At 72.0% G+C, this 112,307-nt stretch carries 104 protein-coding genes and 2 pseudogenes (2 of these 106 cut by a window edge); 64 read left to right on the top strand and 42 right to left on the bottom strand.

The genetic code is table 11. The features are described 5' to 3' along the window. The 4 genes from HW837_RS23720 to HW837_RS23705 all read left to right on the top strand — a co-directional run. A protein-coding gene (locus HW837_RS23720; protein ID WP_193380236.1) for a non-ribosomal peptide synthetase crosses the window boundary here: on the top strand, positions 1 to 2,459 show its 3' portion. 592 nt of this gene lie to the left of the window's left edge; 2,459 of the gene's 3,051 nt are visible here — the last part of the coding sequence; its start codon lies off the left edge, out of view; the stop codon is at positions 2,457 to 2,459. Beyond that, entirely contained in the window at positions 2,456 to 3,457 is a 1,002-nt protein-coding gene (locus HW837_RS23715; protein WP_319686900.1) for an aldo/keto reductase, read from the top strand. Before HW837_RS23720 ends, HW837_RS23715 begins: the two co-directional genes overlap by 4 nt. Before the next feature lie 35 nt (positions 3,458 to 3,492). Then, positions 3,493 to 4,221 (top strand): sulfotransferase-like domain-containing protein, encoded by a 729-nt coding sequence (locus tag HW837_RS23710; protein ID WP_193380234.1) that lies wholly within the window; start codon positions 3,493 to 3,495, stop codon positions 4,219 to 4,221. A 69-nt stretch (positions 4,222 to 4,290) separates the two neighbouring features. Continuing rightward, a complete protein-coding gene (locus HW837_RS23705; RefSeq protein WP_193380233.1) occupies positions 4,291 to 5,166 on the top strand; it encodes a family 3 encapsulin nanocompartment shell protein in 876 nt (291 codons plus the stop codon). A gap of 91 nt (positions 5,167 to 5,257) precedes the next feature. On the opposite strand, the gene HW837_RS23700 is transcribed toward HW837_RS23705, so the two are convergent. Continuing rightward, complete coding sequence (locus HW837_RS23700; protein WP_045555517.1) at positions 5,258 to 6,799, bottom strand: AMP-binding protein; 1,542 nt, start codon at positions 6,797 to 6,799, stop codon at positions 5,258 to 5,260. A gap of 234 nt (positions 6,800 to 7,033) precedes the next feature. Here HW837_RS23700 and HW837_RS23695 point away from each other — a divergent pair, with 234 nt between their 5' ends. The 6 genes and pseudogenes from HW837_RS23695 to HW837_RS23670 all read left to right on the top strand — a co-directional run bounded on the left by HW837_RS23695 (position 7,034) and on the right by HW837_RS23670 (position 12,409). Then, on the top strand, positions 7,034 to 8,194 hold the full coding sequence (locus tag HW837_RS23695) for a hypothetical protein (protein ID WP_193380232.1): 1,161 nt from the start codon (positions 7,034 to 7,036) through the stop codon (positions 8,192 to 8,194). A 180-nt stretch (positions 8,195 to 8,374) separates the two neighbouring features. Then, complete coding sequence (locus HW837_RS23690) at positions 8,375 to 9,220, top strand: class I SAM-dependent methyltransferase (protein WP_193380231.1); 846 nt, start codon at positions 8,375 to 8,377, stop codon at positions 9,218 to 9,220. 325 nt (positions 9,221 to 9,545) lie between these two features. Next, positions 9,546 to 9,965 (top strand): annotated as a pseudogene (locus HW837_RS50385) (hypothetical protein); the annotation flags it as partial. Next, positions 9,932 to 10,263 (top strand): annotated as a pseudogene (locus tag HW837_RS23680) (TauD/TfdA dioxygenase family protein); the annotation flags it as partial. The pseudogenes HW837_RS50385 and HW837_RS23680, both read left to right, overlap by 34 nt. Before the next feature lie 75 nt (positions 10,264 to 10,338). Continuing rightward, entirely contained in the window at positions 10,339 to 11,163 is an 825-nt protein-coding gene (locus HW837_RS23675; RefSeq protein WP_193380230.1) for a DUF1684 domain-containing protein, read from the top strand. 325 nt (positions 11,164 to 11,488) lie between these two features. Further along, positions 11,489 to 12,409: a hypothetical protein gene (locus tag HW837_RS23670; RefSeq protein WP_193380229.1), complete on the top strand. Its 921-nt coding sequence runs from the start codon at positions 11,489 to 11,491 to the stop codon at positions 12,407 to 12,409. A gap of 127 nt (positions 12,410 to 12,536) precedes the next feature. On the opposite strand, the gene HW837_RS23665 is transcribed toward HW837_RS23670, so the two are convergent. The 5 genes from HW837_RS23665 to HW837_RS23645 all read right to left on the bottom strand — a co-directional run bounded on the left by HW837_RS23665 (position 12,537) and on the right by HW837_RS23645 (position 21,944). Beyond that, positions 12,537 to 15,584, bottom strand: a complete 3,048-nt coding sequence (locus HW837_RS23665) for an alpha-L-rhamnosidase (RefSeq protein WP_237270311.1) — start codon at positions 15,582 to 15,584, stop codon at positions 12,537 to 12,539. A gap of 52 nt (positions 15,585 to 15,636) precedes the next feature. Next, positions 15,637 to 18,732 carry a family 78 glycoside hydrolase catalytic domain gene (locus tag HW837_RS23660; protein ID WP_237270310.1) on the bottom strand — a complete coding sequence of 1,032 codons (3,096 nt, stop codon included), beginning with the start codon at positions 18,730 to 18,732 and terminating at the stop codon, positions 15,637 to 15,639. Positions 18,733 to 18,851: 119 nt separating this feature from the next. After that, positions 18,852 to 20,123: an ABC transporter substrate-binding protein gene (locus HW837_RS23655; RefSeq protein ID WP_193380226.1), complete on the bottom strand. Its 1,272-nt coding sequence runs from the start codon at positions 20,121 to 20,123 to the stop codon at positions 18,852 to 18,854. Between the two features lie 55 nt (positions 20,124 to 20,178). After that, on the bottom strand, positions 20,179 to 21,000 hold the full coding sequence (locus HW837_RS23650) for a carbohydrate ABC transporter permease (RefSeq protein WP_045555523.1): 822 nt from the start codon (positions 20,998 to 21,000) through the stop codon (positions 20,179 to 20,181). Then, the gene (locus HW837_RS23645) at positions 20,997 to 21,944 is read right to left on the bottom strand and encodes a carbohydrate ABC transporter permease (protein WP_313895564.1); all 948 of its coding nucleotides are present in this window, start codon (positions 21,942 to 21,944) and stop codon (positions 20,997 to 20,999) included. The genes HW837_RS23650 and HW837_RS23645 overlap by 4 nt, the downstream gene beginning before the upstream one ends. Before the next feature lie 354 nt (positions 21,945 to 22,298). Here HW837_RS23645 and HW837_RS23640 point away from each other — a divergent pair, with 354 nt between their 5' ends. After that, entirely contained in the window at positions 22,299 to 23,342 is a 1,044-nt protein-coding gene (locus HW837_RS23640) for a LacI family DNA-binding transcriptional regulator (protein ID WP_045555525.1), read from the top strand. A 220-nt stretch (positions 23,343 to 23,562) separates the two neighbouring features. After that, a complete protein-coding gene (locus tag HW837_RS23635; protein WP_045555526.1) occupies positions 23,563 to 24,057 on the top strand; it encodes a MarR family winged helix-turn-helix transcriptional regulator in 495 nt (164 codons plus the stop codon). A 31-nt stretch (positions 24,058 to 24,088) separates the two neighbouring features. On the opposite strand, the gene HW837_RS23630 is transcribed toward HW837_RS23635, so the two are convergent. The 3 genes from HW837_RS23630 to HW837_RS23620 all read right to left on the bottom strand — a co-directional run bounded on the left by HW837_RS23630 (position 24,089) and on the right by HW837_RS23620 (position 26,996). After that, a complete protein-coding gene (locus HW837_RS23630; RefSeq protein ID WP_237270309.1) occupies positions 24,089 to 24,418 on the bottom strand; it encodes a hypothetical protein in 330 nt (109 codons plus the stop codon). A 71-nt stretch (positions 24,419 to 24,489) separates the two neighbouring features. After that, positions 24,490 to 25,458, bottom strand: coding sequence for an alpha/beta hydrolase (locus HW837_RS23625; RefSeq protein ID WP_093789131.1), 969 nt, complete (start codon positions 25,456 to 25,458; stop codon positions 24,490 to 24,492). Between the two features lie 530 nt (positions 25,459 to 25,988). Next, a complete protein-coding gene (locus HW837_RS23620) occupies positions 25,989 to 26,996 on the bottom strand; it encodes a LacI family DNA-binding transcriptional regulator (RefSeq protein WP_045555528.1) in 1,008 nt (335 codons plus the stop codon). Between the two features lie 176 nt (positions 26,997 to 27,172). Here HW837_RS23620 and HW837_RS23615 point away from each other — a divergent pair, with 176 nt between their 5' ends. The 3 genes from HW837_RS23615 to HW837_RS23605 are packed head-to-tail and all read left to right on the top strand — an operon-like array spanning position 27,173 to position 31,952. Continuing rightward, the gene (locus HW837_RS23615) at positions 27,173 to 28,507 is read left to right on the top strand and encodes an MFS transporter (RefSeq protein WP_078853267.1); all 1,335 of its coding nucleotides are present in this window, start codon (positions 27,173 to 27,175) and stop codon (positions 28,505 to 28,507) included. Beyond that, complete coding sequence (locus tag HW837_RS23610) at positions 28,504 to 29,283, top strand: alpha/beta hydrolase family protein (RefSeq protein WP_045555529.1); 780 nt, start codon at positions 28,504 to 28,506, stop codon at positions 29,281 to 29,283. Before HW837_RS23615 ends, HW837_RS23610 begins: the two co-directional genes overlap by 4 nt. Beyond that, positions 29,280 to 31,952 carry an alpha-L-rhamnosidase gene (locus HW837_RS23605; RefSeq protein ID WP_093789065.1) on the top strand — a complete coding sequence of 891 codons (2,673 nt, stop codon included), beginning with the start codon at positions 29,280 to 29,282 and terminating at the stop codon, positions 31,950 to 31,952. Before HW837_RS23610 ends, HW837_RS23605 begins: the two co-directional genes overlap by 4 nt. 85 nt (positions 31,953 to 32,037) lie before the next feature. On the opposite strand, the gene HW837_RS23600 is transcribed toward HW837_RS23605, so the two are convergent. Beyond that, a complete protein-coding gene (locus HW837_RS23600) occupies positions 32,038 to 32,958 on the bottom strand; it encodes an alpha/beta hydrolase fold domain-containing protein (protein ID WP_045555531.1) in 921 nt (306 codons plus the stop codon). A gap of 690 nt (positions 32,959 to 33,648) precedes the next feature. Next, complete coding sequence (locus HW837_RS23595; protein WP_234442411.1) at positions 33,649 to 34,629, bottom strand: LacI family DNA-binding transcriptional regulator; 981 nt, start codon at positions 34,627 to 34,629, stop codon at positions 33,649 to 33,651. A 400-nt stretch (positions 34,630 to 35,029) separates the two neighbouring features. On the opposite strand from HW837_RS23595, the gene HW837_RS23590 reads away from it, so the two are divergent. From HW837_RS23590 to HW837_RS23575, 4 genes are read left to right on the top strand one after another with little or no spacing between them, the layout of a single operon-like run. Next, a complete protein-coding gene (locus HW837_RS23590; protein WP_045555533.1) occupies positions 35,030 to 36,589 on the top strand; it encodes an ABC transporter substrate-binding protein in 1,560 nt (519 codons plus the stop codon). 9 nt (positions 36,590 to 36,598) lie between these two features. Next, complete coding sequence (locus HW837_RS23585; RefSeq protein WP_045555534.1) at positions 36,599 to 37,540, top strand: ABC transporter permease; 942 nt, start codon at positions 36,599 to 36,601, stop codon at positions 37,538 to 37,540. Continuing rightward, positions 37,537 to 39,300 carry a dipeptide/oligopeptide/nickel ABC transporter permease/ATP-binding protein gene (locus HW837_RS23580; RefSeq protein WP_045555535.1) on the top strand — a complete coding sequence of 588 codons (1,764 nt, stop codon included), beginning with the start codon at positions 37,537 to 37,539 and terminating at the stop codon, positions 39,298 to 39,300. Before HW837_RS23585 ends, HW837_RS23580 begins: the two co-directional genes overlap by 4 nt. After that, positions 39,297 to 40,136, top strand: a complete 840-nt coding sequence (locus HW837_RS23575; RefSeq protein WP_093789063.1) for an ATP-binding cassette domain-containing protein — start codon at positions 39,297 to 39,299, stop codon at positions 40,134 to 40,136. Before HW837_RS23580 ends, HW837_RS23575 begins: the two co-directional genes overlap by 4 nt. On the opposite strand, the gene HW837_RS23570 is transcribed toward HW837_RS23575, so the two are convergent. Both HW837_RS23570 and HW837_RS23565 read right to left on the bottom strand, forming a co-directional pair. Then, complete coding sequence (locus tag HW837_RS23570; RefSeq protein ID WP_045555537.1) at positions 40,115 to 41,638, bottom strand: glycoside hydrolase family 43 protein; 1,524 nt, start codon at positions 41,636 to 41,638, stop codon at positions 40,115 to 40,117. The genes HW837_RS23575 and HW837_RS23570 overlap by 22 nt on opposite strands. Positions 41,639 to 41,717: 79 nt before the next feature. Beyond that, entirely contained in the window at positions 41,718 to 42,821 is a 1,104-nt protein-coding gene (locus tag HW837_RS23565; RefSeq protein ID WP_193380225.1) for a LacI family DNA-binding transcriptional regulator, read from the bottom strand. Positions 42,822 to 42,980: 159 nt separating this feature from the next. On the opposite strand from HW837_RS23565, the gene HW837_RS23560 reads away from it, so the two are divergent. After that, positions 42,981 to 44,699, top strand: coding sequence for a cellulase family glycosylhydrolase (locus tag HW837_RS23560; RefSeq protein ID WP_193380224.1), 1,719 nt, complete (start codon positions 42,981 to 42,983; stop codon positions 44,697 to 44,699). Between the two features lie 111 nt (positions 44,700 to 44,810). On the opposite strand, the gene HW837_RS23555 is transcribed toward HW837_RS23560, so the two are convergent. The 3 genes from HW837_RS23555 to HW837_RS23545 form a co-directional block, all read right to left on the bottom strand. Beyond that, a complete protein-coding gene (locus HW837_RS23555) occupies positions 44,811 to 45,203 on the bottom strand; it encodes a VOC family protein (RefSeq protein ID WP_045555540.1) in 393 nt (130 codons plus the stop codon). Then, positions 45,200 to 45,505, bottom strand: coding sequence for an ArsR/SmtB family transcription factor (locus HW837_RS23550; RefSeq protein WP_045555541.1), 306 nt, complete (start codon positions 45,503 to 45,505; stop codon positions 45,200 to 45,202). The genes HW837_RS23555 and HW837_RS23550 overlap by 4 nt, the downstream gene beginning before the upstream one ends. Positions 45,506 to 45,569: 64 nt before the next feature. Next, complete coding sequence (locus tag HW837_RS23545) at positions 45,570 to 46,472, bottom strand: amidohydrolase family protein (RefSeq protein ID WP_177261742.1); 903 nt, start codon at positions 46,470 to 46,472, stop codon at positions 45,570 to 45,572. A 153-nt stretch (positions 46,473 to 46,625) separates the two neighbouring features. On the opposite strand from HW837_RS23545, the gene HW837_RS23540 reads away from it, so the two are divergent. From HW837_RS23540 to HW837_RS23500, 9 genes are all read left to right on the top strand, one after another. After that, positions 46,626 to 47,162: an SRPBCC family protein gene (locus HW837_RS23540; protein WP_078853269.1), complete on the top strand. Its 537-nt coding sequence runs from the start codon at positions 46,626 to 46,628 to the stop codon at positions 47,160 to 47,162. After that, positions 47,155 to 48,786 (top strand): phytoene desaturase family protein, encoded by a 1,632-nt coding sequence (locus tag HW837_RS23535; RefSeq protein WP_045555542.1) that lies wholly within the window; start codon positions 47,155 to 47,157, stop codon positions 48,784 to 48,786. Before HW837_RS23540 ends, HW837_RS23535 begins: the two co-directional genes overlap by 8 nt. A 96-nt stretch (positions 48,787 to 48,882) precedes the next feature. After that, positions 48,883 to 49,749 (top strand): SDR family oxidoreductase, encoded by an 867-nt coding sequence (locus HW837_RS23530; RefSeq protein WP_193380223.1) that lies wholly within the window; start codon positions 48,883 to 48,885, stop codon positions 49,747 to 49,749. Between the two features lie 69 nt (positions 49,750 to 49,818). After that, on the top strand, positions 49,819 to 50,520 hold the full coding sequence (locus HW837_RS23525) for a nucleoside deaminase (RefSeq protein WP_237270308.1): 702 nt from the start codon (positions 49,819 to 49,821) through the stop codon (positions 50,518 to 50,520). Between the two features lie 77 nt (positions 50,521 to 50,597). Further along, on the top strand, positions 50,598 to 51,584 hold the full coding sequence (locus HW837_RS23520; RefSeq protein WP_237270334.1) for a hypothetical protein: 987 nt from the start codon (positions 50,598 to 50,600) through the stop codon (positions 51,582 to 51,584). A gap of 18 nt (positions 51,585 to 51,602) precedes the next feature. Then, positions 51,603 to 52,595, top strand: a complete 993-nt coding sequence (locus HW837_RS23515; RefSeq protein WP_045555544.1) for a BtrH N-terminal domain-containing protein — start codon at positions 51,603 to 51,605, stop codon at positions 52,593 to 52,595. 79 nt (positions 52,596 to 52,674) lie between these two features. After that, complete coding sequence (locus HW837_RS23510; RefSeq protein WP_045555545.1) at positions 52,675 to 53,115, top strand: RrF2 family transcriptional regulator; 441 nt, start codon at positions 52,675 to 52,677, stop codon at positions 53,113 to 53,115. 117 nt (positions 53,116 to 53,232) lie between these two features. Then, positions 53,233 to 54,438 (top strand): globin domain-containing protein, encoded by a 1,206-nt coding sequence (locus tag HW837_RS23505; protein WP_193380222.1) that lies wholly within the window; start codon positions 53,233 to 53,235, stop codon positions 54,436 to 54,438. A 17-nt stretch (positions 54,439 to 54,455) separates the two neighbouring features. Continuing rightward, a complete protein-coding gene (locus tag HW837_RS23500; RefSeq protein WP_313895566.1) occupies positions 54,456 to 54,926 on the top strand; it encodes a group III truncated hemoglobin in 471 nt (156 codons plus the stop codon). A gap of 17 nt (positions 54,927 to 54,943) precedes the next feature. Here HW837_RS23500 and HW837_RS23495 read toward each other — a convergent pair whose 3' ends face one another. Continuing rightward, positions 54,944 to 55,489, bottom strand: a complete 546-nt coding sequence (locus tag HW837_RS23495) for a GNAT family N-acetyltransferase (protein ID WP_045555548.1) — start codon at positions 55,487 to 55,489, stop codon at positions 54,944 to 54,946. Positions 55,490 to 55,697: 208 nt separating this feature from the next. On the opposite strand from HW837_RS23495, the gene HW837_RS23490 reads away from it, so the two are divergent. Continuing rightward, entirely contained in the window at positions 55,698 to 56,600 is a 903-nt protein-coding gene (locus tag HW837_RS23490) for a UTP--glucose-1-phosphate uridylyltransferase (protein ID WP_045555549.1), read from the top strand. 97 nt (positions 56,601 to 56,697) lie between these two features. Next, on the top strand, positions 56,698 to 57,753 hold the full coding sequence (locus HW837_RS23485; protein WP_193382503.1) for a glycoside hydrolase family 5 protein: 1,056 nt from the start codon (positions 56,698 to 56,700) through the stop codon (positions 57,751 to 57,753). Between the two features lie 133 nt (positions 57,754 to 57,886). On the opposite strand, the gene HW837_RS23480 is transcribed toward HW837_RS23485, so the two are convergent. Continuing rightward, positions 57,887 to 59,485 carry an acyl-CoA synthetase gene (locus HW837_RS23480; protein ID WP_313895567.1) on the bottom strand — a complete coding sequence of 533 codons (1,599 nt, stop codon included), beginning with the start codon at positions 59,483 to 59,485 and terminating at the stop codon, positions 57,887 to 57,889. Between the two features lie 265 nt (positions 59,486 to 59,750). Between HW837_RS23480 and HW837_RS23470 the strand changes: the two genes are divergently transcribed. The 3 genes from HW837_RS23470 to HW837_RS23460 all read left to right on the top strand — a co-directional run bounded on the left by HW837_RS23470 (position 59,751) and on the right by HW837_RS23460 (position 64,581). Next, positions 59,751 to 63,047 carry an AfsR/SARP family transcriptional regulator gene (locus HW837_RS23470; RefSeq protein WP_313895568.1) on the top strand — a complete coding sequence of 1,099 codons (3,297 nt, stop codon included), beginning with the start codon at positions 59,751 to 59,753 and terminating at the stop codon, positions 63,045 to 63,047. A 149-nt stretch (positions 63,048 to 63,196) separates the two neighbouring features. Next, entirely contained in the window at positions 63,197 to 63,895 is a 699-nt protein-coding gene (locus HW837_RS23465) for a CHAP domain-containing protein (RefSeq protein WP_045555552.1), read from the top strand. A 110-nt stretch (positions 63,896 to 64,005) separates the two neighbouring features. Next, complete coding sequence (locus HW837_RS23460) at positions 64,006 to 64,581, top strand: M15 family metallopeptidase (RefSeq protein ID WP_193382505.1); 576 nt, start codon at positions 64,006 to 64,008, stop codon at positions 64,579 to 64,581. Positions 64,582 to 64,624: 43 nt separating this feature from the next. Here HW837_RS23460 and HW837_RS23455 read toward each other — a convergent pair whose 3' ends face one another. Further along, positions 64,625 to 65,869: a cytochrome P450 gene (locus tag HW837_RS23455; protein ID WP_045555554.1), complete on the bottom strand. Its 1,245-nt coding sequence runs from the start codon at positions 65,867 to 65,869 to the stop codon at positions 64,625 to 64,627. Positions 65,870 to 66,090: 221 nt separating this feature from the next. On the opposite strand from HW837_RS23455, the gene HW837_RS23450 reads away from it, so the two are divergent. The 3 genes from HW837_RS23450 to HW837_RS23440 all read left to right on the top strand — a co-directional run bounded on the left by HW837_RS23450 (position 66,091) and on the right by HW837_RS23440 (position 69,564). Further along, a complete protein-coding gene (locus HW837_RS23450; RefSeq protein ID WP_045555555.1) occupies positions 66,091 to 67,335 on the top strand; it encodes an LmeA family phospholipid-binding protein in 1,245 nt (414 codons plus the stop codon). Between the two features lie 135 nt (positions 67,336 to 67,470). Next, positions 67,471 to 68,514: a glycoside hydrolase family 5 protein gene (locus HW837_RS23445; RefSeq protein ID WP_193380218.1), complete on the top strand. Its 1,044-nt coding sequence runs from the start codon at positions 67,471 to 67,473 to the stop codon at positions 68,512 to 68,514. Positions 68,515 to 68,613: 99 nt separating this feature from the next. Beyond that, on the top strand, positions 68,614 to 69,564 hold the full coding sequence (locus HW837_RS23440; RefSeq protein ID WP_045555857.1) for a squalene/phytoene synthase family protein: 951 nt from the start codon (positions 68,614 to 68,616) through the stop codon (positions 69,562 to 69,564). Between the two features lie 3 nt (positions 69,565 to 69,567). Here the strand turns inward: HW837_RS23440 and HW837_RS23435 are convergent, their stop codons facing one another. The 3 genes from HW837_RS23435 to HW837_RS23425 all read right to left on the bottom strand — a co-directional run bounded on the left by HW837_RS23435 (position 69,568) and on the right by HW837_RS23425 (position 72,161). Next, positions 69,568 to 70,191 (bottom strand): GNAT family N-acetyltransferase, encoded by a 624-nt coding sequence (locus HW837_RS23435; RefSeq protein ID WP_045555557.1) that lies wholly within the window; start codon positions 70,189 to 70,191, stop codon positions 69,568 to 69,570. A 12-nt stretch (positions 70,192 to 70,203) separates the two neighbouring features. Then, a complete protein-coding gene (rox, locus tag HW837_RS23430) occupies positions 70,204 to 71,631 on the bottom strand; it encodes a rifampin monooxygenase (protein ID WP_093789053.1) in 1,428 nt (475 codons plus the stop codon). Between the two features lie 296 nt (positions 71,632 to 71,927). After that, on the bottom strand, positions 71,928 to 72,161 hold the full coding sequence (locus HW837_RS23425) for a hypothetical protein (protein WP_045555559.1): 234 nt from the start codon (positions 72,159 to 72,161) through the stop codon (positions 71,928 to 71,930). Between the two features lie 183 nt (positions 72,162 to 72,344). Between HW837_RS23425 and HW837_RS23420 the strand changes: the two genes are divergently transcribed. The 3 genes from HW837_RS23420 to HW837_RS23410 all read left to right on the top strand — a co-directional run bounded on the left by HW837_RS23420 (position 72,345) and on the right by HW837_RS23410 (position 76,003). Further along, the gene (locus tag HW837_RS23420; RefSeq protein WP_093789052.1) at positions 72,345 to 73,433 is read left to right on the top strand and encodes a glutamate--cysteine ligase 2; all 1,089 of its coding nucleotides are present in this window, start codon (positions 72,345 to 72,347) and stop codon (positions 73,431 to 73,433) included. A 243-nt stretch (positions 73,434 to 73,676) separates the two neighbouring features. Next, positions 73,677 to 75,404: a SpoIIE family protein phosphatase gene (locus tag HW837_RS23415; protein ID WP_193380217.1), complete on the top strand. Its 1,728-nt coding sequence runs from the start codon at positions 73,677 to 73,679 to the stop codon at positions 75,402 to 75,404. A 164-nt stretch (positions 75,405 to 75,568) separates the two neighbouring features. Then, complete coding sequence (locus HW837_RS23410; protein ID WP_086799981.1) at positions 75,569 to 76,003, top strand: ATP-binding protein; 435 nt, start codon at positions 75,569 to 75,571, stop codon at positions 76,001 to 76,003. A gap of 52 nt (positions 76,004 to 76,055) precedes the next feature. On the opposite strand, the gene HW837_RS23405 is transcribed toward HW837_RS23410, so the two are convergent. Genes HW837_RS23405 through HW837_RS23395 form a run of 3 tightly spaced genes read right to left on the bottom strand, consistent with a single transcriptional unit; the run spans position 76,056 to position 77,731 of the window. After that, positions 76,056 to 76,523 (bottom strand): ATP-binding protein, encoded by a 468-nt coding sequence (locus tag HW837_RS23405; RefSeq protein WP_193380216.1) that lies wholly within the window; start codon positions 76,521 to 76,523, stop codon positions 76,056 to 76,058. Positions 76,524 to 76,562: 39 nt separating this feature from the next. After that, positions 76,563 to 76,868, bottom strand: a complete 306-nt coding sequence (locus HW837_RS23400) for a DUF5133 domain-containing protein (protein ID WP_093789049.1) — start codon at positions 76,866 to 76,868, stop codon at positions 76,563 to 76,565. 23 nt (positions 76,869 to 76,891) lie between these two features. Next, positions 76,892 to 77,731, bottom strand: a complete 840-nt coding sequence (locus HW837_RS23395; RefSeq protein ID WP_045555565.1) for a SigB/SigF/SigG family RNA polymerase sigma factor — start codon at positions 77,729 to 77,731, stop codon at positions 76,892 to 76,894. Positions 77,732 to 78,112: 381 nt separating this feature from the next. Between HW837_RS23395 and HW837_RS23390 the strand changes: the two genes are divergently transcribed. Both HW837_RS23390 and HW837_RS23385 read left to right on the top strand, forming a co-directional pair. Continuing rightward, positions 78,113 to 78,940: an RNA polymerase sigma factor SigF gene (locus HW837_RS23390; RefSeq protein ID WP_045555566.1), complete on the top strand. Its 828-nt coding sequence runs from the start codon at positions 78,113 to 78,115 to the stop codon at positions 78,938 to 78,940. A gap of 117 nt (positions 78,941 to 79,057) precedes the next feature. Continuing rightward, a complete protein-coding gene (locus HW837_RS23385) occupies positions 79,058 to 79,462 on the top strand; it encodes an STAS domain-containing protein (RefSeq protein WP_093789048.1) in 405 nt (134 codons plus the stop codon). Positions 79,463 to 79,647: 185 nt separating this feature from the next. Here the strand turns inward: HW837_RS23385 and HW837_RS23380 are convergent, their stop codons facing one another. Next, positions 79,648 to 80,121 (bottom strand): MarR family winged helix-turn-helix transcriptional regulator, encoded by a 474-nt coding sequence (locus tag HW837_RS23380; RefSeq protein ID WP_234442416.1) that lies wholly within the window; start codon positions 80,119 to 80,121, stop codon positions 79,648 to 79,650. A gap of 63 nt (positions 80,122 to 80,184) precedes the next feature. On the opposite strand from HW837_RS23380, the gene HW837_RS23375 reads away from it, so the two are divergent. The 6 genes from HW837_RS23375 to HW837_RS23350 are packed head-to-tail and all read left to right on the top strand — an operon-like array spanning position 80,185 to position 86,014. After that, positions 80,185 to 81,369, top strand: coding sequence for a PP2C family protein-serine/threonine phosphatase (locus HW837_RS23375; RefSeq protein WP_093789047.1), 1,185 nt, complete (start codon positions 80,185 to 80,187; stop codon positions 81,367 to 81,369). A 59-nt stretch (positions 81,370 to 81,428) separates the two neighbouring features. Beyond that, on the top strand, positions 81,429 to 82,328 hold the full coding sequence (locus HW837_RS23370; protein WP_193380215.1) for an STAS domain-containing protein: 900 nt from the start codon (positions 81,429 to 81,431) through the stop codon (positions 82,326 to 82,328). After that, positions 82,325 to 82,765: an STAS domain-containing protein gene (locus HW837_RS23365; RefSeq protein ID WP_045555569.1), complete on the top strand. Its 441-nt coding sequence runs from the start codon at positions 82,325 to 82,327 to the stop codon at positions 82,763 to 82,765. The genes HW837_RS23370 and HW837_RS23365 overlap by 4 nt, the downstream gene beginning before the upstream one ends. Next, positions 82,765 to 83,205, top strand: a complete 441-nt coding sequence (locus HW837_RS23360) for an anti-sigma regulatory factor (protein ID WP_045555570.1) — start codon at positions 82,765 to 82,767, stop codon at positions 83,203 to 83,205. The genes HW837_RS23365 and HW837_RS23360 overlap by 1 nt, the downstream gene beginning before the upstream one ends. Next, on the top strand, positions 83,205 to 84,272 hold the full coding sequence (locus tag HW837_RS23355; protein WP_093789045.1) for an ATP-binding SpoIIE family protein phosphatase: 1,068 nt from the start codon (positions 83,205 to 83,207) through the stop codon (positions 84,270 to 84,272). The genes HW837_RS23360 and HW837_RS23355 overlap by 1 nt, the downstream gene beginning before the upstream one ends. Beyond that, positions 84,269 to 86,014, top strand: a complete 1,746-nt coding sequence (locus tag HW837_RS23350) for a PP2C family protein-serine/threonine phosphatase (protein ID WP_045555572.1) — start codon at positions 84,269 to 84,271, stop codon at positions 86,012 to 86,014. The genes HW837_RS23355 and HW837_RS23350 overlap by 4 nt, the downstream gene beginning before the upstream one ends. On the opposite strand, the gene HW837_RS23345 is transcribed toward HW837_RS23350, so the two are convergent. The 5 genes from HW837_RS23345 to HW837_RS23325 form a co-directional block, all read right to left on the bottom strand. After that, on the bottom strand, positions 86,007 to 86,432 hold the full coding sequence (locus HW837_RS23345; protein WP_193380213.1) for a MarR family winged helix-turn-helix transcriptional regulator: 426 nt from the start codon (positions 86,430 to 86,432) through the stop codon (positions 86,007 to 86,009). The genes HW837_RS23350 and HW837_RS23345 overlap by 8 nt on opposite strands. 101 nt (positions 86,433 to 86,533) lie before the next feature. Further along, on the bottom strand, positions 86,534 to 87,343 hold the full coding sequence (locus tag HW837_RS23340) for an SAM-dependent methyltransferase (protein WP_045555574.1): 810 nt from the start codon (positions 87,341 to 87,343) through the stop codon (positions 86,534 to 86,536). Positions 87,344 to 87,377: 34 nt separating this feature from the next. Then, the gene (locus tag HW837_RS23335) at positions 87,378 to 87,878 is read right to left on the bottom strand and encodes a hypothetical protein (RefSeq protein ID WP_045555575.1); all 501 of its coding nucleotides are present in this window, start codon (positions 87,876 to 87,878) and stop codon (positions 87,378 to 87,380) included. Between the two features lie 289 nt (positions 87,879 to 88,167). Beyond that, on the bottom strand, positions 88,168 to 88,419 hold the full coding sequence (locus HW837_RS23330) for a DUF397 domain-containing protein (RefSeq protein WP_045555576.1): 252 nt from the start codon (positions 88,417 to 88,419) through the stop codon (positions 88,168 to 88,170). A gap of 3 nt (positions 88,420 to 88,422) precedes the next feature. After that, complete coding sequence (locus tag HW837_RS23325; RefSeq protein ID WP_045555577.1) at positions 88,423 to 89,244, bottom strand: helix-turn-helix domain-containing protein; 822 nt, start codon at positions 89,242 to 89,244, stop codon at positions 88,423 to 88,425. Positions 89,245 to 89,547: 303 nt separating this feature from the next. On the opposite strand from HW837_RS23325, the gene HW837_RS23320 reads away from it, so the two are divergent. Further along, complete coding sequence (locus tag HW837_RS23320) at positions 89,548 to 90,960, top strand: NsdA family TPR-like regulatory protein (protein WP_193380212.1); 1,413 nt, start codon at positions 89,548 to 89,550, stop codon at positions 90,958 to 90,960. A 28-nt stretch (positions 90,961 to 90,988) separates the two neighbouring features. Here the strand turns inward: HW837_RS23320 and HW837_RS23315 are convergent, their stop codons facing one another. Beyond that, positions 90,989 to 91,843, bottom strand: coding sequence for an SDR family NAD(P)-dependent oxidoreductase (locus tag HW837_RS23315; protein WP_177261741.1), 855 nt, complete (start codon positions 91,841 to 91,843; stop codon positions 90,989 to 90,991). A gap of 268 nt (positions 91,844 to 92,111) precedes the next feature. Between HW837_RS23315 and HW837_RS23310 the strand changes: the two genes are divergently transcribed. The 3 genes from HW837_RS23310 to HW837_RS23300 all read left to right on the top strand — a co-directional run bounded on the left by HW837_RS23310 (position 92,112) and on the right by HW837_RS23300 (position 93,730). Next, a complete protein-coding gene (locus tag HW837_RS23310; RefSeq protein WP_045555579.1) occupies positions 92,112 to 92,531 on the top strand; it encodes an ATP-binding protein in 420 nt (139 codons plus the stop codon). Between the two features lie 14 nt (positions 92,532 to 92,545). Further along, complete coding sequence (locus tag HW837_RS23305) at positions 92,546 to 93,097, top strand: DUF6624 domain-containing protein (protein WP_045555861.1); 552 nt, start codon at positions 92,546 to 92,548, stop codon at positions 93,095 to 93,097. A 96-nt stretch (positions 93,098 to 93,193) separates the two neighbouring features. Continuing rightward, the gene (locus HW837_RS23300) at positions 93,194 to 93,730 is read left to right on the top strand and encodes a GNAT family N-acetyltransferase (protein WP_045555580.1); all 537 of its coding nucleotides are present in this window, start codon (positions 93,194 to 93,196) and stop codon (positions 93,728 to 93,730) included. A 39-nt stretch (positions 93,731 to 93,769) separates the two neighbouring features. Here HW837_RS23300 and mraY read toward each other — a convergent pair whose 3' ends face one another. After that, complete coding sequence (gene mraY / locus HW837_RS23295) at positions 93,770 to 94,837, bottom strand: phospho-N-acetylmuramoyl-pentapeptide-transferase (RefSeq protein ID WP_045555581.1); 1,068 nt, start codon at positions 94,835 to 94,837, stop codon at positions 93,770 to 93,772. A 325-nt stretch (positions 94,838 to 95,162) separates the two neighbouring features. Here mraY and HW837_RS23290 point away from each other — a divergent pair, with 325 nt between their 5' ends. Then, positions 95,163 to 95,663 (top strand): hypothetical protein, encoded by a 501-nt coding sequence (locus HW837_RS23290; RefSeq protein WP_045555582.1) that lies wholly within the window; start codon positions 95,163 to 95,165, stop codon positions 95,661 to 95,663. Between the two features lie 21 nt (positions 95,664 to 95,684). Here HW837_RS23290 and HW837_RS23285 read toward each other — a convergent pair whose 3' ends face one another. The 3 genes from HW837_RS23285 to HW837_RS23275 all read right to left on the bottom strand — a co-directional run bounded on the left by HW837_RS23285 (position 95,685) and on the right by HW837_RS23275 (position 98,812). Next, positions 95,685 to 96,653 carry an aldo/keto reductase gene (locus HW837_RS23285; RefSeq protein ID WP_045555583.1) on the bottom strand — a complete coding sequence of 323 codons (969 nt, stop codon included), beginning with the start codon at positions 96,651 to 96,653 and terminating at the stop codon, positions 95,685 to 95,687. A gap of 64 nt (positions 96,654 to 96,717) precedes the next feature. Next, on the bottom strand, positions 96,718 to 98,037 hold the full coding sequence (locus HW837_RS23280; RefSeq protein ID WP_390623573.1) for an MFS transporter: 1,320 nt from the start codon (positions 98,035 to 98,037) through the stop codon (positions 96,718 to 96,720). Between the two features lie 163 nt (positions 98,038 to 98,200). After that, positions 98,201 to 98,812, bottom strand: coding sequence for a LysE/ArgO family amino acid transporter (locus HW837_RS23275; protein ID WP_196789159.1), 612 nt, complete (start codon positions 98,810 to 98,812; stop codon positions 98,201 to 98,203). Between the two features lie 78 nt (positions 98,813 to 98,890). Here HW837_RS23275 and HW837_RS23270 point away from each other — a divergent pair, with 78 nt between their 5' ends. Beyond that, positions 98,891 to 99,799 (top strand): LysR family transcriptional regulator ArgP, encoded by a 909-nt coding sequence (locus tag HW837_RS23270; protein ID WP_093789042.1) that lies wholly within the window; start codon positions 98,891 to 98,893, stop codon positions 99,797 to 99,799. Between the two features lie 48 nt (positions 99,800 to 99,847). On the opposite strand, the gene HW837_RS23265 is transcribed toward HW837_RS23270, so the two are convergent. Beyond that, entirely contained in the window at positions 99,848 to 100,534 is a 687-nt protein-coding gene (locus tag HW837_RS23265) for an NUDIX domain-containing protein (RefSeq protein WP_045555586.1), read from the bottom strand. 103 nt (positions 100,535 to 100,637) lie between these two features. Here HW837_RS23265 and HW837_RS23260 point away from each other — a divergent pair, with 103 nt between their 5' ends. After that, complete coding sequence (locus HW837_RS23260; protein WP_093789041.1) at positions 100,638 to 101,312, top strand: AIM24 family protein; 675 nt, start codon at positions 100,638 to 100,640, stop codon at positions 101,310 to 101,312. 110 nt (positions 101,313 to 101,422) lie between these two features. Further along, complete coding sequence (locus HW837_RS23255) at positions 101,423 to 102,052, top strand: alpha-ketoglutarate-dependent dioxygenase AlkB (protein ID WP_193380209.1); 630 nt, start codon at positions 101,423 to 101,425, stop codon at positions 102,050 to 102,052. Positions 102,053 to 102,100: 48 nt separating this feature from the next. On the opposite strand, the gene HW837_RS23250 is transcribed toward HW837_RS23255, so the two are convergent. Then, the gene (locus HW837_RS23250; protein ID WP_193380208.1) at positions 102,101 to 103,312 is read right to left on the bottom strand and encodes an FAD-dependent monooxygenase; all 1,212 of its coding nucleotides are present in this window, start codon (positions 103,310 to 103,312) and stop codon (positions 102,101 to 102,103) included. Positions 103,313 to 103,650: 338 nt separating this feature from the next. Here HW837_RS23250 and melC1 point away from each other — a divergent pair, with 338 nt between their 5' ends. The 3 genes from melC1 (at position 103,651) to HW837_RS23235 (ending at position 105,497) form a co-directional block, all read left to right on the top strand. Beyond that, a complete protein-coding gene (gene melC1 / locus HW837_RS23245) occupies positions 103,651 to 104,034 on the top strand; it encodes an apotyrosinase chaperone MelC1 (protein ID WP_093789038.1) in 384 nt (127 codons plus the stop codon). 88 nt (positions 104,035 to 104,122) lie between these two features. Then, positions 104,123 to 104,947, top strand: a complete 825-nt coding sequence (melC2, locus tag HW837_RS23240) for a tyrosinase MelC2 (protein WP_045555591.1) — start codon at positions 104,123 to 104,125, stop codon at positions 104,945 to 104,947. 97 nt (positions 104,948 to 105,044) lie between these two features. Beyond that, a complete protein-coding gene (locus tag HW837_RS23235) occupies positions 105,045 to 105,497 on the top strand; it encodes an SRPBCC family protein (protein WP_045555592.1) in 453 nt (150 codons plus the stop codon). Between the two features lie 33 nt (positions 105,498 to 105,530). On the opposite strand, the gene HW837_RS23230 is transcribed toward HW837_RS23235, so the two are convergent. After that, positions 105,531 to 106,268 (bottom strand): ribonuclease H family protein, encoded by a 738-nt coding sequence (locus tag HW837_RS23230; protein WP_045555593.1) that lies wholly within the window; start codon positions 106,266 to 106,268, stop codon positions 105,531 to 105,533. A gap of 35 nt (positions 106,269 to 106,303) precedes the next feature. Then, positions 106,304 to 107,113, bottom strand: coding sequence for a VOC family protein (locus tag HW837_RS23225; RefSeq protein WP_045555594.1), 810 nt, complete (start codon positions 107,111 to 107,113; stop codon positions 106,304 to 106,306). Between the two features lie 195 nt (positions 107,114 to 107,308). Between HW837_RS23225 and HW837_RS23220 the strand changes: the two genes are divergently transcribed. The 3 genes from HW837_RS23220 to HW837_RS23210 all read left to right on the top strand — a co-directional run bounded on the left by HW837_RS23220 (position 107,309) and on the right by HW837_RS23210 (position 109,625). Beyond that, positions 107,309 to 107,761, top strand: coding sequence for a hypothetical protein (locus HW837_RS23220; protein ID WP_045555595.1), 453 nt, complete (start codon positions 107,309 to 107,311; stop codon positions 107,759 to 107,761). 87 nt (positions 107,762 to 107,848) lie between these two features. Continuing rightward, complete coding sequence (locus HW837_RS23215; RefSeq protein WP_045555596.1) at positions 107,849 to 108,526, top strand: DUF3105 domain-containing protein; 678 nt, start codon at positions 107,849 to 107,851, stop codon at positions 108,524 to 108,526. A gap of 148 nt (positions 108,527 to 108,674) precedes the next feature. Next, entirely contained in the window at positions 108,675 to 109,625 is a 951-nt protein-coding gene (locus HW837_RS23210; protein ID WP_193380207.1) for an SGNH/GDSL hydrolase family protein, read from the top strand. Between the two features lie 9 nt (positions 109,626 to 109,634). Here the strand turns inward: HW837_RS23210 and HW837_RS23205 are convergent, their stop codons facing one another. Together HW837_RS23205 and HW837_RS23200 are read right to left on the bottom strand one after the other, a co-directional pair. After that, positions 109,635 to 110,663 (bottom strand): TerC family protein, encoded by a 1,029-nt coding sequence (locus HW837_RS23205; protein ID WP_045555598.1) that lies wholly within the window; start codon positions 110,661 to 110,663, stop codon positions 109,635 to 109,637. Between the two features lie 158 nt (positions 110,664 to 110,821). Further along, positions 110,822 to 111,304 carry a VOC family protein gene (locus HW837_RS23200; RefSeq protein ID WP_045555599.1) on the bottom strand — a complete coding sequence of 161 codons (483 nt, stop codon included), beginning with the start codon at positions 111,302 to 111,304 and terminating at the stop codon, positions 110,822 to 110,824. A gap of 221 nt (positions 111,305 to 111,525) precedes the next feature. Between HW837_RS23200 and HW837_RS23195 the strand changes: the two genes are divergently transcribed. Both HW837_RS23195 and HW837_RS23190 read left to right on the top strand, forming a co-directional pair. Then, the gene (locus HW837_RS23195) at positions 111,526 to 112,182 is read left to right on the top strand and encodes an ATP-dependent Clp protease proteolytic subunit (RefSeq protein ID WP_045555600.1); all 657 of its coding nucleotides are present in this window, start codon (positions 111,526 to 111,528) and stop codon (positions 112,180 to 112,182) included. Further along, positions 112,182 to 112,307, top strand: the beginning of a protein-coding gene (locus HW837_RS23190) for a ClpP family protease (protein WP_045555601.1). 477 nt of this gene lie beyond the right edge of the window; only the first 126 of its 603 coding nucleotides appear in the window; its start codon is at positions 112,182 to 112,184; its stop codon lies beyond the right edge, outside the window. Before HW837_RS23195 ends, HW837_RS23190 begins: the two co-directional genes overlap by 1 nt.

Below are 112,307 nucleotides of genomic sequence, written 5' to 3'. Positions count from 1 at the left end.
GGGACGAGGTGGTACTGCAGAACAGCCGCCACACCTTCGACTCCGCGATCTGGCAGCTGCTGTGGCCGTTGACGACGGGCGGTCGCACGATCGTCCCCGAGCAGGGCGAGTTCCTCGATCTGGAACGGACCGTGGACACCATCGCCCGGTACGGGGTGACCGTCACCGACTTCGTACCGGCGATCCTCGGCATGCTGGTGGCCCTGCTGGAGGCCGAGCCGGCGCACGTCGCCCGGGTCGCCTCGCTGCGCCATCTGGTGGTCGGCGGTGAGGAGATCATCCCGCACGCCGTGCACCGGCTCAGGGAGCTGGTGCCTGGGCTCGGGATCACCAACGGCTACGGGCCGTCCGAGGCGAGCATCGGTATGGTCTTCCACCGCGTCGACGGCACGGAGGGCGACCACATCCCGCTCGGGCGGCCCATCGACAACTGCTACGCCCTCGTCGACGCGGCGGACGCCGACGGCATCGGGGAGATCCTCATCGGGGGTGCCTGTCTGGGTGCCGGGTACGTCGGCGAACCGGAGCTGACCGCCGAGGCGTTCGTCCCCAACACCTCGCCCGGCGTTCCCGGCGAGCGGCTCTACCGCACCGGCGACCTCGGGCGGTTCGACGACGCGGGACTGCTGCGTTTCGTCGGCCGTCGGGACCGGCAGGCGCAGGTGGACGGCGTACGCGTCGAGCTCCGGGAGATCGAGACGACCGCCGAGTCCTGTCCCGGCGTCATCCAGGCCAAGGCTCTGACCCTGCGACGGTCCGGCCGTACCCGTCTGGTGGTCGCGGCGGCGGCCGAGGGGGGCACCACCCCGGCCGCCCTGCGCCGGCATCTGGCGTCCCTGCTGCCGCGCGTCCAGGTGCCGCGGCACTGCTTCGTCCTCCAGGCGCTCCCGCTGACCGACAACGGCAAGGTGGACCTGCGGGCGCTGCGGACGATCGTCGAGGAGAAACTCGGGCCCGGCACGGCGACGGGTGCCGGCACCGGCGACGATGCCGCGCTCACCCGTGCCGGGCATGCCGCCGGGCTGACCCGTGCCGAGCGTCTCGCCGAGGTCATGGGCGCGGTGCTCGACCGGCCCGGGTTCGGTGTCCGGGACGACTTCCTCGACCACGGCGGGGACTCCCTGACCGCGCTGACCGCGGTCCTGCGCATCCGGGAGACGCTCGGTGTGCGCGTCGGTATCTCCGACCTTCACGCGCACCGCACTCCGGCGGCCCTCGCCACGGCCGTGCCCGGCGACGGGGACGCGGTCATGCCCGCCGAGGACGTGGCCGCGCTGATGGAGCGCGACGCCGAACTGCCGGACGATCTGGCCGCACTGGCCCGCGCGGCGGCCGGCGCCCGTCCGGCCCCGCCACCGCGCACCGTGCTGGTGACGGGGGCCACCGGATTCGTCGGCGCGCGGGCCGTCCACCGGCTGCTGACGGCCACCGGGGCCCGGGTGGTGTGCGTGGTGCGGGCCCGGGACGACGCACACGCCCGGCACCGGCTTCGGGAGGCCCTGACCGCGCAGGGGCTGTGGGACGAGTCCCTGGCCGGGCGGCTCGACGCGCGACGCGGCGACCTCGCCCGGGACCGGTTCGGCTGGACGCGCGAGACCTGGGAGGCGTACGCCGCCCGGTGCGACGCAGTCCTGCACATCGGCGCGCTCGTCAACTTCCTGCTGGACTACCGGGCCCACCGTCCCGCCAATGTGGACGGCACGACGGAGGTGCTGCGGTTCGCGCTGTCCGGCCGGACCAAGGCGCTGCACCATGTGTCGACCCTCGGTGTGCTCGACCGGGAGGCGTCCGGTGCGCGGGAGTGTGCGCGGGACCGTCTCGGCGAGGACTTCGATCCCGCGCGGGCGGCGACGCCCACCAGCGGCTACAGCCGATCCAAGTGGGTCGCCGAGCGGCTGGTGCTCGCGGCCCGGCGGCTCGGCGCGCCGGTCACCCTCTACCGGCTCGGCGAGATCATGCCGGCCGCCGACAACGGCGTACCGAACCCCAAGGCGCTCACCCATCTGCTGCTGTCGGCGTTCCATCGGCTGGGGCTGCGGCCCGACGTACCGATGCGGTCGGACTACACGCCCGTGGACGAGGCGGCCGCGCGGCTGGTCGCCGGGCTCGCGGAGCCGGCCGAGGGCGCGGTGCACCATGTGTTCCGGGACGGCGGCGCGGACTTCGCCTCGCTCGCCCTCACCGAAGTCGAACGGGCCGTTCCTGTACCGGAGTTCATGGCGGCGCTGCGAGCCGCCGCGGCCGAGGACGCGGGCTCGGCGGCGGCCGTGCTGGACGCCGTGCTGACCCTGCTGCCGGCGTCGGGGCCCGACGGCGTCCCGGACTTCCGGCGGCTGCTGACCGACAACCCCCGCCTGTTCACCCGTGCGTCGTGCACGGCGCTCGACGCCCGGCACGGCCTCCGGGAGAGGCCGCTGGAAGCGGCCGTCGCGGCCTACCGCACCACCCTCACCCAGTGATTCGAGAGGACGACATGCACCAGCGCACCATGGGCCGGCTCGGCTGGCGGATCAGCGAGATCGGCTACGGCATGTGGGGCATCGGCGGCGGCCCCGGCGGCTTCACCGGCTGGGACTACGACATGGCGCCCCACTGTCTGGACCTGGCGGTGGAGGAGGGCTGCACCTTCTTCGACACCGCCTGGGTCTACGGCCGGGGCGTCAGCGAGCGCATGCTCGGCGCCCTGCTGCGCCGGCACCCCGACCGTCGCCTGTACGTCGCCACCAAGGTCCCGCCGCTCAACCGCGAGTGGCCGCCCCGCCCGCAGGACACCCTCGACGACGTCTTCCCGCCCGACCACGTCCGCGAGTACGTCCACCGCAGTCTGGAGAACCTCGGCACCGACCGCATCGACCTGCTCCAGTTCCATGTCTGGGAGGACCGTTGGAGCGAGGACGAGCGCTGGCAGCGGGTGATCTCCGACCTCAAGGCCGAGGGGGTCGTCGAGGGCTTCGGCATCAGCGTCAACCGCTGGGAGCCGGCCAACTGCCTGCGCGCGATCGACACCGGGCTCGTCGATGTCGTCCAGGTCATCTACAACATCTTCGACCAGGCCCCGGAGGACGAGCTGTTCGAACGGGCGCTGCGCGACGACATCGGCATCATCGCCCGCGTCCCCTTCGACGAGGGCGGCCTCACCGGCCGGCTGACCCGGGACACGACGTTCCCCGAGGAGGACTGGCGCGCCGTCTACTTCGGCCCGGAGAACCTCGGCCCGACCGTCGAACGCGCCGAACTCCTGAAGAAGGTCCTCCCCGAGGGCGTCACGCTGCCCGAACTCGCGCTCCGCTTCATCCTGCACCACCCCGCCGTGAGCACGGTCATCCCCGGTATGCGCACACCCGAGCACACGCGCGCCAACCTCGCCGTCTCCGGCGCTCCGCCGCTCGACCCGGCCCTGCTGGCGGAGTTGCGCGCGCACCGCTGGGACCGGCGCCCGACGGCATGGTCGATGTGACCGGGACCCCGCCCCCGCGCCGGGCCCCCGAACCCGTGTCACGCCCCACCGTCATCGCGATGTGGGCGCACCCGAGAGCGGTCTCCACGGCCTTCCTCCGCATGATGATCGAGCGCGGCGACGTGACCGTGGTGCACGAGCCCCTGGTCCTGCTCACCGACCACGGCGAGGTGTCCGTCCCGGACCCGGACGGCGGCACCGCGACGCTGCGCGACCCCGGTGAGCTGCTGGCCCACCTCGCCCGGCTCGGCGCCCGTCGGACCGTGTTCTTCAAGGACACCCTGGAGTACCACCATCAGCATCTCTTCGACCGTCCGGAGCTGATCGCCGGCTTCGAGCACACCTTCATCGTCCGCCACCCGGCCCGCACCATCGCCTCGCACCACGCGATCAAGCCGGAGCTGGCCTGCCGGGAGATCGGGTACGAGCATCAGTACGCCCTGTTCGAACTGGCCTGGAAGATCACCGGCCGGCGCCCCCTGGTCATCACCGCCGAACGGCTGCTCGCCGACCCGGCGGAGGTCGTCGCGGCCTACTGCGAGCGGGTGGGTCTGCCGTTCCTGTCCGAGGCGTTGAACTGGCGGCCCGGTGAACGGTCCGAGTGGCGCCGGAACCGTCGCTGGCACCTCGATGCCATCGCCAGCGCGGGGTTCGACGCCCCGGAGAAGGAGTACGCCGCCACGGTCGACAACGACGCACGGCTGCGCGGCTACTACGAGCACCATCTCCCGTACTACGAGCGCCTGGTCGAGCACGCGCTCTGACCCGCCCACCGCATGCCGCTCATCCCATCGGCACCACCTGCCCCACCGATCCCGAGGACGTACAACCGGATGACGACGACCCCTCACGCGACGAACACCACTGACACGACGAACACCTCCGCCACGACGGCCGCCACCGGTACGACGGCCACCGTCTCCCCGGGCGAGCGGTTCGCCCGGGCCTTCGCCGAGGACCCGGAGAAGGCCGAGGTCCGGTTCGACCACACCATCACCGACTCCTTCCAGCCGGGGAAGGACCGGCCACGGCTGACCGCCCGGAATCTGTTCAAGAAGCAGCGCGTCACGAGCGAGACCGTCCGGTCGTGGTTCGAGACCCGGCCGGACGCGCCGCACGCGTCCGGCGGGCTGCGGGAGAGCGCGTACCGGTTCGAAGCCGCCACCTACGCGGTACGGCCGATCACCGCGTGGGTGCAGATCCCCGACGCCCTCGGCGAACACCCGGACGCGCTGGCCCAGTTCATCGACCACCGCCTCATGGTCCGGCTCGGGACGGCGGAGAACCGCGCCCTGACCCTGGACGTCGTGGACCACCCGGACGTCGCGACCCTGCCGTACACCGGTTCCTACACCGCCGGGGTCCTCGCCGCCTTCAACGAGATAGAGCAGCAGGGCGGCACCGGCCACGCGCTGATGATCAACCCCCAGGACTACTACGGGGAGTTGGTGGGCGCCGGCAGCCTGCTGGCCGACCTCGCCCGCGAACAGGTGATGATCTGCCGCCACCGCCATGTGGCTCCCGGCTCCGCGCTGGTCGGCGACTTCGCCATGGCCGCGCGCCTGTTGGAGGCCGGCCGTTCGGTGATCAAGGTCGCGGAGCCCCCGACCGGCCTCTTCGAGCGACCGGGCACGGCCGTCTGCGCCGAGGTCCACGAGAGCGTGGCGGTGCAGCAGCCGACCCACTTCTTCCACGCGGTACGCGCCTGAGCGGACGCACCGTGGAGCGCGGGGGACGCGGGCGACGCGGGCCCCCGTCCGCCGCGCTCCCCGTCGGCCCCGTGTCGGCAGCCGCGCCCGGTCAGTTGACCTCCCGGTCCCGGCCGGTCCAGTACGGCTCGCGCAGCTTGAACTTCTGGACCTTGCCGGTCGCCGTCCGCGGGATGGCGTCCCGGAACTCCACACTCGTCGGGGCCTTGTACCCGGCGAGCCGCTCCTTGCAGTACGCGATGATCTCGGCCTCGCTCACGGCCGCGTCCCCGGCCCGCACGACCAGCGCCTTGATCGTCTCGCCCCACCTGGTGTCCGGCACCCCGATGACCGCGACCTCCGCCACCCCGGGGTGGCTGAAGATCGTGTCCTCCACCTCGATCGACGACACGTTCTCGCCGCCGGTGATGATGACGTCCTTCTTCCGGTCCGAGATCGTCAGATGTCCGTCCTCGGGGTCGAGCGTCCCGCCGTCGCCCGTGTGGAACCAGCCGTCCTCCAGCACGGCGGCGGTCTCCTCGGGCTTCTCCCAGTAGCCGTCGAGGACCACGTTCGAACGCGCCAGCACCTCACCGGAGTCCGCGACGCGGAGCTTCACCCCGAGCGCCGGCAGACCGGCCCGCGACAGCCTGCGCGCCCGCTCCTCGCCCCGCAGGCCGTCGTCCTCGGGCCGCACGCGGTTGAACGTCAGCAGGGGTGAGGTCTCCGTCAGGCCGTAGATCTGGGTGAACTCCCAGCCCAGTTCCTCATGGACGCGCTGGATCATCCGGCTCGGCGGCGGTGCTCCCGCGCACACGATCCGCACCCGGTCGCGCCCCGGCACCGGCCCGTCCCAGCCGGTCGCCGCGTCGAGGACCGCGTTCCACACGGCGGGCGCGCCGCACATCAGCGTCACCCCGTGTTCGTCGACCCGGCGCAGGATCTCGGCGCCGTCGACCTTGCGCAGCACCACCTGCTTGGCGCCGAGCCCGGCCATCACGAACGGCATCCCCCACCCGTTGCAGTGGAACATCGGCAAGGTGTGCAGGTACACGTCCCGCTCCCACGCCCTCGTGTGCAGCCCGAAGGTCAGCCCGTTCACCCAGATGTTGCGGTGGGTGAGCTGAACTCCCTTGGGGCGCGCGGTCGTTCCCGATGTGTAGTTGATCGTCGCGGTGGCGTCCTCGTCGGGGTGCGACCAGGGCCTCGGCTCCACCCCGAACCGCATCAGCTCGGTGTCGGTCTGCTCCCCCAGAGTGAACCGGTGCGCCACCTCGACGCCGGCGACCGTGTCCCGGACCTCGGGGTCGACCAGCAGCACCGAGGCGCCGCTCTGGCGCACCACGTACTCGATCTCCTCCGCCTTCAGCCGGAAGTTGACCGGCACACAGATCCGCCCGCTCATCGGCACCGCGAACAGCAGCTCCAGCAGACGGGCCGAGTTGTGGCTGACCACCGCCACCCGCTCGCCCTCCCCCACCCCGAGCGCGTCCAGTCCCGCCTGCCAGGCCCGTACCCGTTCACCCAGCCGCCGGTACGTCGACGGCGCCACCGGCGCCGCGGGCTGACCCGGCTCGTCGATCACCCCGGGGCTGTCGGCGAAACCCGCCTCCGCCCGGTCCAGGAAGTCGGCCACCGTCATCGGAACACGCATCTGTCTCCCCACTCGCCCTGTCCGCACGCCGCGTACGTCATGTCTCGTGCCTCATACGAGTTGTTACTCCCCTACCGCGTGCGCACGCCACTGGTCGCTCACCCGATCGGGTAAGGCCCCTCCCCGCGTTTTGTCACGTGGGTGGCTAGAACTCTCGGGTGCGCTGGTTCACGGTGGTTCCTCCTGTCCGCCCGATCCGTCCGGAGGGATCCAACAGTGAGACGAAGGCGATTCGTGGCAGGGACCGTCGGTGCCCTCGCGGGGACGGCGCTCGGCCCGTCCGCGTCCCGGGCCCACGTCCCGACGCCCCTCCCGCAGGACGGGCAGGACAGGCAGGACGGGCAGGACGCGCAGGCACCCGGAACGCGGGAATGGCAGGCCGTGCCGGCGCCCGGCAGCGTCCCCGCCGCGCAACTGCGGCGGATCGCCGCCGCCGGGCCGCGACTGGCCTGGGCCGTGGGCGAGGAGGAGCTGGGGGCGCAGACTCAGCAGCGGGCCCTGGCCATGGTGTGGAACGGCCGTGTCTGGCGGAAGAGCGACCTGTCACACCTGACGCACACGAGGATCGTCGATGTCGCCGGTGTCCACTCGTCCGCCGCGTGGGCCGTGGGCCATCCCACCGGCGACGGCAGCCCCCTGCTGCGCTGGGACGGCACCACCTGGCGCGAGGCCGACTTCCCCGGCCGGGGCGAACCGGACGTACGGATCAGCTCGGTGGGTGTCGGCCGCGACCGGCAGGTGTGGGTCTGCGGTGTCCGGGACGGCGCCGCCCGTCTGCTGCACGGCGACGGCCGGCGGTGGCGCTGGCTGGACCCGCTGCCCGTCGCGAGCGTGAACCTCTACCGGGTCGTCGTGCGCCGGCGGGGCGAGGTGTGGGTCTGCGGGGACCGGTCGAACGGCGGCGGCTGGTCCGGTCTCGTGGCCCGCTGGGACGGTGCGTGGACGGCGCTGCCCCCGGTGGTGGGCCTGCGGCTCGGCCTCGCCGACGTGCACGCCGCCGGCCCGGACGACGTATGGGCGGTGGGCACCGAGGCCGGTGTGGGCGGGCCGATCGGCCGTCCCGGCAACCCCGCCCTGAGTCACTGGGACGGCACGTCCTGGACCCGGCTGGAAGCCGGCTTCACCCTCGGGTCGCTCACCGGGATAGCGGGCGACGCCCGGGGGCGTGCCGCGTGGATCTCGGGCTGGAACTTCTCGGACCAGAGCCGCAGTACGTATCTGCGCCGGGACGGCGACACCTGGGCCCTCGCCCGGGGCCCGGCGGGCCCGGCCCCGGCGCCGTACCTCAATGACGTGACGTCGGTCCCGGGCACCAGGGCCTTCTGGTCGGTGGGCATGACCCGCCCCACTCCGTATCCGCCGACCGAGGCCTACAGCGAACGTCTCGGGGGCTGAGCCGGGCGGACTCCGCCGCGCGCCGCGCGACGGGGCCCGATGCCGACGTCCGGGTCCGTGCGGCCGACGGTGCGGCGCGCCTCGGGCCCCTGGGGTGCGGGCCGGGGAGGATCGGGTGGGGGCGGCGACCTCATGCTTTCCGCCGCCCGCCACCTGTCCCTCCTGCGAAGGGGTTCGCTCATGACCGCGTTCGACGACGCGCCGGGCGGTGGGCGCCATGACGGGCGCTACGGCGAGGCCGTCTTCCGTCCGGAACAGCCGGGCGAGGGAGAACGGATCGACTTCGGTGCCCTCGCCTACGACGACGTCACCCTGGCGCGGCTGCGGGACCTCGGCGTCGGCCCTGGGTGGCGCTGCCTCGACGTCGGCGCCGGCACGGGCACCGTCTCCCGTCGGCTGCTGGAGGAGGCCGGGGTCACGAGCGTGCTCGCGGTGGACCGTGACGTACGGTTCCTCGAAGCCCGGCCGGTCCCCGGGCTCGACGTCCTCCGGGCCGACGTCTCGGACCCGGCCTTCGCCCCCGGCCGATTCGGGCTCGTGCACGCGCGCTTCGTGCTGATGCACCTCCCCGAGCGCGACCGCCTGATCACGAAACTGGCCGAACTCGTCGCGTGCGGTGGGGTGTTGGTGCTCAGCGACGCGATCGACCTGACGAGCGACCGGACGCCCGGCACCCCGTACGCCGACGCCATGCGCGCGATGTGGGAGGGCCTGCGGGCGACCATCGGCACGGACGTGACCTGGGTGCCGTCGTACCCGCGGCTGTTGCGGGACGCGGGGCTCGGGTCCGTCGGCGCCGAGATCCATGTGCCGCCGTTGCTGCCGGGCAGTCCCATCAGCCGCTTCTGGGCGGACACTTGGGAGCGGAGCAGGACCGCCATGGTCGCCACCGGCCTGGTCGACGACGCGGCCCTCGACGCGGCGATCCGCTACCTGGGCTCGGACGCGTGCGCGGCGGTCTCGGCCGGCATGCTCACCGCCTGGGGACACAAGCCCGCGAACGGTCCGGCCGCGGCCACCGCGTAGCCGTACGCGTCCCCGCCCCGCGTTCCAGAGAGTGGACGCCTCTTGGTGTCGCGCTGCGGCTGGGGTAGAAAAGGGCCATGAATCCCGAGCCCTTGGTGCGACGCCAGGTCATCGACCTGTGCCGACGCCCGGGTTCGTGTTGTCGCTGAACCGACGCTCTCCCGCCCGCCCCGCCGTCCGGTGACTCACCCGGCGCGGGCGGTCCTCGCGCCCTGTCCCGGGGTGCTCTCTCCCGCTCGGTCCAGCACAGCTCTCGCTCGGGGCCGGCCGCCCACGTCGCCAGACGACGGCCGCGCATGTCCCGGCGCCCCACGGAGGACGCCACATGTCCGTAACTCCCCCTCTCTCCAAGCCTGATCGACCGGCAGCACCGGCGGACGCGGACGCCGGAACGCCCGCGCCCTCCGACGTCCCGGCACCCACGTCCGCCCGCGTCGACGTATCGCCCGATCCCCGTTCGCCCGCGCGGGGTCCGTGGGAGCGCGCCCGCCCCGTCGTGCTACCCGTCGGCTCGCTCCTGCTGTTCCTCCTCCTGTGGCAGGTGGTGGCGGCGAGCGGGACATGGAGCGAGACACTCGTGCCGTCACCGGCGAGAGTGTGGGACGCGTTCGTCACCGTGTCCACGACGCACGACGGTGTCCGTGGCTACAACGGCACGTACCTCGTCGAACATCTGGGCATCAGCCTGCGGCGCATCGCGATCGGTGCCGGTGTCGGCATCGCCCTCGGGGTGCTGTTCGGGCTGCGTGGGTGACACCCGCCGCCGTCCGCAAGGGGCTGTTCGTGAACCCCGGTTTCACCTCGCACATCGTGGGCGTCTCGGAGCACGAGAGCCGGGGCGTCCTCGACATCCTCTACGCCCATCTCACCAAGCCCGAACACGTCGTACGCCACCGCTGGCAGCCCGGCGACGTCGCCCTGTGGGACAACCGCAGCACGGCCCACTACGCCAACCGCGACTACGGCGACCGGCACCGGGTCATGCACCGCATCACGCTACGCGAAGCGACACCCCGGTCGGCCCCGCCACCGCACCCCGCTGACCGACCCCGGACGACCCCACGACCCCACGACCCACGACCCACGACCCACGACCCACGACCGAGGAGCGCACACACATGTCCGTTCAGGACACCACCGAGGAACTGTCCGCCTTCACCCGCGACTGGCAGGAGTGGCACACCGGGCAGGAGACCCGGCTCGCCGACCCGCACGGCTTCCTCGCCGTCACCGGCCTGCACTGGCTCGACCAGGAGCCGCAGCGCTTCCCGGACGCGCCGGGCGCCTGGTCGACCGGCGCCGAGGGGGTCGTCGTGGTCCTCGACGAGGGAGAGGGACTGGTCGTGGACGGAGTGCCCGTCCACGGTGAGCACCGCTTCGGGGTGCTCCCGGAGCGCGGCGGGGTGAACGCGGTCTGGGGCGAGGCCGTGATCGAGGTGGCCAGGCGCGGCGGACACGACATCGTCCGCCCCCGGCACCCGGACGCGCCGCTGCGTACCGCGTACACGGGTACGCCCGCCTATGCCCCGCACCCCCGCTGGGTGGTGACCGGCAGGTACACGGCCTTCGACGAGCCCCGGCCGACGACGGTGGGCGCGGCGGTGGAGGGCCTTGAGCATGTGTACGACGCGCCGGGCCGGATCGAGTTCGCTCTCGACGGGCGTCCCCTCGCCCTGACCTCGTTCCCCGGGCACGGGCCGGGCGGCCTGCTGGTGCTGTTCACCGACGCGACGTCCGGCATCACCACCTACGCGGCCAACAGGTCCCTCTCCCTCGCCCCGCCCGCCGCCGACGGCACGGTGGTCCTCGACTTCAACCGGGCGACGAACCTGCCGTGCGCCTACACCGACCTGGCCACCTGCCCTCTCCCTCCGGCCGAGAACCGCTTGCCGGTGGCGATCGAGGCCGGGGAGAAGATCCCGCACGAACGCGGCGGCGCCTGACCTCCGGGGCCCGGGAGTGGGCGGCGGCGCAGTACATGCCCGCCGCCCGATTCAGCCCATCGTGGTCACCGAACAGGTATCCGATGGGCTCGGGGAGAGCGGTGCGGTGCGGTGCGGGGACTGTCGCTGCCGCCCGGCAGGTGCCCATCAGGCCCGGTCCCGGGGCTGAGGCGGTGCGGCCTTGACGGCACACGGGGTTCCCCGTCACCTCAGGACCGCGGGAGGCGGGGCGTCGCGGCAACCGGGATTCGCTCTCGGCCGACGTATCGCGAATCGGTGAGTACCATCCGCACACAGCACGTTCGTTGTCGGGAAGGGAACCGCCATGACCGAGACGCCATCAGAGTCGACCGACCTCAAGACGCAGTACACCGCCCAGGTCGCCACCGACCTCGAGCGCAACGCCAAGGAACAGGAGCGTCTCATCGGGGAGATCGACGCTCTGCAGGAGCAACTCCTCAGTCTGCGGCAGGATCACGCCGTGCTGGTGAACATGCAGCAGGCGCTCGGCGTCGCGGCCCCCGAGCCCACGCCCGCGGCCGAAGAGGTCACGACACCCTCCGTGCCCCGGCAGAAGACCGCCCCCGCCCCGGAGGCCGGCAAGCGCACCCGGGCCAGGAAGGCCGAACCCTCGCAGGGCGGCAAGGGGACGAGGAAGGCGACCGCGACGCAGACCGCCGGCCCCAGGACGGCGACCACGAAGACCACGACGGCGAAGACCACGAGCCCGAAAACCGAGAGCCCGAAGGCCGAGAGCCCGAAGCCGACGGCCGCCAAGACCACGACGGCCACCAAGACCGTGACCACCAAGGCCTCGACGGCCAAGTCAGGGACCGCCAAGGCCTCTGACGACAAGGCCTCCACCGCCAAGCCCGCAGCCGGCAAGACTGCCGCGAGCAAGCCACCCGCCACGAAGACGGCGGCCTCCAAGACCGCGGCCAAGACCGCGACCGCGACCGCGACCGCCGAGAAGGCTCAGCCCACGCTCGTCGAGCTCATCCGCCGTCATCTCACCGAGCAGAGCGAGCCGCGTTCCGCGGCCGAGGTCGCCACCGCGCTCACCCAGGCGCACCCGGACCGCCGTATCCAGACCAACGTCGTGCGCACCACCCTCGAAGGTCTGGTCGCCAAGAGCAACGCCCAGCGCGTCAAGCAGGGTTCCTCCGTGTACTACACCGGCCCCGACGCCCCGGAGCAGGCCACCCCGCCGCAGCCCGCGTCCGAGCCCGCGCCGGCGGCCGACTGAGGCCGGTACGCGCGGATCGTCGGGGGCGAGCGGGTGGGCCGTCGGTCGATGCCCGGCGGGACGCGGCGGTGCGACTACGAAGGCCCGGCACCGTGTGACACGGTGCCGGGCCTCCTTCCTCCGCCCCTCAGCGCAGGTCTGTGGTGAGCCGGTACCGGCCCGACGGGATGCTGTACGAGGACACGCCGTCCGCGTGGCCGAGGAAGCGCACGCCATCCACCTCGGACAGCGGGGTGCCCCCCTCGCGGACGGCGTCCGCCGAGACGGCCGGGAGGCGCAGGGTGGCCTCGCTGTTCGCGGGCACGACCGCCTCGTACGCCAGGGTGCGGCCCTCGTCCCTCACCTCCCAGGCGCTGCGGATCTCGCCGTACGGCGAGTCGTACGTGCCGGTGACCCTGGTGATCCGTCCGGTGGGGTCGAGGTGGGGCCGCAGGAGGAAGCGCCGGAAACCGGGGCCCTCCGGATCGGGGGCGATGCCGGCCACGTAGGAGTACATCCACTCCATGATCGCGCCGTAGGCGTAGTGGTTGAAGGAGTTCATGCCGACCGGGCCGAACCCGGCCTCCTCGGCGTAGGAGTTCCAGCGCTCCCAGACCGTGGTGGCGCCGTTGCGCACCGAGAACAGCCAGGACGGCAGCGCGTCCTGGTACAGCAGCGCGTACGCCAGGTCGGCGCGGCCCTCGTCGGTGAGGACGGGGGCGAGGACGTTGACGCCGAGGAAGCCGACGGAGAGCGTGTTCTCGGCGTGGTGGACGCGGATGCTGTCCGGGTGCGCTTTCTTGTACGCCGCGTCGTTGCCGATGTTGTCCGCCAAGTGGCCTACGAGGGCGTGGCGTTGGGCCTCGGTCTCGTAGAAGCCGAGCTTGAGGACCCACAGCAGCGCGCTCTGGCTGTTGTCCTCGGTCCGCTCGTCCGGGTCGGAGCCGGGTTCGATCGGCGAGGCCTTGCCCAGGCCGGACCGCACGGTGACGCGATCGCCGTCGGTGCTCAGGTACGTGGCGACGAACGCCCGCCTGATGTTCCCGAAGAGCCGCTCGTACTCCTCGGCCTCCGCCGCCCTGCCGGTCGCGCGGGCCATCCTCGCCATCAGCTGGGCGGAGTAGCCGTAGTACACGTCGCTCATCAGCTGGGCGCTGGTCTTCTGCGGGGCGAGCCAGTCGCCGGTGAGGGACCCCTGTCCGGCGTAGGTGTCGCCGGTCTGCTGCCGGATCCAGTCCAGGTAGCGCGTCATCGAGGACCAGTTGCGCTCCACGACGGTGGTGTCGCCGGTCATCTGCCACACGGTCCACGGGAGGACGACCCCGCAGTCCGCCCAACCGCTGCCGCCGCCGGGGAAGTTGTAGCGTCCGCCGGGGGCCACGCCGGTGTACTGCGCCTGGTCCGCGCCGTAGATGGTCTGGGAGTCGACGACGGTGTCCTGGAAGTGGCTGAGGAAGACACCGGCGTCGGCGTTGTAGAGGCCGGTGGTGGCGAAGACCTGGGTGTCGCCGGTCCAGCCGAGGCGTTCGTCGCGCTGCGGGCAGTCGGTGGGCACCCAGAAGTAGTTGCCGCGCTGCCCCCAACGGACGTTGCTCGCCAGCTGGTCGGCGTCCGGATCGTTCGTCGTGACGGTTCCGGTCTCGCGCAGGGCGGAGGTGGCGACCTTGCCCGTCAGCCCGGTGATCGTGACGGTCTGCGAGGTGGTGACGGAGACGTACCGGAAGCCGTAGAAGGTCAGTGTGTCCTGATGGGTCTCGCCCTCCGGGTCGCCCTTGAGGATGTAGGTGCTGGTGGCCTCGGCGCTGCGGAGGTTGGCCCGGTACAGCGAGCCCTCGGGGCCGTCCGCGCCGGCGCTGTCGTCGTTGAGCATCTCGCCGAACCGGAACTCGACCTGGGCGCCGGCCGGTCCGCGCACCCCGTAGCGGGCCACGCCGACCATGTTCTGGCCGAGGTCGAAGACGGCGGTCTCACCGGCGGAGAGGGTGATCTCGGCGCCGGCCGCCCGCGCGGGGTCGGTCACCGTGCGGGCCGGGTCCACGACGACGCGCCCCCGGCCATGGGGGCTGGCGTCCTCGCCGGTGACTCCGGTGGCGACGGTGACGGATCGCGGCCGCTGGTCCCAGCGGTCGACGAAGCGCGCGCTCTCCCCCGGGTAGGCGATCAGCCGCACATCCGGGTACCGGTCCTCGAAGGCGACGCGTTCCACGTCCGTCCAGGCGCTGTCGTCGAACCCGGGCGCGGTCCAGCCGGTCGGCTCGCGGCGGGCGTCGTAGGTCTGGCCGTCGTAGATGTCGTCGGCCCGGTGGGGGCCGGTGTCGGTGGCCCGCCAGCCGTCGTCCGGGCGGGTGACGACGGTCTGCGTGGTCCCGTCGGTGTACTCGACCAGCAGCTTCGCCTTGACGGCGAGGGCATTGCCGTCCGGCGCGTAGTAGGTGCTGCCGTCGGAGACCCGGCCGTTGTACCAGCCGTTGCCCAGGACGACCGCGAGCGTGACCTCGGACGCGTGGCGCAGGTGGCGGGTGATGTCGTAGGTCAGGTAGTCGACGCGGGTGTCGTAGTTCGTCCAGCCCGGTGGCAGCAGTTCGAGGGTGGGGGCGCCGTCCTGGTCGACGGTCACCCGCTCCCCGTTGACGTGGGCCTCGTACACGCCGAGGGCCGAGAGGTACAGCCGCGCCTCGCGCACCCGTCGGTCTCCGCCGACGTGGAGGGGTGCCTCCTTGCGGAGCATGGGCGCGCCGGCCGAGCCGGGGGTCTTCCCCCGCATCCCGATCCACTGCGCGCCGTCCCACCCGGTCACGCCGTCGGTGCTCATCAGACCGGTCTCGAACACGGAGGTCGCGCTGCCCGCCCGGTGGCCCTCGGCGTCCCACACGGCGACGGACCAGTGGTAGCGGGTCGAGGGCCGCAGGGGTTCGCCCGCGTAGGGTACGGCGACGCAGTCGGCGGAATGGACCTGTCCGCTGTTCCAGACGTCGGCGTTGCCGGCGGTCAGCCGGGCCTCGGAGCCGGCGACGAGGATCTGGTACGACCCCTGCCGCCAGCCCCGGGTGGCGGATCGCGTGTGCCACCCGAAACGCGGGTGGTCGGCGTCCACACCGAGGGGTTCGGTGCGGTGTTCCACGGTGAGCCCCCGTACGGGGCCCTCCTGCGGGCGGGCGGAGGAGGCTCCCTCCGCCGCGCTCGTTCCTTCGGCCATGACACTGGCTCCTATCGACATGGCACCGGCTGTTCGGTCTCTCGGGTTCTGGTCACGGCTCGCGGGTGGTGAACGTGTGCCGTCCCGAGCCGACGACCCGGGCGGGGTGGCCCTGGGCGGGCAACCGGATCTCGGCCGTGGTGTTCGGCGGGAGCTCCACGTCGAGCCGGAAGCGCCCGTTCTCGCGGGTCCAGCGGGCGGACACCACGCCGTACGGGGTGCGATAGCTGCCCTCGGCATGGGTGAGGTCGCCGACGGGGCGGGGGTCGATGACCAGTTCACGGTATCCGGCGCCGCCGGGCACCTGGCGGATGCCGACGACACCGCTGTGGAACCACTCCTCGATCTGCAGCAGGATCATGTGGTTCTTGGAGTTGCCGATGCCCCAGTCCTCGGGAATGGTCGTCAGGCCCCGGGGGTTGGCGGTGGTGGGCGCCATGAAGTGACCGTAGCCCGGGCGGGTGTCCTCCTGGAGGACGTCCCACAGGAGGTCGTCGTGACCGCCCTCGTGCAGGGCCCTGACGGTCGGCGCGAGGCCGATGGTGCCCCCGCTGAAGTGGGGCCCGCCGCCGAACGGACGGTGCGCGTGGACCAGTTCGACCAGCGCCTGGAGGACCCTGCCGCGCTCGCCGTCGGGGACGAGTCCCTCGTCGAGCGCGAGTGCCTGCGCGGCCTGTGTGGCTCCGGCGGCGCCCCGGTCCCCGTCGGCGGTGTACCGGCCGAGGGCCTTGTTGTAGAAGGCGTCGTTGAACGCGTCCTTGATGGTGTCGGCGAGGTGGCGGTACTCCGCCGCGTCGGCGTCGCGCCCGATCAGGGCCGCCATCCGGGCCATGCGGTCGGCGACCTGGTGGTAGCCCCAGGTGCCGGTGATCCGGCCCGAGGTGTTCTCGCCGGCGATCCAGTCGGCCAGGGCCGCGTCCACGAGGTGGGCGTCGGCGCCGGTGCCCGCCTTCCTGGTCCGGATGTAGGTCAGGAACTCCTGCATCCGGGGGTAGTGGCGGCGCATCGTCTGTGTGTCGCCGTAGGTCTCGTACGCCAGCCAGGGCACCAGGACGATGCCGTTGCCCCAGTTGATCTCGTCGCCGAAACGGCCGGTGTACCCCCAGTCGTACACGGGGGCCTTCAGCGCCACGTTGCCGATGTTGTCACCGGACCGGGACTGGCCCTCGACCAGGTGGCGCTGCATGGTGCGCAGGTAGGCCGCGTAGCCGAAGGTGCGGTGCACGGCGCCGAAGGGCTGGACGTAGTCGGCGGGATAGGCGAGTTTCTCCCGGCCGGGGCAGTCCGTGAAGGTGGACATGACGTTGCTCATGATCGAGTAGCGGGACATGCGGTGCACCCGGTTGATCCGGTCGTCGGAGGTGCGCAGGGAGCCGGCCTCAGGGACGTCCGCGTGGATCTGCAGCCCGGTCACCGTGTCCAGGGTCGGGACATAGCCCTCCGGCAGGCCGGTCACCTGGAGCCACTGCATGCCGAAGTAATGGAACTGAGGGTGCCAGCGCTCGCCCCCCTCGTCGCCGTGCGTCGTGTAGGCGGCGAACAGGTCGGTGCCGCGGGCGGGGCCGCCGCCCATGAGCGACGCCTGGTCGACGGTGCCGTCGGCCTTCAGCGACTCGGCCGGGTACAGCTTGACCGTGGTCCCGGCCGGGAGCGGGCCGTCGAGGTCGAGCAGCGGCCAGCCGGCGAAGTTCTGTCCGAAGTCGAAGACCCAGACGCCGGAACGCGCTTGGGTGACGGCGACCGGACGGATCCTGTCGACGATCCTGAGCGGCTCGGCCGCCCGCCACACCAGTTCGGTGGTGAGGTTGGGCGGTGGTGCGATGCCCGCGTCGGTCCAGCCCATGGTTGTGCCGTCGCGCCGGCGTGCCGACGCGCGGAGGTCGGCGCCGGGCGCGGTCCAGCCGGGCTGTTCGCGGCGGGCGTCGTAGTCGGAGCCGGAGTACCAGCCGGCGGTGACGGTCGGGCCGAGCGCCGCCCGCCAGGAGCGGTCGCTGACGACGGTGTCGACCGTGCCGTCGGCCCGTGTGACCTCCAGGCGGGCGATCATCCGCGGCGGGACGGCCGCGCCCGCGCTCGGGTCGACGCCGGCCAGGGAGTTGCCGGAGCCGACCACGACGGCGGCGCTGTCGTGCGCGGCCAAGAGGCCGGGCTCGAAGGAGATGCCGGTGCCGTCGGCGCCCGCGGTGCCGATCGCGGTGACCGTCCGGGACTCCATGCGCTCGCCGCCGTCGCCGGTGTCGATGCTGACGGTGCCGCCGACGTGGAAGTTGGCGACGCTGCTGACCCTGACCGAGGTGGCGCCCCGGGCGACGGGCGCGACGAGGGTGCCGGTGCCCTTGGTCTGGCTCTGCCACCAGCTGTAGGGGGCGGTGCGGCCGGTGGAGGGGTTGGTGACGGACCGGGTCACGAGCGCGGTGCCCTGGCCCAGTTCGACGCCGAGGGTGTTGTCCCCGGGGCGGACGAGGCGGGTGACGTCGTACGTCCGGTACTCGGTGGAGAGCTGGTAGTTGGAGTTGCCGGGGGCGAGCACCTCGTCGGTGACGGGTTCGCCGTTGAGGTGGGCCACGTGCAGTCCGATGCCGGACAGGTACAGCCTCGCCCGGACGACCTCGCCGCCGCGCGGGCTCACCCGGAAGGCGCGCGCGAAGACGGGCAGGGGCTGGTCGAGGGTGCGGCCCGGGTACTCGATCCAGCGGGCCTCGCCCCAGTCGGAGCGCTTGAGCAGGCCGGTCTCCCAGGTGGCGGGCCGGCTCCACTGGGTCGGGTGGCCCTCGGTGCTCCAGACCCGCACCTGCCACACCACCCGCCGGCGGGAGGCGAACGCGGGCCCCTGCCAGGCGATGTCGGTCTGGTCCGGGGAACGGACCTTGCCGCTGTCCCAGAGCAGGTGCGCCCGGTCCAGGTCCTGTTCCGAGCGCGCGGCGCGGATGCGGTAGGCGGCCTGGATCCAGCCCGGGTGGGCTCCGGTCACGCGCCAGCTCAGGCGGGGGGCGGGGTCGTCGACGCCGAGTGGGCCGTCCTCACGGCCGTCGACCGCGAGCCCGGTGACTCTCGCCCCACGGCGGTCGTCCTCCCCTTCGGCGTGGGCCGCCGCCACGGGCAGCCCGGGAACGACGGGCGAGGCCAACCCCGCCGCGGAGACTGCCATCGTGCCCACCACCTGTCTACGGCTCAACGCCTCACTCGGGACGTCGGGCATGCCGAACCTCCGGTCGGTTGTTCGCTGTCGGTCGAAACGTTTCGTTCAGTCGGCCTGGGTGCCGTCGGTCAGCTGCCGGACTTGTAGTCGGCGTCCATGTCGTCGAGGAGCTTCTCGGGCGTGGACTGTCCGCTGAAGATCTCCTGGAGTCCGCTCAGCATGGTCTGCTGGACCTTGGGGTTCGGCCAGAGCTGGTCCATGAAGGGGACGGTGCGGTCGGACTTGATGAACTCCGACAGTTCGGCGAGCGAGGGGTCCGCCGCGAAGCCGGTGTCGGACAGGGACGGCAGTCCGCCCTGCTTCTTGACGAAGGTGTTCATGCCCTTGGCCGACATCACGAAGTCGACGAACTTCAGGGCCAGTTCCTCGTTCTTCGCCTTGGCGTTGACGCCGTATCCGGCGCCCGCGGCGGCGGGTATCAGGGTCTGCGCCGGGTCGTCGGTGGCCGGGAGTGCCTTGAGCGTGAACGTGGCCTTCGGGTTCTTCTGCTTGAGCAGGGCGATGACCCAGTTGCCCTGCACGATGCCGAGGGTCTTGCCGGTGGCGGCGAGTTGCTGGCTGGCCTCGTAGTTGGTGCCCAGCGGGTTCTTCTGGAAGCAGCCGGTCTTCTCCATCGTCATGTACTTGTCGAGGGCGGTGGCCCACGGCGACTTCGCGAAGGTGACCTCGCCGGCCTGCATCTGCTTGTCGAAGTCCCGGTCCTCGCCGTAGACGGTGGTGGCGACGAGGGAGTACTGGACGAGCTGGGTGACCCAGTTGTCCTGGTTGCCGAGCGCGAAGGCGGGGGTGCCCTTGGCCTTGGCGGCCTTGCAGAAGGCCAGCAGGTCCTTCCAGGTGTCGGGGGCGGTGAGTCCGGCCTTCTTCAGGGCCTCCTCGTTGTAGACGGCGCCGATGCCGTTCTGCCCGAAGACCGCGGTGTAGGTCTTGCCCTCGTACTGGGCGACGGACTTCATCGCGTCCGGCAGCTTCGCGGCCCACGGCCGGTCCGACAGGTCGCGCAGATAGCCGGGCTTGGCGAGCACGTACGTGGCGGCCGGGTTGCCGTTGCCGGGCCAGACGGACATCACGTCGGGCGCGGTGCCCGAGGACAGCTGGGTGCGGATCTGCTGCTGGTACTGGTCGGCGCCGCTGGTGGTGTACCGGACCTTGACGCCCGGGTTGGCCTTCTCGAACGCCTTGACGACGTCCTCGATCGAGCCCTGGTCGACCGAGGCGACGGTCAGCGTCTTCGAGCCGCCCGAGCCGCTGTCGGAGCCCGCCTCGGTGCCGCCGCTGCAGGCGGCGAGGACCGCCGTGGACGTGATCGCGGCGATCAGGACCGGGAGTGTACGTGTTCTCATGAGATCCCCCTCGGGGAAGGTGCCACCGGACGTGAGGGACGGTCGGGCGTCGGGGTCATCCCTTCAGCCCTCCCGCGAAGCCGTTGATGATGCTGCGCTGCAGCACGAAGTAGACGAGCAGGACGGGCAGGATGCTGATCACCAGCGCGGCGAAGATGAGGTTCCAGTCGGTGACGTACTGGCCGACGAAGCCCGCGATCGCGACCGGCAGGGTCTGCTGGGCGCTGCCGCTGAGGTACAGCAACGGGGTGAAGAAGTCGTTCCACACGGCGACCGTGTTGAGCACGAGGGCCGTGACGGTGATGGGTTTGAGCATCGGCAGGACCACGTACCGGAAGCTCTGCAGGGGTGTGCAGCCGTCGATCAGGGCCGCGTCCTCGAAGTCGCCGGGCAGGGCGCGCAGGAAGCCGACGTAGAGGAAGACGGTGAACGGCACCTGGAGGCCGGCGTAGAAGAGGACCAGTGCCCAGGGGGTGCCGAGCAGACCCAGGTCGCGCATGGTCTGGTACAGCGGCAGGGAGGCGAGCTGGAAGGGGAGGGCGAGGCCGAGGAGGATCGTCAGATACGTCCCCCGGGACCAGCGGGCGGTGATCCGGGCCAGCGGGTAGGCGGCGAGCGACGACACGGCCAGTACGACGACGACGCTGCACGCCGTCACCAGCAGGCTGTTGGCGAGGGCCCCGCCCAGCGCGCCCTGCTGCCAGGCCTGGGTGAAGTTGTCGAGGGTGGGCGAGGTGGTCGGGCTGATCGGCGATGAGGTGTCCGACGCGGGGCGTACGGCGAGGTTGACCAGGACGTACACCGGGAAGCCGACGAACAGGGCGGCGGCGATCATGGCCAGTTCCAGCGCCAGGGTGCGGCGGCCGTAGCGGTTCATGACGCGGCCCTCTCGTTGCGGGACAGGGCGGCGTACTGACCGGCGGAGACGACCGCCACGATGATCGTGAGGACGACGGCGAGCGCGATGCTGTAGCCGAACTCGCCCAGGGTGAAGGCGTCCTTGTAGATGAGGGTCGAGATGGTGTCGGTCGCGTGTCCGGGCCCGCCGCCCGTCAACGCGTAGACCTGGTCGAAGAGTTTGATCCCGCCGATGATCGACAGCATCAGGTTGATGGTGAGGGCCGGGGCCAGCAGCGGCCTGGTCACCGACCAGAAGCGGCGCACCGGGCCCGCCCCGTCCATGGACGCCGCCTCGTGGATCTCCTTGGGCACCGACTGGAGCCCGGCCAGGAAGATGACCATGGAGTAGCCCGCGTACTGCCACACGGTCACCCCCACCACCGACCACAGGGCCAGCTCCGGGTCGCCGAGCCAGTCCTGCCGCGATCCGCCCAGTCCCACCGCGGCGAGCAGGCTGTTGACGGCGCCGTCCGGGCCGAGCAGGTTCCGCCAGAGGTAGGCGGTCACGATCGGGGTGATCACGGCCGGCGCGAACAGGAACACGCGCAGGATGTTGCGGGACCTGATGGCGGAGTTGACTCCCAGGGCCAGCAGCAGCCCCAGTCCGTTCTGGACGACCGTGATCGTCACCGCGATCAGCAGGGTGTGCCAGACGGCCTGCTTGGCGTCCGGGTCGTCGAGCATGGCGGCGAAGTTGTCCAGGCCGACGAAGGAGAAGTCGAGGTCGAGCCCGTCCCAGTCGGTGAAGGCGTAGTACACGCCGCGGACGCTCGGCACCAGGACGACGAAGGCGAAGAGCAGCATCGCCGGCAGGGCGAACCACCACGGCGGGGCGTTGCGCGCGGCCCGGGGCCGTGTGTCCGGTGCTGCGACCGGAGGCCGGTCCTTGTCGACGAGCCGCTTGTGCGGGACCAGAGCCACCGACGAACCCCCTCTCTTGAAACGATTCACATCACTTGCTGTCTCGATCCGCCGGTCCTCGTCGGCGTGGAACGGGTCCGGCCGCGCGACCGCCGTGCGGTGCTGAATGGAGGAGCGGCCCGCTGTCGGGCCATGGGAATCGCCACGGATTTGGGTAACGTTTCCCAAAGGGTGTGGCCAGACCTTAAGGAGCGTCCCGCGTGACGTCAAGATGTCGCGCGCATCGCGGCGGCGTCACACGGCCGGCGCCGCCCGCGCCCCCGGCACTCTCGCCCCATGAGACCCGGACACTCGTTCGACCTGCGCGTTCCGGCCTACACTGCGGCCGGACGATCCCCGAGAGGCAAGGACCGGATGGAGCCGACAGCACAGCAGCGCAGGGTCACCATCGTCGATGTCGCGCGGCACGCCCAGGTGTCCGTCACCTCCGTCTCCAAGGTGCTGCGCAACGCCTACGGGGCCAGCCCCGAGATGCAGACCAGAGTGCGCCGGGCGATCGAGGAGCTGGGCTACCGGCCGCACGCGGGCGCCCGCGCCCTGCGGGGGCAGACCTACACGATCGGCGTGATGCTGCCCGACATCCGCAACCCGTTCTTCCCGGAGATCCTGGACGGCATCACCGACTCGCTGGAGGAGACCGACTACCAGGTGCTCCTGGGGCCGGGCTGCAACGGGGAGAAGGCCGAGGCCCGGGTCACCGAGGCGATGATCGACCGGGGCATGGACGGCCTCGTACTGGTCGCCCCGGTCTCGTCGCGCGCCCACCTGGAGCATGTCGCCGGCGCGGTCCCCACCGTGGTCGTCGGCCGCCACGGCTCCTCCGCCGCGTACGACACCGTGGCCGACGACGACATCGAGGGCGCGGCCCTGGTCGTGGGTCATCTTGTCGCTCTCGGGCACCGCCGGATCGCCCATGTGGAGCACCACGAGACCGATCGGACCCGGCTCGCGGAGATGCCCAACGCCCGGCGCGCGGACGGGTACCGGCAGGCCATGAGGGCGCACGGACTGGACGATCTCATCGACGTGATCTCCACCAGTTACAGCCAGGAGGGCGGTCACCGGGCGGCCCAGGAGTTGCTGTCCCGCCCGTCCGACGCCCGGCCGACGGCCGTCTTCGCCGGCGCGGACATCGCCGCGTTGGGCGTGCTCGACGCGGTGGCCGAGGCCGGTCTGTCCGTGCCCGGCGACCTCTCGGTGGCCGGCTACGACAACACCACGTTCGCCGCCTACGGCCCGATCTCGCTCACCAGCGTCGACCAGTGCGGCCAGGAGATGGGCCGGAACGCCGTACGCCTGCTCCTGGAACGGATCACCGACCGCGCCCGCCCGTCGACCAAGGTCATCCTCTCCCCCCGGCTGGTGGCACGCCGGTCCACGGCCCGCTCCACGGAGTGACCCCCGGGGCGGGGAGTCGCCGGCCATCGGCCGCCGATGTACGGATCTTTTTGGGAAACGTTACCCAATCGTTGGGGCGAGAACCGGTCGACGCGGCGGAGGGACGGGAGACGCTCGTGACCGAGCGGGGCGCCGGGTCTCCCCCGCCCCCTCACCCCGGCATGATCGGTACGGTGGCTGTCGGGATCTGGATCGGGACCGGGAGAGGGGCGGCACGGCCGTGAGTGAGCAGGCGAACATCAGTACGGCGAAGGAGGCCGCCGACGACGAACTCGTCCTCGCGTTCGGGCGGCTGCAGGGGGCGGCCAACCGGCTGGAGTACATCCTCGGGCGGGCCCTCGAAGTCGAGTGCGGCATCAGCCATCTGATGTTCGAGGTGCTGCTGATCCTCGGGCGAGCGGGTGAGCCGGGGCTGTCCATGCGGGCCGTCGCCCAGGAGCAGGTGCTCACCACCGGCGGCGCCACCCGGCTGGTGGACCGCATGGAGGCGGCGGGTCTGGTGACCCGGGCGGAGTCCCCCGCCGACCGGCGCGGGAAGCTGGTGCGGCTGACCCCGCTGGGCGAGGAGACCACGGTGCGCGCCGCTCATGTCCACGTCGAGAACATCAGGAAGTACTTCCTGAACCCGCTCCCGGAGGCGGATCGCGCGCGGTTCGCGGAGGACCTGCGCATCCTCAGCCACACGGCCAGGGACGTACTCCCCCGACTGCCCTGACCCCACCGGCGCGACGGGGACCGGCGATCGGTCAGTGGCCCTCCGCCCGGACGCGGTCCGCGATGCCCACGGTCAGTTTCTCCGCCTGGTCCTCCAGGTTCCATCTCCCGTCGCGGTAGGCGTGGTTGCTGATCCGGAACACGAGGACGCCGTCGCGCAGCGACCGGCTCAGCAGCCCCAGGGACCAGTCGTTGCCGCCGTCGCGCCAGGCGAGCCGGCCGTCCGGGGTGTCGCGCAGGCTCCAGCCGTATCCGTACGAGTTCTCCGGCTTGCGGGGTGCGGGCGGACGCGGCGGAGGCGTGGCTGGACGCGCGCGTGGCCGTCGCGTGCGGGCCGCTTGCCGAGACCACGCCGAAGCCAAGAAGCAGGCGGTCCTCAGCAGCGCTCCTGATCAGCGCACGCCGGCGCGACCCGCCGGGGCCCTCACTTCCGTCACTCGCCCAGCAGCCGCCTGAGCCAGCGCAGTCGGGCCTCCCGGGCGTCGACCGAGAGCGCGGCCTGCGGCACGATGCCGTCGAAGCCGTGGAAACCACCCGGCCACACGTGCAGTTCGGCGCGTCCTCCGGCCTGCCAGATCCTGGTGGCGTAGGTGACGTCCTCGTCCCGGAAGGTCTCGGCCGACCCGACGTCGATGAAGGCCGGCGGGAGACCCGAGAGGTCGGCCGCGCGGGCGGGAGAGGCGTACGGCGACACGTCGTCGGTGCCGCGCGCCTCGCCCAGCAGGGCGTTCCAGCCGGTCTCGTTGGCGGTGCGGTCCCAGACACCGAGCCCGGCCATCTGGTGGGCGGAGGATGTGTCGTTGCGGTCGTCGAGCATCGGGCACATCAGCAACTGGCCTATGGCACGAGGGCCCTTGAGGTCCCGCGCGAGGAGGGCGAGGGCCGCGGCGAGTCCACCACCGGCGCTGCCGCCCGCCAGCACGATGCGGTCGGGGTCGCCGCCGATCTCCTTGGCGTGGGCCGCCGTCCACAGCAGACCCGCGTAGCAGTCCTCGACGGGTGCCGGGTGCGGGTTTTCGGGAGCCAGCCGGTACTCCACCGACACCACGACCAGGCCCAGTTCCTCGGCCCAGTCCAGCGGCAGACCCAGGCGGTTGTTGCCTACGATCATGCCGCCGGGGTGGGTGAAGTAGACGATCGGGCGGGGGCCGGGCACGGAGGTGGGCCGGCAGATGAGCAGGGAGACGTCCGGCGCGCCCGGCGGGCCGGGCACGGACCGCTCGTGGACGTCGAAGAGCCCGCCACAGCTCAGTTCGTCGTTCGACAGGAGGGGGACGTCGCGGTTGAGCCGCTCCCTCGCCGCGGGGATGTCCTCCGGGGTCGCGCTGGTCGGCACCTGGTCGCCGAGTTCCACGAGAGCGGCGGCCAGCTCCGGGTCGAAGGGCGGAGGGGGTGTGGTCATCTGGATCTCCTGGGAGTTGATCGTCGACGTGACCGCGGTTCCCGCGAAGGAGCAGGGGTAACCGACGTGGGGCGCCGGCGCGGTACGCAAGGCGTGGGGCACCGGCGCGGTACGCCGGCGTGGGGGCGTGCCGGCCCCGGAGCCGGCGGCTTCGCGGCCGCGGTCCGAGGAGACGGCGGTGCTCGCCCCGCTCTCCGAGTGCCCGGCGCTGAGACCGCGGAGCCGGGGCGGGGGGTGCTCACGGCGAGAACGTCTGTGGTCGTCCTCCGACAGGGCGTTCGGCCTCGCTCCGGCGGCCTTGGATCGTCGGCCGGCCACACCCCGCTCGCCCCGCCCCGGGCCACCGTGCGCCGAGGGGACGGGCGGAACCGTAACCGGCTGTCCGGTCCACCGTCCAGCCCCTCACCGAGCGCGACCTCCGGTCCCCCGGCGAGCGCGACCGCCGGCCACTCACACAGCGCGACGGTCCCGGCTGCTCGGGCACCGGCTCCGGCCCGGCACACCCGGGCACCGCCGGCGCGGGCGAGCACTCAGGTCGAATCCCGTTGCTCGATGCTGAGCGGGTCCTCGATCCGTGTGGTGAGCGTCTCCTTCCGGTCGAGTGCCTCGACGACGCGGTGGGCCAGGCCCCGCGCCAGGGTGTCGGTGTCGCGGACGACCGTGGTCAGGGACGGCCGCAGCAGGGCGGAACTGGGGATGTCGTCGACGCCGATCACCGCGAGGTCGCCCGGGACGTCCAGCCCGAGGGACTGCGCGCCCAGCAGCACGGCCATGGCGATGTCGTCGTTGAAGGCGCAGATGCCCGTCACCGGCGGGTCGGCGGCCAGCCAGGCCTTCACCGCCTCCGCGGCACCGTCCAGCTCCAGCGGGACGGCGCGGACGACGGGTTCGGGGAGACCGTGCTCCTCACAGACCTGCCGGACGCCCGCCAGCCGGGGCTGGGCGAGCACATCGAGGCGGGGCAGATCCGGATAGGCATAGCCGAGGCGACGGTGCGAGGCGGCGAGATGCCGGGCCTGGAGCGCGCCGATCGGCTGCTCGGAGACCAGTGGGGGGTGGAGGTCCTGCGAGGGCGTGCCGTGCATCGCCATGACGACCTCGATGCCGACCGCGCGCATGGCCTCGGCCTCGCTCTCGGGGAACTCGTTCAGGGCGAGGACCGCGGCCGGGGTGAGGGCCTTCCAGACCTCCCGCAGGGGCCGGGCGGGCTGCGCCGAGGAGTGCACGAGGAAAGTGAGCTCGTGTTCGGCGAAGGCGTTGGTCAGCTGCTGGATGAGCCGACCGAGCACATGGTGGATCGGCCAGTCCGGCAGCACTCCGAGCACGATGTCGGAACGTCCCGTGCGCAGGGCGCGGGCCGCCGCCGAGGGCGCGTAGCCCAGCCGGGCCGCGGCCTCCCACACCCGTTTGCGGGTCGCCTCGGCGATCTTCTGGTGCGGGGAGTCGTTCAGGACGTAGCTGACCGTGGCCCGTGAGACTCCCGCCTCCTTCGCGACATCGCCGCTCGTCACCCGTCTGCCTCTGGACGTCCCAGCCATGCATCCCCCCTCTGACAGACCTCTTGCCAAACCCCGTGATCGCGGGCTAGCTTACCCGCTCAGTCAACCTACACGTTTAAGTGGCGCGTTTAAGTAACCCTGCGTAGCTGCTCTCGGCGGCCGTACCCGGCACTCCCCCCACACGAGCAGTCCCCGGTACTCAGCGAAGAGGACCCATGTCTCGCCCCACACTCAGCACGAGCAATCCCTGGAAGACCGCGACGCTCGCCGGCATGGCGTCCTATCTGGACTCGGCCGCACTGGTGACCTCGGGGATCGCCATCGGCGGTTACTACGCCGCTCCGCTGCAACTCGCCCCCGGGACCATCGGATCGCTGCTGGGACTGCAGACCCTGGCGTTCGCCGTCGGCGCGCTCTTCGGCGGCCGGCTGGGCGACCGGTTCGGCCGCCGGACGATCTTCACCAGTTCGCTCGTGCTGTACGCCGTCGGTGTCCTGCTGCTGTTGGTGGCGGCGAGCCCCGTCCTGCTGTTCGCGGGTGTGATCACCACCGGTCTCGCCATCGGCGCGGACCTCCCCGTGTCGCTCGCGCTCGTCAACGAGGAGGCACCGGAGGGCAAGAAGGGCACCATGGTGGTGTTCTCCGGCATGCTCTGGCTCGCCGGCATCGTCGCCGCCCTCATGCTCAGCTCCTTCATGGGAGCGGAGGGCATGCTCGGCGGCCGTGTCCTCTTCGCCCATCTGCTGGTCGTGGCCGTCGTCGTCCTGCTGCTGCGGCTCACCCTCAGCGAGTCGGCCGAGTGGGCGGCCGCGCGACAGGCCGCCGATACCAGCCCCAACTCCCCTGCGGAGACAGTGGAGTTCGGCCGCGTCCGGGATCTCTTCCGGGCCCCGACCGGCTACGCCCTGCTCGCGACGGGCCTGTACTACGCCACCTGGAACCTCGGCGCGAACACCCTCGGACAGTTCGGCACCTTCCTGTGGACCTCTCTGGCCGACGGGGAGGTCGCACGGTACTCGCAGCTGTCGCTCCTCGGACTCCCGGTCGGGTTCGTCGCGGGACTGGTGTTCATGCGCGTGGTCGACCGACCCGCCCGGCAGGTCTGGTTCGCCGCCGGGACCGCCCTGATCGTCGTCGCCTGGGCCCTGCCCGCGCTGTTCGGGCCCGGCGAATTCACCCTGGTCGCCGTCATGCTGGTCTCCGGCCTGGGCAACGCCTTCGCCGGTGAGTCCATCTACAAGATCTGGTCCCAGGAACTCTTCCCCACCCTGCTGCGGGCCACCGCGACCGGCGTGACCATGGCCTTCACCCGCGCTCTCGCCGGTCTGGCAGCCCTGGGCACGCCCGCACTCGCACTGGGCCACACCGGGCTGTTCTTCGGCCTGCTCCTCGGCGCCACCGTGGTCTCCGCGGTCATCGGTCTGGTCTGGGTGCCACGTCTGGCCCGGGCCGCCCGGTCCGAGGAGCCCGCCGACGCCGTCCGGCCCGTGGAGCCCGCCGGCCCGAGCAACGCTCCCCTCCCCGACACCACCGAAAAGGCAGCGCCTTGATCCGTCACCACGATTTCCGTCACGCAGGCCTGACGCTGCGCTCCACGCTGCACATCCCCGAGGGCCCGCCGGAGACCCGCCACCCCACGGTGGTGTTCGTCCACGGCTTCACCTCCAACCGGATCGAACTGCCCAACTTCGTCGCCATGTCACGGCTGCTGGCGGCCGAAGGCATCGCGTCGGTGCGGTTCGACCTCTCCGGCCACGGGGAGAGCGACGGCGACTTCTTCGACGTGACCATCACGGGCGAGATCGCCGAGACCCGCGCGGTCCTGGGCACCGTCCGCACCCTCGACTTCGTGGACCCGGACCGCATCGGCCTGGTCGGCATGAGCATGGGCGGGGTGGTGGCCGGGATCACGGCCGGCGACGAGGGGGCGGGGATCACCGCGCTGTGCCTGTGGTCCCCGGCCGCGGTCGCCCCGTTCGAGATCGGCAGCGGATACCTCAAGGGCCGCGAACTCGCCCCCGAGATAGCGGAGAAGGGCTACGTCGACGCAGGCGGCCACAGGATGAGCGCCGCGCTGGTCGCGGACATCGCCGGCCTCGACGTCTACGGACGGTCGAGCACGTACACCGGGCCGGTCCACATCCTGCACGGCGACAAGGACGACATCGCACCCGTGGAGTACGCGCGCCGCTACCTGGACCACTACGGGCAGAACGCCGAACTGGAGATCGTCGAAGGCGCGGAACACGACTGGGGAAGCATCCCCCACCGCACCGCACTGCACGGGTCCACGCTGCGCTTCTTCCAGAGGCACCTCCTGCGATGAACACGTCCGGTCCCACGCCACCCCCCGCGACGGACACCGCGACCTCGGTGACCGACCTGCGCACGGCGGACGACTCCGGTCTCGTCGCGACCGCGTACGCCATGCCACGCCTGTCCTGGTCGCTCTCCGGCGAACGGCCGGGCATCCTGCAACACGCCTACGAGATCGAGGTGTCGACCGGCCCGTCCTTCGATCACGCCACGTCCAGTGGGGAGGTGGTGGCCGACACGGTCACCGACCTCCCTTGGCCCGCACAGCCGCTGGCCAGTCGCGAGGTCCGGTACTGGCGCGTCCGGGTCCGCACCGACCTCGGGTGGACGCGGTGGAGCGACACCGCCCGGGTGGAGGGCGCGCTGCTGGACGACGTGGACTGGGCCGCCCGCCCCGTCCACCTGCCCGATGACCGGGGCCGTACCTCCCCCGGCCCCGTGCCGTTGCTCCGCCGGGAGTTCCACCTCCCGGCGGAGCCGGTCTCCGCACGGCTGTACGTCACCTCGCTCGGCGTGCACCGCACCGCCGTCAACGGCCAGGCCGTCTCCGAGGACCTCCTGGAACCGGGCTGGACCAGCTACCCCGACCGGCTGCTCTACGCCACCTACGACGTCACCGCCCTGCTCCGCGCCGGCGCGAACGCGCTGTCGGCCGCCGTCGGCGACGGCTGGTTCCGCGGCCACCTCACCTGGCACAAGAACCGCGACGTCTACGGCGACACGACGGCGCTGCTCGCCCAGCTCGAAGTGGACCTGGCCGACGGGACCAGGCTCATGGTCACCACCGACCGCCACTGGAGGGGCGGTTACGGCGACCTGCTCGCGGCGGACCTGTACGACGGCTGCGAACGCGACCTGCGCCACGAACCCGACGGCTGGCGTCTGCCGGGCTTCGTCGACACCGACTGGGAACCGGTCGCCGTCCTGCCCCTGCCGAACGGGCTGGCCCAGCGGGCCCATCCGCCCGTGCGCGTCGTCCAGCTCCTCCGGCCCGAGCTGCGGACCCTGCCCGACGGCACCCTCGCCGTCGACGCGGGCGAGAACCTCACGGGCTGGCTGCGGCTGCGCGTCGACGGCCCCCGCGGCGCCACCGTGACCGTGCGCCACGCCGAGGTCCTCGACGCCGACGGCCGCCTGCTGACGAGCATCCTGCGCGGCGCCCGCGCCACCGACCAGTACACGCTGGCCGGCGGCAGCGCCGAGCTGACCCCGGAGTTCACCTTCCACGGCTTCCGGTACGCCGAGATCGTCGCCTCCCCGGGGGTGACGGTCGAGGCGGTCGAGGCCGAGGTCGTCGCCAGCGACCTGCGGCGCATCGGCGAGTTCCGGTGCTCCGACGACCGGGTGAACACCCTGTACGGCAACGTCGTACGCTCCCAGCGCGGCAACTTCCTCGCCGTGCCCACCGACTGCCCGCAGCGGGACGAACGGCTCGGCTGGACCGGCGACATCATGGCCTTCGCCCCGACCGCCTGCGCCACCTACGACAGCGCCTCCTTCCTCGACAGCTGGCTGACCGACCTCCGCATCCAGCAGCGGCCGGACGGCGCGGTCCCGCTGGTGGTCCCCGACGTACCGCTCGGTGAACTCCCGCCCGCCGAGCTGCCGTTCGCCGGAGCCGCCGCCGGCTGGGGCGACGCCGCCACCGTCGTGCCGACCGCGCTCTTCGAGGCGTACGGCCGGCCAGGCATGCTGGCGCGTCACTACCCGGCGATGCGCGCCTGGGTCGAGTTCACCGTCGCCCACCTCGACGAGGACGGGACCTGGAGCGGCAACGCGCAACTCGGTGACTGGCTCGACCCCTCCGCGCCTCCGGAGGACCCGGCGCGTGCCACCACCGACTCCGGGTACGTCGCCACCGCGTTCGTCGCGCACAGCGCCCGGCTGCTCGCCGACGCGGCCCGCGTCCTGGACCGCCCGGACGACGTCGAACGCTACGCGGACCTGCACCGGCGTACCGCCGAGGCCGCCTGGCTCAAGTGGGGGGACCACGCCCGCACCACCCAGACGGGCTGCGCGCTCGCCCTCTGCTTCGACATCGCGCCCGCCGGTGAGCGCGCCGACGTCGCCAAGGAGCTGGCCGCCCTGGTGCGCGCGGGCGGCGGCCGGATCGCCACCGGGTTCCTGGGCACGCCGTTCGTGCTGCCCGCCCTCGGCGACTCCGGTCATGTGGCCGAGGCGTACGAGCTGCTGCTCAACCCCGAGTGTCCGGGCTGGCTCCACCAGGTCGACCGCGGCGCCACGACCATGTGGGAGCGGTGGGACGCGATCCGTCCCGACGGCACCGTCGACGTCGAGAAGGCCGGCACGATGCTGTCGTTCAACCACTACGCCTACGGCGCCGTCGCCGGCTGGCTCCACCGGTCGGTGGCGGGGCTGCGGCCCGTCTCCCCCGGCTACCGCACGATGGAGTTCGCGCCCCGCCCGGGAGCCACGATCACCTCCGCCGAGGCCTCGGTCGTCACCCCGTACGGCACCGCGTCCGTCGCCTGGTCGATCGGCGACGACACCCTCACGGTGCGGGCCGTGCTGCCGCCCGGCACCACCGGACGGTTCAGCGCCCCCGACGGCTGGCGGCCCGCCGAGCCCGTCGGCGAACTCGCCTCCGGCAGCCATCTGTTGTCCCTGCGTCCGGCCTCGGCCCATCGAGCCACGCACCCCGGGAGCCCGTCGGCCTAGGCTCCTGCACGCCCGGTCCCACGACCGGGCCCGCACACGAGCGGCCCGCTGCTCCCTGACACGCGGCGGGCCGCTCTTCCCTGTCTCAGCGCAGGGCGTCGGCGAAGAAGTCCAGCGACCGGTCGACCTCGGCGAGTGCCGGGGTCCGGTTGAGGTGGCCGTGCGGCATGCCGGCGGCCAGGTAGGTCGTGACGTCGACGTCGGACGCGGTCAACTGCCGTGCCAGCAGCTCGGCCGAGGGCCGCAGGTCGTCGTACTCGGAGATCATGACGCGGACGGGCGGGAGGTCGTGCAGCGGGGCGGCGCCCGGCAGCGCCTCGCGCGGCAGGTCGGTGAGCCGGCCGACGTAGTTCTCCACCATGAACTCGATGTCCGCCGTGGTGAATCGCATCGTCGGCGGGAAGTCCGCCATCTCGGCTGCCGTGGCGCTGTCCAGGGCCGGGACGGGGAAGTGCGTGAACGGGTAGGCGAGCAGCAGCAGATCGGCCGGACGCAGCGACGCGTCGCGGTCCCGCAGCGCGGCCGACAGCGCCAGCGCCGCGCCCGCGCTCGCCCCGCCGAGGGCCACCCGCTCGGCGTCGGCGGCGTGTTCGGTCCGCAGCCACCGCCACGCGGCGTGGACGTCGTCCGGCGGGACGGGGTGAAGGACACCGCCCGTCGCCAGCCGGTAGTCGACGGAGGCGACCACGGCCCCGGTCCGCGCCGCCAGTTCGGCCGCGACGACGTGCGCCTCGGGCATGTCGAGGTCGCCGCCGAGGAAACCGCCGCCGTGCGCCCACAGGACGGCCCTGGAGGCGGGTTCGGCGGGCGTGTAGGTCCGCACCGGCACGGGGCCGTGCGGTCCGGGTATCTCACGGTCCTCGACGACGACCTCGGGCTGGGTCCACTCCGCCGGATCCCGGTGGAACGCGCCGAACCGCGCCTGCGCGTCCGGGTCGGCGAGATCAGTGAACGCGAGGCCGGCGATGAGGTGCAGTCGCTCCGCGAGATAGGGGTCCAGGGGCATGGTGACCTCTTTCGGTGATGTCGGGGTGGGCCTGTGGGTGAGCCTGTGGGGGGGGGTGAGCCGGGCCCTGAGCGGCCCGGACCGGCCCGGGGAGAGGTGACCGGGCGCCTTTCGGAAGCGGTGGGCGGCCCCACCCGGGAGGGGCGAGCGCCCTTCGGGAGCGGTGGCCAGCCCGGCCCGGGGAAGGGTGACCGGGCGCCTTTCGGAAGCGGTGGGCGGCCCCACCCGGGAGGGGCGAGCGCCCTTCGGGAGCGGTGGCCAGCCCGGCCCGGGGAAGGGTGACCGGGCGCCTTTCGGAAGCGGTGGGCGGCCCCACCCGGGAGGGGCGAGCGCCCTTCGGGAGCGGTGGCCAGCCCGGCCCGGGGAAGGGGACGGAGAGCCCTTCGGGAGCGGTGCCGGGGCACGCCCGAGGAGGGGTGACCTGGCGTCCTTCGGGAGCGGTAAAGGGGCACACCTGGAGCACGCTGACCGGTACGCCGAGGCGGCGTGGCGGGGGCGACGCGGCCGGCTCGGGGCGCTCTCGCCGCTCCCGGCTCCCGCCGGCTCCCGGCCTCTCGTCCCCGGGTTCCTCGCAACGGCCTCTCGCAGCAGCCACCTCGCGACCGGCCCCCGTCCGCCCCCGCCCCCGGACGGAACCGGCCGCCTCGCGCCCGCCTCCCCGTCCTCGCCTCCCCGCGACCGGCCGGCCCCTCAGGCCGACCCGCGGATCTCCAGCCTGATGCTCGGCTCCATGTGCATCCCGGTGACCGGTGTGCCGTCGAGCGCCGCCCGTACCGAGTCCGCGTACAGCTCGGCGATCCCCGGCAGGTCCTGGACGACCGTGGTCAGCGGCGGCCAGGACACCGCGGCGGCAGGCGTGTTGTCGACGCCGACCACCGCCATGTCCCGGGGCGCTTCGAGGCCGAGCTGCCGCAGACCGGACAGCACGCTCACGGCCACGTCGTCGTTGAAGGCGCAGATGCCGGTGACCGGCTCATCGGCGGCGAGCCAGGACCGTACCGCCTCGGCGGCGGCGCCCGGGGTCAGCGGGACGACCCTGACCTCGGGGGCGGGCAGTCCCAGCTCGGCGCAGACCTTGCGGACACCGTCCAGGCGCGGTCTGGCGAAGACGTCGACCCGCTCGTCGTCGGGATACGCGTACCCCAGACGTCGGTGGGAGGCGGCCAGATGCCGGGCCTGGATGGCACCGATGGCGTTCGCACTCGTGATGCCCTCCTCCTCGCCGAGCCCCGTGTCCTCGTACAGCGCGGCGATCACCTCGGTGCCCGCGGTCCGCATCGCGGAATGGTCGGCCTCGGAGAACGGGGAGAATGCCAGGACCGCGGCCGGGGTGAGAGCCTTCCAGATCTCACCCAGCGGACGAGCGCCGCGGATGCTGGAATGGACGACGAACGTGAGATCGCGCTTTGCGAACGCGAGCGTCAGCTCCTGGACCAGCAGGCCGGTGGCATAGCCGAGCGGCCAGTCGGGCAGCAGGCCGAGCACCACGTCGGAGCGTCCGTAGCGCAGGGTCCGGGCCGCGGCGGAGGGGGCGTAGCCCAGCTTGCGGGCCGCGTCCAGGACGCGCTGCCGGGTCGCATCGGTGATCTTCTGGTGTGCGGTGTTGTTGAGGACGAAGCTCACCGTCGCCCGCGACACACCGGCCTCGCGGGCCACATCCGCACTCGTCACTCTCGCGCCTCGCGGTGCCATCGACGACCACCTTCCACGAACCTCTTGCGCGACGCAGGAGACACAGTTAGTTTACGGGCACCCACTTTAACGTGTTAGCGACACGTTAAAGCTACTCCAAGTAGCGATGATGCGAGGTTTCGCGATGGGACGCCCTACCGACTCATCCGATCGCCGACATTGAAGCAGACGCCCCGCGACGCCCACGAGACGGAGTGACCCTCCGGGTACGTCGCGAGGGGTTTCGTCCGCCGACTCGGCATCGCCCTCCCCGACCGGCAGCCCCTCCCGCCGGCCTCCCACCGAGCACAGACGGATCCGCCCACCAGGCCGGCCGCCTCGGTACCCCCTCCCTCGCAACCTCCCCAATCCGGCCCGCTTTTCCTTTCGGAGACCCTCGATGAAGAGAAGAACCGCACTCCAGGCCTCGATCTGCGTGGTGGCCACGCTCACCCTCGCCGCCTGCGGCGGAGGACAGAGCAGCAGCGGCAGCGACAGCTCCGGCCCGGTCGACCTGACCATCGCCCTGTCCTCCGCGCCCAACAGCCTGGATCCCTCAGCGGTCGCCGTCGGGCCCTTCCTGAACTACATGGACCCCGCCTACGCGACGCTGCTGACCCGCAAGCCCGACGGCAACCTCGGGGCCGGCCTGGCGGACAAGTGGGGCTACGTCGGCAAGAAGAACACCAAGTTCGAGCTGCGCCTGCGCAAGGGCGTGAAGTTCGCCGACGGCACGCCCGTCACCGCCGCCGACGTCGTCAACTCGTTCAAGTACTTCCAGAAGGGCAGCGGCCCCTCCGTCTCCTGGTTCCGTCCGCTGACGTTCTCCACCCCGGACGACTCGACCGTCGTGGTCACCAGCCCCACGCCCAACCCCGACATGGGCACCCTGTTCACGTCCTCGTACATGGGCGGCGCGATCATCAGCCCGGCCGGCCTCAAGGCACCGAAGAAGCTGGCCTCCACGACCTTCGGCGCCGGACCCTACGTCTACGACGCGAAGCAGTCGGTCTCCGGCGACCACTACGTCTACGTGCCGAACAAGAACTTCTACGACCAGGACGCGATCCACTTCAAGAAGATCACCGTCCGGGTCATGCCCAACGTCAACTCCCAGGTGCAGGCCCTGAAGTCCGGGCAGATCGACCTCATGTACGGCACCCCGGACGTGGCGCCGACCGTCAAGGGCGACAAGGCGATCACCACGCTCCAGAAGCCCACCACCTGGGCGGGCCTGTTCCTCCTCGACCGCGAAGGAACCGTCGTCAAGGGACTCGGCGACGAGCGGGTCCGGCAGGCGCTGAACTTCGCCGTCGACCGCGCCGCGATCACGAAGGCGGTCTACGGGGACTACGGGACCCCGGTGGCGCAGCCGCAGATGCCCGGCTACGACGGCTACAGCACGGCCGCCGCGGACATGTACTCCTACGACCCCGCCAAGGCCAAGAAGCTGCTGAAGGAGGCGGGCTACGCCAAGGGCCTGACCATCCCGGTGAACTACGGGTCCTTCGACCCCTCGACGACCAAGATGGTCCAGGCCGTGCAGGACCAACTCGCCAAGGTGGGCGTCACGTTGAAGCTGCGCGCCGCCACGAACTTCGGTGGCTGGATCAACGATCTGCTGACGAAGAAGTACGCGGCCACCGTGCTCTCGCCCGGCACCGGCGGCGAGGCCAACTTCTACGCCCAGCAGCCGCCCTTCAGCAAGGGAGGCATCATGAACGTCTTCGGCGTGGCCGACCCCGACGTCGACGCCGCCTTCGAGCGGCTCGCCACGGCGACCCCGAAGTCCAGCGCGCAGGCGTCCATGGACCTCACCGATGTGATCGTGCGCAAGGCGCTCGCCCTGCCGATCTCCGGTACCGACACGATCGCCATGTACAACAGCAAGCTTCGCGGGGTGAAGTTCCCGGAGGGCGGCGCACAGCTGACCTCCAACACCCTGTGGACCACCGGCTGACGAGGACAGATGTTTCCCATCATTCTCCGCAGACTGGCGCTGTCCGTGCCGCTGCTGGTGATCGTCTCGGCGATCACCTTCCTCCTGGAGTCGTTCGTGCCGGGTGACCCGGCACGGACGGTCCTCGGCATCAACGCGACGCAGGAGCAGTACGACGCGCTGAGGGCGGCCATGCATCTCGACCAGCCGGTCGTCGTGCAGTACTGGCTCTACCTCCGTGACGCCGTGCGCGGCGACCTCGGCAGTTCACTGTTCTCCGGTGAATCGGTGCTGGGGCTGATCGGGCAACGCCTGCCGGTCACCCTGGCGCTGGTGATCGGGGGGACCGTCGTCGCGACCGCCGTCGGCGTGACGCTCGGTGTGTACAGCGCGACACGCGGCCGGGTCAGCCGCCGGGTGTTCGACGTCGTGTCGCTGCTGGGCAGCGCGGTGCCCAACTTCTGGATCGCCCTGGTCCTGGTCGCCGTGTTCGCCGTCAAGTTCGCCGTCTTCCCGGCGACCGGGTACACCCCGTTCGCCGAGTCACCGGGACAGTGGGCGCTCGGTCTGGTGCTGCCCGTGATCTCGCTGGCCATCGGCGGGGTCGCGTTCATCTCCAAGGTCACCCGGGACGCGATGCTGACCACCCTCGGCCTCGACCACATCAGAACGCTGCGGGCCTCCGGCGTCCGGCCGACGTCGATCATCTGGAAGCACGCCCTGCGGGGCTGCGGACTGCCGGTGGTGACCACGATCGGCCTGATGATGATCACCTTCATCCCGGGCACGATCCTCGTCGAGAACGTCTTCACCCTGCCCGGCCTGGGCACCACCGTCGTGGACGCGACCAACCAGCACGATCTCCCGGTCGTCCAGGGCCTCACCATCACGTTCACGGTCATGGTCATCGTGGTGAACCTTCTCGTGGACATCCTCTACAGCCTCCTCAACCCGAAGGTACGGTCGGAATGACCACTGTCGAGGCGCCCCCGAGGGCGCGATCACGGGCGAGGAACAACCCCTTCGCCGGGATAGGGCGCCGCCCCGTCGCCGCCGCGGCGCTGGTCGTGGTCGTCGGGATCACCGTCGCCGTGATCCTCGCCCCGCTCCTGGCGCCGCATCCGCCGCTGGCGCAGGACCTGCTCCACACGCTCTCCGGTCCGTCGGCGAACCATCCGCTGGGCACCGACGTACTCGGCCGCGACGTGCTGAGCCGGCTGCTCCACGGCGGCCGGCCCACCCTGGTCGGCGTGGCCGCGGCCGTCCTGGTGTACGCCTTCGTGGGCCTGTCCCTGGGCGTGCTGGCCGGCTATCTGCGCGGCTGGACCGACCGGATCATCGTCGCCGTGCTGGACGTCATGCTCTCGGTCCCGGCGGTCATCATCACCCTCGCCGTGCTCGCGATCTTCTTCCAGAGCAATGTGGCCGCCATGGTCACGCTCGGCTTCTTCGCGTCCGCGGGCCTCGCCCGGATCATCCGCAGCACCTGTCTGGCGCTGCGCGAGGAACTGTTCGTGGACGCCGCCCGGGTGTCCGGGCTCGGCCCGACGAGGATCATGTCCCGCCACATCCTCCCGCGGCTGACCGGGCAGTTGCTGGTCCCGGTCTTCCTCTTCTCCGGCAACGCCCTCGCCATCCAGACCGGCCTCGGCTTCCTGGGCCTCGCCACCCCCGCGCCCGCCCCGAGCTGGGGCGGCATGGTGGGCGAGGCCGCGCAGATCATGCAGCAGGACCCCTATCTGCTCTTCGTCTCCGGCGGAGTGATCGGCCTGATGTCGCTGTCCTTCGGGCTCGTCGGCGACGGCCTGCGCGACATCGAACAGGACCGGCGGCAGGCGACCGGCGGCCGGGCGCGGCGCCCCGTCCCCGTGGCGGCCCCCGACAAGTCCGCCGAACCGTCGGACGCCTCGCAGCCGGCCGGGACGATCCTCGCCGTGCGCGACTACTCCATCGCCTTCGGCACCGCCCAGGGGCCCCGCACCGTCGTCGACTCCATCGACTTCGGCGTCCGCCCCGGCGAGATCTTCGGCCTCGTGGGCGAGTCCGGCAGCGGCAAGACCGTGACGGGCCTGTCCCTGCTCGGACTGCTCCCGCCCAATGGAGCGGTGACGAGCGGCGCGGCCTGGCTGGCCGGCACCCGCGTCAGCGGTCTCCCGGACCGGGAGCTGCAGCGCCTGAGGGGCCGCGAGATCGCCCTGGTGTCGCAGGAGCCCATGGTGGCGCTGGACCCGTTCTTCACCATCGGCTCCCAGCTCGCCGAGGTGATCCGACGCACCAGCGACGACCCTGGCGGCAAGGACGCCGTACGGCAGCGGATCCGTGAGCTGCTGACCAGCGTCCAGCTGCGCGACCCGGACGATGTCGCGCGCCGGTACCCGCACGAACTCTCCGGCGGCATGCTCCAGCGCGTCGTCATCGCGATGGCGCTGGCCGGGTCGCCCAAGGTGCTGATCGCCGACGAACCCACCACGGCACTGGACGTGACCGTGCAGGCGGGCATCCTGGACCTGCTGCGGTCGCTGCGCGACGAGCACGGCATGGCGATCATCCTGATCACCCACGACCTGGGCGTGGTGGCCGACAGCTGCGACCGCGCGATCGTGATGGAGCAGGGCCGGATAGTGGAGGAGGGCTCGGTCGAGGACATCTTCTACCGGCCCCGGCACCCGTACACGAAGAAGCTCATCGAGAGCACTCCCAGCATCGCTCGGACCGAGGGCAGGATCGCGTGACCGGACATCCCGTACTCCAGATCGACGGCCTCGCGGTGCGCTACCCGGGCCGCGGCTTCCGCAAGCCCCCGACCACCGTCATCGAGGAGGTGTCGTTCGAGGTCGGCCGTGCCGAGACGGTGGCCCTCGTGGGCGAGTCCGGCTCGGGGAAGACCACCATCGGCCGAGCGGTGCTGGGGCTCACCCCGGTCAGCGGCGGACGCGTCCTGCTCGACGGGCAGGACATCACCCGCCTCACCGGCCGGGCCCGGCGGCTGCTCGCCCCCGACCTCCAGGCGATCTTCCAGAACCCGTACGGGTCGCTCAACCCGGCGCTGCCGGTGGGCCGGACGCTGGCCGAGCCGCTGCTCGCCGGCTCCTCCCGGTCCCCCGGGGAGGTCCGCGACGACATCGCGGAGCTGCTGCGCAGGGTGGGGCTGCCGGAGGACGCGGCGGACCGGTACCCGGCGCAGTTCAGCGGCGGTCAGCGTCAGCGCATCGCCATCGCCCGGGCGGTCGCCCGCAAGCCGAAGCTGATCATCTGCGACGAACCGACCAGCGCCCTCGACGTCACCACCCAGGCGTCGGCGCTGAGCCTGCTCGCGGAGCTCCAGTCCACGCTCGGCTGCGCGTATCTGTTCATCACGCACGACCTGGCCGTCGTCAAGGAGTTCGCGGACCGCACCCTGGTCCTGCAGCACGGACGCATCGTGGAGGAGGGAAACAGCGTCGATGTGTGCGACCGGCCCCGGCACGAGTACACCCGCCGTCTGGTGGCGGCCGCACCCGTGCCCGACCCGGACCTGCAGCGGCAGCGCCGGGAGCAGCGGTCGCTTCAGCTCTCCAGCGGCTCGTAGTCGAACCAGTCGAAGTGCGCGGAGGCCGCGGTGGCGAACATGCCGAACACCCGGCCGGTGAAGCCCCCGGCGACCTCCGTGGACAGGTACCGGCCGTCCAGCGAGGCCAGTTCGACGTAGGTGCCGTCCGGTTCCTCGAAGCCGAGCGAGACGTGGTCGGGGCCGGTCCGTGCGTCGGTCATCGGCGTGGGGGCCGTCTCGGCGCGGAGCACCACGGGCCCGGGGGGTACGGGCCGGGATGCCACGACCGTGTTCAACGGGCCGATGCGGGCGCGGACCCGCACCTGTCCGGCGCTCGTCTCGACCGAGTAGTGGTGCAGTTCGTCGAGGCGTACGGCGAGGCCGCCGCTCCCCTGCTCCTCCGTCGCGTCCACCAGGGTTCGCACCCGGCACGACGGGTGCTGCTGGCGTCGTCCCACGAACGTCACGTCGGCGTCGTCGAGCGATTCGCCGCGGGCCCGCAGGGTCAGTGAACCGGGCCGTTCCTTGGTGGTGCAGTCCTCCGGGAGCCGCCGGCGCAGCGAGATCCACTGCGGCGCCAGTTCGGCGGCGTCGAAGTCGTCCCGGCGCTCCGGTGCGGCGGCGGGCGGGCTGAGAGGCCAGGGCGGTGCGGGCATGGCGGTCGACAGTTCACCGACGACGGGCCAGCCGTCGACCCACTCGACCGGCACCAGGTAGGTCTCGCGGCCGAGCACGTGCCAGCCGGGGGTGCCGCCGCCGGGCCGTACGCCGAGCAGGACCATCCACCACGAGCCGTCGGGTCCCTGCACGAGGTCGGCGTGGCCGGTGTTCTGGATGGGGTGGTCGGTGCCGCGGTGGCTGAGGATCGGGTTGTCCGGGCAGGGCTCGAACGGGCCCGTGGGACTGCTGCCCCGGGCGATCGAGACGCCGTGGCCCCGTTCGGTGCCGCCCTCGGCGATGAGCAGGTACCAGTGGTCGCCGATGTGGTAGAGGTGCGGTGCCTCGGGGGCCTTGGCGCCGGGTGCCCCGGACCACAGCTGCCGGCGGGTGCCGGACGTCTCCCCGGTGTGGGGGTCGAGGCCGATCTGTCCCACTCCGGCGGTGGTGCACCAGCAGGTGCCGTCGACGTCCCAGGCGATGTCGGGGTCGATGCCGTGCACGCCGGTCAGCCGGATCGGGTCGGACCAGGGCCCGGCCGGGTCGGTGGCGGTGAACAGCAGGTTGCCGTCGCCGCTGACGTTGGTGACGATCAGCCAGAAGCGGCCGTCGTGGTGGCGCAGGGTGGGTGCGTAGATCCCGCCCGAGGAGGCCGTGTCCAGCGGGAGCCGCAGTTGGCTCGGGCGGTCGAGGGCGTTGCCGATCTGGGTCCAGTGCACCAGGTCCCGGCTGTGGAAGAGGGGGACGCCCGGGAAGTACTCGAAGCTGGAGCAGGCGAGGTAGTAGTCGTCGCCCGCCCGGCAGACGGAGGGATCGGGGTAGAAGCCGGGGATCACCGGATTGCTGACGGTGGGGTCCGTCTCGGACACGCTGGTCACCCTCAGGGGTCCTTTCGCAGTTACGAAAGTTTCTCTGCTGCTGTGGAAAGTTTCTTGAGCAGGCTAGTGAGGGTCGTCCGGACGGTCAATGGCCTCTCCGGTCGGCCTCCGGGGGCGGAGCGGTGCTGGCCCGGACCGTCAGGGTCGTCGCGATCTCCAGCCCGGCCTGGGGGGCCCGCTCGCCCCGGCCGAGCGTGAGCGCCAGTTCGGTCGCGGCCACGGCCATCTCGGTCAGGGGCTGGTGCACGGTGGTCAGGGGCGGGTCGACCCAGGCCACGACCGGCAGGTCGTCGAATCCGACGACGCTCAGGTCGTCGGGGATCCGCAGTCCCGCCTCGCGTGCCGCCTGGTAGACGCCGAGCGCCTGGAGGTCGTTGGTGGTGAAGATCGCCGTCGGACGGTCGGGCAGGGCCAGCAGGGAACGCGCCGCGCGCTGTCCGTCCTCACCGGTGAGGGGGGCGTGCACGACGAGTTCCGGGTCGACCGGCAGGCCGGCGGCCTCCATCGCGGAGCGGTAGCCGTCCAGGCGGGCGCAGCAGTACAGCTGGTCCCGCGGTCCGGCGATCATCGCGATGCGGCGGTGGCCGAGTTCGGTGAGGTGACGGGTCGCGGCCCGGCCGCCGGACCAGTTGGTGGCGCCGACGAACGGGACGTCGTCGGGCAGTTCCGTGGCCGGGTCGAAGACGACGAACGGGATGCCCTTGGCGGTGAGTTGCGCCCGCTCGGCCTCGGACAGCTGGGCCACGGACAGGACGCAGTTCGGCCGCCGGGAGACGGTGTCGTCCCAGGTGAGCGGGTCCGAGTCGTGCAGGCCGAACTCGGAGACCATGACGCCCACGCGATGGCGGCGGGCGACCCGCTCGACACCCCGGATGATCTCGGCCGCCCACAGGTGCTCCAGCTCGCGGAACACCAGCTCCACGACGTTGTTGCGCTGGGCGCCGGTCGGCTTGCGGTAGCCGTACCGGTCGACCAGTTCCTCGACGCGGGCGCGGGTGTCCGGGGAGACGCCCGACCTGCCGTTGATCACCTTGGAGACGGTGGGGACCGACACCCCCGCCGACTCGGCGATGAACGCGATCGTGACCGGCCGGGACGTGTCGCCCTGTCCGTCGTCGCCGTCCGGCGGCCCGTCGGCCGTGTGCTCCGCCAAGATCGCCTGCCCGTCTGCTGGTTGTCCCCGGTTCATTCTGGCATCTCGTGTCGCCGCGACTGTGGTCTCCGACGCGTCCCCATGTTAATTTCTCCGCCGCTGAGAGAGAAACTTTCTTTCTCTCCCGAGTTCGCATCTCCCGGCCCCCGGGCCGGTCCCACGCGTCGCACACCCCCACTTCAAAAGGTGCACGTGATGACGAGAAGACTCGCAGGCGGACGACTCGCAAGCGCACTGACGGCGCTGCTCCTGGCGCTCGTCCTGCTCCCGCTGATGCCCGCCAACGCACGGGCCGCCGATCCGCCCGTCCCCCCGGCCAGTTCCCCCGCCGCCCGCAGCGCGGTGGCGGCCATGCAGCCGGGATGGAATCTGGGCAACACCTACGACGCCATCCCCGACGAGACGTCCTGGGGCAACCCCCCGGTGACCCGGGCCCTCTTCCAGAAGGTCAGGTCGCAGGGCTTCAAGAGCATCCGCCTGCCCGTCACCTGGGGCATCCACCAGGGCGGCGCCCCCGACTACAGGATCGACGCGGCCTGGATGGCGAAGGTGCGCCAGGTCGTCGACCTGGCGCTGGACGAGAACCTGTACGTGCTGCTGAACATGCACCACGACTCCTGGATGTGGGTCAACACCCTCTCCGGCGACCATGACGCCGTCCTCGCCCGCTACCGCGCCACCTGGACGCAGATAGCGGCGGAGTTCCGCGACAGGTCGCCCCGGCTGGCACTGGAGAGCATCAACGAGCCCACGTTCTCGAACACCTCCGGCGACGACGAGAACTACCGGCTGCTGGCCGAGCTGAACAGGGTCTTCCACCGCATCGTCCGCGACTCCGGCGGCGGCAACGCGAACCGGCTGCTCGTGCTGCCCACCCTGTACACCAACGCCGACCAGGGCCGCCTCGACGCGCTGGCCGCCGAACTGGCGGCGCTGCGCGACCCCATGGTGGCCACGACGGTCCACTTCTACGGCTGGTGGCCGTTCAGTGTGAACATCGCCGGGTACACCCGGTTCGACGCCACCTCGGAGCAGGACCTCACCGCCACCTTCGACCGTGTGCACGCCGCGTTCACCGCGCGCGGCATCCCCGTCGTCATCGGCGAGTACGCCCTGCTGGCCTACGACCACAACCGTCCCGGCATCATCCAACGGGGAGAGCAGCGCAAGTACTTCGAGTTCCTGGGCGACTACGCCCGCCGCAAGAGTTTCACCACCATGCTGTGGGACGCAGGTCAGTTCCTGAACCGCAACACCCTCCAGTGGCGCGACGCGGAGCTGTTCGGGCAGATCAAGTCGAGCTGGACCACCCGTTCCGGGACCGCCTCCAGCGACGAGGTGTTCCTGCCGCGGTCGAGTGCCATCACCGCCGAGGAGCTCACCCTCAACCCGAACGGCACCGACTTCCAGGGGCTGCGCCACGGCTCCCGCAACCTCGTCCAGGGCCGGGACTACACGCTCTCCGGCGACCGGCTCACCCTGACGGCCACCGCGCTGACCCAGCTGGCCGGCGACCGTGCGTACGGGGTCAACGCGACGCTGGAGGCGCGGTTCTCCCGGGGCGTGCCCTGGCGGATCGATGTGATCACCGCCGACAGCCCGGAGCTCTCGGCCGCCTCCGGCAGCACCACCGGTCTGTCCGTCCCGACCCGGTTCCGGGGCGACCGGCTCGCCACCATGGAGGCCCGGTACGACGACGGGAGCAACGCGGGCCCGGCGAACTGGACCTCGTACCAGCAGTGGGACACCGCGTTCTCGGCCTACACCGACGACGCCATCAAGCTGACGGCCGAGTTCTTCACCTCCCTGCGGGAGAACTCCCGGGTGACGCTCACCTTCCACTTCTGGAGCGGTGCGAAGGCGACGTACCACGTCACCAAGTCGGGCGGCACCGTCACCGGATCACCCGCCTGAGGCCGGCCGTCGGACTGGCGGGGCGGTCGACGCAGTGGAGCATGCCGCACCGGCACCCTCCCACCAAGGCGTCGCCCGCCCCGCCCAGGTCGATGACCAGCGGCGGACGCTCTACTTCGGCTGCGTCGCGATCTGGATCAGGTTGCCGCAGGTGTCGTCGAAGACGGCGGTGGTGACGGGGCCCATCTCCACGGGCTCCTGGACGAAGCGCACACCGAGTCCGCGCAGCCGCTCGTACTCCGCGCGCACGTCGTCGACGGCGAACTGGGCGAGGGGGATGCCGTCCTCGACGAGAGCGTCCCGGTAGGTCCTGGCGGCCGGATGACCGGCGGGCTCCAGGAGGAGTTCGGTGCCGTCGGGCTCGTCGGGCGAGACCACGGTCAGCCAGCGGTCCTTCTCGCCCACCGGGACGTCGTGCTTCTTCACGAAGCCCAGGATCCCGGTGTAGAACTGCTCGGCCCTGGCCTGGTCGTCGACGAAGACGCTGGTCAGATGGATCTTCATGGGGTGTTCTCCTGGCGCTGTCCGGAGGTGTCGGTCACGGGCCACCGCTCGGTTATCCGCCGCAGTGGGGTCGTGTCGATGTCATGGAATTTGTAGCGGCCCTCCCGTCGGGTCTCGACGAGTCCCGCGGACTCCAGCACGGCCAGGTGCTGGGAGACCGCCTGACGCGAGATCCCGAGCTGATGCTTCATGCTCAGGCGGGAACAGATCTCGAACAGTGTCTGCCCGGACTTCTCGGTGAGCTCGTCGAGGATGACGCGGCGCGTGGGGTCGGCCAGGGCTTTGAACAGGTCGTCGGCCACACCCCCAGCATAGGCAAGTAACCACTTGCCTATCAAGCGCCGGCCGAGGCCCCTCCCGCCGGGTCTACAGCGCGAACAGCTCCGCCGCGTTGTCGTGGCACACCGCCCGCAGCCACTCGTCACCGAGGCCCAGGCGCTCCAGCGCGTGGAGCTGGTGCACGTACGGATAGGGCAGGTTGGGGAAGTCGGAGCCGAGGAGGACCCGGTCGCCGAGGGCCGCCAGCCGGGGCAGGGCCCGGCGGGGGAACGGCATGAACCCCTCGCTGAAGTCGGTGAACGCCATCGTGGTGTCCAGCCGCACCTCCCCGTGCCGCTCGGCCAGACCGAAGAAGTCCTCGTACTCGGGCATCCCCATGTGGGCGACGACCAGCCGCAGCCGGGGGTGCCGGGCCAGCACCCGGGCGATCGGCTCGGGGCCGGTGTGCTTGCCGGGGGCGGGCCCGGAACCACAGTGGATCACCACGGGGACCCCGGCCTCGGCGAGCAGCCCCCAGGCCGGATCGAGGAGTTCGTCGGCGGGGTCGTACGCCCCCACCTGCACGTGGGCCTTGAAGACGCGCGCTCCCGCCTCGACGGCGTCCCGGACGTACGCCTCGACGCCCGGCTCCGGATACAGGGTCGCGGTGTGCAGACAGTCGGGGGTGCGGCCGGCGAAGTCGGCCGCCCAGCCGTTCAGCCACCGGGCCATGCCCGGCTTGTGCGGGTACAGCATCGCGGTGAAGGCCCGTACACCGAACTCCCTGAGCAGGGCGGCCCGTCGGGCCTCCTCGTGCCGGTAGGTGATCGGCCACTCCATCCCGCCGGTCAGCGGTCCGAGCCCGTCGAAGTACTCCCACACCTTGCGCAGGACCCGCTCGGGCATGAAGTGCGTGTGGACGTCGACGAGTCCGGGCAGGGAGAGCGCCTCCCAGAACCGGCGGATCTCGGCGGCTTCCTCCCCGACGGGCATGTCACTCATGGGGGCCATGATCGGCTCCGGCGACGCGCCCGGTCCACCCCCGCGCCCGGAAGCTCCCCTCCCGCCGCGACTGCGTCGCGCCGGCGCGGGTGCCTGGTGTGGTTCGGCGCCGTCCGGGCACTCGGCCGTCGACCGAGTGCCCGGACGGCCTGGAGGTGCGGCATGGCGGTACGGCATCGTCTGATCAAGGTGAGCCCGCGGACCGTGTGGGACGTCCTCGCGGACGGCAGCCGGTACGCGGAGTGGGTCGTCGGGACCTCGGCCTCCGAGCCGGTACGGGGACAGTGGCCGCAGGTCGGTTCGGCGATCGCCTACGAGATCCGGGTGGGCCCCGTGCGACTGGGCAACGAGACGGTCGTCCGGTACTGCGAGGAGGGCGTCGAGCTGGGCCTGGAGGCCCGGGCCGGGGTGCTGGGGACCGCGCGGATCTCCGTCCAGCTGCGCCCCTGGGGGCCGTACTGCCTGGTGATCGCGGACGAGCACCCGTTGCAGGGAGTGGGCGGAAAACTGCACAACGTGGGTGTGGAGGCGGTGATCCAACTGCGGCACCGCACGATGCTCGCCCGGCTCGCCCGGCTCTGCGAGGCCGAGGGCACGCCCGAGCGGGAGCCCCGGGCGGCGGCCGGGGCAGGGCGCTCCGCGAGCCCGCGACAGCCGCACGGGGCCGCGGCGCACGGCGGCGCCGACGGCCATGGCTGACGCCGTCGTCGTCGGCGCGGGCCCCAACGGGCTGGTGGCCGCCAATCTGCTGGCCGACGCCGGGTGGAGCGTCGAGGTCCTGGAGGAACAGCCCGAGCCCGGCGGCGCGGTGCGCCACGACCGGGAGGTCGATCCCGACTTCGTCAACGACCTCTTCAGCTCCTTCTATCCCCTGGCCGCCGCGTCACCGGTCCTCGCCGGTCTGCGTCTCCACGAGCACGGCCTGCGCTGGAGCCACGCCCCGCACGTCCTCGCCCACCCCCTCGGCGACGACAGGTGCGCGGTGCTCTCCCGCGACATCGACGTCACCGCCGACTCGCTCGACACCTTCCACCCGGGCGACGGGGACGCCTGGAGGCGCCTGCACGCGACCTGGGAACACCTCGGCCCCGACATCGTGGACGCGCTCTTCACCCCCTTCCCGCCGCTGCGCGCCACGGCCCGCCTCGCCGTCCGGCTGAGGGCGGCCGGAGGCCTGCGGATGGCCCGCACCCTGGTGGCACCGGTGCGCCGGATGGGGGACGAGGAGTTCCGGGGCGAGGGCGGCAAACTCCTGCTGGCCGGGAACGCCCAGCACGCCGACCTCGCACCGGAGGCCGCCGGCAGCGGCGGCTACGGCTGGCTGCTGTGCATGCTCGGGCAGACGTACGGCTTCCCCGTGCCGGCCGGCGGCGCCGGCGCCCTGACGGCGGCCCTCGTCGGCCGGCTGCGGGCGCGCGGCGGCGCGGTCCGTTGCGGGCAGCGCGTCCGCCGGGTCCTGGTGCGCGACGGGCGGGCCGCCGGAGTGCTCACCGCCGACGGCGAGACGGTGACCGCCCGCCACGCCGTCCTCGCGGACGTGTCCGCACCGGCCCTCTACGGCGAACTCGTCGGCCCCGAACACCTTCCCTCCCAGGTGCTGGCCGACCTCAGGCGCTTCCAGTGGGACTTCGCCACTTTCAAGGTCGACTGGGCCTGCGACGGGCCCGTGCCCTGGCGGGCCGAGGCGGCGGCGAGCGCCGGAACCGTCCATCTGGCCGACGGGGTCGACGAACTGACCCGCTGTGCCGCCCAGATCGCCATGGGCCAGGTACCCGACCGCCCCTTCGCCCTGTTCGGGCAGATGACGACCGCGGACCCCTCCCGCTCGGCCCCGGGCACCCAGGCCGCCTGGGCGTACACGCACGTGCCGCACGTCATCAAGTCCGACGCGGGCGACGAGGGCCTGACGGGCACGTGGAACCGTACCGAGCAGGAACTGATGGCCGATCGCGTCGAACGCCAGGTCGAGCGGTTCGCGCCCGGTTTCCGCTCCCGCATCCGCGCCCGGCGGGTGCTGGCCCCGCCCACCCTCCAGTCCCTCGACCGCAACCTGTACGGCGGCGCCCTCAACGGCGGCACCGCCGCCCTGCACCAGCAGCTGGTCTTCCGCCCCACCCCCGGCACCGGCCGCCCCGAGACACCCGTGGACGGGCTCTACCTCGCCTCCGCCTCCGCCCACCCCGGCGGCGGGGTCCATGGCGCGCCCGGCGCCAACGCCGCCCGCGCCGCACTGCGCAGGCACCGGCTGCCCGGCCTGACCCGCGCCCAGCGCGCCCTCGCCCACCGGGACCGCACGGGCCGGAAGCCCGGCCTCCGCCGGTGACGCCGGACCCGGACGAGGGACGGCCCCGCATGAGGAGCAGGTCCGTACGAGGAACAGACCCGTACGAGGGACAGGAAGAGGAAGGAGGGATCCGCTGTGGATGACAGCCCACTCGTGGACCGGACCGTCGTCGTGACCGGAGCGGCACGCGGCATCGGAGCGGCGCTGGCCCACCGACTCGCCCGCCGGGGCGCCCGCCTGGCCCTGCTCGACCACGACGGACCGGCTGTGGAGGCGACCGCCGCCGCCCTCCCCGGCCCGGCGCTTGCCCTCCGCGTCGACATCACCGACAGTGAGGCTCTCGACGAGGCCGCCGCGACCATCCGTGGGCGCCTCGGCCCACCCTCGGTCGTCGTGGCCAACGCGGGCGTCGCCGAGGGCGGCCCCTTCGCCGCGTCGGACCCCGCCGCCTGGCGGCGGATCATCGACGTCAACCTGATCGGCAGCGCCCAGACGGCCCGGACCTTCCTGCCGGACCTGACGAGGACCGCCGGGTACCACCTGCAGATCGCCTCCCTGGCCTCCATCGGCGCCGCGCCCATGATGAGCGCGTACTGCGCGTCCAAGTCCGGGGTCGAGGCGTTCGCCCACACCCTGCGCGCCGAGACGGCACACCATGGTGTGGCTGTCGGCATCGCCTATCTCGGCTGGACCGACACCGAACTGATCCGCGACGCCGACCGGTACACGGCCGTACGGGAGCTGCGCACCCACATGCCGCCGCCCGCCCGGCACGTGCAGCCCGTCGACACCGTCGCCGCCCGTCTGGCCCACGCCGTCGAGCGGCGCCGCACCGCCGTCTACATCCCGCGCTGGATCCGCCTGACCCAGCTGGCCCGGGCCGCGATCCCACCCCTCGTCCTGCGCGCGACCCGCCGCGCCCTCCCCCGCCTCGAATCCGAGCACCCGTTGCGACCCACAGGCCTCCTCGGCCCCGGCGGCCACTCCGACGCGAGGTCCTGACGGTCGGCTACTCAGGGAACTCAGACCGATACTCTCCGGAGTCGTCGACGGCGATGCGAGGAGAGATCTATGGATGCGGGCAGGCGGCAGTTTCTCGGCAGGTGGGGAGCCGTGGTGACGGGAGCGGCGGCGCCTCTCGCCCTCCCCCGGCCTGCGCTCCAGGAGAGCCACGCCCGGCCGACCGATCCGGTCAACCCGGCCGTTCCTATCAACCCGGTCGATCCGGTCGGTCCAGTCGACCTCATCGCCCGCACCGAGCACGAGCGGTTCATGAGCCTGGCCATCGAGCAGGCGCGGCGGAACCCCGAGTGGCCGTTCGGCGCCGTGATCGTCGGCAGCCGTACCGGTGAGGTCCTGGGGAGCGGGGTCAACGAAGGGGCGGACAGCCCGCTGCTGCACGGCGAGGTCGTCGCCATGAACGACTACGTACGGCGGCACGGCAACCAGGGCTGGGCCGGGACCACCCTCTACACGACGGGTGAGCCCTGCTCGATGTGCATGAGCGCGCTGGCGTGGGCGGATGTGCGGCGTGTGGTCTGGGCGAGCTCGATCGACGAGATCCGCCGCACCGACGTCATCCAGATCGATCTGACCGCACGGCAGGTGGCCGCCGCCGCCCGCTCCTTCTACACCCCCGAGCTGCTCCTCGGCGGCGTCCTGTCCGACCGGACCAACCGCCTCTTCCTGGAGGCCCGCCGCCTGCGACAAGGCACGGACGCCGGGGGCGAAGACACCTCACGGCGCGGTACGGGCAGCCCCCAGCCAGTCTGATCCGATCCGCTTACGCGCCCGAGGTGCCCGCACGGCCCGAGGTGCGCCGCGGCCCGGCCCGGGCGAACCTGATGATCATGCGGCGGGACAGCGGACGAGACGGGGACGGCGGCACCGGCAAGGCCGGCGAGACCGGCGATTCCGGTGAGGTCGTGGAAGCGGCGCTGGACGAGCTGTATGTCACCCCGCCGCCCGCGTTCGTCTCGCGCCGCGAGGGCCTGGCCAGCGAGGCGAAGGCGGCCGGACGCGCGGCGGACGCCCGGCGGATCCGTGCCGCCCGCCGCCCCTCGCTCGCGGCCTGGGCCGCGAACCTGCTGCTGCGGTCCCGGCCGGAGGAGAGCCGGGCGTTCCTGGACCTCGGGCGCGCCCTGCGCGAGGCGTACGGGAGTCTGGACGCCGACGGGATCAAGGAGCTGTCCGAGCAGCGCAGAAGCGTCGTCGCCGCGATGTCCCGGCAGACCGCCGAACTGGCCGTCGGGGCCGGGCATCGGCTGTCGGACCCGGTGCTGCGCGAGGTCGAGTCGACCCTGCGGGCCGTGCTCGCCGACCAGGACGCGGCCGACCGATGGGCCACCGGCCGCCTGCAGAGCGCCCTCACGCCACCGGCGGATTTTCCCGGCCTCACGGCCGTGCGGCCGGATCACCCCCGGGAGTCAGTCGGAGCGGCGCCCGAGTCAGCTCCCGCGACGCGCAAGCGCGCACAGGACGAGGTCGCCGAACAGCGCCGCCGGAAGCAGGAGCGCCTCGCCGAGGAGAAGCGGGACCGACTGGCGAAGGAGAAACAGCAGCGGCTCGCGAAGGAGAAGCAGGAACGGCTCGCGAAGGAGAAGGAGAAGCGGCTGGCGCGGGAGAGGCGAGAGCGCCTCGGGCGGGCGCGCGAGGCGGCTCGGGCCGCCGACCGGCGGGTGCGGCAGGCGCGCGAGGACCTCCGGCGGGCGGAGCGGCAGCAGCGTGCGGCGGAGAAACAGTGCGCGGAGGCCGCCGAGGCCGTCTCCCGGGCCGAGCAGGCGGCCCGCGACGCCGCTTCCGAGGTGGAGCGGTTGTCAGGACGTACCCGTCAGTGAACGGGTTGGATGGCCCGTATGACGACAGTGGAAGGCATCGACGCTCGCGGTACGCACCACTGCGAGACGACGACCCTGGGGGTGCTGCTGCGCCACCAAGGGCTCGATCTGTCCGAGCCCATGCTCTTCGGCCTCGGCTCCGGGCTGTCCTTCATCTACTGGGACAGCAGGAACATGGACTTCCCGTTCCTAGGCGGGCGGGTCAAGCCGTTCGAACTCACCAGGAACCTGGCCGCCCGCCTCGATCTGGAGCTGGTGGTCAAGGAGACCGCCTCGCCCCGCAGGGCGTGGGAAAACGCGCGGGCTCCCCTCGACGCCGGCCATCCGGTCGGACTCCAACTCGACAGCTACCACCTGGAGTACTTCTCCTCGAAGGTGCGCTTCGGCGGCCATGTGGTCGCCCTGTACGGCTACGACGACCGCGACGCCCACCTGGTGGACACCGACCAGCAGGGCGGAGCGGTGTCCACCAGCCTGACGAGCCTCGCCGAGGCCCGGGCCGCGCGGGGCCCGATGAGCGCCCGGCACCGCTCGTTCACCCTCACCGCGCCCCCGGGCGGCGTACCCGCCCCGGCGGACCGGATCGTCGCGGCCGTCACCGCCTGCGCCGACGCCTTCCTCCGCCCGCCCATCGCCAATCTGGGGCACCGGGGCATCGAGAAGGCCGGCAAGCTCGTACCGACGTGGCTCCGGCGCACCGACGATCCGCGACGGGATCTGCCGCAGGCCGCGCTCCTGATGGAGAAGGCCGGCACCGGCGGCGCCCTCTTCCGCAATCTGTACCGCGACTTCCTCGCCGAGTGCGCCGAACTGCTCGACAGCGACCGGCTGCGCGCGGGTCACGCGCTGTACGCCGAGGCGGCCGGCCTCTGGACGGAGGTGGCGGCGCTGATCGAGCGGGCCGGTACGTCGGGCGAGGAGGAGTGTCTGCGGCGGGCGGGCACGATGCTCGGAGATCTCGCGCGCGTCGAGCGCGAGGCCATGGGGGAACTGAGCCGCCTGGAGGCGTAGTCGGCCGACGAGACGTACGCCACTCGATCGACGCTCCCCTAAATGCGAATCTCAGATGCAACATTGCTAGGCTACTGCCGTGAGGCTGACCAGATACACGGATCTCGCACTTCGGGCAGTGATGCGCCTGGCCGTCGTGGACGGCGAGGAGTTGCTGACGACGCGACAGATCGCCGACTCCATGACCGTCCCCTACACGCACATGGCGAAGGCCATCGCACAGTTGCAGCACCTGGGGGTGATCGAGGCGCGGCGCGGCCGCAACGGCGGGCTGACGCTCACCGACGCGGGGCGCAGCACTCAAGTGGGCGATCTGGTCAGGACGTTGGAGGGCGACCGGGAAGCCGTGGTGTGCGAGGGCGACACCCCGTGCCCCCTCGCGGGCGCCTGCCGACTGCGACGAGCACTGCGACAGGCACAGGACGCCTTCTACTCCTCGCTGAACGGCGTGACCGTGGCCGATCTGGTGGCGTCACCGACGGGACCGGTCCTGTTGGCCCTCGGCGCTCCCCCGGGCTGACCGGTACGCGGTGCCGGACGGCGACCGCCACCGGTCTCCACGACCAAAAATACGAATCTCGCATACCAATTCGACGGATCCACCGTCGACGACATCCATCGCACAGGAGTGTGTCTGATGCTTTCCGCGCAGTCGGCCCCCGTCGTACGCGCGACGCTTCCCGTGGTGGGAGCCTCGCTGACCACGATCACGGACGTGTTCTACCGGCGGCTGTTCGAGGAACGTCCGGAGCTGCTGCGGCATCTGTTCAACCGCTCCCACCAGGCGTCGGGCGCCCAGCGCGAGGCCCTGGCCGGCGCGGTGGCGGCCTTCGCCACCCTCCTGGTCGAGCGGCCCGACGAGCGCCCGGACGCCGTCCTCGCGCGCATCGCCCACAAGCACGTCTCCCTCGGTGTCACCGCGGACCAGTACCCGCTGGTGGGACGCCACCTGCTCGCGGCGGTCGGCGAGGTTCTCGGTGACGCGGTCACCCCCGAGGTCGGTGCCGCGTGGGACGAGGTCTACTGGCTGATGGCCAACGCCCTGATCGCCCTGGAGGCCCGCCTGTACACCGAGGCCGGCGTGGCGGACGGTGAGGTGTGGCGGCCCTTGGAGATCGCCGAGCGCCGCCAGGAGTCCGCCGACGCGGTGGCCCTGATCCTGCGCAGGCCGGACGGACGCCCGACGCCCGCGTTCGGCCCCGGCCAGTACGTCAGTGTCCGTGTGGAACTTCCCGACGGGGCCCGGCAGATCCGCCAGTACAGCCTGTCCACGGCGCCCGACCACAAGACCTGGCGCATCACGGTCAAGCGCGAGAGGTCCGCCGACGGGACCGTGCCCGACGGCGAGGTCTCGTCCTGGCTGCACGCCCATGCCGAGGTGGGCGACGTCCTGGACGTCTCACTGCCCGCCGGTGACCTCGTGCTGCCGGAGGGCGACACCCCGCTGCTGCTCGCCTCCGCCGGCATCGGCATCACCCCGATGCTGTCGATGCTCGACCATCTCGCCCTCACCTCCTCCACGCGCCCCGTCACCGTCGTGCACGCCGACCGCTCCCCGCTCGACCATGTGCACCGCGACGAGCAGGCGGACCTCGTCAGCCGGCTGCCCCATGCCGAACTGCACCTGTGGTACGAGCACGACGCCCATCGCTCCCCCGGCACCAACGTCTTCACCGGACTCGCCGCGCTGGACCACCTCACCCCCGGCCCCGACACCGCCGCCTACCTCTGCGGGCCGCTGCCCTTCATGCGCGCGGTGCGGGGCGAGTTGCTGGCCAAGGGGCTGCGTCCGGCCGCCGTCCACTACGAGGTGTTCGGCCCCGACCTCTGGCTCGTCAGGTGAGCGGGACGCGAGACCTCGTGAGCCGGACGCGAGACCTCCCTGACATCCGCGGCCGCGGGGACGTGGAGCGGCTGGTCGGCGCGTTCTACGACGAGGTCCTCGGCGACCCCCTCATCGGCCGGTTCTTCACGGAGGTGGCACGTGTCGACCTGGCCGCCCATCTGCCCGTGATGGCCGACTTCTGGGAGAGCGCCCTGCTCTCGCCGGGCGTCTACCGCCGCAACGCCCTCCGCGCGCACCGCGCCCTGCACGCCGAGAGCCCGCTGCGCGCCGAGCACTTCGACCGCTGGCTGGAGCTGTGGTCGGCGGTGGTACGGCGACGGCACGCGGGACCGGTGTCCGAGCGCGCGATCGCCAAGGCGCAGGCCGTGGCGCGGGCCCTGCTGCACAACACCGCGGGCGACGGCCCATCGCGCCCGGCCCCCGGGCCCGTCCTCGTCACCATCGAGCCGCCGGCCGGGGCGCATCGGCCGGGCCGGGCCGGCTGAGCCCGCGCCCGGGGCGGTCACCGGCCCTTCGTGTCCGGCTTCCACTCCTGGGCGAGGAGTCCCAGCACCACCTCGTCCAGGTACTCGCCCATCACCCAGGCATTGGCGCGCAGCACACCCTCGCGGACGAAGCCGTTGCGCTCGGCGGCGCCCAGCATCGCGGCGTTGTCCGCCAGCGTCTCGATCTGCAGCCGGTGCAGGCCGCGCACGACGAAGCCGTAGTGGCACAGCACCGCGACGACGTCCGTGCCGTAGCCCTTGCCGCGGGAGGCGGGCAGCAGCCCCAGCCCGATGTGCGCGATCCGGTTGTGGGTGTCGATGCCCCAGAGCGCTGCGGTACCGACCAGCGTCCCGCCCTCCGACTCCACCACGGAGAACGGGACGCGGTCCTGCGCCGTGTCGTCCACCAGGAGCCGCGCGTCCTTCGAGGCCGGGCCCATCGGACGCCACGGCCCGCCCTCGGCCCGCGAGGCGTTGACCACGTCGTTGTAGAGCTCGGCCCGCAGAATCGGAATGTCTTCCTCGTGCCGGGCCCTCAGCCCGACCTTGGCACCTCTCAGCATGCGAGTTTCCTATACGCCCGAACGGACCGTCGGCAATCGAATAAACGATCACCGAGGTCGGCGGGCGGAGCGGCGGGCCGGCCGTGGGCACCGGCCCGGCGCACGGGTGCGCGCCCGGCTGGGTAGGCTTTCGACGGGCCGCTCGACGGTGTGGGCCCGGGTCGCCGTGCCAACCGGTCCGGTGTGCCGCTCGACCAAGAGAGACGAGATGTCCCCGACGATTCGCAGGGCTGTCATCCCCGCCGCCGGCCTCGGTTCCCGTCTGCTGCCCCTCACCAAGGCGATTCCGAAGGAGATGCTGCCGGTCGGCGACAAGCCGGTCGTCGAGCACACCGTGCGGGAGCTGGTGGACTCGGGCATCACCGACATCACCATCGTCGTCTCCGGCGGGAAGAGCCTCATCCAGGACCACTTCCGGCCCAACCCCGCCCTGGTCGAGCAGCTCCGCGAGGACGGCAAGACGGCCTACGCGGACGCGGTCGAGGAGGTCGCGGAGCTGGCCCGGCAGGGCCACATCACCTATCTCGACCAGTACGGCCCGTACGGCAACGGCACCCCGGTGCTGAACGCCGCCCGCGCCTTCGGCGACGAGCCGGTGCTGGTGCTCTGGCCCGACGACGTCTTCGTGGCCGAGGTCCCCCGCGCCCAGCAGCTGATCCGCGCCTACGAACAGACCGGCTGCCCGGTGCTGGCCCTCCTCCCGATGGACCCCACCGAGTCCCAGCGCTACGGCGTGCCCATCGTCAAGGAGGACCTCGGCGACGGCCAGCTGCGCATCACCGGCCTGGTGGAGAAGCCCGAGCCCGCGGCCGCGCCCTCGGCGTACGCGGCCATCGGCGGCTATGTCGTCACCCCCGGCATCATCGACGAGCTGCGCGAGCAGACCCGCCGCTGGTACGAGCACCGGACGGGCGAGGTCTATCTGACCGACGCCATCAACGCCTACGCCGCGACCCGCGCGGTGTACGGGCAGGTCATCAAGGGCCGCTGGTACGACACCGGCAACCCGGCCGACTACCTGGTCGCCCAGATGGCCTTCGCCCTCGCCCACCCGCAGTACGGCCCCGTCCTGCGCGGCCTGGTGAACGGCCTGGACGCACCCGAGGGCTGACGGGGCGGCGGGCTGTCGCACCTCTTGCAAAGGTCCGGACCAACTGCTAATTCCCTTTCTGTTAGGAAAGTTTCCTACCAGTTGGCAGGAGTCCCCCATGAGACCGGCACGATCCGTTCTGCTCGTCGCCGCGCTGCTGCTCCTCGGCCTCGTCCTCACCCCCGCGACCGCACAGTCCGCCCCCACCACGCCCCCCACCCCTCCCGCGGCCCCGTCCGCCACGACCCCTGTCGCCGCCAACGGACAGCTCAAGGTGTGCGGCACCAAGCTCTGCACCCAGCGAGGAAGAACGATCCAGCTCCGTGGGATGAGCACGCACGGGCTCCAGTGGTACAGCCGGTGCGTCACCGGCGGCTCGCTCGACGCCCTCGCCACCGACTGGCGAGCGGACGTCCTGCGCATCTCCATGTACATCCAGGAGGACGGCTACGAGACCGATCCGCGCCGCTTCACCGACCTGGTCCACTCGGCCATCGAGCAGGCCACCGCCCGTGGCATGTACGCCATCGTCGACTGGCACATGCTCGACCCGGGCGACCCGCACCACAACCTCGCCCGTGCCAAGACCTTCTTCTCCGAGATCGCCCAGCGCCACCGCGACAAGAACAACCTGCTGTACGAGATCGCGAACGAGCCGAGCGGCGTGAGCTGGTCCCGCGTGAAGAGCTACGCCGAGCAGCTCATCCCCGTCATCCGGGCCAAGGACCCGGACACCCCGATCCTGGTCGGCACCCGCGCCTGGTCCTCGCTCGGCGTGTCGGACGGGGCGGACGAGTCCGAGATCGTCGCCGACCCGGTGAGGGCGGCCAACATCATGTACACGTTCCACTTCTACGCGTACTCGCACCGGGACGAGTACCTGCGGACCCTCTCCCGCGCGGCCGACCGGATACCCGTCTTCGTCACCGAGTTCGGCACCCAGAACTACGCGGGTGAGGGCGCGAACGACTTCGCCATGTCGCAGCGCTACCTCGATCTCCTGGCCGCCAAGAAGATCAGCTGGGTCAACTGGAACTTCTCCGACGACCACCGCAGCGGTGCCGTCTTCAAGCAGGGCACCTGCGCCGGCGACGGCCCGTGGTCCGGCACGTCCTCCCTCAAGCCCGCGGGCGTCTGGATCCGCGAGCGCGTCAGGACACCGGACGACTTCTGACCGTCGACCGGCACCACGACGGGAGCCGCGCACCGGTCCCCGCGCCCGCCGCGCACCGGGCGCCGCGCACCGGCCCCGGCGGCTCCCGTCGTGTCGGCGTGAGAAGGACGACCGGACGACGCACGTCGGGTCCTCAGTCCGCCTCCTTCACCAGGCGGCGGACGCCGGCCTTGTCCAGCTTTCCGGAGGCGTTCCTCGGGACGGCCGGTACGACGGTCAGGCGCGTGGGCAGCTTGTACCGGGCCAGCCGGCCCGCGGCGTAGGCGTGGACGGCCTCCAGGGTGATCTCCGACGTGCCGTCCAGGCTCATGACGGCCTGCACGGTCTCGCCCCACTCCTCGTCGGGGATGCCGACGACGGCGACGTCCACGACACCCGGCATGGCGGCGAGGACCCGCTCGACCTCGGCGGGGTAGACGTTCTCGCCGCCGCTGATGATCATGTCCTTGAGCCGGTCGACGATGTGGAGACAGCCGTCCTCGTCCAGATGGCCGACATCGCCCGAGTGGAACCAGCCCTCGTCGTCGAAGGCGGCGCGGGTGGCGCCGGGGTCGTTCCAGTAGCCGGCGGTGACGTTGGGGCCGCGTACGACGACCTCGCCCGGTTCCCCCGGGCCCAACGGGGCGTTGGTGACCACGTCGACGACCCGGACCTCGGTGAACGGCATGGCGATGCCCGCTGAGCCGATCTTCTCCAGGGTGCGCTCCACCGGCAGATGCGTGGCGAACGGCGCGGTCTCGGTCAGGCCCCAGGCCTGCTGGAGCAGGACGCCGTGCCGGGCGTAGAGCTCGATGAGCGAGGGCGGCACCGGCGCGCCCGCGACCACGATGGACCGCAGTCGGCTCAGGTCCCGGTCGAACATCCCGGGTTCTCTCGCCATGGCGGCGAACATCTGGGGGACCCCGAACATGGAGTTGACCCGGTGGGTGACCAGGTCGTCGAGGCACCGGCCCGGGTCGAACCCCCGGCTGACGACCACCGTGCCCCCGCGCACCAGGGTCCGGAGCACGAAGCTGTTCAGGGTGCCGATGTGGAACAGCGGGGCCGCTGCATAGGTGACGTCGCCGCGGCGGGTGTCGAGCCGGAGATCCACGTTCACCCCGTTCCACCAGACGTTCCCGTGGGTCAGGAGGACGCCCTTGGGCGTTCCGGTGGTGCCCGAGGTGAACATCAGGATCGCCGGGTCGTCGGCGGTCTTCGCGACCACGGAGGCCGTGGGCGGGGCGTCCGCGAGGAGGGGCGCCCAGGGCTCCCAGCCCGCCGCGCCCCCGGTCGGCGCCTCGGGGTCGTCGTCCACCAGGAGGAACCGGGTGAGAGCGGTCCGGTCACGGATCTCGTCGACGCCGGCCCGGTGACCCTCCTCGCAGACGAGGGCGGTGGCGCCGCTGCGCACGAGGACGGCCTCCAACTCGGCCGCCTCCAGACGGAAGTTGACCGGGACGAAGACGGCCCCCAGCCGGTGGGCGGCCAGCAGGACGACCAGGAAGGAACTGCTGTTGGGGCCGAAATGGGCGACCCGGTCCCCGTCGCCGACCCCGCCGCGGGCCAGGACGGTGGCCAGGCGGGCGGCCCGGTCGTCGAGTTCGGCGTAGGTGAGGTCACCGCCGGGATAGCGGATGACGACGGAGGCGCCCTGGTCGCGGGCGTTGCGCGCGACGGCGGCGGCCGGGTTGAGGTCGACCCGCAGGCCCGAGTTGCGGGGGTGCGGTGTCGTCGCTTCAGGGGTGGTCACGAGCGGCTCCTCGTCAGGCGTCGGCCCGCCGCACGCTACGCCGTCCACCGGGGCCACGGGCCGGAACCGGAGGCGAGTCCGTGCCGAATTCGCGCATCAGGGCCCTTGCCGAGGTGTCGGACGAGCCCGCGGGGAGGCGACGGAATGGCAACAGGTCTGGAAGAGGCTCGCATGTCGTCCGTGACCCGCCACATACCGGATGCGTACGATGCCGAGCCTGCCGACACTTGGCATGCACGCGCAATGCTGCGGAAACGGGGGCGACGTGAGCCTTGAGTACCGACTGCTCGGCCCGGTCGAGGTCTGGACCGGCGGCCGCCGCATCCCGCTCGGCGGGCCGAAACCCCGCGCGCTGCTGGCCGCGTTGCTGCTGCGGCCGGGGCGGGTGGTCTCCGCCGGAGCACTGATCGACACGGTCTGGGGCGACGAGCCGCCGGACTCCGCACGCGCCCTCGTCCAGACGTACGTCTCCGGACTGCGGCGCGCGCTGCCGGCCGCAGCCGAGGGGATCGAGACCCGCCCGCCCGGCTATCTGCTGCGGGTGGACGGTGACCGGGACCGGCTCGACCTGCGGGACTTCGAGCGGCTCACGGCGGCGGGACGCGACCGGGCGGCCACCGGCGATCATCCGGGCGCCTCCGAACTCCTGGGCCAGGCACTGGAGTTGTGGCGTGGGTCGGCGCTCGGCGGAGTGGGGCGAGCGTTACGGGTCGAGGCCGAGCGGTTGGAGGAGGCGCGGCAGGCCGCCCTGGAGGACCGGATATCCGCCGACCTCGCCTCCCCCGGCCGCGAACAGCACCTGATCGCCGAGCTGACGGCGCTGGTCGGCACACACCCCACGCGCGAACGACTGCGCGGGCATCTGATGCTCACGCTCTACCGGCTGGGCCGGCAGGCCGACGCGCTCGCCGCGTACGCGGAGGGACGCGCCGTGCTCGCCGACGAACTGGGCATCGACCCGGGCCCGGGGTTACGCCGGTTGCACGAGGCGATCCTGCGGTCCGACCCGGGACTGATGCCGCCCGCCGCCCCGGCGCAGGGCCGGCCCCACCGGACGGACGAATCGCCCCACCTGGCTCGCCCCGACGGGGAGGAACCCACAGGCCGGCCGCGTTCGGCGGGCGGCCGGGACTCCGCACGACCCACCGAGTCCGCCGATCGCGACGGAAGGGCTTCCCTCGACCGCCCCGGGTCGGCCCAGGGCACCGACGGCGCCCACCGTCCCGATCCCGCTCTTCGCGCGGACGGCTCGCGGACCCGCTCCGCTTCCGAGGGGCCCGTCGGTGAGGCCGGCTTCCCCGTCGGGCCGGCTCCGGCCCGGTCCGGTCCTCTCGTGCGTGCCGCCCTCCTGCCGCCCGCCATCGGTGACTTCACCGGCCGGGAGGGGCAACTCGACGACGTGTCGGCCCTGTTGACCGGGCCACGGGAGGCGATGCCGGTCGCGGTCGTCTCCGGGCCCGGTGGCGTCGGGAAGTCCGCGTTCGCCGTCCAGGTCGCGCACCGGGTCGCCGCCGACTATCCCGACGGCCAGCTCTACGCCGAGCTGCACGGCTTCAGCGATCCGGTGCCGCCCGCCGAGGTGCTGGCCCGGCTGCTGCGCGCGCTGGGCACGGAGCCGCCCGAGGGCCCGGCCGAACGTGGGGACCTGTTCCGCAGTCTGCTCGCCCGCCGGCGGGTGCTGCTGGTCCTCGACGACGCGGGCAGCGAGGCGCAGGTGCGCCCCCTGCTGCCCGGCAGTGCGAGCTGTGGTGTGCTGATCACCTCCCGCGCCCGGCTGGCGGGCCTCGACGGCGCGGCCCGTACCGGACTCGACGTGCTGGACGACGAGTTGGGCTGCGAGCTGCTCGCCAGGATCGCCGGGATCGATAACGTCCGCAGCGATCCCGACGCGGCACGCCGGATCGTCGCCCTCTGCGGCGGACTGCCCCTGGCCCTGCGCATCGCCGGGGCCCGCCTCGCCACCCGCCGCCACTGGACGCCTCGTATGCTCGCCGACCGGCTCGCCGACGAGCGCCGCCGCCTCGACGAACTCACCGTCGGCGACCTGGAGGTGCGCACCGGCCTCGGGCTCAGCTATGACGCGCTCGATCCCCTCGGCCGTACCGCCCTGCGCCGACTCGGTCTGCTCGGCGCGCCCGACGTGGCCGCCTGGACGGTGGCCGCGCTGCTGGACCTGCCGGACGCCGAGGACGCCGAGAACGTCGTGGACCGGCTCATCGACGCGCAGTTGCTGCACTTCACGGGTGTCGACCGGGCCGGGCAGTCGCGTTTCGGGCTGCACGACCTGGTGCGGGTGTACGCGGCCGAGCGGGCCGAGGCGGAGGAGCCGCGCAGCGAGCGGGCCGACGCTCTCGGGCGTGCGCTGGGCGCCTGGCTGTGGCTCACCGCACGGGCGACGGCCGCGGGTCCCTCCGGGGAGGTGGTGCTCCAGGACCCGAGCACGCTGTGGCCGGTCGGCGAACGGGCCGCCGAGCAGGTGCTGGCCGACCCGGCCGCGTGGTTCGCGTCGGAGGCCGGGGCGATCGCAGCCGCCGTCGAGCGGGCCGCCGCCATGGACCTGCACGCCCTCGCCCGCGAGGCCGCGGTGACCCTCTGCTCGTCCGCCTACATCGTCAACAACCGCTTCGACTCCTGGTCGCGCACCCATGAGGCCGCGCTGGCCGCCGTACGTCGCGCGGAGGACCGCGCCGGGGAGGCCCTGCTGCTCATCGGGCTCGGCCAACTCCGTTACGAGCAGGACGACTTCACCGAGTCCGTGGACCACTACCGGCAGGCCGTCCGGTTGTGCGCCGAGCTCGGCGACACCCGGGGGCACGCGGCGGCCCTCGCAGGGCTGGGCGGCACCTACCGCGAACAGGGCCGACTGCGGGACTCCGCACGCGAACTCAGCCGCGCCATCGACGACTTCAGACGGCTCGACGACACCGCCGGGCTCGGTCTGGCCTGCCGTCTCGCCGGGTCGGTCCACCTCGAACTCGGCGAGTACACGGCCGCCCGTGCCCTCGTCGACGAGTCCCTGGCGGCCTACCGCCGTCTCGGCAGCCGGCGCGGCGAGGCGCTCGCGCTGCGGACGTACGGGCTGCTGCACCGCGCGCTCGGCGAGTACGAGGCGGCCGAGGAGCTCTCCGGCCGGGCCCTGGCGATCCTCCAGCGGTTCGGCGACCGGCTGATGAGCGCGTACGCCGCGCAGGCGCGTGCGAAGGCGCGTCTGCGGCTCGGGCGCACCCGGGAGGCGGCGGCGGACCTGGCCGGGCTGCTCGACGTGTGCCGGGCGTACGGCGACCGGTGGGGTGAGGCGCTCGTCCGCCGCACCCTCGGTGAATGTGCCTTGGCCGAGGGCCTGTTGACCGAGGCGGAGGCCCATCTCACCGAGTCCGTCGCGCTCTGGGACATCCTCCGGCTTCCGCTGCCCCGGGCCCGTACCCTGCGTTCCCTCGCGGAGCTGCGGGACCGCCTCGGCGACGAGAAGGGGGCCGACGCCCTGCGGGAGGAGGCCGTGGAGGTGTTCACCGCGTACGAGGTGCACGAGGCGCGGGAGGCGCGAGGCGCGCGGGAGAGCTAGAAGGGCCTTCAAATGGGCCCACGAGGACGTCAAGAAGACCTGAAGGGAAGTTGTAGAGGGCCCCGCGAAGCTTCTCGGTGTCGGAGGGGAACGGGAGCCACCCGGACTCCCCCGGCGCCAACGGGGAAACCACGGGGAAAGGACTTCCGATGTCCAGCAACACCACGTTCGGCACCACCAGGCCCGCACGGCGCGCCGCCGCTCTATTGCTGATCTCGGCCCTCGCGGGCGGAGCGCTCACCGCGGAGGCGGCCTCGGCCGCGACGGCGTCACCGCGGTCGTCCTCCGCCGCCGCGGCGGCCTCGCTCCAGACGACCATCAAGGCCAAGGCCCAGCAGCAGGTGAAGCTGTCGCCGCGCAACCGCGAGATGTCCGGCAACTGCAACTACTACAGCGCTGTCGCCACCGCGCCGAAGAGCGGGTCGGTCGGCAGGTGCAAGAAGGTCGGCGGGCTGCAGTGGCGCACCAACAACTGGTGCGCCGACTTCGTCCGCTACGTCTGGAAGAACTCCGGCGCCCGGCAGAAGGGCACCGACGCCTTCGCCGGTTCCTTCTACCGGGCCCGCAAGTCCATCGGCACCTGGCACGCCCGCGGCTCCTACGTCCCGAAGGTCGGCGACGCGGTGCTCTACGACTGGGACGGCGGCACGCCGAGCCTCGGGAACAACGGCTGGGACGTCGACCACATCGGCATCGTCATCGGCTACAACCCCAAGACCAAGGCGCTGACGACCATCGAGGGGAACACCACCAAGAACGGCAAAGGCGGAACCGAGGGCGTCTACCAGCGCACCCGGTACAACACCAAGGCCGGTGACGTCGTCGGCTACGTGACGCCCAAGAAGTAACCGGCGTCGGGCCACGAGAGCCAAGCACCCACGGGGGAGCCCCCGGGACCGGTCGTCGGACCGGCCCCGGGGGCGTCTCGATGCGCCGCGCCACCTCCCACAGGACCGAGATGTCGGAGATCATTCTCATGAACGACCCCCGCGTGGCCGGTGTCCCGGTGCACGAGTCCCATGAACCCCTGGTGGACATGCGGGAGTTGTCCTTCCTCCAGGTCGACGCCCGGCTCGCCGATCCGGCGGCGTCCTATGCCCTGCTGCGCGAGGGGGTCGCGTGGCGGCTGGCCCGCGCCGCACGGCTACTGCCCGAGGGACTGTGCCTGCTGGTCACGGAGGGCTATCGCCCGCTCGCCCCGCAACAGCGGTACGGCGACCGGTGCGCGGCCGAGTTGGGCCCGCATGTCACGGGCGCCGCCGTCGATGTGACCCTGTGCTCGGCCGCGGGTGACGAACTCGACCTGGGCACCGCGGTGCACGCGAGCCCCGAGGAGAGCGACGGCGCCTGCCGCACGGCCGCCGTGAACATCACCGCCGCCGCCCGCCGCAACCGCCGTACCCTGTCCGCCGCCCTGAGCACGGCCGGTCTCACCAACCACCCCGCACAGTGGTGGCACTGGTCCTACGGCGACCGGTACTGGGCCCTGAACACCGGCGCGCCGGCGGCCCGCTACGGCCCGGCCGGCGCCTGAGCCGGAGCGGGCAGGCCGCCGGGGCGGGCCGGTGCGCGTCTCCTCAGTCCCTGGGCGGTTTCAGGCTCACGGGTGTGGGGCCGTCGGGGCGGACGGTGATGCCGTGGACGGCCTTCGGGGGGTCCGCGTGGAAGACCGGGAGGTGGGCCGGCAGCAGGTGTTCGAGAAGGACGGTCGACTCACGCAGCGCGAACTGGAGGCCGAGACAGGCGCGGGGGCCGATGCCGAAGGGGAAGTAGGCGCCCGGGTGGGTCGGGCGGCCGCCCGGGGAGGTGAAGCGCCGGGGGTCGAAGCGTTCGGGGTCGGGCCACAGGTCGGGATCGCGATGGGTGAGGTAGGGGCAGACCAGGAGGTCGGAGCCCGCCTCGACGGTGTGACCGCCGAGGACGTCGTCCTCGGCGGCGTGCCGGGCCAGGATCCAGGCGGACGGGTAGAAGCGGAGCGTCTCGTGGACGAGGGCCTGGACGGCCTGCCGGCGCTGCGCGGAGCCCTCGTCGCCGTCGGCGAGCGCCTGTGCGCGGGCTTCCGGGTGCCGGTCGAGGAGCAGGTGGAGCCAGGTCAGGGTGGTGGCGGTGGTCTCGTGTCCGGCCGCCAGCAGGGTGACGAACTCGTCGCGGATCAGCCGGTCGGTGTACTCGGGGTGCTCGACGGAGGCCTCGGTCAGCACGTGCAGCAGTCCCGGACCGTGAGGACCCGCCGCACCGCCGCGCGCGTCGTCGATGGCGCGCCGGGCGACCGCGTCGATGCGGGCGAGTTCGGCGGCGATGGCGTCCCGGGCCTCGTCGGCGTCGGCGGGCAGGGCCGGCAGGGCGGCCCCCACGGCCTCCACGGCCGCCAGTTCGCGCTCGGTCTCGTCGTCGAGGGCGTGGCCGGTGAGGGAGCGCCAGATGGTGTCCAGGGCGAAGCGGCGCATCTCCTGGCCGAGGTCGAAGGTCTCACCGGTGCGGGCGTACGCGTCCCAGCGGGCCGCGGTGGTGCGGGCGGCGGCGGTGATCCGCTGTTCGTAGCGGCGCATCCCGGTGCCGGTGAACTGGGACTGCAACATACGGCGTTGCCGCTTCCATGCCGCGCCGTCGGCGGCCAGGAGACCGTCGCCGATCAGCACGCGGGCGCGGTGCGAGCGTTTGACGTAGCGCTCCGGCCGCACGACGAGGACCTCGCGGACCGCCTGCGGGTCGGTGACGAGGACGGTGGGCTTCGGTCCGAGGCGGAACGCCGCGACCCCGCCGAGCCGTTCACGGGCCTGCGTCAGCAGATCGATCAGCGCAGGACCGGCTTCGGTGTCCATCTGTCTTCCCCCTGATCCACTGATGCCCTGATGCACTGATCCATCGATCCCCCGAAGGGCACAGCACGGACTGTACGGGAACGCGCACCATCGGTGACAGTCGGTCGGTGGCCGCGGCCGCCCAGGCGGGCCTCTCGCGCGACCCGTCGCGATCGTGAACTACATCGCATACCCGGGGTTCAGGTTGCGGGCGGGGGTGGTGGACATGTTCGGATGAGGCGATGCGCTCCCCCCACCGCACAGATCCGCATCAGTTCTCCGACGATCGCCCCGACGCCCCGCGCGACCCCTACGAGGAGCTCGGCACCCTCGACGACGGGCCTCTCGAAGTGACCTCCCTGGAGGAGTTCTTCGGCGAGGACACCCTCGGACGCGGCGACGAGGAGGAGCCGGAGTGGACTCCGCCGGTGCACCGGCGGGGCGGGCGGCGGCGCAGGGGACGGTTCGCCGGGCTTCCGCTGGCGGTGAAGGCGGTCGTGGGACTGGTGGTTCTCGCCGCGTTCGCCGGCCTCGCGGACCGGTGGGCGGTGCTGTACGCGGAACACAGGGCCGCGGACGCCCTGGAGGACCGGCTGGACCTGGCCGCGGCGCCCGAGGTGGAGATCGGCGGCTTCCCCTTCCTCACCCAACTCGCCGACCGGCGGCTGGACTCGGTGCGGCTGACGGTGCCGGACGTGGCGGCCGACCGGGTGTCGCTGGCGAAGGTGTCGGCGACGGCCCATGACGTACGGCTGGACGCCGAGGGACTGACGTCCGTGCGCGGCGCGCGGGTGCCGCGACTCGACGGTGACGTGCTGCTGTCGTTCGCCGATCTCAACCGCGAACTCGGCGCGTCCCAGGTGACGTTCACCGGCGAGGGCCGTGACCGGGTCCGGGCTCGTGGCACCCTGCCGGTCGCCGGGCGGGATCTGCGGCTGCGCGCCGAGGCCACGATCCGGCGGCAGGGTGAGCGGGGCATCGCCACGGAGATCGGCGGCATGCGCCTGGACATCGGGGACCTGGCCACGTACCGCCCCGGCACGCGTGCCTCGGACGGCCTGCATCTGACGCCGAAGGCCTCCGCCGACCTCGCCCGGGAGACCCGCAGGGCGAAGGCGCTGCTGTCGGTGCCGGCGATCGTCCGGCGGCTCGGCATGTCGGACGCCACCGCCCGCGAGGCCCTCGCCGACGAGGGGAAACTCGCCGAACTGACCGGATCCCCGAGCTTCGCGCGCCAGGCCAGGGGCCTCAACCTCATCGACCTGGCCCTGGACAACCCCGCCGTCCTGCGCGATCTGGGCCTCGACGCCGACCTCCTCGACGCCCTGTCCCGGCTCACCCGGCCGGTGCTCGCCGACCGGCTCTCCCTCTCCTTCGAACTGCCGGAACCCGAGCGCGGAACCGTGCGGCTGCGTGACGTCCGCGTGGAGGAGGACGGCATCCGGGTCCGGCTCACGGGCTCCCAACTGGCCTTCGGCAGCCAGTGATTCTGTGTTCTTGATGAAATTTGGTGTGCAGATGTGTTGACCTATGTTCGAGATCTCTTCTACGTTGCGGGAGCCACAGAGCCGCCGACCTGCACAGCCGGGTTTCGCGGACGCAACTGTCCAGAAAGGGATCTGGTGCCACGAAAGAACCATCGCGGGACAGCCTGCCTCGCGGCATCGCTGGCCGGCGTCACGGCATTCGGCGGAGTCCTCGCCTCCCCCGCGTCCGCCGCTTCCGCAGCCGCCGCCCGCCACGCCTCACCGCCGCCGGTCAGTGAGTTCCGCGGAGTCAACTGGGCCGACCCGCGCGACAACTACGCCGACGACGCGGTCGTGCCCTCGGGACTGTCCACCACCGACGACTACGCCACGACGTACGCCAAGTCCCGGGCGATCGTCGGCGGGTTCGCCAAGCTGGGCGCGAACACGGTCCGCCTGCCGGTGAACCCCACCTCCGTGAACGGCCCGTTCTGGAAGTCGTACCGGGCCGCGATCGACGCCGCCACCGCCAAGGGCTTCAAGGTCATCCTGGGCTACTGGGAGGCCGACAACGCCAAGGACGGCAAGATCGACGACCAGGCCTCCTGGGACCGGATGTGGGCGCGCATCACCTCCGCGTACGGCCGCAACGGCAAGGTGTACTTCGAGCCGATGAACGAGCCGTTCGGCTACACCTCGCAGGAATGGCGCGACGTGGCCGCCCGCTGGCTGGGCAAGCACCGCTCCGTACCCCGCGACCGGGTCCTCATCGGCGGCTACAAGTACAGCGAGGACGTCAAGCCGGTCTGCGCCGACAAGCGGCTCGACGGCACCCGGATCGCCCTGCACAACTACGGCTTCTGGCACACCGACTGGACCAGCGTCGACCAGTGGAAGGCCGACTTCAAGGAGCGCATCGGCACCTGTGCCTCGCGCACGATCCTCGACGAGTTCGGCGCCTCCATGACGACCGGCCTGGACTACAACGGCCCGGTCAACGGCTCCAACGAGGTCGCCTACATCCAGGCCGCGACCGACGTCATCCGGGAGCTGGGCCTCGGCTCGGTCTACTGGCCGGGTCTGCGCAACGGTGACACCTACTCCCTCACCACCCTCCAGGGCACGGGCACCCGCCTGAGCCTGAAGGTCAACAACCAGAGCGGCCTCGACCGGCTGCACTGGGCGTGGAAGCAGAAGTAGGGCACCACGCACGACAGGCTGCGGAGCCGCCCGACATCGATGTCGGGCGGCTCCCTCGTCATGTCCCCCGTCGGTTCAGAACGCCTCTACCATCGGCACATGAGCGTGTGGAGACGGAGTCTGGACGCGGCGGGCATCCGGGAGCCGGGGTTGCGGTCGGACTACGGCGAACAGCGGGACCTGGTGGCGCGTGCCCGGCGCACCTCGTACCTCGCGGCCCGGCTGCTGCTGCCACGGCGGTTGTTGCCCCATGCCGTGGCGGCGACGGCGGTGATGCACCACGGGGACGACCTGCTGGACACCGGCCCGAAGCCGCAGCGGATCGCGGCGTGGGCGTCGTGGGAGCGGCGGGTGCGCGAGGGACTGGACTCCGGCACGAGCGACGACCCGCTGATCCGGACGCTGCTGCACACCGCGCAGGCGTACCCGCGGCTGCGGGCGGCGGTCGAGGAGTATCTGTCCACCGCCACCACCGATCTGGAGTTCACCGGCTTCGCCACCGAGGCCGACTACCAGGCCTATGTGGACGCCTATTCGCTGCCCGCGTTCATGCTGGTCGCCTCGCTGCTGGGCCCGGAGTCCGACGACGGAGGGTTCCGGGCGGCGTGCCGGACGCTGATGGAGGGCAGTCAGCGGCTGGACTTCGTCAACGACCTGGCCGAGGACCTGCCGGAAGGCCGACTGGGCATCCCGGCCGAGACGCTGGCGCGCTTCTCGGTGACGGTCGAGGACCTCGCGGCGGGCCGGGAGTCGGCGGGCGTACGGGAGTTGGTGGAGGACCAGGTCGAGGCGGCCCGCGTCTGCCTGCGAGCCGCCCGCGACCTGCCCGTCCTCGGGGAGGGTCCCGGCGGGGTGCTCCTGGACTCGGTCGTCGGGATCGAGCTGCTGACCGCGGACGCGGCGTACGCCCGTGGCGCCCGTCTGTTGCGCGGTTCCGCGTCCCCGCCGGTGCCGGGCACCCTGCGCGTGCTGCTGCGCGGTCGCCGACGGAGACGCGGGAGGGACAGCAGCCGCACAGCGGTCGCGCGCCCGGTGAACACCGGAGGATGACCCTCACCGATCCGCTGTCGTAAGGCCGAGGTAGGTCACCGGGCCGGGATCCGGTACCTCGATCTCGTGGAAGCCCAGGCGGTCGTAGAAGGCGCGGGCCGGTGTGTTGGCGGTGAGCATGGAGAGGTGGACGGCCGGGACCCCCCGGGTGCGCAGGGCGTGCAGAAAGGTGCGCATGAGGTCCCGGCCGTGGCCCCGGCCCTGTCGGTCGGGGAGCAGGTCGATGTGCAAGTGGGCGGGATAGGCACCGAGTTCGGGCAGGACCATACGCTCGGGGTGGTGCAGCAGCCGGACGATCTCCGCGTCGGGCGTGGTCGTCGGACCGGCCGGCGGCGGGAAGCGCTCGCTGACCCGGGGCAGCCATCGCGTACGGAAGGCCTCGACGAACGCGGGGGTGTCCGCGGTGCCGAGGATGTAGCCGACCGCCCGCCCTCGGCCGTCGTCCAGCACGAAGGCCAGCTCCGGTTCCAGCTCGGTGTACGGGGTGGCGAAGGTCGCCGGGAAGACGTCGGGGTCCCTGTAGTGGGGACGGCTGTCGCCGCCGTTGTGGGCGGTTCGGACGCAGATGTCGTGGACGGCGTCGAGGTCCTCGGGCCGGTACGGGCGGACCGTGGGAGGTGGGGTCATCGCGGCATCCTGTCAGTCCGTCGCGGCGCCGAACCAGCGGGCGAGCGCTTCGCGCAGTTCCCTCTGGTCCTCGCCGGCCCATGCCACGTGGCCGTCGGGCCGCAGGAGCACCGCGGGCACGTCCAGCTCCTCGGCGGTGTCGACCACATGGTCGACCCGGTCCGCCCAGCCCTCCACCGAGAGCGCGCCGCTCCCGTCGAGCAGCAGGCCGCGGCCGTCGTGCATCAGCTCGTACAGGCGCCCTCGCTTCAACCGCAGGTCCCGCATCCGGCGGCCGAGCAGATCGTGGCCGTCGCCGAGGTCGTAGCGGACGTCGACCCCGGTGATCATCCCGGTCACGTACCGGTTGACCTCCTCGAAGTCCATCAGCGTCGAGAGCAGCTCCCGCAGCGCGGTCGGGCCCGGCTCGGACCCCAGCAGGGTCATCTGGGCGCGGGTGTTGGCCAGCACACGGGCGGCCACGGGGTGCCGTTCGGCGTGGTAGGTGTCCAACAGTCCTTCCGGCGCCCGGCCGTCGACCTCGGCGGCCAGCTTCCAGCCCAGGTTGAAGGCGTCCTGCACACCGAGGTTGAGGCCCTGGCCGCCGGTCGGCGGGTGGATGTGCGCCGCGTCGCCGGCCAGCAGCACCCGGCCGACCCGGTACTGCTCGGCCTGCCGGGTGGCGTCGCCGAACCGGGAGAGCCAGCGCGGTGAGTGGACACCGAAGTCGGTGCCCGCGAAGGCCCGCAGTTGCCGTGTGAACTCGTCCAGGGTCGGCGGGGTCGTACGGTCCTCCGCCACACCGTCGGCGGGTACGAGGACGCGGTAGCTCCCGCCCTCCAACGGGGCGAGGCCGAAGCGGAGTTCGGTCCTGCGGACCTTCTCGACGACAGCGGTGATCGTCGCCGGGTCCTCGGTCGCCGCCATCTCGCCCAGCAGTGTCTCGACGGTGGCGGGCTCGCCGGGGAATCCGACGCCGATCAGCTTGCGCACCACGCTGCGGCCGCCGTCGCAGCCGACGAGGTACCGGGCGCGCAGCCGGGTGCCGTCCGCCAGTTCCGCGGTCACGCCGTCCTCGTCCTGATCGAGCCCGACCAGTTCGCCGCCGCGCCGGATGTCGGTGCCGAGTTCCAGCGCGCGCTCCTGGAGGATGCGCTCGGTGACCGGCTGCGGGGTGGCGACGCCGTACGCGTGTGCCGTGTCCAGGCTGTCCGGCCACGGTTTCATGATGCCGCCGAAGAGTCCGCCGACCCGGAACTTCTCGCTGACCGCGAGGAACCGGTCCAGAAGGCCGCGCTGGTCCATCACCTCGACGCTGCGGGCGTGCAGGCCCTGTCCCCGGGACTCCCCGGTGGGCTCCGTGAGCCTCTCCAGCACGACCGTGTCCACTCCGGCCAGCCGCAACTCGCTCGCCAGCATCAAGCCGGTCGGTCCGCCTCCGACGACGATCACGTCGATCATCTCAACCCCCATGTGCGCGTTTGTGCCGCTGCTTCTCGCTTCGGTCGGCGATTCTGCGGCACGGGGAGGGTCTTGCCGCAAGCCCCCCGGTGCGCTATACGTTGAGACAGGCAAGGAGGACCGGTCCTCCTTGCCTTCGTCGTTCTCGTACCTGTGTGCCCACGCCCTTGTCGTTCCCGGCGCGCCGGGGCCCGTCCTCCGGTTCGCGTGACGGCCCGGACCGTGCCCACAATGGCGCTGTGCCGGGAACGGAGCGTGCGATGTTCTCCCGGACCGCGCGCGGCCCGGGGGCGCCGTCAGTCGCTCAGACGCCGGCGCAGGAGCTCCTTGCCGAAGTCGGCCCCCTTGCGGCTGTCGGCCTGTGCCTTGCGGAACAGCTCGACCACCTCGGTGTCCTTCTCCCGCTCCGCGTCCTCGATGTACGACTCGAGGCGCAGCGCGTTGTTCAGGCAGGCCTCCACGTACCAGATCAGGTTGTAGTCCTTGTCGGCGGTGCCGGTCACGCGGCCCGTCTCGGTCGTGCTGGTCACGTTCTCCTCCTCCGTGTCTCGGACTGGGGGTCCGCGTCTGTCCGGCGCGGCTCCCGGGGCGCCGCACGGGTACCCGGGCCACCGCCGCGTACACGGACACGGTCGGCGCGCCGCCCGGTGAGGTGTCCCGGCGCCGTCCGCGGGCACACGGCTCTCACCACCTAGGCAGAAGGGCCCGATGACGTGCGTACCGTCGGAGTGGAAGAGGAACTCCTCCTGGTCGATCCGGAGACCGGAGAGCCGCAGGCGCGGGCCGCGGCGGTGCTCGCGCGGGCCGCGCTGGAGGGCACGGACCAGGACGTGTTCGAGAAGGAGCTGCACGACGAGCAGGTGGAGTTCGCCACGCACCCGCAGTCCTCGATGACCGATCTGGGGGCCGAGATCGTCCGCTGCCGCAAGGACGCGGCCCGGCACGCCGAGGGGCTCGGCAGCGCGGTCGTGGCGCTGGCGACGTCACCGCTGCCGGTGAGTCCGACGATCACCGTGAACAGCCGGTACCGGTGGATGGCGCGGGAGTTCGGCCTGCACACGCAGGTGCAGCTGGTCTGCGGCTGCCATGTCCATGTGTCCGTCGAGTCCGACGACGAGGGCGTGGCCGTCCTGGACCGGATGCGGCCGTGGCTCTCCGTGCTGACGGCGCTGAGCGCGAACTCCCCCTTCTGGCAGGGCCAGGACAGCCGGTACGCCAGCTATCGCAGCCAGGTGTGGGACATGTGGCCGATGGCCGGGCCGACGGACGTCTTCGGGTCGGCGGAGCGGTACCACCGAAGCGTCAGGGACCTGATCGCCACGGGGGTCGTCCGCGACGAGGGCATGATCTACTTCGACGCGCGGCTGTCCCAGCGGTATCCGACCGTGGAGATCCGGGTCGCGGACGTCTGTCTGCACCCCGACACCGCGGTCCTCGTCGCGGCCCTCGCCCGGGGCCTCGTGGAGACCGCGGCCCGCGAGTGGCGGGCCGGTGTGGAGCCGCTCGGCCACAGTGCGGGGCTGCTCCGGCTGGCCACCTGGCGGGCCGCCCGCTCCGGCATGTCGGAGAACCTGCTGGACCCCGTCACGATGCGCCCCCGGCCCGCGATCGACGTGATCCGCTCGCTGCTGCACCACGTCGAGGACGCCCTGGTCGACCACGGGGACGCCGACCTCGTCCGGGGCGCCGTCGCCGAGCTGACGGGGCGCGGCAACGGGGCCCGGGTGCAGCGCGAGGTGATGGCCCGGACGGGTAGCCTGCGCGAGGTCGTCGCGGCCTGCGTACGGCACACCCAGGCCTGACCCCGGAGGCCGTCCCGCCCGCGACGCCCGGGCGCGCCGCGGGCGAAGCGTGTCCGGGGCGTCGCCGTCCGTGCATCGCGCGCGGACGGCGCCCGGGGCACGGGCACCCGCTCCCACCTGCGGTCGGGGACATCGTGCGCGTAGGTCGTCGGGGACGGGGTAATGCGTGCAGCACACGCGGCGGAGCGGTCCGTCGACATCGACGACCGTCCTGTCCGCCACCGGAGCCGGAGGAACCCGAACATGAGCGCGTGGAGTCCGGATCACACCGAACGGCGGTCGCCTGGCCGGGCGGTGCGTCTTCCGGACGGGCTGCCCGATCTCGTGCACGCCGGTATGTACGTGGTGGACGACAACGGCCTGGTCGTCGCGGTGAATCCCCGGGCCGCCGAGCTGCTCGGCCGCCCGGCGGACGGACTCCTCGGGCAGGACGCCCACGAGCTGCTGCACCGGGACCAGCTCGGGCACTCCGTGCCACGGGCGGCGTGCGCGATGATGAGCGTGTTCCTCAGCGGCCGCACGGGCGGCGGGGACCGGGAGTGGTTCCTGCGCGGCGACGGCACACTGCTGCCGGTGAGCTGGCTGGTCACCCCGTGCCGGCTCGACGGGACGGCGACCGGCGCGGTGGTGCTCTTCCACGAGTGCGCCCCTGAGACCGTGGCCGTCCCGGACAGCGGGACGCCGGCGCTGTCGCAGTTGGACCGGCTGGCGCTGCTCGCCGAGACGACGACCCGGCTGAGCTCCACCCTGGACGCCGAGGAGGCGGTCGCCCGGCTGGTGCGGCTGGTGGTGCCACGGCTCGCGGACTGGGCGATCGTGGACCTGATCACCGAGAGCGACGACGTCTGGCGGACCACGGTGGCGACCCACCGCGACGGCGTGGTGGTGCGGCGCGAGGAGTTGGAGGGTCCGCTCCCGCCGGTGCACGAGGAGTCGCTGATGCCGCTGTCCCGGGCGCTGCGCGGGGCGGCCTCGACCCTGGCCGGGCCGGAGACCTACCAGGGGCCGGCGGACTCGGGGATCACGGTCGCCCAGCAGAGGCTGTTCAAGGAGGCGGGGCTGCGCTCGGCGGCCATCGCGCCCATCCGGGGGCCGCGCGCTGTGCTCGGCGCCCTCACGCTGGGCCTGAGCGAGCGTCCGGGGGCCTTCACCGAGGCCGAGCTGTCCCTGCTGGACGACATCGCCCGCCGGGCCGGGCTGGCGCTGGAGAACGCGCGCCTGTACCAGCGGCAGCGGCACATCGCGGAGACCATGCAGCGCCACCTGCTGCCCCAGATGCCGGAGGTGCCGGGGCTGCGGATGGCCGCGCGCTACGAGTCGGCGTCGAAGTCCTCGCAGGTCGGCGGCGACTGGTACGACGCGTTCACGCTCGCCGACGGGGCCACGGCGGTGGCCATCGGCGACGTCGTCGGACACAACATCGACGCCGCGGCCGGGATGGCGCAGGTCCGCAACATGCTCCGGGCCTACGCCTGGGCGCTGGAGGAGCCGCCGAGCGCGATCGCGGAGCGGCTGGACCGGGCCGTGGTGAACGTGACCGAGGCGTCCATGGCGACGCTGATCTTCGGCCGGGTCGAGCGCGGCGAGGACACCTGGGCCCTGCGGTGGACCAACGCGGGGCATCCGCCGCCGCTGCTGATCACCCACGACGGCAGGTCCCGCTTCCTGGACGAGGAGCACGACCACCTGCTCGGCACGGGGCTGATCCGGGCCCGTACGGACACGCTCACCCCGCTGCCGCCGCAGTCGACGCTGGTGCTGTACACGGACGGTCTGATCGAGTCCCCGGGGCACACCCTCGACCGGGGTCTGGCCCGGCTGCGCCAGCACGCGGCGGCCCTCGCCCACCGGCCCCTGCACGTGTTCTGCGACCTGCTGCTGGAGCGGGCCCGTCCCGTCGACAACGACGACGACGTCGCCCTGCTGGTCTTCCGCACGCCCGCCGAGGACGGTGAGGCGGGTGAACGGTAGAGCGCCGGCGCGGCCCAAGAGGCCGGGAAGGTCACCGTCTTTCCCAAGGCCCCACACTTCCCTACGCTTTCGCACGCGTAGCGGCTCTCCGCACGGGAAACACGAGCGTCGGAGGGGAACGCGCCATCGCGTCCGCCTCAAGCAGCCGAGCCGGGGACGACGAGATGTCAACAGAGCCACGTAGGGACGACAAACTGCCTGCCGAGGAGATTTACGACAGCCACGCCGCCTTCGACGGAGAACTCGGCGACGTGACGGGGGCGCGTACGGCCGCGGAGGGGTTCCTGGGCGTCCTCTCCCGCACCTCGCCGCCGGCCGCTGTCGAGCACTGGGACGACATCCTGCTGGTGGTCACGGAACTGGCCGCCAACGCGGTGCAGTACGCCCCCGGACGGTTCGAGCTGACGATGCGCCGCACCCTGGACGGGGTGCATGTGACGCTGGGGGACACGAGCACGACGTCGCCCGCGCCGCGCCCCTTCCATCCCAGCAAGGGCGGCGGCGGTATCGGCTGGTATCTGATCCAGACGCTGTGCGAAGAGGTGAGCGTGGTGGTGCACGACCACGGCAAGGACGTCCACGTCTTCCTGCCCTGGTGAGAACGCTCGGGAGAACTCGGGCGCGCGCTCCGGCGGAGGCCCCGGTGGGGCCTCAGGCCAGCGGCACCAAGACGCTGATGGTCTTGCCGCCGGACGCGCGGCGCACGACGTCGACCTTGCTGGAGAGCCGGTTGATCAGCGGCCATCCGTAGCCGTTGCCCTCGTGGGCGCGGGGCAGCGCTCCGGGCCCGTGGAGTCCCACGGGCACGGCGGCGCTGTGGTCGCGCACGGCGAGGCGCACGCCCTCGGGAGTGAGGGCGACGTCGAACCCGGCGAGGCCGCCCCCGTGCCGGACCGCGTTGGTGACCAGTTCGGAGACGACGAGAATGAGATCGATCATCGACTGCTCGGTCGGGGGCCCGGCCGGAGAACGCCACCGCTCCCCCACGAACGCCCGCACGTGACGGCGGGCCGCCGCGGCGTTGGTGATGGCGACCGGCGGTCCCGGCGGCCGGGCGGCGGGCCCGTCCGCGGGAGCGGTGTCGTGGTGCACGAGCGGCTGGCGTTCCATCGATGTCATGTCAGATTCTGGGTCGACGGCTCGGGACAGCTGGGTTCGTCAGTGTTCATGAAGCGCCGCATACCCGCTCCCGCCCGGACCATGGCCGCCGAGATCTCCCGGGAGTGTCGTCCTCCCGTTCCCGCACAGCTCGGCGGTCGCGGTCGCCTGCGCGGCGGCGAGCTGGGCGCGGGCCGCGTCCAGGGCCCGGCGGACGTCGCGGGTGCCCGTGGACACACACAGCGTGTACGCCAGGTCCTGCGCGCGGCGAGCGCTCTGCGGGTCGCCTCGCTCGCCCTCGTGGGCGACGACCGACTCGTACTCCTCGACGAGCCGGCGCAGGGTCGCGGGGTGGGGCATCAGCATCTGTTTCGCTCCTGGGGGGGTGGTCAGACGGAGGGGGTGGTGCGGCCGAGGGCCTCTTCGCGGACGCGCGCGCAGCTGCGGCTGATGAGGCGGGAGACATGCATCTGGGAGATGCCGAGGCGGTCGGCGATGCGGTTCTGGGTCATGTCCTCGAAGAAGCGCATGTAGAGGATGGCCCGCTCGCGTTCGGGCAGACGCCGCAGCCCTTCCTTGACCGACTCGCGGTCCACGACGGTGTCGTAGGCCGCGTCGGGGGCGCCGAGGGTGTCGGCGAGGCTGTAGCCGTCGTCGCCCGAGGCCATCTCGGCGTCCAGGGAGAGCGCGCTGAAGCTGTCGAGCGCCTCCATCCCGGCGTGGACCTCTTCTTCCGTGAGGCCCGCGAGGGCGGCGATGTCGGCGACGGAGGGCTCGGTGGCGCCTCCGGAGGTCTGGCTGAGTTCGCGCCGCGCCACACGCACCTTGTTGCGGAGGTCCTGCACCCGCCGGGGTACGCGCAGCGTCCACATCCGGTCGCGGAAGTGCCTCTTGATCTCTCCGGTGATGGTGGGCACGGCGTAGCTCTCGAACGCCCCCCGTTCGGGCTCGTAGCGGTCCACCGCCTTGACCAGGCCCATCGCGGCGACCTGGCGCAGATCCTCCAGCGACTCGCCGCGGTTGCGGAAGCGGCCGGCGATGCGGTGCGCCATGGGCAGCCAGGCCCGGACGAGTTCGTCGCGGACGTGGTCGCGTTCGGGTCCCGCGTCCATCGCCGCGAGGCGGGCGAAGTCGGTGGCGGTGTCGGGGGCGTCGTCGTGCGTCCTCCTGTCGGGGGTACCGGGACGGACGGAGGTGCCTGAACCGTTTGCGGACACATTGACCAGCATGGGAAATCGCTCCTGAACGACGCTTTCAGGGACTTGTGGCGGGAAACGGTGGCGGGCGACCGGGGCCCTTGCGCGGAACACCGCTTCCGCCTAGGTGCCTCCTGCACGGAGGCGTGGAACTCCGATTGCCCCGCGACCCGGGAGGCAAACAACCGTGCGCGCATTCCCCGTGACGGATCGCCAGCTCCGTGATCCGCGTCACCCGGGACGGCGACGACTTCCGGCCAGAGTGGGGAGCGACACGGTCCCTTTCCCGAATCAGGGGGACTGACTTCGCGTTCGCGGGGCAAGCGTGGGATGGCAACAAGGCTTCGGGCGAGAGGGGTGGACAGCATGGCAGCCGTGACGGCAGGTACAACGGCCACGGCACGGGGGAGGGTCATGACGGACGGGGTGGACCTGCCCCTGATCGAGGACCCGTCACAGGTGAGGCCCAAGGATGCCCGGGAGATGTCCCGGCAGTTCTTCGACCGGCTGGCCATGTTGGACGAGGGCACCCACACCTATCAGTACGTACGCAACACGCTCATCGAGATGAATCTCTCGCTGGTGCGGTACGCCGCCTCCCGCTTCCGCGGGCGCGAGGACTCCCTGGAGGACATCGTCCAGGTGGGGACCATCGGGCTGATCAAGGCCATCGACCGGTTCGAGCTGTCCCGGGAGGTGGAGTTCACCACGTTCGCCGTGCCGTACATCGTCGGCGAGATCAAGCGGTTCTTCCGGGACACCAGCTGGGCGGTGCATGTGCCGCGGCGGTTGCAGGAGGCGCGGGTGGAGCTGGCCCGGGCGACGGACGAGTTGCAGTCCCGGCTGGGCCGGATGCCGACGACACGTGAGCTGTCGGAACTGATGTCGCTGTCCGAGGAGGAGGTCATCGAGGCGCGCAAGGCGTCCAACGGCTACAACACCTCCTCGCTCGACGCGGCGCTCACCTCCGACAGCGGCGAGGACGGCGACACCGTGCTCGGCGACCTCATCGGCGAGGAGGACCACGCGATGCAACTCGTGGAGGACTTCCACTCGCTGGCGCCGCTGATCGCCGAACTCGACGACCGTGAGCGGCGGATCCTGCATCTGCGGTTCGTGGAGGAACAGACCCAGTCGCAGATCGCCGAGCAGCTCGGGGTGTCCCAGATGCATGTGTCACGGCTGATCAGCCGCATCATCAAGCGGCTGCGGGCGGGCCTGCTGGAACCCGGAGTCGCCTGATCGGGGCCCGTGTGCCCGCGCGATTCGCGGGTATGCGCACGGGCGCGTCGCCGGGCGATGCGTCGAACTCGTGAACCGGGGCACCCGCCCCGGTCGGCACCCCCCATGGAGGCTCTCGTGTCCGTTGCCCACAACCCCCTGTCGATCAAGGTCGATCTGCCCCGGGCCGACGCCGTGCTGCTCACGATCGAAGGGGAACTGGACATCGACACGGCGACCGAGCTGCAGCATCATCTGGCGAACCAACTGCGGCACGGCCGACGGCATTTCCTGCTGGACGTGTCGGCCGTTCCCTTCATGGACTCGTCCGGCATGAACATCATCCTGCGGACCTATCAGGAGGTCCGGAAGATTCCGGGCGGTGTGTATGTGATCGCCCCGGCTCCGGCCGTACGACGGATACTCGACCTCACCGGCGTGAGCCTCACCGTGACCACGGTGGACAGCGTGGACGAGGCGCTGGCCGCCGTGGACTCCGGGCAGGTCGCCCCGCTTCCGGACGAACCGCCCACGCAGGAATAGCCGTCACCTCCAACGCACCGACGGGCACTGCCGCTTGGCATCATCCGCCGGCGCGGCGGCACATACCCATGGCCAATGGTTGTCGTTTGACAACTATGGCCGGAAGGCAACAGAGTGAACGTGGGGGCCGAGAGCGTGGAAAGGGTTGTGATGAGGCTGTCGGACCGGACCCGGGTCGGCGGCGGTCAGGCGCTCCGCACGTCGGTGGCGTCGCCCCCGTGGATCTGCGCCGCCGCGGCGTCGCAGAACGCCTCCAGCCCTTCCACCAGCGCGGTCCGTTTCGCGGCCGGCATCTGCTCCAGCACGGACCGCAGGGCGCGTTCGCGTCGGGCACGCAGGTCCACGAGGTACGACCGCCCGCGCCGGCTCAGCCGCAGACACAGCTCGCGCCTGCTGGCCGCGCTGGCGTGGCGCTCGACGAAGCCCACCGCCTCCAGCCGGTCGCAGAGCCGGCTGGTGGAGGGCGGTGTGGAGCCGAGGGCGTCGGCGAGCATCCGCAGGTTGATCCCGTCGTTGTGCTCCAGGATGAACAGCACACGGAGCTGGGAGGCGGACACCGGTGCCGTCGAGGCGCGTCCCCACACGACCTCCAGCAGCTCTGCCGCCTCGGAGGTCACACGCGCCACCTCGTCCGGCCGCGGGTTGGAGGAGGAAGTCACGGGACCACTCTTCCAGGCATCTCGAACACTGTCAGCTCTGGCAAGAATGGCGTATCCGACATCGTGAACAGATTCGTGGCAGCCGAACGAGCCCTTCGCTCCGCTGCTCCGCACCACCTGGTGGACGCTCTGAGCGACGTACTGGCCGACGACTGGTCGGCCCGGGACGTCGAGCTCTACCTGGCCGACTACTCGCTCACCGTGCTCCGGCCGGCCTCCGCGCGTCCGGACCCGCCGGACTCCCTGCCCATGCACGACGGCCCGGCCGGCCGGGCGTTCGGGGCGCAGGAGCCGTACGTGGAGAAACGCGCTGACGACCGGGTGGGGCTCCATCTGCCGGTCACCGTGCGCGGTGACCGGCTGGGCGTGCTGCGGCTGACGCTGCCGTCCGCCGCACAGGCCGAGGAATGCCTCGCCGAACTGACCGAGCTCGCCCAGGTACTGGGACACGAGCTGATCGTCGCGGAGCGGGACACCGACGTGTACCTCCGGGCGCGCCGCTCCAGCCGGCTGACCCTGGCGGCGGAGATGCAGTGGCAGCTGCTGCCGGGCCGCTCCTCCACCCGGGCCGAGTACGCGCTCGGCGGCCAACTGGAGCCCGCCTATGCCATCTTCGGCGACAACTTCGACTGGTCCTCCGACGCCGACCACCTGATGCTGTACGTCACCAACGGCATGGGCGAGGGCATCGAGGCCTCCCTGCTGACCCAGCTGGGGATCAACGCGCTGCGCAACGCCCGCCGGGCCGGCGTCCCCGTCGCCGAGCAGGCCGCCCTCGCCGACCAGGCCGTGCACGCCCAGTACGGCGGGGCCCAGCATCTGTCGGTGCTGCTGCTCGACCTGGACCTGGTCACCGGAGACCTGGAGATCGTCGACGCGGGCTCGCCCCGGATGCTGCTGCTGCGCGAGGGGAGCGTCAGCGCCGTCGAACTGGAGGCACAGCTTCCGCTGGGCATGTTCGAGGAGACCGAGTACACCGCTCAGCGCCTGCGGCTCGAACCGGGCGACCGGCTGGTCTTCGTCAGCGACGGGGTGTACTCCGTCGCCACACCCGGCGGGGAGGCGTACGGGGACCGGGCGCTGGCCCGCGCGGTCAACGCCACCCGGCTGCTGCCCGCCGCCGATGTCCCCGGCGCGGTGCTCAGGGAGCTCTCCGGTCACCGCGGCACCCCCGTGGCGGACGACGACGCGCTCGTGGTCTGTCTCGACTGGTTCGGCCGAGGGGGTGCCGACCGGTCGCACCGATGAACCAGCCCAGCAGTCGTTCCCCGGAGCGGGGAGGCGCCCCAGCGAGTGAGGAGAGATCCGTGCCGGAACAGGACACGGCAGACCGGCAGTTGACACCGACGCAGGAGGTGGCGCGGTTCCTGCGCGACCGCCAGGAACAGATCGCCCAGCGCTGGGCCGACGCCGCGCTGTTCCGCACCGTCTTCACCCACTCCCGGGACGAGGCGGTGGAGGCGGGCCGGGCCGTGGTGGACGCGCTCGCCGCCGTGGCCGCCTCGGACAGCGTGGAGGACGCGGAAGCAGGCGGCTTCCAGGTCGTCCGGGAGCAGCTGGCGCGGACGGCCGCCTCCCGGGCGCGGGCGGGCTCCACGGTCACCCAGATCTCCGCCGAGGTGGACGCGCTGCGGCCGCCGGTGACCGATCTGCTGCTGGCCGAGTTCGCCGCGGCGCCGGCGGTGCATCTGCGCGAGTGCACCACGACGCTGACGGTTCTGATGGGCACCCTGCGCCTGGTCGTGCTGGAGACCGCGCTCAACGAGGGCGAGGAGCTGATCCACCGGCAGCGGCTGCAGCTGATGGAGGTCGCCACGCCGGTGATCAAGCTGTGGGAGGGCATCGTCGCCGTCCCCCTGATCGGCACGCTGGACAGCGCGCGCAGCCAGGTGGTGATGGAGCGGCTCCTGGACTCCATCGTCGAACAGCACGCCCGGTTCGCCATCCTCGACATCACCGGGGTGCCCACCGTGGACTCGCTGGTGGCCCAGCACCTGATGAAGACCGTGGCGGCGGCCCGGCTGATGGGCGCCGAGTGCATCGTCTCCGGGATCCGGCCACCGATCGCGCAGACCATCGTCCACCTGGGCATCGACCTCAGCTCGGTGCTGACCCGCACGAGCCTCGCGGACGCCCTGGCCTACGCGCTCCGGCAGCTGGGCACGGACATCGTGACCCGCGACGGCGCCGGTTCGGGGCACAGGTGAGCGGCGATCTCTTCGCCGCACACGGCGGCCCGTCGTCGTACGGGGCGCCCGTCCCCGTGCTCAAGATCGGCCATGTGCTCCTGGTGTCGCTCCAGGGCGATCTGCACGACGGAGCGGCCGAGCAGCTCCAGCAGGACATCAGCGACACGGTCGCGCGCAGCGGAGCCACGGGTGTGGTGATCGACCTCTCCGGAGTGGAGATGGTCGACTCCTTCCTCGGCCGGGTGCTCGGCGACATCGCCGCCCAGACGAGCCTGCTCGCCGCCGGGACGGTCGTCGCCGGGATGCGTCCGGCCGTGGCGATCACGCTGGTGGAGCTCGGTCTGACCCTGCCGGGACTGCGCACCGCGCTCAGCACCGAGGACGCGCTGCGCCTCCTCGGCGAACCGGACCCGACCTTCCCCCGCCGCGTCCACGCCCGCCAGGAGAGTCCGTGATGCAGACCGCCGGCGGCATCTCCGCCTGCCTGCCGATCCACTCGGATCTCGATCTGGTGTGGGTACGTCAGCATGTGCGGCAGGCGGCCGCCCAGCTCGGCTTCGGTCTGGTCGACCAGACCAAGCTGGTCACCGCGGCCAGCGAGCTGGCCCGCAACACCCTGGTCCACGGCGGCGGGGGCCAGATGGAGTGCGCCCCGGTGGACCGGGGCGGCGCACGAGGACTGCGGCTGACGTTCAGCGACGAGGGGCCCGGCATCGCCGACCTCGACCAGGCCCTCCTCGACGGCTACACCTCCGGCGAGGGGCTGGGGATGGGGCTGGGCGGTGCCCGGCGGCTCGTCCACGAGTTCACGATCGACAGCCGGGCCGGGTCGGGGACCACGGTGACGGTCACGTCCTGGCTGTCGGGCGCCCCGCGCCCCCGCGAGGAGCGCTGATGCCACGGGTCTGGGAGGTGCCGGTGCACGACTCCACCCGGGTGCGCGACGCCCGGGTGGCCGCCGAGGCGGCCGCGGCGCGGGCCGGGCTGGACGCGGGCCGTGCCGCGGGCTGTGCGCTGGTGGCCACCGAGCTGGCGACCAATCTGCTCAAGCACGCCGGCGGCGGGCTGATACTGCTGGACGTCGTCTCCCGCCCCGACCCGGACCGGGCGGACGGTGCGGCCCCGATGGTGCAGATCGTGGCGATCGACCACGGGCCGGGGGTGCGCGACGTCGCGGGCGCGCTGCGCGACGGTTTCTCGACGACGTCGTCGCTCGGCGCGGGCCTCGGCACCTGCCGCCGGGTCGCCGACGACTTCGACCTGCACAGCACGGTCGGCCGGGGCACCATCGCCCTGGCCCGGCTCGGCTCCCGGCCGGTGCGCCGGCCCGCTCCGGCCTCCCCCGTCCCGGGCGTGCGGGCAGGCGGTGTCAACGTCCCCTTCGCCGGCGCGGAGTTCTCCGGCGACGCCTGGTCCTGGGTACGGGCGGGCGATCTCATCACGCTGATGCTGGCGGACGGGCTGGGCCACGGCCCGGCGGCGGCCCGGGCCTCCTCGGCGGCCGTGGAGCAGCTGTACCGGGCTCCCGAGCTGCCCCCGGCCCAGTTGCTGCGCCGACTGGAGGGCGCACTGCGCGACACCCGGGGCGCGGCCGTCGCCGTCGCCCAACTCGACCTCGCCGCCGGCCGGTTGCTGTTCTCGGGGGTCGGCAACATCGGGGCCAGGCTGCGCACCGGCGCGGACTGGCAGCCGTTGCTGTCCCGGCCCGGCATAGTCGGCGCCCACCGGGCCGCGCGTCTTCCGCAGCACGAGGCGGACTGGGGGGACGACCGTCTGCTCGTGCTGCACAGCGACGGTCTGCCCAGCCGCTGGAGCCCGGGGCCCGCCGCCCACAGCCCCTCCCTCGACCCCGCTGTGATCGCCGCCGTGATCGTGCGCGACGCGAGCAGCCCCGCCCGGCCGGTCCGCGACGACACCACCGTCGCCGTACTGAGCCCCTCCCCGCCGGACCGCCTCCCATGACCCGTACCTGGACCGTCCGTTCCGTCACCGACGCCGCCCGGGCGCGTATCGCCACCGCACGGCTGGCCACCGCGCACGGGGTGTCGTCCACCGACCGGGCGCGGCTGGTGTCCGTGCTCTCGGCGCAGCTGCGGCAGTGTCTGACCAAGGGCGGCGCGTGGCTGCTGACCGCGCGGGCCGTCACGGCGCGGCCCGGTGGCTGCCGGTTCCTCGTCGAGGTGACGTCGGCGAACCGGCGGCCGGGCGAGTACCGGCAGCCGTGGCGGCTGACGGTCGCCTGCTCGGAGGAGGTACGGCTGCCGGACAGCGAGCATGTGGCCGGTGATCCGACGACGCTCGCGGAGGCCCTGTTCGGAGCGGACGAGGACGCGGCGCTGCTGCTGGAGAAGCTCGACGAGAAGGAGGCGCTGGTCGCCTTCCACCGCGAGGAACTGCACCAGACCAACCAGGGCGTCCTCGCCCTGCACGCCGAGCTGGACGCGGCCGGGCGGGCGCAGCGCGAACTGTTCGCCGCCGAGCAGCAGGCCCGTAAGGAGGCCGAGAACGCGCGCGGCCGGCTCACCCTGCTCGCCGACGCCAGCGCCGCCCTGACCGCGTCGCTCAACCCGGACGCGATCGTGCGGCTGCTGCCGTCCCTGCTGGTGCCCCGGTACGCCCGCAGCGCCGACGTATGGCTGTTCGACGGGGAGGGCGAGGTGGCCGGTGGCGGTCCGCGTCCGGCCGCCGCCGTCGTCGCGGCTCGCCGCGGGCGGCCGCAGTACGCCGCCGACCATCCCGGTGAGCTGCCCGGGGTCGACGACCATCCGCCCTCGGCGCTCGACCCCACCCGGCCGCTGCTGTGCGTGCCCCTGGTGACGCGGGGCGCGCCCCTGGGCGTGCTGACGCTGTCGCCGCCCGACGACGAGCGCTGGGACGCCGACGACGTCTTCATGCTGATCGAGCTCGCCCGGCGGGCGGGGGTGGCGCTGGAGAACGCCCGGCGTTTCGAGCACAACCGCGACATCGCCGAGACCCTGCAACGGGCCCTGCTCACCGAGCTGCCCACCACGCCGGGGCTGCGGCTGGCCGCGCGCTATCTGCCGGCCACACGGGGCCTGAACATCGGCGGCGACTGGTACGACGCCTTCCGGCAGCCCGACGGCAGCCTGATCACCGTGATCGGCGACGTCACCGGACACGGTCTGCACGCCGCGGTGATGATGAGCCAGCTGCGGACCGCGCTGCGCGCGTACGCGGTCGACGGCAAGACCCCCGGCCAGCTCCTCACCCATCTCCATCTGTTCCTGCACCATCTGCAGCCCGACCTGTACGCCACGGCCGTCATCGCCCGGTTCCATCCGCACGAACCCACCCTCACCTGGGCCGCCGCCGGCCATCCGCCGCCGGTGCTGCGCTCGCCCGACGGGGGTGTGCGGATCCTGGACGCCAAACCCGGCGCGATGCTCGGCATCCCGCTGCATCAGGAGATCGCCGACCACACCGAGCCGCTGCCGCCCGGTTCGACCCTGGCGCTCTACACCGACGGGCTGGTGGAGAGACGCGCCCTGGGGATCGACCCGGGCATCGAACAACTGGCCACGGCGCTCGGCGGGCTCCCGTCCACGACGCTGGACGGGGATCTCCAGGAGTCGGCCGACCAGTTGCTCGCCCCTTTGCTGGACGAGGAGCACGAGGACGACGTCTGTCTGCTGCTCTGCCATGTGCACAGTGCCGCGGGACGCGTCACGGCGCACCTCAACTGACGCTTCCCCCCAGGGTCCGCAACACCTGCTCCACCCGGGCCCGTTCGGCCGGTGACAGGGCCGCCAGGGCGTCGCCGAGCCGCGCCGACAGGCGTTCGGTGACGTCCGCGAGGTACCGGTGTCCGCGTTCGGTCACCACCAGGCGGACCTCGCGCCGGTCGTCGAGCCGGGCCCACCTCTGCAGCAGTTCGGCCGCTTCGAGGCGGTCGCAGAGCCGGCTGGCGGTGGGCAGACCGACCCCGAGCCGCTCCGCCAGACCGGTCAGGTTCAGCTCGGGTACGCCGCGCACCGCGCGGAGCGCCAGTATCTGTCTCGGGGAGAGTCTCGGGGTGACCTCCTCCACTGCCGAGAACCAGAGCGGCACCAGGTTCTCCACCGCGTCGAGAACCTGCCGGTCGAAGTCGGCGGGGCCGGTCATGCGGGGGGCCTACCCGAAGCGCCCCGGACTACACGGCCGTATCCGCGCCCTCCGGCGGCGCCCGGACCTGCCGCCCGTCCCGCGCGAGCCGACCGGTGCCGCTACGCCTTGTAGGCCACTCCCCCGTACACGTCCGTCGGCTCCGGAGCGGTGCCCGGTTCGGGGCGCCACAGCGGGCAGGAGACGATGCCCGGCTCCAGCAGTTCCAGGCCCTCGTAGTAGGCGTGGAGCTGGCGGGGGCTGCGCAGGACGTAGGGGACGGCGCCGGTGTCGTCGTAGCCGTCCTGGGCGCGCTTGAGTTCGGCGTCGGTGTCCGTGCTGTCGTAGTGGACGAAGTAGCTGCCGGACGGCAGGGCGGCCTGGAGGCGGCGGACGATCTCCTTGGCCTCCTCGTAGTCCTGGATGTGGCCGAGGATGCCCATCAGCATCAGGGCGACCGGCTTGTCGAAGTCGAGGACCTTGCCGGCGGCCTCGAGGATGGTGTCCGGGTCGTGCAGGTCGGCGTCGACGTAGTCGGTGACCCCTTCGGGGGTGCTGGTGAGCAGGGCCTGCGCGTGCCGCAGGACGAGCGGGTCGTTGTCGACGTAGACGATGCGGGACTCGGGGGCGACCTTCTGGGCGACCTGATGGGTGTTGTCGTAGGTCGGGAGGCCGGTGCCGATGTCGAGGAACTGGCGGATCCCGCGCTCGCGGGCCACGAAGGTGACCGTGCGGATGAGGTAGACGCGGGAGGCGCGGGCCATCGTCTCGATGTTGGGGGCGATCTCGCGGTAGGCGTCGCCCGCCTCACGGTCGACCTCGTAGTTGTCCTTGCCGCCCATCCAGTAGTTCCAGATACGGGCCGAGTGCGGCACCGTGGTGTCGATCTTCGACAGGGCTTCCTGATCGGGGGTGGGGTGGCCTTCTGCCATGGGGACTCTCCTGCCTCACATCGCGTGGTCGTCGCTAACCTATCGTCAACTGCCGTGCTGCATCTCGAAGTTGGTGCGAGCGAGCAGCGGGCGCACGGATGGGGCCGCCGGGCTCACCGACATCGAGGGTCAGCACGGGTACGTGCTGGGCGAGGGTGCGGAACACCCGGGCGTAGGCGGTGGCCGCCTCGGTGACTTCCGACGTGGTCAGGTGGAGCATCGCTCCGTCGCGTTCGGCCACGGCGTCGGCGAGGTCCAGGGCCTGGATCCAGGTGACCCGGGAGCGGCCCCGGCGCAGCGGGCCGTGGACGAGTTCCGCGATGAGGTTGCCGTCGACGGCCAGGCGTCCGGGTCCGGCGAGGAGTTCGCGGCAGGGCAGGGCGGGGTCCAGGTGGTGCAGGGCGGACGGCAGCCGCCGGACCGCGAACCCGAGGTGAGCCAGCTCGGCGACCAGGCGGGTCCGGCCGTGCCCCTCGTGTCCCTCGACGATCAGGGTCCGGTACCGGGTGAGGGCGGGGATGGGGGACGCTGTCATCCCTTCCCTTCGGGGGTACGCGGGCGGGTGTCGGCCCTCCCGGGACCGGCTCCCGGCCCGGAGGTGCCCCCAGTCTGGGCGGGTCCGACCGACGACGGGAGTGCGCGTGCGGGTTGTCCGGTTGTGCGGGCGTAGTGACCCGGGTGACGGCTGCCGGTGGCACGAAGAGCACGGGGCGCAGCCCCTGCTCTTCAGGGGCGCGGGGCCGTGTCGACATGCGGCTCCGCCGCGGGGGCGCGAGAAGCCCCACCGAACCCGCACCCGCCGACGCACCCAAACCCCCGAGCTACTAGGCGATCAGAAAGTCCGCCTCCCCCGCCTTCGCCCCCTCCAGGAACGCCACCATCTCCTCCCGCGAGTAGACGAGCGCGGGGCCCTCGGGGTCGGTGGACTGCCGGAGGGCGACCCGGCCGTCGGGCAGCCGCTTGGCCTCGACGCAGGAACCGCCGTTCGTGCCGCTCCAGGGCTTGCGCCAGCCCTCCGCGCCGAGTTCGGGAGCGGGCATGCCGCTCGGGACGGGGCCGTCGGGTGTCCTTGCCATGTGTCACAACTCCTTGCGTAGTGCCGCCAGGATGTCCCTGGTCCGAGCCACCGGTTCCGCCTGCACGGACATCCGGTCCAGGACCTCCAGATAGGTCACGACGTCCACGGGCTGGTCGACGTACTGGGCGCCCGCGAGACCCTCGGTGTAGACGATGTCGGGGAGTTCGGAGAAACCGAACCGGAAGTAGTGGAAGGGGCCGTACGCCCCGGGGTGGGGACCGGCCGCGAACCGCATGATCTGGATCCTGACCTTGGGCCGTTCCGTCGCCTCGACGAGCCGGTCGATCTGCTGCCGCATGACCTCCGGGCCGCCCACCGGCCGGCGCAGCACGGTCTCGTCGAGGATGGCCCAGACGGCGGGCGCCTCGGGTTTGACCAGCAGGTCCTGGCGTCTCAGGCGCAGGGCGACGTGCCGTTCGACCTCCTCGGGGCTCGCGTTGGGGAAGCCGACCCGGATGAGGGCGGCCGCGTAGTCGTGGGTCTGCAACAGGCCCGGCACGTACTGGGGTTCGTAGAGGCGGATGACGGCGGCTTCGCTCTCCAGGCTCACGTACGCGCTGAACCATTCGGGCAGCACGTCGCGGAACTTGTGCCACCAGCCGGGCTGGTTGGCCTCGCGGGCGAGGGAGAGGAAGTCCTCGATCTCGTTGCCCAAGACCCCGTAGGTGCGCAGCAACTCCTTCACGTAGGGGATGCGGAGGCCGACCTCGGCCTTCTCCATACGGCGGACCGTCAGTGCGGTGACCTCGATGGCGCGGGCGGCTTCCTCGAAGGAGACGCCGGCCCGCTCCCGCAGCTGGCGGAGCCGTCTGCCGAGGACCATGCGCAGGACGGTGGGCGCCGCGGGAGCGCTCCCTCCGACGCGGGTCTCACTCACGTGCAACCTCCCGGGGCGGGATTCACAGCGTGCAGTGTGCCACGCGATCCGTTGACACGGACAGGTCCTCGCGGTTCATTTTGAAATTATCAGAACGCAGGTTGCGGGCTGAGCCGTTCGGCCACCATAGTGATCGAGTGACCTACCGCACACGCTGCGCAAGGTCCTTCGAACTCCTCCGGCCCGCCCAGGAGTTGGCGCCACGGCGGGCAGGGGTCAAGCCGCGCGCCGACACGATGCGACACCTGGATGGCCGCCGTGACGAACGGATTACCGAGGAGCCCGGTCAAAGGGGCCGGCGGGCCCAACAAGCCGCTGGCCACAGCCCTGAAGGAGGCGGGCTGCTCGTATGCGTCCCTCGCCCTGCGGGTCAATGAACTGGGGCGCTGTCAGGGGGCGGACACCAACTACGACAAGGCCTCCGTCACCCGCTGGCTCCAGGGCCAGCAACCACGCGGAAACACACCGGAGTTGATCGCCGCGGTCCTCGGCGAACGGCTGGGCCGCGCGCTCACTCCGGCCGACCTCGGTTTTCCGCTCGATCGCGGACGACCGGTGACGGGACGGGCGCTGATGTACGTCGAGAACGTGGCCGAGACCCTGCACACCCTGGCCGAGCTGGGCTCCACCGACATCGCGCGGCGCAGTCTGCTCGGTGCGGTGCCGTTCGTGCCGGGCGCCCTGACGAACCCCCAACGGGCCTGGCTGCTCTGGCTGGTGGAGAGCCGTGACGCGCCCCGGCTCGCGGCCGTTTCGGGAGGCGGGCCGGTGGAGCAGGTCCACGCGATGCTCCGCATGTTCGACGAGATGGACAACCACTACGGGGGCGGCGGGATCCGCACGAGCATCGTGCAGTACCTCACCACCGAGGTGATCCCCCTGCTCCAGCAGCGCGGTGTCACCCCGCACCACCGCCGCGAACTGTTCGCCGCCGCCGCCCGGCTGGCCGCCATGGCGGGCTGGAGCTCGTACGACGTCGGGGAGTACGGCCTGGCCCAGCGGTACATGACGCAGGGGCTCAGGCTCTGCGCGGAGGGCCGCGACCATGTGCTGGGCGGGCAGATCCTGGCGGGGCTGTCCCATCTGGCGACCAGTCTGGGCCGCCCCGACGAGGGTGTGGTGCTGGCCCGGGCCGGGGTCGCCACCGCGAAGGACTCGGGCAGCCCCCTCGGCCTGATGCGGCTGCACGCCATGTCCGCGCGCGGCCACGCGGCGCTGGGCCGGCCCCGCGAGACCGCCGAGGCACTGCGCGCCGCCGAGAAGCAGCTCGACGCGAGCCGGGGTGCCGCCGAGGAGTCGCCCTGGGTGCGGTTCCTCGACCACCACTACCTCCAGGCCGAGTCCGCGCTCTGCTTCCGTGACCTGGGCCTCGCCGCGCAGGCCGAGCACACGGCCGGCGCGTCGGTGCGGGCCCACGCCGACCGCCGCCGGCGTCAGGCCATCAGCCGTTCCGTGCTCGCGACGGCCCACCTCCAGCAGAACCGCCTCGACGAGGCCGTCGCCACCGCCTCGGACGCGCTCGAAGCGCTCAGTGGTGTGCACAGCGAGCGGTCCATCCAGGCCCTCCGCGACTTCCGGGGCCGACTGGCGTCCCACCGCCACGAGCCCCTCGTACAGGACTTCGAACGCCGGTCGCGTGTGGTGCTGGGGGCGGCTGCCTGAGGTGGCCGTGCCGCGGCGGACGCCCGCCTCAGTAGCCGTGCGGCGAGGGCGCGTTCTGGGCCCGGTCCACCGGCAGGTGGGCCCCGGAGACACCGGTCGCCCAGTCGGAGAGCAGGAACACCACCGTACGGGCCACCTCGTGCGGGGTGACGGGCGCGCCGGTCGGCAACTCCGCCCCGACGAACGCCTCGTACGCCCGCGGCTCCTCCCGGCGCATCCGGTCCCAGCGGCGCCCCGGGATCAGCATCGAACCCGGCGAGACGGTGTTGACGCGGACGCGGTCCGGGCCCAGCTCACGGGCCAGGGAGGCGGCCAGCTGGATCAGGGCGCTCTTCGCGACCCCGTACTGGGCCGGCGGGCCCGGCTTCCAGCCGGAGACCGAACCGATCAGCACGACCGAACCGCCGCCGGCCGCGCGCAGGTGCGGCAGCGCGGCGCGGACGAGACGGGTGGCGTGCCCGACGTTCAGTTCCCAGGTGGCCGCCCAGTCGGCGCCGTCGGCCTGCTCGAACGCGTCGCCGCCCCGGGAACCGCCGACACAGGCGACGAGCCCGTCGAGACCGCGTGTGCGGCCCGACGGGACGAAACGTTTCGCCGCAGCAGTGACGAAGTCCTCCAGCCGTCCGGGCTCGGTGACGTCGAGCGCGTCGGTGAACAGCCTGGCCCGTTCCTCCGCCGTCAAGGAGTCGCCCAATGCCGTCAGTCCCGCCGTCCGGCGCGCACAGGTCGCCACCTCGGCCCCCTCGGCGAGCAGGAGCCGTACGACCCCCTCGCCCAGCCCCCGGGTGCCCCCGGTGACCACCACCCTCTTGCCCCGCATACCGGGCCACCCGGCGGGGACGTACCGCTCCCGCCGGGACGGGCTCTCGTCGACGTTCACCATGGTGGGGAACCTATACAGCGGGCGCCACTACCCGCCCGCAACTGCACAACCCCTCCACCACCTGGCGTTTTGTGTGCCCGGTGCTGTTGTCTTCGACAACAGCACCCCCAGGAGAACCACCTTCGAGGATGTGGAGGAACTCGATGACGGCGGTCAGTGTCGGCAGGTCCCGCCGACGGATCCCAGCCGCGGTGGCGCCCGATCCGGGATGGAGCGTCCACGACGCGTCCGGCGGGGCCGGACGACCCCCGGGTGCGGTGAGGCTGCCTTGATCTCCGTCGAGAGGTCCCGCCTCTTCCGGATGGCGGTACCCGCGCACCCGTCGTGCGCCGCCGGAGTGCGCCGTACGGTGGCGGCGCACCTCGCCCGTTGGGAACTGTCCGCGATCGTCGACGACGCGGTCCTCGCCACCGACGAACTCTTCGCCAACGCGGTCCGGCACGCGGGCGCCGACCCCGCCGACACCATCGCCGTGGTCCTCGAGTGCTCCGGACGCGAACTGCGCGTCACACTGGCCGACCCCTCGCCCGTGCCGCCCCGGACTCGCGCGGTGACCTCGTTCGCCGAGTCCGGGCGGGGGCTGTCCATCGTCTCCGCGCTGGCCGACGACTGGGGCACCGAGCCGCCGGACACGGGCGACGTGGGCAAGAAGGTGTGGTTCTCGCTCGCAGTCCGGGAGCCGGTGTGAAGGGCGCCCCGGCCATGGAACCCGTCTCGGAACCCACACCCGGCACCGGGTCGCCCCGCGAACGGGTGCTCGCCGCCGAGCTGATCCGCCGGGCCGAGGACGAACGGCGGCTGGCCCGGGAGGCCCGGTCCGCGCCCACCGCACCGGCCCGGGAGCGTATCGCCGCGTGCCACAGCGGCAACGGCGAGGCCCTGCGCGCGATCGTCGCCCGCCACGGGTGGCCCACCGCCGAGTCGGTCGGCGAACCCGCCTCGACGGCCGCCCTGATGCTCCTGCTGCACTCCCCCGACCTGGGCTTCCAGCTCGCCTGCCGCGACCTGATCGCCGAGGCGGTCGCGGACGGCCGCTGCCCGGCGGTGCACCATGCGTACATCGCCGACCACTGCGCCGTCGCCCTGAACCAGCCGCAGTTCTACGGCACCCGCATCGACCCCGGCACCCTCTTTCCCTACCCGATCCGCCACCCCGAGTCCGTCGACGAACGCCGCGGGGACGTGGGCCTCGGCCCCCTGACCGACCACCTGCGAGCGGTACGCCTCGACCTGGGGACGAGCGGCGGGCTGTGAACCACGGAGTGCCCGCGGAACACGTCGGGTCCGGGTCGGCGTCCTCGCCCCGGATATTCGATCGCCTCCGCCTCGCGGTCGCGTTACGTTCACCCCGTGACCGAGTTACGCACCGAACGCCTCCTCCTGCGCGACTGGCGGGAGTCCGACCTCGCTCCCTGGGCTGCCATGAACGCCGACCCGGAAGTCCGCGAACACTTCCCGGGTGTCCTCACCAGGGAGCAGAGCGACGCGTCCGTCGCCCGCTTCCAGGCCGACCTCGACCGGCGGGGCTGGGGGTGGTGGGCCATGGAGGTGCGGTCCACCGGGCAGTTCATCGGCTTCGCCGGGCTGGATCCGGTGGAGGAGGACATGCCGTTCTCCGGGGTGGAGGCCGGCTGGCGGCTCACGCGTGCCGCGTGGGGCCACGGCTATGCGACCGAGGCCGGGCGGGCGGTCGTGGACTTCGGTTTCGAGCAGCTGCGGCTCCCGGAGATCCTCGCGGTGACCATGGCCGGCAACCTTCGCTCCCAGGCCGTGATGCGCCGCCTCGGGATGACCCGGAACCCGAGCGAGGACTTCGAGGACCGGACCATGCCGGAAGGATCGCCGCGTGGCAGCGTGGTGTTCCGGGTGGCGCCCGACGTCTCCTAGCGCGGAGGGCCGGTACGTCGGGCGTCGACTGCCGTCCGATCAGCCGGCCGCCCAGCCCGCGTAGAACAGGCCGAGGCCGGCGATCACGCAGATGCCCTGGATGGTCCAGAAGCGGACCACGACCAGGACCTCGGACCAGCCCTTGAGTTCGAAGTGGTGCTGGAGCGGGGCCATCCGGAAGACGCGCTTGCCGGTCAGCTTGAACGAGCCGACCTGGATGACCACCGACATGGTGATCAGGACGAACAGCCCGCCGAGGACGGCCATGAGCAGTTCGGTGCGGGAGCAGATGGCGAGACCAGCGAGCGCGCCGCCGAGCGCCAGGGACCCGGTGTCACCCATGAAGATCTTGGCCGGCGAGGTGTTCCACCACAGGAACCCGAAGCAGGCACCCATCAGCGCGGCCGCGACGACGGCGAGGTCGAGCGGGTCGCGCACCTCTATGCAGGAGGCGGGGTCGGTGAGTTCGAGGGCGTTGGCGCACGAGTTCTGGAACTGCCACAGGCCGATGAAGGTGTACCCGCCGAAGACCATGACCGACGCGCCGGTGGCGAGGCCGTCCAGACCGTCGGTCAGGTTCACCCCGTTCGACATGGCGAGGATCATGAACAGGGCCCAGACGACGAACAGCACCGGTCCGATGGTCCAGCCGAAGTCGGTGACGAACGACACCTTCAGGGAGGCCGGCGTCTGGCCCCGGTCGTCCGCGAACCGTATGGCGAGCAGCGCGAACACGATGCCGACGATCAGCTGCCCGGCCATCTTGGCCCCGGCCCGCAGCCCCAGCGACCGCCGCTTCACGATCTTGATGTAGTCGTCCAGGAACCCGACCACACCCATGCCCGCCATGAGGAAGAGCACCAGGAAACCGGGGTAGGTCGGGCTCTCTCCGGTGATGACCTTGGTCGCGGCGTAGGCGACGAGCGTGGCCAGGATGAAGGCGATGCCGCCCATGGTGGGCGTACCGCGCTTGCCGGCGTGGCCGCGCGGGCCGTCGTCGCGGATGAACTGGCCGTATCCCTTTCGGGCCAGCAGCTTGATCAGCAGCGGAGTGCCGATCAGCGTCAGGAACAGGCCGATGGCCCCGGCGTACAGGATCTGGTTCATCGGACGGTGGTCTCCCCCTCGGTCGCGCTCGGACACGCGACTGCCGCACCGGTGTCGCTGTTTCTCACGGGCCCCACCCTATGCAGTCACCTGATCTTCGTACCGCGCTGGGTAGTTGAGGGGCATCCGGGCAAGCGCGGCCCGGTCGCCGGGTCACTCGAAACGGTGCTCACGGGGTGAACCGTCCCGCCGCGATCCCCCGACCCCCTCGCGGGCGCCCGCCCGGCGTCGCGGGCGTCGACCGACCGGGCGGCACGGACCGCCCCGCCGCTCCCCCACCGGCCCACCGCTCGCGCACCCGGGCGAGGCTGAGACACTGCACGTCATGGCCTCCTTCACTCCCGCGCGCGCCCTGCTGATGCTGACCACCGGGCTCACCTGTCTGCTGATGGCGGGCGGCGCCCTCATCGGCGCGCTGATCGGCGGCGGCCCCGTGGCCCTGGGGGCGGCGGTGTGCGCCGGGCTGGTCGGCATGGTGGGCTCGCTCATCGTGCGGCGACGGGCCATGGCGCACTTCGCCATGGCCCAGCGGCAGGCCGGGCAGCGGGGCTACGCGGAGGGCATCGCACACGGCGTCCTCATCCATGTGACGGCCTACGAGGCCGCCGTCTTCCCCCGCACCGGGCCGAGCGGGGTCAGTGCCGAGGAGCGCGAGGCCCGCCGCACCATCGCCTACCGCATGGCCGCCCTCGACGAGGTGCCCCAGCGGGTGCGCCTGGCCGCCGCGGACGCCCTCGCGCTCCTGGACAGGACCGACCGCGAGGGCGCCGAGGAGGCCCTGGCCCGGCTCGCCACGACCGTGCGCCTGGAGTACTCCCGCCTGTGAGGCCTACGGCCCCGCGGCCGCTCAGTGGCCGCTGATCGCGCGGGGGGTGTAGGGCCGCTCCAGTTCCTCGGTCTCCTTCTCCGTCAGGGTGACGTCGAGCGAGGCCACGGCGTCGGCGAGATGGTGGGGCTTGGTGGCGCCGACGATGGGGGCGGTGACCGTGGGCCGGCTCAGCAGCCAGGCGAGGGCGACCTGCGCGCGGGGCACACCGCGCTCACCGGCGATCCGGGTGACGGCGTCGACGATCTCCCGGTCGCCCTCCTGGTAGAGGGTCTTGCCGAACTCGTCGGTCTCGGCGCGCGCGGTGACGGTGTTCCAGTCCCGGGTGAGGCGGCCGCGCGCGAGCGGGCTCCAGGGCAGCGTGGCGACGCTCTGGTCCTCGCACAGCGGGAGCATCTCGCGCTCCTCCTCGCGGTAGAGGAGGTTGTAGTGGTTCTGCATGGACACGAACCGTGTCCAGCCGTTCAGCCGGGCGGTGTGCTGCATCTTCGCGAACTGCCAGGCGTACATCGAACTCGCCCCGAGATAGCGGGCCTTGCCCGCCTTGACCACGTCGTGCAGGGCCTCCATCGTCTCCTCGACCGGGGTGTGGGGGTCGAAGCGGTGGATCTGGTAGAGGTCCACGTAGTCGGTGCCGAGGCGCCGCAGGCTGTTGTCGATCTCCGTCATGATCGCCTTGCGGGACAGGCCCCAGGCGTTGGGGCCCTGGTGCATGGCGCCGTTCACCTTGGTCGCGACGACGACCTCCTCGCGGCGCGCGAACTCGGCGAGCGCGCGGCCGACGATCTCCTCGCTGGTGCCGTCGGAGTAGACGTTCGCGGTGTCGAAGAAGTTGATCCCGGCGTCCAGTGCCTGCCGGATCAGCGGGCGTGACGCCTCCTCGTCCAGGGTCCATTCGTGCGTGCCTCGGTCGGGGAGGCCGAAACTCATGCATCCCACACAGATCCGGGACACGTCCAGACCCGTCGAGCCGAGCTTCACGTACTGCATCGTTGCAACTCCTGCCGGTGAGGGGTGGGCTGACAAGCGTACGAAAGAGCGGTGTGCCGAACGGTCAGATCCGGTACCGCCGCAGTGCCGGTGTGGCCGTCGCCAGGATCAGGACCGCCGCGACGACGAGCAGGCCGCCGCCGGCGACGGCCGTACGGGTGCCGAAGGCGGCGCCCGCCGTGCCGTGCAGGACGTCGGCGAGGCGGGGCCCGCCGGCCACGACCACGGTGAAGACGCCCTGCATCCGGCCGCGCATCTCGTCGGTCGCGGCGGAGAGCAGGATGGCGCCCCGGAAGACCATCGAGACCATGTCGGCGACTCCGGCGACGACGAGGAACACCACCGCGAACCACAGGCTGGTGCTCAGCCCGAAGCCCGTGATGGCCACCCCCCAGGCCATGACGGCGGCGATCACCAACAGCCCGTGGCGGTGGGAGCGGGAGAAGGTGCCCGACATCAGGCCGCCGACGACGGCCCCGATGGGGATCGCGGCGAACAGCAGGCCGAGGGCGAGACCCTCGCCGTAGGGCGCGTACGTGGTGGCGGCCAGTTGCGGGAAGAGGGCCCGGGGCATGCCCAGGACCATCGCGATGATGTCGGCGAGGAAGGACAGCAGCAGCACCTTGTGCAGGGCGATGTAGCGGAAGCCCGCGAGCACCTCCCGCAGTCCGGCCCGCCCCTTCGCGCTGTCGTCCAGGGGCGGCAGGGAGGGCAGCCGGTACACGGCCCAGAGGGTGACGCAGAGGGCCAGCGCGTCGAGGAGATACAGCTCGGCCAGGCCGATCACCGGGATGAGGGCGCCGGCGAGCAACGGTCCCGCCACCAGGCCGAGTTGCATCACGGTCGAGCCGAGCGCGGCGGCCGCCGGGAGTTCCCCGGCGGGGACCAGGCGGGCCACGGAGGCGTTGCGGGCGGGTGAGTTGAGGCCGAAGAACGCCTGCTGGAGGGCGAGCAGGGCCATCAGCGTCCACACGGATTCGTGGCCGGTGACGGCCTGCACCCAGAACAGCACCGAGGTGACGGCGATGCCGGTGTTGGTGACCAGCAGCAGTGTGCGGCGGTCGACGGTGTCGGCGACCGCGCCGCCCCAGAGCGCGAAGACGACCAGGGGCAGCAGGCCGGCGAGGCTCGCGTAGCCGACCCAGGCTGAGGAGCCGGTGATGTCGTAGATCTGCTTGGGGACGGCGACGGCGGTCAGCTGGCTGCCGACGGCGGTGACGATGGTCGAGGACCACAGGCGCCGGTAGGCCGGGCGGCGCAGCGGGCGGGTGTCCATCGCCCAGCGGCGCCAGCCGCTGCGGGCCGGCGCCGTCGGGACGTCCTCCGCCGCGCTGTCGTCCTCCGGTGCGGTGTCGTCGCCGGCGCTGCTCTGGGTGGTGTCCACGGGCATCCTGATGCTCGATACATCTTTCGATACGGGCACCACTATCGCGGAGATCACCACCGCCGGGACAGGCGATTTCGCCGCCGTCTCACATGCTGTCGCCGGGACCCGCGCACGCTCGTGGGCCGCACGCGCACGCTCGTGTGTCGCCCGCGGCCGCCGCTCAGGCTCCGGCGATCAGCATCCCGCCGAGGACGAGCATGGTCACTGCGACCAGGCCGTCGAGGACCCGCCAGGCCGACGGGCGGGCCAGGAAGCGGCTGAGCAGCCGGGCGCCGAAGCCCAGGGCGGCGAACCAGCAGAGGCTGGCGAGGCCGGCGCCGAGGCCGAAGGTCCACCGCAGGGGGCCGCGGTCGGAGGCGATGGAGCCGAGCAGGAACACGGTGTCCAGGTAGACGTGCGGGTTGAGCCAGGTCAGCGCCAGACAGGTGAGGACGGCCCGGCGCCGCGAGCCCGCCGCCCCGCTCCCGCTCTCCGCGCGCAGCGCGTCGTCGCCGGGCCGCAGGACGCGGCGGGCGGCCAGCGCGCCGTAGACCAGGAGGAAGCCGCCGCCGACCAGGGCGACGGCCGTCAGCGCGCCGGGCCAGGCGACGACCACCGCGCCGACCCCGGCGACGCCGAGGGCGATCAGCACCGCGTCGGAGAGGGCGCAGATGGCCACGACCGGGAGCACGGCGTCACGGTGCAGGCCTTGGCGGAGGACGAAGGCGTTCTGGGCTCCGATGGCGACGATGAGGGAGAGGCCGGTGCCGAAGCCGGCCGCGAGGGCTGTCATTTCGCTGAACACATCCACGACGCTAGGAAATCCACGACCATGCGTACAGCTAAAGATTCTTACGTATCATTAGCAATCGTGATGTCTCAGCTTCCGCTCGATCTCGTGCGCACCCTGCTCGCCGTCGTGGACGAGGGCACGTTCGACGCGGCGGCCGGTGCCCTGCATGTGACGCCGTCGGCGGTCAGCCAGCGCGTCAAGGCGCTGGAACAGCGGGTCGGTAGGGTCCTGCTGATCCGGGAGAAGCCGGTGCGTCCGACGGAGTCCGGTGAGGTGATCGTCCGGTTCGCGCGCCAGCTGGCCCGTCTCGAACACGACGCGCACGCCGCGCTCGGGATGACCGGCACCGGGGAGACCACGCGGGTGTCGATCGCGGTGAACGCCGACTCGCTGGCCACCTGGTTCCTGCCCGCCCTGACCCGGGTGCCGGAGGAACTGCGCCCCTGTTACGAACTGCTCCGGGAGGACGAGCAGCACACGGCACGGCTGCTGCGCGAGGGGCTCGTGATGGCCGCGGTCACCTCGGCACCGGACGCCGTGGCCGGCTGCTCGGTCCGGCCGCTCGGCCGGATGAGGTACCGGCCGTGCGCCGCGCCCGCCTTCGCGGAGCGGTGGCTCGGCTTCGGATCGGGCACACCGCTGAAGGAGCTGATCGCCGACGCGCCGGTGGTGTTCTTCGACCGGCGGGACGAGTTCCAGGACGCCTTCGTCCGGCGGCTGACGCGCGGACGCTCGGCCGCTCCCCGCCGGCACTACGTGCCGACCTCGGAGGGTTTCGTCGACGCCGTGGCCGCCGGCATGGGCTGGGGCATGGTGCCCGCCGCCCAGGCCGGACGGCTGCTCGACAGCGGCCGGCTCGTCGACCTGGCACCCGAGCGGTTCGTGGACGCCCAGCTGTTCTGGCAGCAGTGGAAGCTGGACTCCCCCGCGCTGACTGCGGTGGCGGAGGCGGTCGCCGCCGAGGCCGCCGAGGCGCTCGGCCCCTGAGCGCTGCCGTCAGGCGCGGTCCTCAGGCGCGGTCCTCAGGCGCCGTCCTCAGGCGCCGTCGCGACCGGCGCCGAACGGGCCGTCCAGCGCCGCCCATTGGAGCAGCATGATGGTCTTGGCGTCGGCGATCTCCCCACTGCGGATCATCTCCAGGGCCCGGCGGAAGGGCAGTTCGACGAGTTCGATGTCCTCGCCCTCCTCCTCCAGCCCGCCGCCCTCGTGGGTGCGGGTCGACGGTCCGTACGGGGCGGCGTAGAAGCTGACGCGTTCGGTGACCGAGCCGGGGCTCATGTAGATGTCGAAGACGTGCTGGATCTCGCCGATGGTGTGGCCGGTCTCCTCCACGACCTCGCGCCGCACGGCGACCTCGGGGTGCTCGTCCTCCTCGTCGAACAGGCCGCCCGGCGTCTCGACGAGCATCCCGTCGGGGTGGCCGTTGACGTACACCGGGTAGCGGAACTGCCGGGTGAGCAGCACGGTTTCGCGGTCGGTGTCGTAGAGCAGGACGGTGGCGCCGTTGCCGCGGTCGTGCGTCTCGCGCTCCTGCGTGCTCCAGGTGCCGTCGGCGTGCTGGAAGTCGAAGGTCGTCGTGCGCTCCACGTACCAGTGGCTGGAGAGCAGGCGGACGTCCCGCACCTTGACGCGCGGGTTGCCGGTCAGGTCGCGGCCGGTGCGGTCGAGCCCGGTGCGGCCCCGGCGGTCCGGGAGGTCGACGCCGACGGTCTTGTTGGTCATGCGTCCGCTTCTACCATTCCGGGCGAGATGTTGTCAGGCTTCTCAATTGGCTTGCCGCGCGCGTCGCTTGGCGGAGCCGGGCAGTCCGGGACAGCATGCCCGTATGAAGAGCGATCTTTTCTCCAACGAGCACATGGTCCAGCCGGCGTACGCGCCGGGGATGAGCGTCCAGAACGCCAAGTCCATCAAGTACGCGGTCAACGGTGAGATGCTCGCCCGGCAGGGCGCGATGATCGCCTTCCGGGGGAATCTGCAGTTCGAACGCAAGGGCCAGGGCGTGGGCGGCATGCTCAAGCGGGCGGTCACCGGGGAGGGGCTGGCGCTGATGGCGGTGCGCGGTCAGGGGGAGGCCTGGTTCGCGCACGAGGCGCAGAACTGTTTCATCGTCGACATCGAGCCGGGCGATGTGTTCACCGTCAACGGCCGCAACGTGCTCTGCTTCGACTCGTCGCTGTCGTACGAGATCAAGACGGTGAAGGGCGCCGGCATGACCGGTGGCGGGCTGTTCAACAGTGTCTTCACGGGGCAGGGCAAACTGGGTCTCATCTGTGACGGCAATCCGCTGGTCATCCCGGTCTCGCCGCAGCTGCCGGTGTTCGTCGACACGGACGCGGTGGTGGGCTGGACGGCACACCTGTCCACCTCGCTGCACCGCTCGCAGTCCTTCGGGTCGATGATCCGCGGCGGCTCCGGGGAGGCCGTGCAGCTGAAGCTGGAGGGCGAGGGCTTCGTGGTCGTACGGCCGAGCGAGGCGACCCCGCAGGCCCAGCAGCACTGAGACGGCGCACGAGGAGAGGGAGCCGGGGCGCCCGGGACGGAGACGCGCCGTCGCGGCGCACCACACGGCCCAAGCGAACAGATTTTCGAATCTGGGGGTACGGTGGAGTCATGGCCGCGCACCTCCAGGGCTCCCTCTTCGACCAGTCCGACGACGTCCGCCTCGACCCCCTCGACGGGCTCCGCCGACGTGAGCTGGGCGCCGGGGCCTGGGTCGACGTGCTGCCCGGGTGGCTCTGCGGCGCCGACGCGCTGTTCACACGGCTCGCCGAGGACGTGCCGTGGAAGGCGGAGCGCCGGCAGATGTACGAGCAGGTCGTGGACGTACCCCGCCTGCTCGCCTACTACGGCCCCGAGGACACCCTCCCGCACCCCGTCCTGGACGAGGCCCGGGAGGCGCTGTCCGCGCACTACGGCGCCGAGCTGGGCGAGCCGTTCGCCACGGCGGGGCTCTGCTTCTACCGCGACGGCCGGGACAGTGTGGCCTGGCACGGCGACCGGATCGGGCGGGGCGCCCGGGAGGACACGATGGTGGCCATCCTGTCCGTGGGCGACCCCCGCGATCTGGCCCTGCGTCCGCACGGCGGGGGCGGGCAGACGCTGCGCTTCCCGCAGGGCCACGGCGATCTGATCGTGATGGGCGGCTCCTGCCAGCGCACCTGGGACCACGCGGTACCCAAGTCGACGCGTGCGGTGGGGCCGCGCATCAGCATCCAGTTCCGGCCGCGCGGCGTCCGCTAGGGCCTGTCGTCACATCAGCGGCCCGCCCCTCGGGTCGGTCGCTTCCGGCTACTTGCGTCCGGCGAGGGCCCGCGACTGCGACGACCGGGCGAGCTTCGGGCCCAGCCAGCGCTTGAGGCGGCGCAGGGCCTCCAGCCGGCCGGCCGCGCGGTCGAGGCGGTAGTAGAGCTGCGGCGGCACGTACGGCAGCAGCGGGGAGTGCCGCTGGCCGAGGAGCGCGAACATCTGCTCCGGCGGGAGGTCGATGTACCGCTGGATGTTCTCGTACCACTGGGCGCTGTACCGGGCCGCGCTCTGCAGCCGGAGCAGGTCGGACTTGCGCCGCCGCTCGTACACGGCGAGCGCGGCCTCGGTGTCCGGGTGGGCGCCGAGGGCCTCGGCCAGGCAGATGGCGTCCTCCAGGGCGAGGGTGGTGCCCGCGCCGATGGAGTAGTGCGTGGTGTGGGCGGCGTCGCCGAGCAGGACCAGGTTGCCGTGGTGCCAGGTCCGGTTGGTCAGGGTGCGGAAGGTGAGCCATCGGGCGGTGCCGTCGCCCTGGTCGCGGCCGAGCAGCGGGTGGCCGTCGAGGATGTCGGCGAAGAGCTTCTCCAGCAGGGCCAGGCCGTCGGTCTCGCCCAAACTGTCCAGGCCCAGGCCGCTCAGGGTCCGGGGGGAGCACTCGATGACACAGGTGCTCTGCTCGTCGCTGAACGGATAGGCGTAGGCCCAGATCCAGCCGTGGTCGGTCTCCTGGAAGGAGAAGGTGAAGGCGTCGTGGACCTTGGTCGTGCCCAGCCAGATGTAGGCGTTGCGGCCCAGGACGATGTCGCTGCCGAAGCGGTCGGCGTACCGCTCGCGCACCGCGCTGTTGACTCCGTCACCCGCGACGACGAGGTCGGCGTCCGGCAGGGCGTCGGCCGTGATCTCGTCCTCGTACTCCACCCGGACGCCGAGGGCGCGGGCCCGGTCCGCGAGCAGTTCGAGCAGGCGGCGCCTGCCGATGCCGAAGCCGTCGTCGCCGGGCTGGACGGTCCTGCGGTCGCGGACGTGCGCGACCCCCCTGTCCCAGGTGACGGAGTTCTCGCTGATGGCGAGGGCCGTCTCGGGGTCCTTCTCGCGGAGCTTGTCCAGCAGTTCGGACCAGTAGGTGACGCCCCAGCCGTAGGTCGACCCGGCCGGGTTCCGTTCATGGACGGTGATGTCGTGGGACGGGTCCTGCCGCTTCATCAGGATCGAGAAGTACAGGCTTGCGGGTCCGCCGCCGACGCACGCGATCTTCACGCACACTCCCATTTCGCTGCGCAAAGCGATCAATTGACCACGAAGAGTAGCAGCGTGCGACCACTCCGGATTCACGCCACTTTGCCCGCGTGACGCCGGCCACGCACCCCGGGCCCGTACCGCAAGATCATCGGCGCCGTCGCCGCCACCGGCCGGAATATCTCCCTCCATCCGCGCCCACGGGGCCGCCACAACAAGATCATCTTTGTTCAACCTTGCACGACATATCCGCGATTGTCCTGATCACGGCCAACCGGTTTCCTGGGATTTCTCCCGCCGCACAGCGGGTGGATAGGTATGACGGGTCATCAATCACCCCTTTCCCAGGAGGTTTTCGCATGCCCGACATCACCCGACGCCACGCTCTCGGGGCCGCGGCGGCCCTCGCCGTGACCGTCGGAGCCCCGCTCACCGCGGCGGCCGCGGACGACCACGGCAGCCACGAGGGCCACGGCGACCACGACGGTCACCAGGGCCTCCAGCCCTTCGACGAGGTCTACCGGGGTCGCCGGATACAGGGGCGCCCGACCGAGGGCGGCGGCCACCACCACGGCACCGGGTACGCGGTGTTCGTCGACGAGGCGGAGCTGCATGTGATGCGGAACGCCGACGGCAGCTGGATCAGCGTCGTCAGCCACTACTCCCCCGTGCCGACACCGCGCGCCGCGGCCCGCGCGGCGGTCGACGAACTCCAGGGCGCACGTCTCGTCCCCTTCAGCTGACCCGCCGCCCGCGATCGCGCCGGCAACCGCAGCACGCACACGCACACGCACACGCACCACCGGAAACACCGCAAGGAGCCGCAGAGCCATGACCACACGCAAGAACCAGGCGACCCTGACCGCCGACGAGAAGCGGCGCTTCGTCGACGCGCTGATCGCGCTGAAGCGCTCCGGCCGCTACGACGAGTTCGTCACGACGCACAACGCGTTCATCCTCGGCGACACGGACAACGGCGAGCGCACCGGCCACCGTTCGCCGTCCTTCCTGCCCTGGCACCGCAGATTCCTGCTGGAGTTCGAACGGGCCCTCCAGTCCGTGGACCCCACCGTCGCCCTGCCCTACTGGGACTGGACGGCCGACCGCACGGCACGGTCCTCCCTCTGGGCACCCGACTTCCTGGGCGGCACCGGGCGCAGCCGCGACGGTCGGGTGATGGACGGGCCGTTCGCGGCGTCCACCGGGAACTGGCCCATCAATGTGCGCATCGACGGCCGCACCTATCTGCGACGCTCCCTCGGCGGCGCGGTGCGGCAGTTGCCGACGCGGGCGGAGGTGGACTCGGTGCTCGCGATGTCGACGTACGACATGGCGCCCTGGAACAGTGCCTCGGACGGCTTCCGCAACCACCTGGAGGGGTGGCGGGGCGTCAACCTCCACAACCGGGTGCACGTCTGGGTGGGCGGCCAGATGGGCACCGGGGTCTCCCCCAACGACCCGGTGTTCTGGCTGCACCACGCGTTCATCGACAAGCTGTGGGCCGACTGGCAGCAGCTGCACCCGGGCTCGGCGTACGCACCGGCGGCCGGGACGCCGAACGTGGTCGACCTGAACGAGACCATGAAGCCGTGGAACGACACGACCCCGGCGGCGTTGCTGGACCACACCCCGCACTACACGTTCGACGCGGCCTGAGGACGTTGATCCGCCGGGGACCTGGGTACTCGCGCCGGACGCGGCCGGGGCGACCCGGTCGCGACCGCAACGAGAACCGATGTGAGGGAGGCGCCCGATGACCCAGATCGAGGAGTCCGTCGAGGTCCAGGTCCCGGTACGGACCGCCTACAACCAGTGGACGCAGTTCGAGACGTTCCCCGAGTTCATGAGCGGGGTCGAGCGGATCGAGCAGCGGTCGGACACGCTCACGCACTGGGTGACCGAGGTGGACGGTGTGCACCGGGAGTTCGACGCGGAGATCACCGAGCAGGTCCCGGACGAGCGGGTCGCGTGGACGACCGTCTCCGGTGAGGCCCGGCAGGCCGGTGTCGTCACCTTCCACCACCTCGCCGAGGGGCGCACCAAGGTGATGCTGCAGATGGAGTTCCAGCCGGAGGGCACCGCCGAGAAGGTGGCCGACAAGCTGGGCGTGGTGAAGCGGCAGACCAAGGGCGACCTGCAGCGCTTCAAGAAGTTCATCGAGGAGCGCGGCCGGGAGACCGGGGAGTGGCGCGGCACCGTCGTGTGACGCGCACGCCCTGGTGGTCTCCCGCCCGGCGGCCTACTCGGCCCCGGCGGTCGCCGCCGTACGGCACTCCGGGTGGCCCCAGCCCTGGTCGTTCTTGGCGATGGGCTCACCCGCGGCGTACGGGCGGCCGCAGAGACAGCGGCCGGGGAACTTCGCCTTGATGGTGCGGGACGAGGAGCCGGAGCGGGACGAGGAGCCACCGCGGCCGCCGGTCCCGCCCGGCTTCCCGGACTTCTTCGCCGGTGCGCGGCGGGCCGGAACCGTGTCGGGCGTGGCCGGCGGTTCCGGGGAGCCCAGCTCGGTACCGGCGGGCTCCTGGACGGTGGCCGCCTGGCTGGCCGCGCGGTCGGCGAAGTCGTTGAGGCGGTCGCCGTCGACCTGGTGGGCGGGGACGTAGCGGAACTCCACGGAGCGGCCGGCGAGCAACTCGTCGATACGGACCACGAGTTCCTGGTTGGCGACCGGTTTGCCCGCGGCCGTGCGCCAGCCGTTGCGCTTCCAGCCGGGCAGCCAGGTGGTGACCGCCTTCATGGCGTACTGGGAGTCCATCCGGATCTCGATCGGGACGGCCGGGTCGGTGGCCGCCAGCAGCCGCTCCAGCGCGGTGAGTTCGGCGACGTTGTTGGTGGCCCGGCCCAGCGGCCCGGCCTCCCAGCGCGCAGGGATCTCATCGTCCTCGGCCACCACCCAGGCCCAGCCCGCCGGCCCGGGGTTTCCCTTGCAGGCTCCGTCGCAGGCGGCCACAACACGTTCCGACATGCGCTCGATCATGCCATGCGCGCGTTCCCGTCCGTGCCCGTGTCCGCTCAGTCGACGTCCTTGAGCTCCGGCATCTCGCCCTGTGTCTTGGTGACGTCGATGACCGAGAACGACGCGCCCTGCGGATCGCTGAGCGCGGCGAAGCGGCCGAAGGGAGTGTCCATCGGGCCGAAGCGCAGGACACCGCCCAGCTTCGTGGCCTTGGCGACCGCGTCGTCGCAGTCGGGGACGGTGAAGTACACGTTGATGTACGAGGGCACCTCGGGCGGGAAGTCCTCCGCCGTCATCTTCATCCGGCCGATGAGCGGGCTCTGCCCCAGGTCGAAGACACGGAAGTCCATGTGCGGGCTGTCGGGGTCGTCCATCTGCTTGGACCGGTAGGAGAAGACGGCCGGGAAGAACGCGTCGGACTTCTCCGGCTCCCGGGTGAAGATCTCGGCCCAGATGTACGCGCCGGGCACACCCATCGCCTCGAAGCCCTGGTGGGCGCCGGCCTGCCAGCCGCCGAAGACGACGCCGTCCGGGGAGCGGGCCAGCAGCATGGAGCCGAAGTCGCCGACCTGCATCGGCTCCATCAGCACGTCACCGCCGTTGTCACGGACCTTCGTGGCGGTGGCGTTCACGTCGGACGTGGCGAAGTACAGGCACCAGGCGGACTGGCCCTCCTGGCCGGGCATCGGCGGGACGACCGCGGCCACCGCCTTGCCGTCCGCGTACGCCTGGGTGTAGTTGCCGTAGTCGGAGGACGACTCGCCGAAGGTCCAGCCCAGGACCTCGCCGTAGAAACTCTTGGCACCCTCGACGTCGTTGAACATCGCGTCGACCCAGCAGGGCGCTCCCTCGGGGTGTGCGGCCATGACTGCCACTCTCCTCGGTTCGACAGGTGGTTTCCCCGGTCTCACGCTAGCCAGGACGGGTCCCGGTCGCGCGCCGAACGGGACGGAGCGCGTGAAACCCGCACGAGTTCCGTGGGGCGGGGCCACGGCCGTGCGGCGTCTGATAATTTCAGCGACGCTCGCACTCCCGTTCGCCTCTTCGCGTGAGGTGCCGCCATGTCCGGCCGACCGTTCCGACGTACGGCACTGCCGTGCGCCCCGGGCCGGACGGCGCACCTGGTGCTCGTGGCCGCGATCGCCCTGGCCACGTTCGTGTTGTTCTGCGCGGGCTCGCCCTCCGGCGAGGCGCCCGAGCGGCGTCCGCAGGCGGCCTCGGCGGGGCCTGCGCAGGAGCGAGCGGTGGAGGGACGGCCGGCGGCGGGCCGGTCGGTCACGGCGCACACGCGTCAGGTGGAGCGCGACCCCTGCGGCCACAGTCCTGGCGATCACGACTGCCACTCCCCCGACCCGGCCGCGGTGCTGGGCCAGATGCCGTTGCCGGGCGCCGACCACACCGCCGCGCCCTGGCAGCCCGCCCCGGCTCCGGCCGCGGTCGCGTCGGACGGCTCACGGGGGCCGGGGCGGGCCCGTCCTCCCGATCTCCACCAACTGCAGTTGCTCCGCGTCTAGGCCGGCCGCCGGCCCCTACGACACCACCTCAGACGACTCGCAGGACCGCCGTGCCCCGTGCGGGCATGGCCGGGAGAAGGACACCCCATGGCTTCATCCAAGTCCAAGGCCAAGAACAGCGCGCCGAAGGGCAAGAACAGCAGCCCGAAGAGCCGAGAGGCGGCGCGGCGTGCCCGCGTGGAGGAGATACGCAAGACGGAGCAGGCCCGTGAGCGGCGCATGCGGCTGCTCACCCTCGGCGTCACCGGTGTGATCCTCGCCGGGCTCGTCGGCGGCGGCTGGTACCTGATCGACGCCGCGCAGGAGAAGGAGGAGGCGAAGGCCGCGCCGGTCGAGGGCGTGAAGAGCTGGTCGAAGCTCACCCAGAACCACGTCACCGAGAAGGTCGACTACAAGATGAGCCCGCCCGTGGGCGGCGACCACAACCAGGTGTGGGTCAACTGCGACAAGCAGGTGTACACCAAGGCCGTGCCGAACGAGAACGCGGTGCACGCGCTGGAGCACGGCGCCGTCTGGATCACGTACAACGACAAGGCGGCCAAGGCGGACGTCGAGTCGCTGACCGGCCTCGTGAACAAGACGACGTACACCTTCATGAGCCCCTACGAGGACCAGTCGTCGCCGATCGTGCTGAGCGCTTGGGAGCACCAGCTCAAGGTGGACAAGGCGTCCGACCCGCGCGTGCAGAAGTTCCTCGACAAGTACGTGCAGGGCGAGCAGACACCGGAGCCGGGTGCCGCGTGCACGGGTGGCATGACCCCGTGACCACGTGACCTGACGAGCCCCGTGACCTGACGGAGCGAGGGCGTCCGGCCGGACCGGGCGCCCTCGTGGCCGACACGGGTCTTCCGCCCCGGGGCGGGCTGTGCTTGCCTGGGGAGCCGTTTTCGGTGATCGGGGCGGGAGTCGCCGTATGGGCAAGCCGTGGATCGTGGGAGTGGCGGGGGCGGTGCTCGCCGGGCTGCTGCTCGGCGCGTGCGGGGATCCGGCGTCAGCGCCGGACCAGGCGCCGCCGTCGGCCGCCGCACCGGACCCGTCGTCGACCACGCACCGGCGCGCGGCCACGGCACCTCCCGGCGACGGCGTCGGCACGGGCGGCACCGGCGCGGCGAAGCCCGCGCCCGAGGTGCTCTACCTGGGGGACTCCCTCGCCACGGAGAACCAGAGCGTCCTCGGCGACCTGCTGAAGGACGACCTCGGCGCCCGCTACACCAGCGCCCCCTACTCGGGCACCACCCTGTGCGACTACCTGGAGGGCACCGCCGACCGGTCGCTCGTCCCGCCGCGGGACAAGGCGGCCGCGCTGGTGCGGCGGCTGCGCCCGGACTATGTGGTCCTGCAGTTCTGGGGGAACGCCTGGGACTACACGCCCTGCATGGACGGCGTGACCTACGGCAAGGCCCGCGCCGAGTACTTCCGGCGGTACACGGCCGCCGCCGAGCAGCTCACCGAGCAGATCGCGAACGCGGGTGGTGAGCACCGGCCGAGGATCGTGTGGGTGCTCCAGGGCCCGGACCCGATGACGCCGGAGCGGGTACGCCGGGTGAACGCCCTGTACACGAAGCAGGCCGAGGCGTCCGGGGATCTGGTCGCGGACGCCGGGAAGGCCGTCAGCCCGGCCGCCGGCCGCTACACCTGGGCCCAGTACCTGCCGTGCACGGCCTACGAACGTGAGCACGACGGCTACTGCACCCAGCCCGGCCGGGGCCGCACCGCGCTCCACCACGACCAGGACTACCTGCACTTCTGTCTGGCTCCGACGACGTCCAGGCCCAGGCCGTGCCCGGTCCGGTCCCCGGGCATCACACGGATGGCCCGGGAGATCACCCGGGCCATCGCCGCCGCGCGTACCGACCGGCCCTAGGGCGGCCGCTCAGACCCGCTGGGACGTGGGCTCGTCGTCGCCCGAGCCCTCGCCGTTCGCCGCTTCCGCCTCCGGCGTGGCGGCCGCCTCCGCCTCCTGCTGCCGCTTGGACGCCCACAGGCTGGTCACCGTCGTCACCGCGAGGACCAGGACGATGAAGCCGAGGGAGAAGGGGATGGAGATCTCCGGGACGTGGACACCGGACTCGTGCAGCGCGTGCAGGACGAGCTTGACGCCGATGAAGCCGAGGATGATCGACAGGCCGTAGGAGAGGTGGACGAGCTTCTTCAGCAGGCCGCCGATGAGGAAGTACAGCTGGCGCAGGCCCATCAGGGCGAACGCGTTGGCGGTGAAGACGATGTACGGGTCCTGGGTGAGGCCGTAGATCGCGGGGATGGAGTCGAGGGCGAAGAGGACGTCCGTGGAACCGATGGCGAGCATCACGACCAGCATCGGGGTCATGACGCGCTTGCCGTTCTCCTCGATCCACAGCTTGGTGCCGTGGTACCGGTCGGCCACCCCGAATCGCTTCTCCACCGCCTTGAGGAGCTTGTTCTCCTCGTACTCCTCCTCGTGGCTGCCCTTGCGGGCGTCCTCGACCAGCTTCCAGGCGGTGTAGATCAGGAACGCGCCGAAGATGTAGAAGACCCAGGAGAAGCTGGAGATGATCGCCGCGCCCGCCGCGATGAAGATCGCGCGGAGCACCAGGGCCATGAGGACGCCGACCATCAGCACACGCTGCTGGTACTGCGAGGGCACCGCGAACTTCGCCATGATCAGCACGAAGACGAAGAGGTTGTCGACGCTCAGGGACTTCTCGGTGATGAAGCCCGCGAAGAACTCGCCCGCGGGCTTGCCCCCGCCGACGGCGAGCACGCCGAGGCCGAAGGCGATGGCCAGGGCGATCCAGACGGCCGACCAGATGCCGGCCTCCTTGAGCGACACATCGTGGGGTTTTCGGCCGATGAAGAAGTCCACCCCCACCAGCACGCACAGGGCGACGACGGTGAACAGCCAGGTGGTCAGGGTGACGTTCAAGGTTCCTCCGGGTAACAGCTGGTGCACTGGAAAGCCTCACCGCAGTCCTTTGCGTCCGCTACCCGGCTCAGGTAAAGAATCGCCGAAATCCTCGTGCCCGCCCTGGTGGGGCCCCGTCACGGAGGCCTCCCACCAGGGCGGGAGGGGTGCGGGGACGGCTACTCGCCCGCGTACGCCTTGCGCAGGGCGGCGAGGTCGAACTTCCCCATCGCCATGAACGCCGCGGTCGCCCGGGCCACCTTCTGCGGGTCGGAGTCGCTGATCATGTCGACGAGTTCGGCGGGCACGACCTGCCAGGAGACCCCGAACCGGTCCTTGAGCCAGCCGCAGGGGCCGGGCTCGCCACCCTCGGCGGTCAGGCTGTTCCAGTAGTAGTCGATCTCGTCCTGGTCGGCGCAGAGGATCTGGAAGGAGATGGCCTCGGTGAACTTGAACTCGGGGCCCCCGTTCAGCGCCACGAACTGCTGGCCGTTGGCCGTGAACTCCACCGTGAGCACGGAGCCGGCCGGCTGCCGGGCGCCCTCGCCGTAGTGGGTGACCCGGCCGAGCCGGGAGTTCTTGAAGACCGAGACGTAGTGGGCGGCCGCCTCCTCGGCCTGGCCGTCGAACCACAGGCAGGTGGTGAAACCTTCGCTGGACATGTGCGCCTCCTCCGGCGGGGTGTGTCGTCTCCTGTGTCGACCGATGCTGGTCCGGAAACTCATCGGTGGCGCGGGCACGGGATGTGCCGGGTGGGGGCGGGCCGGTGGCGCTCTGCTGTCGGCGAATCTGCCGTGGGCAGAGAAAGGCCAGGTGAGAGCCGATTCCTGGGGAGGGTGGAGACAGCGGCCACCGCGGTCGCGTTCACCCCCAGGGAGGAACCGTGGCTCCACTGATCACCGGCCGGGCCCCGCTGCTCGCCCCGCGCGCGGAGGAGGGCGACACCCCGCCGTCGCGCTTCGACGACCATCTCGCCGCGCAGCTCCTCGCCCAGCGGATCGTCTTCCTCGGCACCCAGGTCGACGAGGTCTCCGCCAACCGGGTGTGCGCCCAGTTGCTGGTGCTGTCTGCGGAGGATCCGCGCACCGACATCAGCCTCTACATCAACAGCCCCGGCGGTTCGGTGACGGCCGGCCTCGCCATCTACGACACGATGCGGCTGATCCCGAACGACGTGTCCACGCTGGCGATGGGTTTCGCGGCGAGCATGGGCCAGTTCCTGCTGACCGTCGGCGCCCGCGGCAAGCGGTTCGCGCTGCCCAACGCGCGGATCATGATGCACCAGCCGTCGGCAGGCATCGGCGGCACCACCGCGGACATCGAGATCCAGGCGGAGAACCTGGACTTCACCAAGCGGGCCATCGAGCGGATCACCGCGGAGCACACCGGGCAGACCGAGGAGACGGTCTCCCGGGACGGCGACCGCGACCGCTGGTTCACGGCCGAACAGGCCCGGGAGTACGGCATGGTCGACCGGGTCGTCGAGTCGCTCGACGACGTCCGGCCGGCCTCCTCGCGTCGACGGATGGGACTGCAGTGATGGGGACGTACACCATTCCGAACGTGGTCGAGCGGACCGCGCAGGGCGAGCGGTCCTACGACGTCTTCAGCCGCCTGCTCTCCGAACGGATCGTCTTCCTCGGCACGGAGATCGACGACGGGGTG

It is taken from the genome of Streptomyces caniscabiei (genome assembly GCF_014930365.1).
Classification (GTDB): Bacteria; Actinomycetota; Actinomycetes; order Streptomycetales; family Streptomycetaceae; genus Streptomyces; species Streptomyces caniscabiei.
The sequence above is the reverse complement of the archived record's forward strand: the minus strand, read 5'-3'. Positions and strand labels throughout refer to the sequence as shown.

What these genes read in the sequence shown, in the direction of transcription:
- HW837_RS23705 (WP_193380233.1), top strand. Translation starts at nt 4,291, where the DNA reads ATGACGACGACCCCTCACGCGACGAACACCACTGACACGACGAACACC.
- HW837_RS23700 (WP_045555517.1), bottom strand. Translation starts at nt 6,799, where the DNA reads ATGCGTGTTCCGATGACGGTGGCCGACTTCCTGGACCGGGCGGAGGCG.
- HW837_RS23690 (WP_193380231.1), top strand. Translation starts at nt 8,375, where the DNA reads ATGACCGCGTTCGACGACGCGCCGGGCGGTGGGCGCCATGACGGGCGC.
- HW837_RS23675 (WP_193380230.1), top strand. Translation starts at nt 10,339, where the DNA reads ATGTCCGTTCAGGACACCACCGAGGAACTGTCCGCCTTCACCCGCGAC.
- HW837_RS23670 (WP_193380229.1), top strand. Translation starts at nt 11,489, where the DNA reads ATGACCGAGACGCCATCAGAGTCGACCGACCTCAAGACGCAGTACACC.
- HW837_RS23665 (WP_237270311.1), bottom strand. Translation starts at nt 15,584, where the DNA reads ATGGCCGAAGGAACGAGCGCGGCGGAGGGAGCCTCCTCCGCCCGCCCG.
- HW837_RS23660 (WP_237270310.1), bottom strand. Translation starts at nt 18,732, where the DNA reads ATGGCAGTCTCCGCGGCGGGGTTGGCCTCGCCCGTCGTTCCCGGGCTG.
- HW837_RS23655 (WP_193380226.1), bottom strand. Translation starts at nt 20,123, where the DNA reads ATGAGAACACGTACACTCCCGGTCCTGATCGCCGCGATCACGTCCACG.
- HW837_RS23650 (WP_045555523.1), bottom strand. Translation starts at nt 21,000, where the DNA reads ATGAACCGCTACGGCCGCCGCACCCTGGCGCTGGAACTGGCCATGATC.
- HW837_RS23640 (WP_045555525.1), top strand. Translation starts at nt 22,299, where the DNA reads ATGGAGCCGACAGCACAGCAGCGCAGGGTCACCATCGTCGATGTCGCG.
- HW837_RS23625 (WP_093789131.1), bottom strand. Translation starts at nt 25,458, where the DNA reads ATGACCACACCCCCTCCGCCCTTCGACCCGGAGCTGGCCGCCGCTCTC.
- HW837_RS23620 (WP_045555528.1), bottom strand. Translation starts at nt 26,996, where the DNA reads ATGGCTGGGACGTCCAGAGGCAGACGGGTGACGAGCGGCGATGTCGCG.
- HW837_RS23615 (WP_078853267.1), top strand. Translation starts at nt 27,173, where the DNA reads ATGTCTCGCCCCACACTCAGCACGAGCAATCCCTGGAAGACCGCGACG.
- HW837_RS23605 (WP_093789065.1), top strand. Translation starts at nt 29,280, where the DNA reads ATGAACACGTCCGGTCCCACGCCACCCCCCGCGACGGACACCGCGACC.
- HW837_RS23600 (WP_045555531.1), bottom strand. Translation starts at nt 32,958, where the DNA reads ATGCCCCTGGACCCCTATCTCGCGGAGCGACTGCACCTCATCGCCGGC.
- HW837_RS23590 (WP_045555533.1), top strand. Translation starts at nt 35,030, where the DNA reads ATGAAGAGAAGAACCGCACTCCAGGCCTCGATCTGCGTGGTGGCCACG.
- HW837_RS23585 (WP_045555534.1), top strand. Translation starts at nt 36,599, where the DNA reads ATGTTTCCCATCATTCTCCGCAGACTGGCGCTGTCCGTGCCGCTGCTG.
- HW837_RS23580 (WP_045555535.1), top strand. Translation starts at nt 37,537, where the DNA reads ATGACCACTGTCGAGGCGCCCCCGAGGGCGCGATCACGGGCGAGGAAC.
- HW837_RS23565 (WP_193380225.1), bottom strand. Translation starts at nt 42,821, where the DNA reads ATGAACCGGGGACAACCAGCAGACGGGCAGGCGATCTTGGCGGAGCAC.
- HW837_RS23560 (WP_193380224.1), top strand. Translation starts at nt 42,981, where the DNA reads ATGACGAGAAGACTCGCAGGCGGACGACTCGCAAGCGCACTGACGGCG.
- HW837_RS23555 (WP_045555540.1), bottom strand. Translation starts at nt 45,203, where the DNA reads ATGAAGATCCATCTGACCAGCGTCTTCGTCGACGACCAGGCCAGGGCC.
- HW837_RS23545 (WP_177261742.1), bottom strand. Translation starts at nt 46,472, where the DNA reads ATGGCCCCCATGAGTGACATGCCCGTCGGGGAGGAAGCCGCCGAGATC.
- HW837_RS23540 (WP_078853269.1), top strand. Translation starts at nt 46,626, where the DNA reads ATGGCGGTACGGCATCGTCTGATCAAGGTGAGCCCGCGGACCGTGTGG.
- HW837_RS23535 (WP_045555542.1), top strand. Translation starts at nt 47,155, where the DNA reads ATGGCTGACGCCGTCGTCGTCGGCGCGGGCCCCAACGGGCTGGTGGCC.
- HW837_RS23525 (WP_237270308.1), top strand. Translation starts at nt 49,819, where the DNA reads ATGGATGCGGGCAGGCGGCAGTTTCTCGGCAGGTGGGGAGCCGTGGTG.
- HW837_RS23520 (WP_237270334.1), top strand. Translation starts at nt 50,598, where the DNA reads ATGCGGCGGGACAGCGGACGAGACGGGGACGGCGGCACCGGCAAGGCC.
- HW837_RS23515 (WP_045555544.1), top strand. Translation starts at nt 51,603, where the DNA reads ATGACGACAGTGGAAGGCATCGACGCTCGCGGTACGCACCACTGCGAG.
- HW837_RS23505 (WP_193380222.1), top strand. Translation starts at nt 53,233, where the DNA reads ATGCTTTCCGCGCAGTCGGCCCCCGTCGTACGCGCGACGCTTCCCGTG.
- HW837_RS23495 (WP_045555548.1), bottom strand. Translation starts at nt 55,489, where the DNA reads ATGCTGAGAGGTGCCAAGGTCGGGCTGAGGGCCCGGCACGAGGAAGAC.
- HW837_RS23490 (WP_045555549.1), top strand. Translation starts at nt 55,698, where the DNA reads ATGTCCCCGACGATTCGCAGGGCTGTCATCCCCGCCGCCGGCCTCGGT.
- HW837_RS23485 (WP_193382503.1), top strand. Translation starts at nt 56,698, where the DNA reads ATGAGACCGGCACGATCCGTTCTGCTCGTCGCCGCGCTGCTGCTCCTC.
- HW837_RS23465 (WP_045555552.1), top strand. Translation starts at nt 63,197, where the DNA reads ATGTCCAGCAACACCACGTTCGGCACCACCAGGCCCGCACGGCGCGCC.
- HW837_RS23460 (WP_193382505.1), top strand. Translation starts at nt 64,006, where the DNA reads ATGTCGGAGATCATTCTCATGAACGACCCCCGCGTGGCCGGTGTCCCG.
- HW837_RS23455 (WP_045555554.1), bottom strand. Translation starts at nt 65,869, where the DNA reads ATGGACACCGAAGCCGGTCCTGCGCTGATCGATCTGCTGACGCAGGCC.
- HW837_RS23450 (WP_045555555.1), top strand. Translation starts at nt 66,091, where the DNA reads ATGCGCTCCCCCCACCGCACAGATCCGCATCAGTTCTCCGACGATCGC.
- HW837_RS23440 (WP_045555857.1), top strand. Translation starts at nt 68,614, where the DNA reads ATGAGCGTGTGGAGACGGAGTCTGGACGCGGCGGGCATCCGGGAGCCG.
- HW837_RS23435 (WP_045555557.1), bottom strand. Translation starts at nt 70,191, where the DNA reads ATGACCCCACCTCCCACGGTCCGCCCGTACCGGCCCGAGGACCTCGAC.
- rox (WP_093789053.1), bottom strand. Translation starts at nt 71,631, where the DNA reads ATGATCGACGTGATCGTCGTCGGAGGCGGACCGACCGGCTTGATGCTG.
- HW837_RS23415 (WP_193380217.1), top strand. Translation starts at nt 73,677, where the DNA reads ATGAGCGCGTGGAGTCCGGATCACACCGAACGGCGGTCGCCTGGCCGG.
- HW837_RS23410 (WP_086799981.1), top strand. Translation starts at nt 75,569, where the DNA reads ATGTCAACAGAGCCACGTAGGGACGACAAACTGCCTGCCGAGGAGATT.
- HW837_RS23405 (WP_193380216.1), bottom strand. Translation starts at nt 76,523, where the DNA reads ATGACATCGATGGAACGCCAGCCGCTCGTGCACCACGACACCGCTCCC.
- HW837_RS23400 (WP_093789049.1), bottom strand. Translation starts at nt 76,868, where the DNA reads ATGCTGATGCCCCACCCCGCGACCCTGCGCCGGCTCGTCGAGGAGTAC.
- HW837_RS23395 (WP_045555565.1), bottom strand. Translation starts at nt 77,731, where the DNA reads ATGCTGGTCAATGTGTCCGCAAACGGTTCAGGCACCTCCGTCCGTCCC.
- HW837_RS23390 (WP_045555566.1), top strand. Translation starts at nt 78,113, where the DNA reads ATGACGGACGGGGTGGACCTGCCCCTGATCGAGGACCCGTCACAGGTG.
- HW837_RS23360 (WP_045555570.1), top strand. Translation starts at nt 82,765, where the DNA reads ATGCAGACCGCCGGCGGCATCTCCGCCTGCCTGCCGATCCACTCGGAT.
- HW837_RS23355 (WP_093789045.1), top strand. Translation starts at nt 83,205, where the DNA reads ATGCCACGGGTCTGGGAGGTGCCGGTGCACGACTCCACCCGGGTGCGC.
- HW837_RS23350 (WP_045555572.1), top strand. Translation starts at nt 84,269, where the DNA reads ATGACCCGTACCTGGACCGTCCGTTCCGTCACCGACGCCGCCCGGGCG.
- HW837_RS23345 (WP_193380213.1), bottom strand. Translation starts at nt 86,432, where the DNA reads ATGACCGGCCCCGCCGACTTCGACCGGCAGGTTCTCGACGCGGTGGAG.
- HW837_RS23340 (WP_045555574.1), bottom strand. Translation starts at nt 87,343, where the DNA reads ATGGCAGAAGGCCACCCCACCCCCGATCAGGAAGCCCTGTCGAAGATC.
- HW837_RS23335 (WP_045555575.1), bottom strand. Translation starts at nt 87,878, where the DNA reads ATGACAGCGTCCCCCATCCCCGCCCTCACCCGGTACCGGACCCTGATC.
- HW837_RS23330 (WP_045555576.1), bottom strand. Translation starts at nt 88,419, where the DNA reads ATGGCAAGGACACCCGACGGCCCCGTCCCGAGCGGCATGCCCGCTCCC.
- HW837_RS23325 (WP_045555577.1), bottom strand. Translation starts at nt 89,244, where the DNA reads ATGGTCCTCGGCAGACGGCTCCGCCAGCTGCGGGAGCGGGCCGGCGTC.
- HW837_RS23320 (WP_193380212.1), top strand. Translation starts at nt 89,548, where the DNA reads ATGGCCGCCGTGACGAACGGATTACCGAGGAGCCCGGTCAAAGGGGCC.
- HW837_RS23315 (WP_177261741.1), bottom strand. Translation starts at nt 91,843, where the DNA reads ATGGTGAACGTCGACGAGAGCCCGTCCCGGCGGGAGCGGTACGTCCCC.
- HW837_RS23305 (WP_045555861.1), top strand. Translation starts at nt 92,546, where the DNA reads ATGGAACCCGTCTCGGAACCCACACCCGGCACCGGGTCGCCCCGCGAA.
- mraY (WP_045555581.1), bottom strand. Translation starts at nt 94,837, where the DNA reads ATGAACCAGATCCTGTACGCCGGGGCCATCGGCCTGTTCCTGACGCTG.
- HW837_RS23290 (WP_045555582.1), top strand. Translation starts at nt 95,163, where the DNA reads ATGGCCTCCTTCACTCCCGCGCGCGCCCTGCTGATGCTGACCACCGGG.
- HW837_RS23285 (WP_045555583.1), bottom strand. Translation starts at nt 96,653, where the DNA reads ATGCAGTACGTGAAGCTCGGCTCGACGGGTCTGGACGTGTCCCGGATC.
- HW837_RS23275 (WP_196789159.1), bottom strand. Translation starts at nt 98,812, where the DNA reads ATGACAGCCCTCGCGGCCGGCTTCGGCACCGGCCTCTCCCTCATCGTC.
- HW837_RS23265 (WP_045555586.1), bottom strand. Translation starts at nt 100,534, where the DNA reads ATGACCAACAAGACCGTCGGCGTCGACCTCCCGGACCGCCGGGGCCGC.
- HW837_RS23260 (WP_093789041.1), top strand. Translation starts at nt 100,638, where the DNA reads ATGAAGAGCGATCTTTTCTCCAACGAGCACATGGTCCAGCCGGCGTAC.
- HW837_RS23255 (WP_193380209.1), top strand. Translation starts at nt 101,423, where the DNA reads ATGGCCGCGCACCTCCAGGGCTCCCTCTTCGACCAGTCCGACGACGTC.
- melC1 (WP_093789038.1), top strand. Translation starts at nt 103,651, where the DNA reads ATGCCCGACATCACCCGACGCCACGCTCTCGGGGCCGCGGCGGCCCTC.
- melC2 (WP_045555591.1), top strand. Translation starts at nt 104,123, where the DNA reads ATGACCACACGCAAGAACCAGGCGACCCTGACCGCCGACGAGAAGCGG.
- HW837_RS23235 (WP_045555592.1), top strand. Translation starts at nt 105,045, where the DNA reads ATGACCCAGATCGAGGAGTCCGTCGAGGTCCAGGTCCCGGTACGGACC.
- HW837_RS23230 (WP_045555593.1), bottom strand. Translation starts at nt 106,268, where the DNA reads ATGATCGAGCGCATGTCGGAACGTGTTGTGGCCGCCTGCGACGGAGCC.
- HW837_RS23225 (WP_045555594.1), bottom strand. Translation starts at nt 107,113, where the DNA reads ATGGCCGCACACCCCGAGGGAGCGCCCTGCTGGGTCGACGCGATGTTC.
- HW837_RS23220 (WP_045555595.1), top strand. Translation starts at nt 107,309, where the DNA reads ATGTCCGGCCGACCGTTCCGACGTACGGCACTGCCGTGCGCCCCGGGC.
- HW837_RS23215 (WP_045555596.1), top strand. Translation starts at nt 107,849, where the DNA reads ATGGCTTCATCCAAGTCCAAGGCCAAGAACAGCGCGCCGAAGGGCAAG.
- HW837_RS23210 (WP_193380207.1), top strand. Translation starts at nt 108,675, where the DNA reads ATGGGCAAGCCGTGGATCGTGGGAGTGGCGGGGGCGGTGCTCGCCGGG.
- HW837_RS23200 (WP_045555599.1), bottom strand. Translation starts at nt 111,304, where the DNA reads ATGTCCAGCGAAGGTTTCACCACCTGCCTGTGGTTCGACGGCCAGGCC.